88 protein-coding genes (1 of these 88 only partly in view) are annotated in these 115343 nt (G+C 63.1%); 22 read left to right on the top strand and 66 right to left on the bottom strand.

What is annotated here, in order from left to right:
* Positions 1-537 precede the first annotated feature (537 nt).
* Complete coding sequence (locus C1878_RS02670) at positions 538-1767, top strand: CynX/NimT family MFS transporter (RefSeq protein WP_114600173.1); 1230 nt, start codon at positions 538-540, stop codon at positions 1765-1767.
* A gap of 204 nt (positions 1768-1971) precedes the next feature.
* Here C1878_RS02670 and C1878_RS02675 read toward each other — a convergent pair whose 3' ends face one another.
* The 9 genes from C1878_RS02675 to C1878_RS02715 form a co-directional block, all read right to left on the bottom strand.
* On the bottom strand, positions 1972-2196 hold the full coding sequence (locus tag C1878_RS02675) for a hypothetical protein (RefSeq protein WP_114600174.1): 225 nt from the start codon (positions 2194-2196) through the stop codon (positions 1972-1974).
* A gap of 10 nt (positions 2197-2206) precedes the next feature.
* Entirely contained in the window at positions 2207-2641 is a 435-nt protein-coding gene (locus C1878_RS02680; protein ID WP_158539680.1) for a peptidylprolyl isomerase, read from the bottom strand.
* Between the two features lie 94 nt (positions 2642-2735).
* Positions 2736-3239 carry an oxidoreductase gene (locus C1878_RS17045; RefSeq protein ID WP_114600176.1) on the bottom strand — a complete coding sequence of 168 codons (504 nt, stop codon included), beginning with the start codon at positions 3237-3239 and terminating at the stop codon, positions 2736-2738.
* A gap of 2 nt (positions 3240-3241) precedes the next feature.
* Positions 3242-5608 carry a molybdopterin-dependent oxidoreductase gene (locus C1878_RS02690; RefSeq protein ID WP_114600177.1) on the bottom strand — a complete coding sequence of 789 codons (2367 nt, stop codon included), beginning with the start codon at positions 5606-5608 and terminating at the stop codon, positions 3242-3244.
* 108 nt (positions 5609-5716) lie between these two features.
* Positions 5717-6064, bottom strand: coding sequence for a 4Fe-4S dicluster domain-containing protein (locus C1878_RS02695; protein ID WP_114600178.1), 348 nt, complete (start codon positions 6062-6064; stop codon positions 5717-5719).
* Positions 6065-8395 (bottom strand): molybdopterin dinucleotide binding domain-containing protein, encoded by a 2331-nt coding sequence (locus tag C1878_RS02700; protein ID WP_114600179.1) that lies wholly within the window; start codon positions 8393-8395, stop codon positions 6065-6067.
* 486 nt (positions 8396-8881) lie between these two features.
* Positions 8882-10087, bottom strand: a complete 1206-nt coding sequence (locus tag C1878_RS02705; protein ID WP_114600180.1) for a nitrate/nitrite transporter — start codon at positions 10085-10087, stop codon at positions 8882-8884.
* A 225-nt stretch (positions 10088-10312) separates the two neighbouring features.
* Complete coding sequence (locus tag C1878_RS02710; RefSeq protein WP_114600181.1) at positions 10313-11821, bottom strand: LuxR family transcriptional regulator; 1509 nt, start codon at positions 11819-11821, stop codon at positions 10313-10315.
* 270 nt (positions 11822-12091) lie between these two features.
* Positions 12092-13336, bottom strand: coding sequence for a CynX/NimT family MFS transporter (locus tag C1878_RS02715; protein WP_114600182.1), 1245 nt, complete (start codon positions 13334-13336; stop codon positions 12092-12094).
* A gap of 237 nt (positions 13337-13573) precedes the next feature.
* Here C1878_RS02715 and C1878_RS16510 point away from each other — a divergent pair, with 237 nt between their 5' ends.
* Complete coding sequence (locus C1878_RS16510; protein WP_158539682.1) at positions 13574-13750, top strand: hypothetical protein; 177 nt, start codon at positions 13574-13576, stop codon at positions 13748-13750.
* Between the two features lie 25 nt (positions 13751-13775).
* The gene (locus tag C1878_RS02720) at positions 13776-14222 is read left to right on the top strand and encodes a peptidylprolyl isomerase (RefSeq protein ID WP_114600183.1); all 447 of its coding nucleotides are present in this window, start codon (positions 13776-13778) and stop codon (positions 14220-14222) included.
* 103 nt (positions 14223-14325) lie between these two features.
* Here C1878_RS02720 and C1878_RS02725 read toward each other — a convergent pair whose 3' ends face one another.
* The 6 genes from C1878_RS02725 to C1878_RS02750 all read right to left on the bottom strand — a co-directional run bounded on the left by C1878_RS02725 (position 14326) and on the right by C1878_RS02750 (position 22692).
* The gene (locus tag C1878_RS02725) at positions 14326-15018 is read right to left on the bottom strand and encodes a hypothetical protein (RefSeq protein WP_147272892.1); all 693 of its coding nucleotides are present in this window, start codon (positions 15016-15018) and stop codon (positions 14326-14328) included.
* A 246-nt stretch (positions 15019-15264) separates the two neighbouring features.
* Entirely contained in the window at positions 15265-16560 is a 1296-nt protein-coding gene (locus C1878_RS02730) for a CynX/NimT family MFS transporter (protein ID WP_158539684.1), read from the bottom strand.
* A 332-nt stretch (positions 16561-16892) separates the two neighbouring features.
* Positions 16893-17240 carry a 4Fe-4S dicluster domain-containing protein gene (locus tag C1878_RS02735; RefSeq protein ID WP_080142355.1) on the bottom strand — a complete coding sequence of 116 codons (348 nt, stop codon included), beginning with the start codon at positions 17238-17240 and terminating at the stop codon, positions 16893-16895.
* Positions 17241-17262: 22 nt separating this feature from the next.
* Positions 17263-19743, bottom strand: a complete 2481-nt coding sequence (locus tag C1878_RS02740; RefSeq protein WP_114600186.1) for a molybdopterin-dependent oxidoreductase — start codon at positions 19741-19743, stop codon at positions 17263-17265.
* Positions 19744-19851: 108 nt separating this feature from the next.
* Positions 19852-21135 (bottom strand): MFS transporter, encoded by a 1284-nt coding sequence (locus C1878_RS02745; protein WP_114600187.1) that lies wholly within the window; start codon positions 21133-21135, stop codon positions 19852-19854.
* Positions 21136-21276: 141 nt separating this feature from the next.
* On the bottom strand, positions 21277-22692 hold the full coding sequence (locus tag C1878_RS02750; RefSeq protein ID WP_114600188.1) for a helix-turn-helix transcriptional regulator: 1416 nt from the start codon (positions 22690-22692) through the stop codon (positions 21277-21279).
* A 573-nt stretch (positions 22693-23265) separates the two neighbouring features.
* Between C1878_RS02750 and C1878_RS02755 the strand changes: the two genes are divergently transcribed.
* The 5 genes from C1878_RS02755 (at position 23266) to C1878_RS02775 (ending at position 29585) form a co-directional block, all read left to right on the top strand.
* Positions 23266-25677 (top strand): molybdopterin-dependent oxidoreductase, encoded by a 2412-nt coding sequence (locus tag C1878_RS02755; protein WP_114600189.1) that lies wholly within the window; start codon positions 23266-23268, stop codon positions 25675-25677.
* A 30-nt stretch (positions 25678-25707) separates the two neighbouring features.
* Positions 25708-26043, top strand: coding sequence for a 4Fe-4S dicluster domain-containing protein (locus tag C1878_RS02760; protein ID WP_114600190.1), 336 nt, complete (start codon positions 25708-25710; stop codon positions 26041-26043).
* A 279-nt stretch (positions 26044-26322) separates the two neighbouring features.
* Entirely contained in the window at positions 26323-27777 is a 1455-nt protein-coding gene (locus C1878_RS02765) for an SLC13 family permease (RefSeq protein WP_147272893.1), read from the top strand.
* A 79-nt stretch (positions 27778-27856) separates the two neighbouring features.
* Complete coding sequence (locus C1878_RS16805) at positions 27857-28018, top strand: hypothetical protein (RefSeq protein ID WP_158539685.1); 162 nt, start codon at positions 27857-27859, stop codon at positions 28016-28018.
* Positions 28019-28319: 301 nt separating this feature from the next.
* Positions 28320-29585 (top strand): ArsB/NhaD family transporter, encoded by a 1266-nt coding sequence (locus tag C1878_RS02775; RefSeq protein ID WP_114600193.1) that lies wholly within the window; start codon positions 28320-28322, stop codon positions 29583-29585.
* A 137-nt stretch (positions 29586-29722) separates the two neighbouring features.
* On the opposite strand, the gene C1878_RS02780 is transcribed toward C1878_RS02775, so the two are convergent.
* Positions 29723-30595 carry a LysR family transcriptional regulator gene (locus C1878_RS02780; protein ID WP_158539686.1) on the bottom strand — a complete coding sequence of 291 codons (873 nt, stop codon included), beginning with the start codon at positions 30593-30595 and terminating at the stop codon, positions 29723-29725.
* Between the two features lie 417 nt (positions 30596-31012).
* On the opposite strand from C1878_RS02780, the gene C1878_RS02785 reads away from it, so the two are divergent.
* Both C1878_RS02785 and C1878_RS02790 read left to right on the top strand, forming a co-directional pair.
* Positions 31013-32260 carry an aminotransferase class V-fold PLP-dependent enzyme gene (locus tag C1878_RS02785; protein ID WP_114600195.1) on the top strand — a complete coding sequence of 416 codons (1248 nt, stop codon included), beginning with the start codon at positions 31013-31015 and terminating at the stop codon, positions 32258-32260.
* Between the two features lie 60 nt (positions 32261-32320).
* A complete protein-coding gene (locus C1878_RS02790; protein ID WP_114600196.1) occupies positions 32321-32755 on the top strand; it encodes a SufE family protein in 435 nt (144 codons plus the stop codon).
* Between the two features lie 128 nt (positions 32756-32883).
* Here C1878_RS02790 and C1878_RS02795 read toward each other — a convergent pair whose 3' ends face one another.
* The 11 genes from C1878_RS02795 to C1878_RS02845 all read right to left on the bottom strand — a co-directional run bounded on the left by C1878_RS02795 (position 32884) and on the right by C1878_RS02845 (position 49016).
* The gene (locus C1878_RS02795) at positions 32884-33225 is read right to left on the bottom strand and encodes a 4Fe-4S dicluster domain-containing protein (protein WP_114600197.1); all 342 of its coding nucleotides are present in this window, start codon (positions 33223-33225) and stop codon (positions 32884-32886) included.
* A gap of 28 nt (positions 33226-33253) precedes the next feature.
* Positions 33254-35815 (bottom strand): molybdopterin-dependent oxidoreductase, encoded by a 2562-nt coding sequence (locus tag C1878_RS02800; protein ID WP_114600198.1) that lies wholly within the window; start codon positions 35813-35815, stop codon positions 33254-33256.
* Positions 35816-36162: 347 nt separating this feature from the next.
* The gene (locus tag C1878_RS02805; RefSeq protein ID WP_114600199.1) at positions 36163-37407 is read right to left on the bottom strand and encodes an MFS transporter; all 1245 of its coding nucleotides are present in this window, start codon (positions 37405-37407) and stop codon (positions 36163-36165) included.
* 208 nt (positions 37408-37615) lie between these two features.
* A complete protein-coding gene (locus C1878_RS02810) occupies positions 37616-38881 on the bottom strand; it encodes a nitrate/nitrite transporter (protein ID WP_114600200.1) in 1266 nt (421 codons plus the stop codon).
* A 229-nt stretch (positions 38882-39110) separates the two neighbouring features.
* Positions 39111-39452 carry a 4Fe-4S dicluster domain-containing protein gene (locus C1878_RS02815; RefSeq protein WP_114600197.1) on the bottom strand — a complete coding sequence of 114 codons (342 nt, stop codon included), beginning with the start codon at positions 39450-39452 and terminating at the stop codon, positions 39111-39113.
* A 14-nt stretch (positions 39453-39466) separates the two neighbouring features.
* The gene (locus tag C1878_RS02820; RefSeq protein WP_114600201.1) at positions 39467-41959 is read right to left on the bottom strand and encodes a molybdopterin-dependent oxidoreductase; all 2493 of its coding nucleotides are present in this window, start codon (positions 41957-41959) and stop codon (positions 39467-39469) included.
* A 412-nt stretch (positions 41960-42371) separates the two neighbouring features.
* On the bottom strand, positions 42372-42806 hold the full coding sequence (locus C1878_RS02825) for a peptidylprolyl isomerase (RefSeq protein WP_158539688.1): 435 nt from the start codon (positions 42804-42806) through the stop codon (positions 42372-42374).
* A 45-nt stretch (positions 42807-42851) separates the two neighbouring features.
* A complete protein-coding gene (locus C1878_RS02830; protein ID WP_114600203.1) occupies positions 42852-43349 on the bottom strand; it encodes an oxidoreductase in 498 nt (165 codons plus the stop codon).
* Between the two features lie 2 nt (positions 43350-43351).
* Positions 43352-45718, bottom strand: a complete 2367-nt coding sequence (locus C1878_RS02835; protein WP_114600204.1) for a molybdopterin-dependent oxidoreductase — start codon at positions 45716-45718, stop codon at positions 43352-43354.
* A 250-nt stretch (positions 45719-45968) separates the two neighbouring features.
* On the bottom strand, positions 45969-47387 hold the full coding sequence (locus tag C1878_RS02840; RefSeq protein WP_158539690.1) for a helix-turn-helix domain-containing protein: 1419 nt from the start codon (positions 47385-47387) through the stop codon (positions 45969-45971).
* Positions 47388-47423: 36 nt separating this feature from the next.
* The gene (locus C1878_RS02845; protein ID WP_158539691.1) at positions 47424-49016 is read right to left on the bottom strand and encodes a helix-turn-helix transcriptional regulator; all 1593 of its coding nucleotides are present in this window, start codon (positions 49014-49016) and stop codon (positions 47424-47426) included.
* Positions 49017-49605: 589 nt separating this feature from the next.
* On the opposite strand from C1878_RS02845, the gene C1878_RS02850 reads away from it, so the two are divergent.
* Positions 49606-49857 carry a helix-turn-helix domain-containing protein gene (locus C1878_RS02850; protein WP_114600207.1) on the top strand — a complete coding sequence of 84 codons (252 nt, stop codon included), beginning with the start codon at positions 49606-49608 and terminating at the stop codon, positions 49855-49857.
* 64 nt (positions 49858-49921) lie between these two features.
* Here C1878_RS02850 and tig read toward each other — a convergent pair whose 3' ends face one another.
* From tig to C1878_RS02930, 16 genes are all read right to left on the bottom strand, one after another.
* Positions 49922-51235: a trigger factor gene (gene tig / locus C1878_RS02855; protein WP_114600208.1), complete on the bottom strand. Its 1314-nt coding sequence runs from the start codon at positions 51233-51235 to the stop codon at positions 49922-49924.
* 718 nt (positions 51236-51953) lie between these two features.
* The gene (locus tag C1878_RS16525; protein ID WP_158539693.1) at positions 51954-52193 is read right to left on the bottom strand and encodes a hypothetical protein; all 240 of its coding nucleotides are present in this window, start codon (positions 52191-52193) and stop codon (positions 51954-51956) included.
* 566 nt (positions 52194-52759) lie between these two features.
* On the bottom strand, positions 52760-56224 hold the full coding sequence (locus C1878_RS02865) for an FtsX-like permease family protein (protein ID WP_114600449.1): 3465 nt from the start codon (positions 56222-56224) through the stop codon (positions 52760-52762).
* 13 nt (positions 56225-56237) lie between these two features.
* Entirely contained in the window at positions 56238-56939 is a 702-nt protein-coding gene (locus C1878_RS02870; protein ID WP_114600210.1) for an ABC transporter ATP-binding protein, read from the bottom strand.
* 278 nt (positions 56940-57217) lie between these two features.
* Positions 57218-64189 (bottom strand): leucine-rich repeat protein, encoded by a 6972-nt coding sequence (locus tag C1878_RS02875; protein ID WP_158539695.1) that lies wholly within the window; start codon positions 64187-64189, stop codon positions 57218-57220.
* 217 nt (positions 64190-64406) lie between these two features.
* The gene (locus C1878_RS02880; RefSeq protein ID WP_114600212.1) at positions 64407-65657 is read right to left on the bottom strand and encodes an RNA polymerase sigma factor; all 1251 of its coding nucleotides are present in this window, start codon (positions 65655-65657) and stop codon (positions 64407-64409) included.
* 636 nt (positions 65658-66293) lie between these two features.
* On the bottom strand, positions 66294-66578 hold the full coding sequence (gene rplW / locus C1878_RS02885; RefSeq protein WP_114600213.1) for a 50S ribosomal protein L23: 285 nt from the start codon (positions 66576-66578) through the stop codon (positions 66294-66296).
* A complete protein-coding gene (gene rplD / locus C1878_RS02890) occupies positions 66578-67201 on the bottom strand; it encodes a 50S ribosomal protein L4 (RefSeq protein WP_114600214.1) in 624 nt (207 codons plus the stop codon). Before rplD ends, rplW begins: the two co-directional genes overlap by 1 nt.
* Before the next feature lie 34 nt (positions 67202-67235).
* Positions 67236-67856, bottom strand: coding sequence for a 50S ribosomal protein L3 (gene rplC / locus C1878_RS02895; RefSeq protein WP_114600215.1), 621 nt, complete (start codon positions 67854-67856; stop codon positions 67236-67238).
* Between the two features lie 16 nt (positions 67857-67872).
* On the bottom strand, positions 67873-68181 hold the full coding sequence (rpsJ, locus tag C1878_RS02900; protein WP_080142318.1) for a 30S ribosomal protein S10: 309 nt from the start codon (positions 68179-68181) through the stop codon (positions 67873-67875).
* 36 nt (positions 68182-68217) lie between these two features.
* The gene (gene fusA / locus C1878_RS02905) at positions 68218-70335 is read right to left on the bottom strand and encodes an elongation factor G (RefSeq protein ID WP_114600216.1); all 2118 of its coding nucleotides are present in this window, start codon (positions 70333-70335) and stop codon (positions 68218-68220) included.
* Positions 70336-70349: 14 nt separating this feature from the next.
* Complete coding sequence (rpsG, locus tag C1878_RS02910; protein WP_114600217.1) at positions 70350-70820, bottom strand: 30S ribosomal protein S7; 471 nt, start codon at positions 70818-70820, stop codon at positions 70350-70352.
* Positions 70821-70937: 117 nt separating this feature from the next.
* Positions 70938-71309 carry a 30S ribosomal protein S12 gene (gene rpsL / locus C1878_RS02915; RefSeq protein WP_080142313.1) on the bottom strand — a complete coding sequence of 124 codons (372 nt, stop codon included), beginning with the start codon at positions 71307-71309 and terminating at the stop codon, positions 70938-70940.
* A gap of 263 nt (positions 71310-71572) precedes the next feature.
* Entirely contained in the window at positions 71573-72088 is a 516-nt protein-coding gene (locus tag C1878_RS02920; protein WP_158539697.1) for a PIN domain-containing protein, read from the bottom strand.
* Positions 72085-72504 (bottom strand): type II toxin-antitoxin system RelB/DinJ family antitoxin, encoded by a 420-nt coding sequence (locus C1878_RS02925; protein WP_114600219.1) that lies wholly within the window; start codon positions 72502-72504, stop codon positions 72085-72087. Before C1878_RS02925 ends, C1878_RS02920 begins: the two co-directional genes overlap by 4 nt.
* A 139-nt stretch (positions 72505-72643) precedes the next feature.
* A complete protein-coding gene (locus C1878_RS02930; RefSeq protein WP_114600220.1) occupies positions 72644-73759 on the bottom strand; it encodes a M20/M25/M40 family metallo-hydrolase in 1116 nt (371 codons plus the stop codon).
* 195 nt (positions 73760-73954) lie between these two features.
* Here C1878_RS02930 and C1878_RS02935 point away from each other — a divergent pair, with 195 nt between their 5' ends.
* Positions 73955-74530, top strand: coding sequence for a nitroreductase family protein (locus tag C1878_RS02935; protein WP_241963581.1), 576 nt, complete (start codon positions 73955-73957; stop codon positions 74528-74530).
* 14 nt (positions 74531-74544) lie between these two features.
* On the opposite strand, the gene C1878_RS02940 is transcribed toward C1878_RS02935, so the two are convergent.
* Positions 74545-75918, bottom strand: a complete 1374-nt coding sequence (locus C1878_RS02940; protein WP_114600221.1) for a putative manganese-dependent inorganic diphosphatase — start codon at positions 75916-75918, stop codon at positions 74545-74547.
* A gap of 275 nt (positions 75919-76193) precedes the next feature.
* On the opposite strand from C1878_RS02940, the gene sdaAA reads away from it, so the two are divergent.
* Entirely contained in the window at positions 76194-77807 is a 1614-nt protein-coding gene (gene sdaAA, locus C1878_RS02945; protein ID WP_114600222.1) for an L-serine ammonia-lyase, iron-sulfur-dependent, subunit alpha, read from the top strand.
* Between the two features lie 78 nt (positions 77808-77885).
* Here the strand turns inward: sdaAA and C1878_RS02950 are convergent, their stop codons facing one another.
* Positions 77886-78404, bottom strand: coding sequence for a peptidylprolyl isomerase (locus tag C1878_RS02950; RefSeq protein ID WP_114600223.1), 519 nt, complete (start codon positions 78402-78404; stop codon positions 77886-77888).
* Positions 78405-78816: 412 nt separating this feature from the next.
* On the bottom strand, positions 78817-79695 hold the full coding sequence (locus C1878_RS02955; protein ID WP_114600224.1) for a radical SAM protein: 879 nt from the start codon (positions 79693-79695) through the stop codon (positions 78817-78819).
* Positions 79696-79874: 179 nt separating this feature from the next.
* Here C1878_RS02955 and C1878_RS02960 point away from each other — a divergent pair, with 179 nt between their 5' ends.
* Positions 79875-80333 carry a hypothetical protein gene (locus tag C1878_RS02960; RefSeq protein ID WP_114600225.1) on the top strand — a complete coding sequence of 153 codons (459 nt, stop codon included), beginning with the start codon at positions 79875-79877 and terminating at the stop codon, positions 80331-80333.
* A 26-nt stretch (positions 80334-80359) separates the two neighbouring features.
* Here C1878_RS02960 and C1878_RS02965 read toward each other — a convergent pair whose 3' ends face one another.
* Entirely contained in the window at positions 80360-80914 is a 555-nt protein-coding gene (locus C1878_RS02965; protein ID WP_114600226.1) for a TetR/AcrR family transcriptional regulator, read from the bottom strand.
* Between the two features lie 119 nt (positions 80915-81033).
* On the opposite strand from C1878_RS02965, the gene C1878_RS02970 reads away from it, so the two are divergent.
* Together C1878_RS02970 and C1878_RS02975 are read left to right on the top strand one after the other, a co-directional pair.
* Positions 81034-82116 (top strand): DUF262 domain-containing protein, encoded by a 1083-nt coding sequence (locus C1878_RS02970; protein WP_114600227.1) that lies wholly within the window; start codon positions 81034-81036, stop codon positions 82114-82116.
* A gap of 10 nt (positions 82117-82126) precedes the next feature.
* On the top strand, positions 82127-83158 hold the full coding sequence (locus C1878_RS02975) for a DUF262 domain-containing protein (RefSeq protein WP_114600228.1): 1032 nt from the start codon (positions 82127-82129) through the stop codon (positions 83156-83158).
* A 55-nt stretch (positions 83159-83213) separates the two neighbouring features.
* Here C1878_RS02975 and C1878_RS02980 read toward each other — a convergent pair whose 3' ends face one another.
* A complete protein-coding gene (locus C1878_RS02980; protein ID WP_114600229.1) occupies positions 83214-83492 on the bottom strand; it encodes a hypothetical protein in 279 nt (92 codons plus the stop codon).
* 145 nt (positions 83493-83637) lie between these two features.
* Here C1878_RS02980 and C1878_RS02985 point away from each other — a divergent pair, with 145 nt between their 5' ends.
* Positions 83638-84918, top strand: coding sequence for a radical SAM protein (locus C1878_RS02985; protein ID WP_114600230.1), 1281 nt, complete (start codon positions 83638-83640; stop codon positions 84916-84918).
* A 325-nt stretch (positions 84919-85243) separates the two neighbouring features.
* On the opposite strand, the gene C1878_RS02990 is transcribed toward C1878_RS02985, so the two are convergent.
* The 8 genes from C1878_RS02990 to C1878_RS03025 all read right to left on the bottom strand — a co-directional run bounded on the left by C1878_RS02990 (position 85244) and on the right by C1878_RS03025 (position 95480).
* Entirely contained in the window at positions 85244-87553 is a 2310-nt protein-coding gene (locus tag C1878_RS02990; protein WP_114600231.1) for a methyltransferase domain-containing protein, read from the bottom strand.
* A 28-nt stretch (positions 87554-87581) separates the two neighbouring features.
* Entirely contained in the window at positions 87582-89204 is a 1623-nt protein-coding gene (locus C1878_RS02995; RefSeq protein WP_114600232.1) for a VWA-like domain-containing protein, read from the bottom strand.
* Between the two features lie 9 nt (positions 89205-89213).
* A complete protein-coding gene (locus tag C1878_RS03000; protein ID WP_114600233.1) occupies positions 89214-91451 on the bottom strand; it encodes a leucine-rich repeat domain-containing protein in 2238 nt (745 codons plus the stop codon).
* A gap of 35 nt (positions 91452-91486) precedes the next feature.
* Positions 91487-91822, bottom strand: coding sequence for a hypothetical protein (locus C1878_RS03005; protein WP_114600234.1), 336 nt, complete (start codon positions 91820-91822; stop codon positions 91487-91489).
* Positions 91823-92015: 193 nt separating this feature from the next.
* Entirely contained in the window at positions 92016-92285 is a 270-nt protein-coding gene (locus C1878_RS03010) for a hypothetical protein (protein ID WP_114600235.1), read from the bottom strand.
* A gap of 86 nt (positions 92286-92371) precedes the next feature.
* Positions 92372-92731: an oxidoreductase gene (locus tag C1878_RS03015; RefSeq protein WP_114600236.1), complete on the bottom strand. Its 360-nt coding sequence runs from the start codon at positions 92729-92731 to the stop codon at positions 92372-92374.
* Positions 92732-92751: 20 nt separating this feature from the next.
* Entirely contained in the window at positions 92752-95064 is a 2313-nt protein-coding gene (locus tag C1878_RS03020) for a molybdopterin-dependent oxidoreductase (protein WP_114600237.1), read from the bottom strand.
* A 155-nt stretch (positions 95065-95219) separates the two neighbouring features.
* Positions 95220-95480, bottom strand: a complete 261-nt coding sequence (locus C1878_RS03025; RefSeq protein ID WP_080142281.1) for a hypothetical protein — start codon at positions 95478-95480, stop codon at positions 95220-95222.
* A 362-nt stretch (positions 95481-95842) separates the two neighbouring features.
* Between C1878_RS03025 and C1878_RS03030 the strand changes: the two genes are divergently transcribed.
* Positions 95843-96454, top strand: coding sequence for a hypothetical protein (locus tag C1878_RS03030; protein WP_114600238.1), 612 nt, complete (start codon positions 95843-95845; stop codon positions 96452-96454).
* A 389-nt stretch (positions 96455-96843) separates the two neighbouring features.
* On the opposite strand, the gene C1878_RS03035 is transcribed toward C1878_RS03030, so the two are convergent.
* Positions 96844-98535 (bottom strand): MFS transporter, encoded by a 1692-nt coding sequence (locus C1878_RS03035; protein ID WP_114600239.1) that lies wholly within the window; start codon positions 98533-98535, stop codon positions 96844-96846.
* 620 nt (positions 98536-99155) lie between these two features.
* Between C1878_RS03035 and C1878_RS03040 the strand changes: the two genes are divergently transcribed.
* Positions 99156-100934, top strand: coding sequence for a response regulator transcription factor (locus C1878_RS03040; RefSeq protein WP_158539699.1), 1779 nt, complete (start codon positions 99156-99158; stop codon positions 100932-100934).
* A gap of 119 nt (positions 100935-101053) precedes the next feature.
* Here C1878_RS03040 and C1878_RS03045 read toward each other — a convergent pair whose 3' ends face one another.
* From C1878_RS03045 to C1878_RS03070, 6 genes are all read right to left on the bottom strand, one after another.
* Positions 101054-101914: a DegV family protein gene (locus C1878_RS03045; protein ID WP_114600241.1), complete on the bottom strand. Its 861-nt coding sequence runs from the start codon at positions 101912-101914 to the stop codon at positions 101054-101056.
* 216 nt (positions 101915-102130) lie between these two features.
* Positions 102131-104482, bottom strand: a complete 2352-nt coding sequence (locus tag C1878_RS03050) for an ATP-dependent helicase (RefSeq protein WP_114600242.1) — start codon at positions 104480-104482, stop codon at positions 102131-102133.
* A 230-nt stretch (positions 104483-104712) separates the two neighbouring features.
* On the bottom strand, positions 104713-105513 hold the full coding sequence (gene aroF / locus C1878_RS03055) for a 3-deoxy-7-phosphoheptulonate synthase (protein WP_114600243.1): 801 nt from the start codon (positions 105511-105513) through the stop codon (positions 104713-104715).
* Positions 105510-105791, bottom strand: a complete 282-nt coding sequence (locus C1878_RS03060; RefSeq protein ID WP_114600244.1) for a chorismate mutase — start codon at positions 105789-105791, stop codon at positions 105510-105512. Before C1878_RS03060 ends, aroF begins: the two co-directional genes overlap by 4 nt.
* A 262-nt stretch (positions 105792-106053) precedes the next feature.
* On the bottom strand, positions 106054-106989 hold the full coding sequence (locus C1878_RS03065; RefSeq protein WP_080142269.1) for an undecaprenyl-diphosphate phosphatase: 936 nt from the start codon (positions 106987-106989) through the stop codon (positions 106054-106056).
* Between the two features lie 30 nt (positions 106990-107019).
* The gene (locus C1878_RS03070) at positions 107020-107382 is read right to left on the bottom strand and encodes a propionyl-CoA carboxylase subunit beta (RefSeq protein ID WP_147272895.1); all 363 of its coding nucleotides are present in this window, start codon (positions 107380-107382) and stop codon (positions 107020-107022) included.
* Between the two features lie 206 nt (positions 107383-107588).
* Between C1878_RS03070 and C1878_RS03075 the strand changes: the two genes are divergently transcribed.
* Positions 107589-108443 (top strand): TIGR02452 family protein, encoded by an 855-nt coding sequence (locus C1878_RS03075; protein ID WP_114600246.1) that lies wholly within the window; start codon positions 107589-107591, stop codon positions 108441-108443.
* A 96-nt stretch (positions 108444-108539) separates the two neighbouring features.
* On the opposite strand, the gene C1878_RS03080 is transcribed toward C1878_RS03075, so the two are convergent.
* The 3 genes from C1878_RS03080 to C1878_RS03085 form a co-directional block, all read right to left on the bottom strand.
* Entirely contained in the window at positions 108540-109955 is a 1416-nt protein-coding gene (locus C1878_RS03080; protein WP_199519274.1) for an MATE family efflux transporter, read from the bottom strand.
* Between the two features lie 167 nt (positions 109956-110122).
* Positions 110123-110359, bottom strand: coding sequence for a DUF5655 domain-containing protein (locus tag C1878_RS16695; protein ID WP_241963582.1), 237 nt, complete (start codon positions 110357-110359; stop codon positions 110123-110125).
* Positions 110356-111033 carry a DUF91 domain-containing protein gene (locus C1878_RS03085; protein WP_199519275.1) on the bottom strand — a complete coding sequence of 226 codons (678 nt, stop codon included), beginning with the start codon at positions 111031-111033 and terminating at the stop codon, positions 110356-110358. The genes C1878_RS16695 and C1878_RS03085 overlap by 4 nt, the downstream gene beginning before the upstream one ends.
* A gap of 240 nt (positions 111034-111273) precedes the next feature.
* Between C1878_RS03085 and guaA the strand changes: the two genes are divergently transcribed.
* Both guaA and C1878_RS03100 read left to right on the top strand, forming a co-directional pair.
* Entirely contained in the window at positions 111274-112869 is a 1596-nt protein-coding gene (guaA, locus tag C1878_RS03090; RefSeq protein ID WP_114600247.1) for a glutamine-hydrolyzing GMP synthase, read from the top strand.
* 1084 nt (positions 112870-113953) lie between these two features.
* On the top strand, positions 113954-115343 hold the 5' portion of the coding sequence (locus C1878_RS03100; RefSeq protein ID WP_114600249.1) for an N-6 DNA methylase. Its footprint extends 410 nt past the window's final position; the window shows 1390 of its 1800 coding nt (coding positions 1-1390); its start codon is at positions 113954-113956; its stop codon lies off the right edge, out of view.

Below are 115343 nucleotides of genomic sequence, written 5' to 3' on the forward strand. Positions count from 1 at the left end.
AGGACGCTTGCGCTTGCGATACGGAGGAACCTCCAAAAAAGAGGAGGACTTTTTGGAACAACCTCTATAGGCTGGCGAAACCGCCGTTTCCTATACTGCTCGTGGATCGGTCCGCGCTACCCGAGCAGTACAGGATCTTAAGAAAGAGAGGCTTGACCATGTGTTTTAGACCTACGGCAGTTGAGCTCAACAAGAAGTGCCCCCAGTGCGGGCATTCTTGCGAACCGGCCGCGACCGCCTGCCCCCAATGCGGCGCCGAGCTGCCCGCCACGGCAGGAGCTCCCGGCGCTCCGGGAGCCCCGGGTGCACCTAAAGCACCGGGCGCTCCGGCGACCCCGGCGGCGCCCAAGGCTCCGGGACAGAACTAACGCCTCCGTAGGGGCGCTCTCCAGAGCGCCCGTTCCGGCGAAGCCGGAAAAGCAACCGACGTTCGCGTTCTCGCGCTCCGCGCGAGCGGGCGCTCTGGAGAGCGCCCCTACGGATGGCGCAGGCCGTTGACGGCGGTCAAGGGGAATTCACTACATCAAAGGAGGGAACATGACAGAGAAGAGCAAAACCGGAAGCGCGTGGCTGAATTTCGTCCTCGTTTTCGTCATGGGAGCCGTATTCGCCATCGGCTTCTTCAAGGTTCCGCCCGCCATGGGAAGTCTCATGGAGTACTTCCAATGCGGCTTGGGCGAGGCTGGTTGGTTCATGTCCGCATGCTCGGTCGCAGGCACGATCATCGCATTCGCGACTGGCGCCATCCAAACGAAGATCGGCCCGAAGGGCATGCTCGTGGCGGCGCTCGTGTGCATGGCGCTCGACTCGCTCGTGGGCGTGCTCGCGCCCAACGTCGAGGTGTTCATCGCGTCGCGCTTCATCGGCGGCCTGGGCAACGGCTTCTTGGCCACGGCCGGCCCCACGCTCATCGCGTTGCTGTTCAAAGACCCCGCCAAGCGCGGCCTGCCGAACTCCATCTGGGCTTGCTGGACCGCCGCGGGATCGCTCATCATGCTGAACTTCTACGCGCTGATCCTAAGCGCGACCGGCAGCTGGCAGGGCGTGTGGTGGGTCTGCCTCGCCATCGTGGTCGTCGGCCTGCTCCTCACCGTATTCTGCATCCGCATCGACCATGCCGAGGAGATGGAGATGGTCGCGGCGGGCGGCGACGTCAAGCCGTGGGCGGGCCTCACGTCCCTGAACTCCTGGCTGCTGGTCATCGTGTTCGCCTGCTTCGCGTTCATCTTCTCGGTGTGGTCGGCCATGGCGCCCACCTACCTGCAGACGCCACTCGTGGGCATGGACATGGCCGCCGCAAACTCCGTGTCGTCCATCACCACCGTCACCGGCATCGTGGGCTCGCTGATCATCGGCGTGGTGCTGAGCAAGGTGAAGAACCAGCCGCTCGTGCTGGTGGGAACCATGGTGCTGTGCACCGTGGCCGGCGTCATCCAGTTCGTGTTCACCGGCCAGGCCATGATCATCGTCGTCGCCGTGCTCGTGGGCCTGTTCACCAACATCGTGCCGCCAGCGCTGTTCTCGAACGCGCAATGGGCGGCCAAAACCCCGGCCGGCGTCGCGTTGGTCATGGCGGCGCTGCCCATCGGCTCCAACTTCGGCGGCATCCCCGCCGCTCCCATCGCGGGAGCCATCGTGGAATCCACGGGCAGCTGGGCCATGGTGGCCGTGCCGCTCGGCATCGTGGGCCTCATCGGCCTTGTGTGCTCCATCGTGTTCATGGCGCGCTGCAGCAAGTACGCCACCGGCACTGCCCGCGAGCAGTAACGATGCCGCACCGCATCGCTTCGGGCTCTCAAGCGTCCGAAGCCAAATCTGACGTTTCGCGGACCCGAAGCAACCCCTGAGCACCGAGCCCGCTGAACCAGAACCGCCGCATGCCGCAAGGCCTGCGGCGGTTTGTCGCTGGAATGCCGGAACACCTTATAATTCTGGTCGCACTATTCGCGACATGCAGCCTTGCCTCGCCCCTTAGGAGGGGCGATCCGCACCGGCGCTCTCCTCATCCTCGAGCCCCAGGATCGAACCGGTGCCCACCGGCGCGAAGGCGACGGCGCCGCATTGCCGGCACGCGCCCGTGGCGGCATCGACCTCGCCTCCGCAGACGAGACACGGGATGGACGGAGGCGGCGTGTACAAGGGGCTCTCGGGGTCGAACTTCCCGCAGCGGCCGCACATCGTGCAGGGATAGCACATGGCGCAACCCCTACGTCAAATCCACGAGCTCGACCCAGTACTCGAGAGTCTTGCCCGCGTATGGGTGGTTGAGATCGATCTTCACGGCGTCCTTCGTGGCATCGACGATCGAGGCCGGCTTGGCCGCCAGCCCATCGGCGCTCTGCCACATGACCATCGTGCCCTCCTTCATATCGTAACCGTGGTCGAGCACCGAGCGCGGATACCAACGCACGAGCTTCGGGTCGGCCTCTCCGTAACCTTCCTCGGGAGGGATGACCAGCGTGCAGCTATCCCCCACCTCCAGCACGTCGAGCGCTCGCTCGACGCCCTTCGGAACCCGATGGGCACCTATACGCACCGCAAGCGGCTCGTCTTGGGACCGATCGTCGTGGGGCAGCTCCCCCGCCACGCCACCTCGATAGCGTATATACGCCGTCCTGCCCGCTCGATCGAAGCTCTTCATAGCATCCCGCCTTCCAGCGCGCATGCGCGCGCCTTTCCATCGGGTGCCCGCCCCAGGCGTGCGGGCACCCGCTCCGTTCGTCCTTGCAACGAACCTAGAGGATCTCCCCGATCACGTCCGATTCGTCGATCTCGCCGACCTTGGCGTCATGGCGATGGGCGCCGAACGCGGCCACGCCGGTGGCCTTCACCTCCACGTGAGCCGCTCGGTGATCGCCACCCCGATCCACGTGAACGAACTCGCCTCGCGCCTCACGGGGCAGGTACTGAGGCACGACGAGCAGCTGCTTGGGTTTGTCGGCGAGACGCTTCGCCAACTCCTCCACCTCGCCGTAGCGCATGACGTTGGCCAGGCAGTGGTGCACGCAGATGGGCTCGCGACCCTGACCCGTGCGGTCCGCGCACAGATCGCACAGATCGGTGGGTAGCGGGAAGTAGTTGAAGTTCCAGTTGTCCTCATCTATAGCCCACGGGCCGTCCGCGTGCACGGAGATGCCCGTCTTGCCCACCGGGTAACCGTGCTCTTCCTTGCAGGAAACCTGGCACGAGCCGCAGTTCGTGCAGTATTCGTAATCGATCAATAGTCCGTACGTCGCCATGTTCACACCAGCTTTCCGAATTTTTCCCAAACGAAGTCCATGTCGGTGTCGTAGCTTTCGGACACGGGCTCGATGTTGCAGATGAGGCACTTGTTAGGCGCGCCGAAACCGAGCTTGCCCATATGGCCGTTTGGAAGGAGGTTGTTGATGTTGCAGCGGAAGTTGCCGTAGAGGTTGGGCTCGCTGCCGTCTTCCTCGGGAAACCACCAGCCGTGCTGCGCGTGAACGGTCTTCTCGTCCACGATCTCGGACACCTTCGCCTTCATGAAGCATTCGCCGAACATGTTCCACAGGCGCACCCACTGGCCGTCGGCCACGCCGTAGCGCTTGGCCGTGGCGGGATTGACTTCCACGATGGGGTTGGGATTGAGCTCGCGAAGATACGGGATCTGACGATGCTCGGAATGGAAGAACGCCGTGGTGCGAGCGCCGGTGGTCAGGATAAGCGGGTATTTCTCGACAAGCTCCGGCTTGCTCACCGGGCTGAATTCAGGCTCGAGGTAGTACGGCAGCGGGTCCTCGCCGAACTGGTTGTACGCCGTCGACCACAACTCGACGCGCCCCGTAGGAGTAGCGAAACCGGGCTGGCCGTCCGGGCGCAGAAGCCCCTTCTCGTACTTGTAGTAGTCGATGGGCACCTGCGCCACCACGCATTGAGAAACACGGTCGAAGTACTCCCCGTGCTCTTCCACGCCCAAGCGGAACGCCTCCACCAGTTCGTGCTCGTTAGCCCACTTTGCAAAGCGCTCGGGATGCAGGAACTTGCCTAAACGGTACGCGAGTTCCATGTCGGAAGGCAAATTGCCGCAATCGATGGCCTTGTGCATGAAACCCGCCGTCACCGTGCAGGGAGCGTAGTGAGTGAACACGGTGCCCTCGCGCTCGGCCACCGTGGCGATGGGCAGGAACAAATCGCATGTGGCCTGGATCGAGGCGTTCATGAACGTGTCGATGCCGATGCAGAATTCCAGCCTCTCAATAAGGGCGTCGTGCCAGCGCTTCGGCTCCATAGAGCAGTTGGTCAGCGCGTTGTCGCCCATGTAGAAACCCATGCGGATGGGATACGGCTCGTCGGTTTCGAGCGTTTCCAGCATCCGGTCAACCTGCGAGTTCAAGATCATGTTGCAGTACGCCGGATACTCGGCCATGCCGATCATCTTTTGGAACAACTCGTCGGGAATGCACTCCTTGTAGCCGAAGCCCAGCTCGTTGTGACCGGCGTCGGCGCCGGGAAGCAGCTGGCCGCCCGGACGGTCCAGGTTGCCGGTGATGGCCTGCAGCGAGATGATGCACTGGCTGTTCTGCATGCCGTCGGTTTTCTGATCGACAGCGAGGCCCCACATGATAGCGGCTGGTTTCGCCGCGGCGTACATGCGGGCGGCGGCGTAGATCTTCTCGACCGGAACCTCGCAGATCTCAGCCGCCTTATCGGGAGGCATCGTCCGCACGCGTTCGGCCAGCTGCTCGAATCCGTAGCACCAGTACTCCACGAAATCATGATCGTACAAATCCTCGTCGATGATGATGTTGAGCATGGCCATGGCCAGCGCCGTGTCGGTGCCGCTGCGCAGCTGCAAGTGGATGTCGGCACGCGCTGAAAGCCAGTTCACACGCGGGTCTATCTGGATGATGCGCGTGCCGCGCCGCATAGCGTCGACCACCGCATGCCCGAAGAATCCGTCGGGGTTCGATTCGAGCGGCGCCTTGCCCCACATAACGATGCACTCGGTGAGCTCATAGCGCTCGTCGTCCCAGCGGCCGGGAAGCGCGCCGGAGTAGTCCCACTCGGCGTACGTCGTGCCCGTGATATAAGCGGCGGCGGCCAGGCGCGGGGTATAGCAGGCATAGCCCGACTGCATGTAGCAGTAGTTCGGGGTGCCGAACACCATGGTGGGATACAGCGACATCGTGCCGCCCTCGCGGCCGGTGCCGGACATGCCGATGATGGATTCGGGGCCGTATTCGGCGCAGATGCGCTCGTAGTTCTCCTTGACGATGGCAAAGGCCTCGTCCCATGAGCATTCCTCCCACGACTCCGCCTTGCCACGATCGGCGCGGTCGCGCTTCAGCGGCGTCAAAACGCGCGCCGGATTGTAGACGTAGTCCTTGAGCGCGATGCACCGCGGGCACAGGCGGCCCTGCGTGACCGGATGGTTCTCGTCGCCCTCCACCTTGACCAGGCGTCCTTCGTCGTTGACGTACAGCTTGAGGCCGCAACCGACCGGATGGCAGCCGGGAGGCGACCAGGGGCACGTGCGTGTCACCGTCATGCCGTCCTCCTCGTAGCGCCAAGGCTTGCCGAGGTCGTTCACGTCTGCAAGTGTGTCGAGCTTCACCGCTTTCGCGGCCCTGTAGTCTTCTTCCCGCATCTTGCTCTCCTTCTCGTTGTTGCATACTCGTCGCATCCGCGCGAAGGAACCGGGCTCGGCATGGTAGCCGGACCCTTTCCCCGTCCAAACAGGCGGGCGCAACGCCACTTAGTACTGGTAGGGCAACGGGGCGAACAGCACCTGGTTGGGCTTTTCCTCCAACTCCCGCGCCAATTCCTCGACCGTGCCGTACTGCATGACGCCTGCCAGGCAGTGGTGCACGCAGCTGGGCTGCTTGCCCTTCGCCGTGCGCGCGGCGCACAGGTCGCACAGGCGGGTGGGCACGGGTATCTTGTTCCAGTTGAACTTGCCGTCGCCACACTCCCACGGGCCGTCGTCAAGTAGATGGATACCCCATTGCCCTACGGGAATCTTGTGCTCTTCTTTGCAGGCCACCTCGCACGACTGGCAACCCGTGCAGAACTCGTAATCGATGAGCAGTCCGTAAGCAGCCATTTACTTCACCAGCTTTCCGAAGCGATCCCAAACCTCTTGCATGTCCGTGTCGTAGTTCTTGTCCGCCGGTTTCACGCTGCACAGCAGGCACTTGAACGGCGACCCGAACCCGAGCTTCCCGATGTACTTGTGCGGAACGAGCTCGTTGATGTTCGAGCGCCACACCTCGTACAGGCTCGGCTCCTCTCCGTCCTTCTCGGGGAACCAGAACCCGTGCTGGGCGTGGACGACGCCCGGCTTCACGATCTGGGACACCTTCGCCTTGAGCACCACCTTGCCAAACGGGTTCTCCACCTCGACCCACTGCCCGTCCGCCACGCCGAAGCGCAGGGCGTCGGCGGGGTTGATCTCGATGAGCGGATCGGGATTCATCTCGCGCAGATAGGGAATCTGCTTGCCCTCGGAGTGGAAGTAGCAGTACGTGCGGGCCCCGGTGGTCAGCACGAGCGGGAACTGCTCGGCGAGCTCGGGCGTGGACACGGGGCTGAGCTGCGGCTCTTCGTAATACGGCAGCGGATCCTCGCCGAACTGGCGGAACATCGTCGAATACAGCTCCACGCGACCGGTGGGGGTGTTGAAGCCCGGTTTGCCGTCAGGACGCAGCTTGCCCGACTCGTACTTGCGATAGGACAATGTCTCCACCTTCTGGTGCACCACCTCCTCGCGCAGCTCCTCGAAGGTCTGTTTGTTGTTGAGGCGGTAGTACTCGAGGAAGTCGTAGTAATCCTTGAACCGCTCGTAGTTCTCGGGCATGCAGCGCTTGCCTATCTCGTACATGATCTCGCAGTCGCCTTTGCCCTCGCCCACGGTGATGGACTTGTTCACGGCACCGGCCATGATGGGCGAAGCGCCGTAGTGGGTATAGACGACCGTGTCGTGTTCGACCGTGGTGGAAAGCGGCAGGAAAAGCTCGCAGCATGCCTGTATGGTGGGAGTCATCCACACGTCGATGCCGAAGCACCATTCAAGGTTCTTCACCATGGCGTCGTGCCAGCGCTTCGGCTGCGCCGCACACGTGCCCGCAAGGAAGTTCGTGTCCTCGAAGCCGCCCATCTTGAATTCGTAGGGCTCGCCGGTCTCCAACGCGTCGAGCACCATGTCGCACTGGGCGTTCAACACTAAGCCCACGTAAGCCGGATACTCCTTGATGCCCATGATCTTGCTTTGCAGCTCCGGACCCAGGTTGTTCCACCCGAAGCCGAGCTCGAGCCCGTCGTTCACGTCGCCGATGAGCTGTCCACCCGGCACGTCGATGTTGCCGGTAATGGCCTCGAGGGCCAGCACGCAATGCCCGGCCTGTACGCCGTTGGATTTTTGATCGATAGCCAAGCCCCAAGCGATCTGCGCCGGCTTCGCGGAGGCGTAAGCACGCGCCGCCTCGCAGATGAGATCGGCGTCGACACCCGTGATCTCGGCGGCTTTGTCGACCGGCATGCTCCGCACGCGCTCGGCCAGCTCGTCGAAGCCGTAGCACCACTTCTCCACGAAGTCGTGGTCGTACAGGTCTTCGGAGATGATGACGTTCAGCATGGCCATGCCGAGCGCCGCGTCGGTTCCGGGACGCAGGCGCAGGTGCCAGTCGGCGCGCGTGGCCACCCAGTTCACGCGGGGGTCGATGCTCATGAGCTTCGCACCGCGGCGCATCATGTCGATAGCCGCATGGCCGAACAGGCCGTCCCCGTTCGACGGCAGCGGCTCCTTGCCCCAGAACACGATGACCTCGGGCAGCGTGAACGCGGGGTCGTCGTAGCGCCCGTGCAAACCGCCGGCGTAGTCCATCTCGGGGTAGGTCGCGCCCAGCACGTACGTGGTGCCAGCCACGCGCGGGATGTAGCACGAATAGCCCGACTGCGTGTAGCAGGCGTTCGGCGTTCCGAGCGCCGAGTGGGCGTAAGCGGGAAGCATGGGGCCGCCTTCGCGGCCGGTGCCGCCCATGAGCAGGATGGACTCCGCTCCATAGCGGTCCTTGTAGTAACTCACCTTCTCGGCAAGCAGATCGAACGCCTCTTCCCAGGTGATACGTTCCCATGCGTCTTTGCCGCGATCCTCGCGAGCGCGCTTCATGGGATGGCGCACGCGATCGGGGTTGTAAACGTAGTCGGGAATCGTCAGGCAGCGCACGCACAGGCGACCGTTGGTTATGGGATGGTTCTCGTCACCCTCGATCTTCACCAGCTCGCCTTGATCGTTCACGTACGTCTTGATGCCGCATCCGGTGGGGTGGCAGCCCGGCGGTGACCATGCGCAGCCGCGGATGACGGTGAGCCCGTCCTCGACGTAGCGCCACGGCTTGCCGAGATCGGCGGTTCCCTGGCCTTTGAAAATCTTCATGCCCTCTCCTTTGCTCGTCTTCGCTTCCTCGTGCTCCCCGGCGGTCCTGCCCGCACCCGGAGCGTCGCGCGCGGCGCAAAACGACCACGCGCAGCCTTGGCATCGGGAGCCCCGGCCGGGCCGAAAGGCCGGGCACACCAAGGCGGATCAACGCTGCTCCTTTCATCCTGCTGCGTTCGACGGTGCGGATGCGATCGGCTTCGCACCCGACGCGGAACGCGGCACCCCGCACATCCGACCCGCGAGGCACCTGCTTTCGAAGCCCCGCCGTCCGGGGAGGCAGAGCACTGTCTGCAATCTAGGCCACGGAAGGGCGGCTGGGTATCGTACGCGAATTGCGAATTGCGTCCCGAAGGCGCGGCACCCCTCATACCGCCCGTTCGAATAACGTCCGCCCGATCCTGTTTTACCTGATCATCGCCTCATACAAAAGACGGCCCCAAAGGGCCGTCTTTGCGTGCGGTATGCGGTACTCCTCTCAGCCGCTCAGCGGAGTTTGCGCAGCCCGACGAAGAAGATGACGATGCAGATAAGGTAGCAGGGCACCAGCACGGCGTACGATGCCGTGGCCCACCCGAACGCCGCAACGGCGTTGCCCATGAACATGGCGCCCACGAACATGCCGAGGTTCTGCGTCGTGGCCACAAGGCCGTTTGCCACGGGAACGTCGTCGGGGTCGACCGTGTCGGGCGTGGCGGCCCAGATGATGGAAGGCACGAAACCGCCCGCGATGCCGGCCAAGACCATGATTCCCCAATACAGTTCGGGGATCGGGCAGATAAACACCACGGCGGTGTACGCGACGCCGCCGCACAGAGCGAAGAACAGCACCCATTTACGGGTCTTCAGCCAGTCGGACAGCTTGCCGCACAAAGGAGCGCAAATGGCTCCGGCTACGCCGAACGCCGAGGCGATTCCCGTGGCCCATACCAGCGTCGTCGCCAACTGCTCGGTCAGGTACGTGGTCAGAAAGCCGTTGATGGCCATGAACGCCGCCTCGTCGAAGAAGAAGATCATGCCCAGCGCCCACAGCATAGGGTTCTTGAGAGCGCGCTTGAAGTCGGCTTTGCCCGCGTGCTGGTCCTCCTCAGTCTGGAAGGGCTTCTCGGGCTCGCGATAGAAGATCACGAACACGATGCCCACCACGATGTCGAACACGAACGTGCCCCACCACACCGTCTGCCACGGCAGGGCGAGCGAATCCACCACGTAGCCGTACAGCACCGGGCAGATGCACATGGCCAAAGCCACCCACATGGCCCATATGCCCAGCGGGAAGCCGCGTTTCTCGGGCGCGAACCAAGGAGCGATGGCCGAGGCTCCCGCCACGCCCATCACGCCCATGCCGGCCCCTTCAAGGAAGCGGCTAATCATGAACACGGTCACGTCCGTGGTCATGGCGCCTATGGCCGAGCCGAGCGCCGCACACCCGATGGCGATAAGCACGACGTTGCGTATGCCCAACTTGTTGATGAGTCCTGCCGTGGGAAACGCCATGACGAAGCCGAGCACGTAGAACAGCGCGATTACCCATCCCAGGGTGTCGGGTCCGAAGCCGAACGTCTGCATGACCACCGGTGCCAGCGCCGTCACCTTGGCCATATTGGCCGGTGCGGTGAAGCCGGCCAAAAACGTCACGGCAAGCACCACCCACCCGTAACTTGAATCCGTACTCTTGGTTTTAACTGCCATAAGGGCCCTCCTTCGGTAATGTTCGCTCTCTTCCCCGGTGTTTACGGCTCCCCCATAAACGAAGATCGCGCCCGCGGGGTCAGGAAACCCGGAGCACCAACGCGATTATTCCGCGTCGAAAGGCAGCTCGGGAATGGGCCGCAAATGAGGAAAACGAACATTCGAAGGAATACGAGGCGGTTTTTCTCAACCTCATGCTCCCCGTACGAGGCACTCGAACGAGCCTCAGACTGCCTCATCGCCAGCGGCGCCGACCAAACCCCCGGAATCGTCCGAAACCTCGATGCCCTCGATGAAGTCGAGAAGCTCTTGGCGGGAGTGGATACCGAACTTGCGGTAGATGTTGTAGATGTGCGTTTTCGCGGTGGACTGCGAGATGTAGAACGTATCGGTTATGTACTTGGCGTCGCGCCCCTTGAGCAGGATCTGCAGTATCTCCCGTTCGCGCGGCGAAAGCCCGTAGCGCTCGCAGGCGATCTCGCGCTTCTGCTGCCAGAGCGTCTTGCGCTGGCCGTCGTACTCTCTATATGCGCGCGTCTCGTCATCGAGGCTCGTCTCGATAACCGGTTCGAACGGGTACACTTGGTAGTTCACGCGAATCTGCATCCACGCACATGCGACGACCGCTGCCGCGCAGGTCGCGTACAGCGCCAGCGGCGCGTTCCCCGAGGCCAGCCCTCCAACAGAGAACAAAACCCCTCCTACGGCTATGCCCGCGAAGAACACCGACCCCTCCTGCCCGAACAACCACACGGGCGAGATCATGTCGAAACGAGACGTTTCAACCACCGCGTTCAGCAAGACGATAACGTTCAGACTCACCAGGCAGGTGTACGCGCACAGAAGCGCGAGCTGCACCTCGCTGGGCGAAACCGGCAGGGGGAGCAAAAGGAGCGCCGCAGTGAAGGCGGGGCTCTTCTTCAAAGCCTCCTTGTACCTGCGCTCGTCGGTCTGCTCGAGCAGAAGCGAGAATATTCCCGCCAAACCGACCGCAGCGCCCAAGGCAACGACCACGATTTCGGGAGGATATCCGAGGAAAAACGCCAGCAGAGAGCCGCTTAGCATGAATCCGAGCAGAAGCAGCGTGTGGTTGTTCCCCTTCACCTTGATGCTGCGCTTTTTCGAGTCGGCCGCGGCCACCAGATCGCTGTACTGGTAAGGCTTGCGCGCAAACAACAGGGAGACAACGGCGCAAAGCGCAACCGATACGAACAGCATCGCATACGAGTACCAAAACGCCATCTGCGAGAACACGAGCAACATGAGGCCGACGTACATGAACGCAAGGTCGAACACGAGCATGAGGGCTTTGCGCGCCAGTCGCTCGAGGAAGCGGCCGTACAGGAAGGCCGTCGCCACCAATCCGACACCAGCCAGCGCCGCAGAGGCCAGCGGGATGGACAGCCCCAAGGCCGCCATTGCCGCGACGGAGGCCGTCGCCTGGCAGCAAAGAATGGCGCGGCGACCGAGATCGGTCTGCAGGGCGTCCGCGGCGAGCTGGCCCGCACGCAGCGCGGTGGCCACGACAAGGGCCGTGGCCACCGCCACGACGCTTCCCTGCTGAAGGTCGACGGTGGAGCAAAGCGATGCGACGAGAATCAGCACGCCGTTGCCCATGCCCACGCCGAAGCCAAGGCAGCCATCCACCAAAACCGCTTCGAAGTCGCCACCGTTCTCGCCTATCGGCCGAACGGGTGCCTCGACAGCATCCTCGCGCTCTGGTGAAGTATCCATAACGAGCCCCCTTCGTGCATTCAGGTTATAGACAAGCTGCCGAGTCAACAAAAAGCATCATCGACCAGCCTTTTCACCTTACGCTATCGATCGTTTCCCCCACGGGAAACCTAGCGTTTTTTCGGCATCTGCACATCTCGACTCGTATCGAACGACGGTTTCCGAGGACCAACGCCGACATCGTTATTACCGGGGACTCTACTACCCCCGGCCGCAGCGAGCCATCGTACATGAAGTATGAAACGCGCTGCCCGCCTCCTCATCCAGGTGCTAACGGAAGCGGCAAAGGACCAACAGCAGGGTTCCCAGCAAGCCCAGCCCCATGAGCACAACGCCCGCGAAAAACACGTTGCTCAAATCGGGCCCGAGAAGCATTTGCACAAGAAACGTGCCCAAAAATTGCCCCAAGCCCTGAACCATCACCATAACGCCCATTCCCGGCGACGCAAGTTCGGGTCGAGGCAAGAGCTTGACGAATCCCGAAAGGAAGAGGCCGACGCCGCCCATCCCGACCAAACCCATCACTGCCACGGCCGTCCATAAAAGCGCGTCGGTTTCCGTGTAGAGGAGAAACGTGCAGGGGCCCATTACCGCGCATGCCGCAACCAGCAAGGGCTTGCAGCGGCCGACTCGATCGGAGAGCACGCCAAACAGCGGCGAAGACGCCACCGACAGGATCATGGGAGCCGTGCTGATGAGCCCCGAAAGCGTCGGATCGACTCCTTGGGATTGAAGGATCGTCGGAACGTAGGCGAGCACCGCTAGAAGGCAGATGTTGAACGTCGAAAATCCGCCGAAGAAGAGCAGAACATCGCGCGAGAACAGCTCCCGGCCGTGCGCGCGCAAAGAGGGAGCCACAACCGGGTCTTCGGCTACGGACTTTGCCGACAATTGGCCGTCAACCGAGGAAGACGCCGCCCGAGCGGTGGGCATCCTCACGGCAACGAGAACCAGAGCGGCCGCAACGGCTACAACGGCGGCGAACGCCACCCACACGCCCGCGAAGCCCATCGTCTCGAACACGGTCGGCGTTACCACGGCCGCCACCGTCGAACCCACGCACCCCCAGATTCCCCATATCCCCATGGCGGTGCCCACCTTGCCAGGATCCACGCACGCCCGCACCACCAAAGGCCCGCAGGTGGTCAAAATGGTTAAGGCCGCCCCCTCTACCGCGCGCGAGGCAACGAGCATCGCAGACGTTCCCGCGGCAAGGCCGATACCAGACCCGACAAGAGCGATGCCCAACGCCGCAACCATCATGTTCTTCGCGCCGAATCGCTGGGCGAGCAACCCCGCCGGCAAAGCCACGAACACACCCACCAAGGTGAACGCGGACATGAGCCATGACGCCGCCTCGGCATCCATCGAGAACCGGACCATGAGATCGCTTAAGATGGTGGGGACCTTGTACTGGATCATGGCTACCGACACGCCGGCAGCCAGCATAACCAATCCTATTGCAAGAGGATTCTGGCGCGTTCCCTTTCGAGCGCCGTCGTCTTTCCCATCCATTGCCCCTCCTTCGCCAACACCCTGCAAGCAACCATAGCGAACCGCACGAGGGCACGCTATCGAATGCGAGGGACGATATCATCGGAGCGTCTCATACCGCGCTTACGATAGGCACGCCGTCCCGTTGCGGGTACCATCGAACGCAAGCGAAGCCGCAGCGCCGACGATGCGAGCCACCCGCGGGGCGGCCGCCCGTCCAACCCGGCTTCTGGCCGCAACCGCGACAAGGAGGACACCATGGAAGAAAAAAAGAAGGCCGCACCGGCCGAGATGACGGAAAACGAGCAGGAAACGAAAGCCCCTGTCAGCGAAATCTGCGGGAACGCCCAAGAACAAGCGGCGGCGCTCGTAGACGACGACAGCGAGATCAAGCCCGTCGAGGGGTTCTTCCTCACCTCCCAGCGCTGGCACTGAGCCGGGATCGAAAGGAGGATGCGCCATGCCGAGCAAAGGGCAACGTGCCCGGTTCTTGTACCGGGGAAGCTTTCCCGACGGAAAGGTATTCGACGACTGCGAGGGCACCCCGCACGAGGTGATCTTAGGCCGGCACCAAGTCATGCGAGCGCTTGAAGAAGCGCTCTTGGACATGGAACCCGGAGATGAGCGGATCCTCGAACTCGCACCTGCCGAGGCGTACGGCGAGCGCGACGAGGCAGCGCTGCAGCGCGTGCCCACGTACCGTATACCGAACGGAGAGAACCTCCCCGTCGGTCACATAATCGGCTGGACGACGCCACGCAACGCCGAGCCGATCCCCGCCACCGTCGTGAGCATCGAAAACCAGGTGGCGACGCTCGACTTCAATCATCCCCTTGCCGGACGGGATATCGTCTACTGGATCAAGCTCGTAGACGTCGAACCGGCAGCATCCGGGGCTACCGTTTGATGCGTAAGGTCGTGCGCTTTACGACCAAGCTCCCGTCGAAGAAAACGAGGGCCCGTCGCCGAAGCGACAGGCCCTCGTTTTCCCGCGATCTCCTACCCCGGCTTTACGCCAGCGCCTGCTCCACGAAATCGCGGGAAAGCTCCGCGCCCGGCTCTCCCTCGTACTGCGTCATGAGGAAGTGGGTGGCCTTGCGGATCATCGTGGGCGTCTGGCCCAGATCGCGGGCGATGTACTCGATGGCCTCCGGCGCGAGCACCGGGCTCTTGCCCTCTTCGGTGTAGTCCTCGACGAGGCCCTGCACGTACGTCACCAGGCCGTCGGCATCGAGCGCCTCGATGGCGATCTCCTCGAAGTCGTCCAACATGCCGCCGAACTCGGACAGATCGTACTCGGACAAGGGCTTGGTCGAAGTGATGACGGTGTCCAAACCGTGCTGCGCGCGCTCGCCCAGCAGCAGCTTGCACATCATGGGACCCAGCTCCGCGTCTTCGAAGAACCCTTCGAAGTCGTCCAGGAACAGCACCTCGTAGGTGCCCAGATCTTCGAAGAAGCCGTCGTAGACCTCGGCGCGCATGGCCTCGGGCAGCTCTGCGCAGGGGCGGTAGAGCACCCTCTTCGTGGAGAGCAGGTCCTTGTCGAGCTGGCGGGCGCGCAGAAGCGTGGTCTTGCCGGACTCCTTCGGGCCCACGAGGAACAGCTTCTCGGGCTTGTCGTGCTTCTCGGTGATATCGATGACGCGGTCGAACGCTTCGCGGTTTCCGTCGGTTTTGACGAGCTCGTCCAAAGGCATTCTCATGATATGGCTCCCCTTTCGCCTTATTGCCTGAAACGCAGTCGATGGAACGCGACGCCGAGGCGCCGCGTTCCGCATAGGTACTGCCAATCATGGTAACAAGGGGGCGGGGGCAAAGCGAGTATGAAGGCCGACTCTCATACCGGCAGGGCTATGCCTCTGCGTATGAAAAACCGCCCCACGCCCTTGGCGCCTCGTACGTTGCGGCCTGACAGGCGCGCCTTTCGGCGAAGCACGATCCCGCCCTGCCTATTCCCAGCCTTCCGCGCTGCAGCCGAGCTCGTCCGCCGTGTCGCATTCGACCGCTTCCTGCGGTTCGCCGACCAATTCCCCGTCATGCTTGCGCTTCGCCTCTTTGATGAAGAAGGAGCACACCACCGACACGAGCGCCAACCCGCCCAGCATAACCAGCCCGGCGGCCTTGAACGACGTGGCGTCGGCGGCGAGCGCGTAAAGGGACGCGCCGAACGCGATGCCGAGCGTCGTGCAGAACGTGATGAGCGCGAGCGCCTTGTTCGTCATGCCGGGGGGCAGGTTCTCAACCGCCAGCGTGCGCACGCACACCGGGATGCCCGCGCAGGCGACGCCCTCGAAGAAGATGCCGGCCCACACGCCGGGAATGGTGGGCATGGAGTACATGAGCACGACTCCCAGCAGGTACGAAAGCCCGAAGGCGATCAGCCACCTCTTGCGCTTGCCCGTCAAGTCCATCGTGAAGCCCACGGCGAACGACAGCACCGACAAGCCGCTGCACACGCTCACCATGGCGTTCGCCGTCACCGCGTCGATGCCGAAATCCTCCGTCAGGTACACCGGGTAGTACGTGTTCACGCCGCCCGCGCATATCCAGGCGAAGATGAGGAACACGATGCCGATCATCCAGGCGGTCGGCGTTTTCAGCAAATCGGCCCAAGAGCTCTCCTTCGGCATGACCTTGCCCTTGGCCTCCTCCTCTACGAAGTTCACCTTCGGAGTGAGGTTCATCACGCACACCACCACGAGCGCGAGCACCGACCACACGGCCGACAACACGAGCACGAGGTCGTAGCCGTAGTCGAGCAAGCGCGGGATGACGTTGAGGTCGACGATGGTGCCGATGCCGGCGTAGGCACCCATGATGCCCATGGCCGTCCCGCGCGTCTTCTCGGGAAACCATATGCCCATCAGCGGAGGCCACGCCACCTGGTACAAGCCGAAACCCAAACCGATGATCACGCGGCAGAGCAGGAAGAACGCGTAGTTGCCCCCGCTGAAGCAGGCGAGGATCGAGCCCGCCGCCGTGAGGCCGGCCGATATGACGACGACCTTCTTCAAACCCAGCTTGTCGCACAGGCCGCCGGCGGGAAACGCCATGACGACCGCGGCGAACGAGAACACCGACACCAGCATGCCGATGGCGACGGTGTCTATCCCGTAGCGAGGAATGATCACCGAGGCGGCCGGAGGAACGTTGAACATGTTTACCGGACCGGCGCACGCGGAAAACAGAATGACGAACACCACGACCCACGCGTAGCGGGGCGTCTTGACAGCGCCGTCTCTCACCCTAATCACCTCCTGTAATCGATGCCCGAACCGTCCCTTCGAGACGGCTCGGTTTCGGCGATGCGTTCGCAGGACGGCCTCCGATTCCCGGAGGGGGCGGCATGCGCGACCCGCACCGCGGGCACAACGCCGCACCGAGCGGAACGCTCGCCCCGCAGCGGATGCACGCGGCGGAGTCGGCCGATTTCTGTTCCCCTCGGCATCTGCCGCACTTGATGCAGAACAACCCGCACATAGCCGTCCCTCCTTCGTCGACGCGTCCGCGCGGTCGGGCCGCGCCTTCCAGCGCGCGACCCGACCGGTAGCCTACCCTCGGCGCACCGCCCTTGCCGTCACTGCTTCGGCGCGAACAGGGCGAAGCGCGTCGTGCCGTCGATCTGCTTCACCAGGTCCTCCACCTCTCCGTAGTGCATGCACCAGGCCTGGCAGTGCTGGACGCACATGGGCATCTTCCCCTTCTCCACGCGGTCGGCGCACAGGTCGCACGCCTTCGTGACCACGGGAAGCCACGTCCACTCCCATTTGTCGGGGCCCTTGGGCTTTCCCTCGTAGGCGTACGGGCCCGTCTCGGACAGCTTTATCCCGAACTCGCCCTTGGGCAGATCCAGATGCTTCTTGCACGCCACCTCGCAGGAATGGCAGCCCGTGCAGTAGTCGTAGTTGATGAGGATTCCCTTCATTGCTCCGCTCCTTTCCCTTACCTTAAGGTTTCATCGGCTCGTACTCGCGGAAGCCCCCCAACTCCGCAACCTGGACGCCCGGCATGACATCGCCCTCGCGCACCTTGCAGATCCGGGCGGGCAGGCACTTGATAGGCGCGCCGATGTTGCCGGGTCCCGATTCGTAGGCGTGCGTCAAGTTGTTGGGGTTGTAGTCGAACGCGCCTCCGAAATGGGGTTTCGCAAGATCCTCCTCCGGCTTCCACCAGCCGTGCTCGCCGACGATGACCCGTTCGTCAACCTCGTTGGTGACCTTGGCCTTCTGCATGCAGCGGCCGTCCTCGTTCTCGATCCAAACCCACTCGCCGTCGGCAATGCCCTCCTTCTCGGCCGTCTTGGGCGATATCTTCACCAGGGGCTCGGGGTGGAACTCGCGCATAGTCTCCGCCATGCGGTGCTCGGTGTGGAAGAACTCGTAGGAGCGCGTGCCGTTCACGAAGTAGTACGGATACTCTTCGAACACCTCGGGCGTCGTGTCCTTGCTCTTCGAAACCGGCGTGTAAACCGGGTACTGCGGGATGCCCCACGCCTCGAAGATGGTGGGGATGAGCTCGATGCGCCCGGACGGCGTGTTGAACCCCACCTGCCCGTCGGGGCGGAGCATGCCCTTCTCGTGCTTGTAATAGGTGGCGTTCCACGGGTCGTAGGAGTGCCCGCCGGCCTCGACGAGCGAGCGGTGGTCGCGGTAGGGGCAACCGGTTTCCGCCTCGTCCTTGATGTTGCGCTTGACGCCGCCCTCCTCGTCGGTCGAACCGGCGAAGTTGCCCTTGCGCACGTTGCCGTCCTCGTCGATCGCGGCGAGGCCCGTCGTCATGTACTCGTTGGACAGGTCGATGGCCTTCTCGAAGCGCTTGCCCGGCCCGAACAGCGCGGGGTTGAGCCGCTCGCCCAGCCAGATGGCTATCTCCTCGTCGGTCTTCGCCTCGTAGAACTGCGTGACTTTCTTCATGGCGCGCAGCGGCACCCACCACGTGCGCACGGAGTCTCGCTCGCACGAGGCCGCCACGGGCAGCACCAGGTCGGCGAAAGCCACGGCCGAGGGGGTGAGGACGGGGTCGACGTAGACGATGAACGGGATGTCCATCATGTACTTGTACGCGCGCGGCGCCGGCTCCTCGTGCCCGGCGATGGCGTTTTGCGATTGCGCCCAGAACATCTTTATGGGATAGGGTTTGCCCGTCTCCAGCGCGTACGCCATCGCGTCGGGGTTGGACATGCCCACGAAGTCGACGCCCGGCATGTCGATGTAGGCCTTCTTGAACTTCTTGGCCACGGCCTCGGGGCGCCCGTACACGTCGGCCGACGAATAGCCGGCGTTCATCTCGTAGGCGTTGTGCACGAGGATGTGCGTGCCGGGCTTCTCGATGTCGCCGCAGACGGCCATGATGGCGCACACGGTCTGCACCCAGTGCATGCACGAAGCCGACGAGGCGTCGAACGCGAGGCCCCACTGGATCATGCCGCGGTTCGCCGAGGCGTACAGGCGCGCGGCGGCGCGGATGTCGTCGGCGTCCACGCTCGTGATGGGCGCGGCCCACTCGGGCGGGAACTGCGCGCAATGCGCCTTGAACTCGTCGTAGTACGCCACCCACTTGTCGACGAAGTCGTGGTCGATCAGGTCTTCTTCCATGATGACGTTCGCCATGGCCAGCGCGAGGGCGGCGTCGGTGCCGGGGTTGGGCGCCAACCAGACGTCGGCATGGGCACCCCACCACGTGAGCACGGGGTCGATGGATATGATCTTGCTGCCAAGCTGGTGGCACACCATGAGGTAGTGGCCGATGAACCCGTCGGCGTTCGACTTCAGCGGCTCGTTCGCCCACACGACGATGACGTCGGGGCGCTCCCACTCCTCGGCCGCGTAACGTTTCTCCTGCGCCTGCGCGCAGTCCACAACCGGGTAATCGCCCAAGGGTCCGGCGGCGCCGCACACGCGCGGCATGTAGCACGACCAGCCGGAAAAGTAGATGCCGCCGCAGTTCGCCGTGCCGAAGCAGGCGCCGGCGATGAACGGTATCTGCCAGTTGATGTTGCGCCCGGTTCCGTGGCCCACCACGATGGACTCGCGTCCGAAGCCCTTGCCGTCGATCTCCTCGACGATGAACTTCTCAACGATGTCGAGCGCCTCTTCCCACGTGATGCGCTCCCACTTGTTCTCGCCGCGCTCGCCGGCGCGCTTCATGGGGTACTTGATGCGGTGGTCGTTGTTCACCATCTCAGGCAGGTCGAGGCAGCGCATGCACAGCTTGCCGTTCACGCAGGGGTCGAGCGGGTCGCCCTCCACGTGGTCGAGCACGCCGTCCTTGACGTAGAGCAGCACGCCGCACGAGTCGTGGCAGCCGGGATACGTGTAGTTGTAGGTGCGGGTGACGGTGAAGCCGTCCTCTTCCCACTGCCATTCGCCTTCGTGGTAGGCCTTGCGGTCGACGTTGTCGAGGAACGCCTGGTAATCGAATGCGGACATAGTTTCTCCTCCTTCTTCCTTGACTCATTCATGAGCGGAGGAGGCGGGATGCGCTCGGCATTCGGCTCGAAAGCCCTCCCGCCTCGCAGATGCGTCGCGAAAACCCGATCAGACGGCAGCCTGCTGCAGGTCGTCGGCCTGGTCCGGCTCGTCGACCGGCTCGTCGCGCTCGTACTCCACCTTGTTCTTGTTGACGACCGCCAGCACGATGAGCACCACGGCCGACACGATGAGGATGACGACGGCCGGGTACCATTGGTAGAACAGGTTGCCGGACGTCAGACCCGCCACGGCCGCCACGGCCGCCAGCCAGAACGGGGCTATGAACTGCCCCACGCCCTGCATGGCCACGTAGAACGACGACCCATCGGCGGAACGGTGCGGATCCACCACTTTCTTGTTCGCCATGTCCGACCACGCCGCGTTGATGGTGCCGAATGCGATGCCGCACAAAAACGCGCAGGCGAAGAACATAGGCAGGCTCGGGAAGAGCATCGTCACGAGCAGCATGATTCCGTACAGCAGCATCCAGCACGGCAGCGCGATGCGCTTGAGCGCCCGGTACACCGGGATGTACGCGAACCCGCCCAGCATGAGCCCGATGGAGAACCCGGTCATCACCAGGCCCACCGTGGCGCCTGTGCCCAGCTCCAAGCCGACGATGCAGATGGCGGCGTTGTTGATGAACGCGGTCATGGTGCCGATGCAAACCGTGGTCACGGCGAGGAAGGCCCAGTACTTCGAGCCGAAGCCCGCGAGGGAGAACTTCTTCTTCCCGCCGTCGCCCGCCGCAGCGAACGATTCCTTGGGCAGGTCCGAGTAGTTGGGCATGAACACGGCGTAGTACACGGCCCACACGATGATGATCGCGTAGAACCAGTACGGAGCCGTCCAGCTGATGTCTGTGAGCCATCCCGCGATGAGGCTGTAGGCGATCCCCCCGACGCCGGCGAACGCGGTCACCAGACCCACCATCGTCGTGGTCTCCTTGCCGCGCCAGAAGTCGCCGCAGGCCGCGATGGCCATGGCGAACACCATGCCGTAGCCGATGCCGAACACCGCGCGCTCCACCACCACGGCCACGATGGACGGATGGTAGATGGCGGGCATGATGCCGCCCACGAGCGCGAACGCCATGCCCAAAAGCCCCGCCCACTTGTAGCCCATCTTTCGCGATAGGGGCCCGCAAACGGCCGAGGACACGATCATGACGATAGCCGGGATGGTGTTCACCATCTGAACGACGGTCACGTCCGCCTCGGGGAACGCCGCTTGGATGGCGGCGAGTGTCGGCGAGCACATCGCCTGGGTGTTCTGCACCAGAATGAGCGTGAGGACGGCGAACTTGACGGCAGCGCCGTACTTCTTCTTGCCCGATGCCAATTCAGACATGTTTCTTCAACCCCCTTGCCTTGATCTTTGTCGTTAGCGATTCGAAGATGAGGCCTCGAGGCGCACGGTACGCGAAGCACCGGGTGCGGCGCATCGGGAATTAGGGTCAAAACTTGGTTTTCGGAACTCGACAAAAAAGGCTTAGGCGGAACGTTTCTCCTGTTCGCGGATGCAATAGGGGCCGCCCGCCTCGATGAGGCGGATAAGGTCGGTCCGCGAGTGCACGTTCGCCTTGTTGTAGATGTTGTACGTATGGCACTTCACCGTGCTCTTGGAGATGTAGAGGCGCTCCTGGATGAGCTCCGCGCTGAACCCGCGCGCGAGGAGCAGCATGACCTCGGTCTCGCGGGCCGTCAGCCCCACCTCTTCCGCGAACGCCTCGCAGCGCCGCGTCCACTGGCCGTGCCGGGCGTCCTCCCCGCCATCCTCCTCGGGCGCGGCCTCCTCGCTGCCGGGATAGAGGCTCTTCTGGTCGAACACGATGGTGATGACGATGAGCACGATGACGAGGACGGCCACGCTGACGCCGAACGCGCTTCCCTCGAGCAGCCCGCCCGGGAAGGCCACCCAGCCCGCGCACCATCCAAGCGCCACCCCGAGCGTCGAAACCGTCCGGATCTTCCCGACCGTTCGGAAGGGCGCGAGGTCGTCCCGCACGATATGCTCGCAGGTTGCGAACATGGCGCTCGTGTAGGGAAGCAGCGAGACGACGAGGACGGCCGCGCAAAACCACTCCCAGGTCGACTCGGGCATGAAAACCATGAGGAGCAGGCAGGTGGCTATCAGGGGGAGCATGAGGTACCTGATGATAGACTCCCTGATGATGAACGCCTTGAGCGAGTCGATCGCCAGGCAGAGGAACAGCGCGAACGCCAGCAGGCAGACGACCCTCCCCGTGGACCCGCTCGATCCGAAGTCCAGCATGCCGTACAGGGCGAACCCCTGCGCCAGCGAGTTTGAGGCCGTGAGTATGATGGAGTTGGGCGTGATGCGCGACCGTTCGTCGGAGTCTTCCGCGGAGACGTCGGCCAGGTTCCTCGCAACGGGGAACGCCTGCCATTGCGCCAGGTAGACCGCAGCCGAAAAAGCGCCGAGGGCGGCGACGAAGAACGGGCGCAGCTCGTGCTCGACCGCGAAAACAAGGCCGCAGAGCACCGTGGCGAACAGCAGGGAGAACGAAAGGACGGCGCGCGTCCTCTGCGGGGCGAGCCGGCAGCAGGACTCGAGCCACAAGGAAACGGCGATGGCGCCTCCAAGCCCGGGCGCGACACAGCACGCGAGCATCCTCGCCGCCTCCAGGTTCGAGCCGAACGCGAGCAGAGGGTCGAGAAGCGGCAGCAGGCAGCACGCCAAGGAGACGGCGGCAAGCGTCCTGCGCCGCCGCTGGAGACGATCGGAAAAAAGGCGCAGAACGCCGTAGGCGATGGCGAAGGACACGAGGAGCGGCAACCGGTACTGGCCGGCGGCCGACGATGAGGAGAACAGCACCAGCGTTCCGAACACCCAGGCGAAGCACAGCGACGCGCCCGCCATGCTCGCCACGACGGGAACGTTCACGACGAACCGTCCCTCCGACGCGCTCTTCGACGAATCCGCTTTCGCTACGATGGCGCTTTGGGTCCCTGTCGCTTTGTCAAACAACGTCCACCCCCATAGACTTGGTTTTGACTCGTATCGATGCTGCGGCAGGGCCCGGGGATGCGTCGACCGCTCGCGCGGCCATCCGCCGCTGCGGCCAGGTTCGATTGACTCGTTCTCTAGATCCTCCCCTTGTACGCCCTACCGATGCACCAATAATACCGTAGAAGTCAATCGCTCTAGCTGCGAAATTTCCTGTGATTCGATGGGAATTCGAACACGGCCCCCACCTTCGAAACCTACCCCACATCGAGAAAGGCGTCATCGGACTTTAGATTCGGTATTGCACCAGAGGCTCGAACGGGCATCAGACTTTTGGTACGAGACGGCCCGTTGACCGGCGCTGAGCGCCCGCTGACAAATTCCTTTTGTCACGCCGAACATTTTAGACGGCTACTCGCGGCGGCCTCTCGCTCGGACAATGAAGGCGCATCGAGGGGAAACCAAACTTCGTGCGTTCATCGTTTCCAAAACGAGCGAAAGGAGAGGAACATGACGGAGTGGAAGAGGCAAGAGGGCGAGGAGACCATCTTCAGGACCTGCGCATGGTCGCCCCCGGGGTGCCACCCGGTGGGATGCGGTTTGCAGGTGCACGTCAAAGACGGCAAGGTAACGAAGGTTGAAGGCGACCCCGAGCACCCCATCACCAAAGGCTCGCTGTGCACGCGCTGCCTAGCGCTTCCGGAGTACATCTACCATCCCGACCGCATCACGCACCCGCTGAAGCGCGCCAAGGAAGACCGCGGCAAGGACAAGTGGGAGCGGTGCACGTGGGACGAGGCCACCGACCTCATCGCCAAGAACGCCCGCGAGATCACCGAGAAGTACGGCGCCGAGGCCATCTGCGTGTTCGGCGGAACCGGCCGCGAGGGCAACAACTGGTACCCGCAGTGGGCGAACCTCGTGTTCGGCACGCCGAACTCCGTGTACGCCCAGGCCGGCTGGTCGTGCTACGGCCCACGTATGACGAACACCGCCTTCATGATCGGCGGCGGCTATCCCGAGATCGACTACGCCCAGAAGTTCGAGGACCGCTACGAGCACGAGGGTTGGGTCGCCCCCGAGTGCATCCTCATCTGGGGCAAGGAGCCGCTGCGCAGCAACCCCGACGGCCTGTACGGCCACGCCGTCATCGAGATGGTGCGCCAGTTCGGCACGAAGCTCATCTGCGTCGACCCACGTGTGACCTGGCTCGGCACGCGCTCCGAGGAAGTGCTGCAGCTGCGCCCCGGCACCGACACGGCGCTGGCCATGGCGTTCATCTACGTCATGGCGCACGACGACCTCGTGGACCACGACTTCATCGACAAGTGGTGCTACGGCTACGAGCAGCTCGTCGAGCGTGTACAGGACATGCCGCCCGCGAAAGCCGCCGAGATCTGCGGCGTGCCCGAAGAGCAGATCTGGCGCGCGGCACGGCTGTACGGCAACGCCAAGCCCAGCAGCGTGGCCTGGGGCCTCGCCGTGGACGAGAACCCGAACGGCACCCAGCTCGGCCAGTGCCTCATCGCGCTCATGGCCATCACCGGCTTCATCGACGCGCCCGGCGGCACGACGCTCGGCATGGGCGACGACCAGGGCAACGTCGTGCGCGACGGCGGCTCCATCTCCGCCGACGAGAAGGTGGACGACGCCACCGACTCCACGCTGGAGCTCGCGTTCAAGAACGGCATCATGACCGAGGAGACGTGGGCGAAGCGCGTGGGCATCGACAAGTACCCGGCCATGGGCTCCATCCTGTGGACGGTCATGCCCGACGAGTTCCTGAAGGCGCTTGAGACCGAGAAGCCCTACAAGATCCATATGGCGCACTTCATCTCGTCGAACCCCATCGGCACCGCCATCTCCGCCGAGCCGCAGCGCTGGTACGAGGCGCTCAAAAAGCTCGACTTCAACTGCGCGGCCGACCTGTTCATGAACCCCACCACCATGGCCTGCTGCGACGTGTTCCTGCCCATCGCCTCCACCATCGAGCACGACGGCATGGTGGTCACTCATTACGGCCTGAACTCGTCGTTCTACGGCGCGCAGAACAAGTGCGTGCAGGTGGGCGAATGCAAGTCCGACGTCGAGGCCATGATGGCCGTGGGCAAGAAGATGTACCCCGACTTCTGGAACCGTTTCGAGACCCAGACCGACTACGACAACTTCCACGTCATGCGCTCGTGGCTGCCCTACGAGGAGCTGCGCGAGAAGGTCACCGTCATGTCCAACGAGCCGTACTACAAGTACGAGATCGGCAAGCTGCGTCCCGACGGACAGGTGGGCTTCCCCACCAGCACGGGCCGCGTGGAGCTGTACTCCTACATGTACGAGCAGTTCGGCGAGAACCCCCTGCCCTACTACGAGGATCCCGCCTACGGCCCCGAGCGCACGCCCGAGCTCATGGAGAAGTACCCCTTCATCCTCACCACGGGCGCCCGTCGCCAGGAGTTCTTCCATTCCGAGCACAAGCAGGTTCCCAGCCTGCGCCAGATCACCCCGTATCCGCAGATCGACCTCAACCCCGCCGATGCCGCGCGCCTCGGCATCGAAGAGGACGACTGGGTGGAGATCGCCTCGCCCTACGGCGCCGTGCGGCAGCGCGCCCACGTGGTGCCCACCATCAAGGAGGGCGTGTGCCACGCCATGCACGGCTGGTGGTACCCCGAGGAAGACGGCGAGGAACCCAACCTGTTCGGCAACTGGAAGTCGAACATCAACGTGCTCATGCCCAACAGCGTGAACGGCGTGATGGGCTTCGGCAACACGTTCAAGCAGATGATCTGCTCGCTGAAGAAAGTCGAGGGCGAGGGAGGCCCGAACGATCCCGACAACACCGGCATCTTCCTGGAGCCCAGCCGCCAGGCCGAGTTCACCTACCAGCAGGTATGGCGTCCCACCGACGAAACCAAGCAGGCTTAGAACCGTTTGAAAGAGAAGGAGGTACTGAAAATGACGCAAATGGCCCTGTACATCGACTACGAATTCTGCTCTGGTTGCCACAGCTGCGAAGTCGCATGCCGCAACGAAATCGAGTGCGGAATCGACGATTGGGGAATCAAAGTCCTCGAGGACAAGCCGCGCCAGCACGCTGACGGCTCCTGGCACTGGGACTACCTGGCGCTTCCGGGCGAGCTGTGCGACATGTGCGAAGAGCGCGTCGCGGCGGGAAAGCTTCCCGCCTGCGTGCAGTCCTGCCAGGCCAAGTGCCTTGAGATCGGAACGATCGAGGAATGCGCCCAAAAGCTTGCCGCCAAGGGCAAGAAAGCGGCGATCCTCGTTCCTTAGGACCGAAGCGACACGTCGATTCGAAGTCGGGGGATGCGAAGGGTCCGCGTCGCATCCCCCCTCGCAAGGGAGATGAGCGAGATTGGGCAGCTGCGGAGCGTTTTGCTCGTTTTGCGGAAGGTGCGGCAAAACCGTCGAGAAGTCTTTCGCCAACCCGAAACCCCCCGACGTCGCCCCACCGGGCGTGTCGGCTCGGGATGCGAAGCGGGAAGCGGAGGCCCATAAGACCGAAGGGAACGTGTCGAGGGGAAACCACCACATATCGAAGGAGGGGTTATCTTGAGCGCAACCACAGCCACACTACCGAACCAAACCGCCAACGGCAAGCAGATGAAAAAGCTCATCGCCATCGTCGTGGCAGCGTTGGTCTTCCTGTTCTTCCAGTTCGTTTGCCCGGTGCCGACCGGCCTGGAGAGAACCGCCATGTCGGCGGTCGGCATCCTGCTCGCCTGCATCATCCTATGGGTCACCGAAGCCCTGCCGTTCATCGTCACGGTCGTGCTGATATTCCTGCTGATACCCCTAACGGGAATCTTGCCCTACGCGTCGACCGAAACCCAGGCGAGCGTGTTCAATTCGTCCAGCCTGCTCGTGCCCATCTACTGCCTGTTCGTGTTCACGGTGTCCGGCGCCGTCATGTCCACGCCGATTCCGTATCGCGTCGCCAGCGCGGCCCTGAAGTTCGCGGGCAACAGCACGACGAAGCTCATCATCGGCTTCTCGGTGGCCACGTCGGTCCTGTCGATGTTCGTCTCCGACCTCGCCGCCTCCGCCATCTTCATCGGCATCGGCCTGTCCATCGTCGAGGCGAACGGCGGAATCAAGGGCAAATCCGGTCTCGCCAAAGCGCTCACGGTGTCCGTTGCCGCGGCGGCCGCCATCGGCGGCATCGGCACGCCAATCGGCAACTCGCTGAACATCCTGTGCATGACCTTGGTCGAAACCTACATGGGGGTGCGCGTCACGTTCTTGGCCTGGTGCGCCGTCAACATCCCGCTGGCCTTGGTGGTGTCCGTCATTTCCGGCTTCTGGTGCTCCAAGGTGTTCAAGATCGAGGAGATCAAACCGGAGGCCCTGTCGGTCGTGTCCGCCAAGCTCGCCGATTACGGCAAGATGACCGTCATCGAGATCAAGCTCATCGTCTGGTTCGTCATCGCCTTCGGCCTGATGATCATGAGCACGTGGTTCCCGCAGATCAACTCCATGCTCGTCGCCTTCGCCTTCACGGTTATCGCTTTCGTCCCCGGCATCAACCTGCTGAGCAAAGAGCAGTACTACAAGAACATCCCCTGGGAGATCATCATGATGATCATCGGCGTGCAGGCCCTGGCCACCGGCCTGGTGGGCACCGGCGTCGCCGCATGGTTCGTCAACACCGTGCTTGCCGGCGCATCCGCTTGGCCGCTGCTGCTCGTCGTGCTCGTCATGTGCTTCATCACGATGATCCTGCACATCTGCATCCCCGTCGGCCCGCCCACGGTGTCCGTCGCCGTGCCGCTCATGATCGCGCTGGCCGCCACCACCGGCGTGAACGGCGCGGTCATCGCCTGTATCGGCGGCATCCTCGGCGGCGTCACCACCTGGCTTCCCATCGACTCCATCATGATGATCTGCTACGAGAAGGGCTGGATCAGCATGGCGGAGTGGCTGAAGAAGGCATGGTTCCCCACCGTCGTGCTCTGCGTGCTGAGCGCCCTGTACTTGCCCGCCATGACCGGGCTCATGGGCTACTAGTTTCGTTTCCGACCATGCCGGGCGGCCGCGGCCGCCCGGCAGCCAAGCTGTCGCGTTTTATGCATCTAAGGAGGAGGCAATGGGAGACCCCGGCCTTGTCGGCGCGATCGTCGTCGGCATCGTTTTTCTGATGCTGGCAGCGGCCGTCGGTAAAAAGAAGAACAAGAACAAGACGAAAGACCAGCGGTTGAGCGAGTGCTTCGAGGAATACGACCGGAAGATGGACAAGTTCCGTCGCTAGCCTCCCCAACGCCGCTTCACCCCAAAGAGAAGGAGAACCACCATGTGCTTCAGACCAGCGACCACCTCCACGCCCGCCCCCGGAGCCGGAGCGCCCGGCGCCCCCTCGGCCCCCGGTGCACCGGGTGCACCAGGCGCACCCGGCGCACCAGGCGCACCCGGTGCGCCTGCGGCCCCCAGCGCACCCGGCACTCCCGCGGCGCCCGGAAACCCCGGCACCGCCGGCAAATCCGCCGCAACGGACGCGCCCGGCGAATAACCGGCCATTCGCGACCGTTCGACTTCAAGGAGAGGGCTCACCGGTGACTACCCTGCAGATAATTTCGATCGTGGTGTTCGTGGCCGTCATGGCCCTGGTCGTATCGGAGAAGATACACCGAGCGCTCGCGGCGCTGCTCGGCGCCGTCGTGCTGTTCTGCATCGGCGTCGTCGACTTCGACGCGGGCATGGAGTCGATAGACTTCAACACGCTCGGCGTCCTGTGCGGCATGATGATGTTCGTGGCCGTGGTGAAGCAGTCCGGCCTTTTCGAATACGTGGCCATACGGTCGGCCAAGCTGTGCAAGGGAAACCCCTGGAAGATCATGGTCGCCTTCGTGGTCATCACGGCGGTGTTCTCCGCCCTGCTCGACAACGTGACCACCATCCTGCTCATCGGCCCCATGACCATCATGCTGTGCCGAACGCTGAAGATCGACGCGACCCCCTTCCTCATCGCCGAGATCATCGCGTCGAACGTAGGGGGGACCGCCACGCTCATCGGCGACCCGCCGAACATCATGATCGGTTCGGCGGCGGGCCTCACCTTCTTCGACTTCATCCGCTACGACGCCCCCGTCGTGGTGGTCATCCTCGTCGTGCTGCTGCTCGTGTTCAGGATGCTGTACGGACGCAAGCTGTTCGTCGACGAGGGCGACATGTTCAAGGTGATGGCCCTCTCCGAACAAGACGCCATCAAGGACCGCCCCCTGTTCGTCAAGAGCATCGCGATGATCGTGGCCGTCACCGCCGCGTTCATGCTCCACGGCGTGCTGCACCTCGAGTCGGCGGTGATCGCCTTGGGTGCCGCCGGAATCATGCTCCTCATATCGAGAAGCGATCTGGAAGTGGCGCTCGAGGGCGTCGAATGGGGCACCATCGGCTTCTTCCTCGGCCTGTTCGTGGTGGTGGGGGCCATGGAGCACACCGGCGTCATCGCGCTTATCGGCGAGGGGCTCGTGTCGCTCACCGGGGGCAACGTGGTGCTGCTCATGATCGCCCTGCTGTGGGGCTCCGCGCTGCTCTCGGCCGTGCTCGACAACATCCCGTTCGTCGCCACCATGATCCCCATCATCACCGTCATGGCATCGACGGGCATCGACGTGTTCCCCCTGTGGTGGGCCATCTCGCTCGGCGCCTGCCTCGGCGGCAACGGGTCGCTCGTGGGAGCGTCGGCCAACGTCGTGCTGTCGGGCATCGCGAACAAAGAGGGCTACCCCATCAGCTTCATGGGCTTCACCAAGATCGGCTTCCCCATCATGCTGCTGACGGTTGCCATCGCAACGGCGTACCTGCTCGTGGTCTTCTAGCCGACGGCGGCAGGCGCGACGCGAAGTGGAAGGACGGCCCGTCGGGCTCGAACCCGACGGGCCGTCCTTCATGCGCGCCCGCAGGACGCAGCTACGTTGCGAGCCCCGCGAAAGCGGGCGCGGCGTTCCTTGAAGGCCTAGAAGGTGCCTTGGATGCCTTGGGCGAACTTCGCTATCGAGCGGAAGCTCGCCGAGTTTTTCTGGAACAGTATGTAGAAGTGCCAATTCAGGCGAGGATCCGACAGAGGGATCGCGCAGAACCCCGCAGGAGGGGCCACGGAGAACTTGTCGGAGACGATGCCCGTGCCGCCGCTCCTCTTCACCACATGGATCATCGAGCTCGTGCTGGGTATGACGCTGACGTTGGCCCGATCGAAGCCGAGCGAGTCGAGTTGCGCGAACAGCGGCGCGTACTGGAAAACCGGCTCCGACATCAGCAGCAGCTTCTGGTCCTTCAAGTCCATCACCGACAGGCTCTCCTTGCGGCCCAACGGCGATGCGGCGCTCGTCAGCGCGAACGAAACCGACCCCTCCCCCATCTCGAGCACGTCGCAATCGGGGAACTTCCGCTCCATGCACATAACGACGGCGACGTCGGCCTTCCCCGTGCAAACCGATCGATAGCAATCCTCGCAGCTCATCTCGGACACCCGCAGCCGGTCGGAATGCTGCGCGATGTACTCGTCGGTACCCAGCGATATCCCTGCGAAGAGGTTGGTGCTCACCGCGAGGTTGAGCGTTTGGTCGGATGCGTCGGGGCCGGCGAACATGACGTGCAAGCCGTCCACCTTCGTGACGATCTCGCGCGCCTCGCCGGCCAGCTGCTGCCCCGCGGGAGTGAGCACCATCTCGTTGCCATGGCGCTCGAAGAGCGCGATGCCGAGCTCGGTCTCGATGGCCTTGATGGAGTGCGCGACGTTCTGCCTGCTGGTGAAGCACCGTTTGGCCGCCTGGGCGTAACTGGAGTTCTCTGCCGCAGCCAGCAGATGACGAAGTTGGTGGATTTCCATACCCGACCCCCTGCCCCGCTCGTTGTCGACGGCAAGTCCGCGGCACCCTGAAACCCGCGACGCCGTCAACCTCCAAGGAAAACGAATCCCTCCGGCAAAACGCATTCCGCTTCGCCGTCCCCATGGTTCGATTATAACCGATTATCATGAAGCCTCAACGAGAGAGACGAACCGGCATTGTTCCGAGGAGTCGCCTTCGCATATCCGAAATCCGCCGGCTCGGCTCACGCCCGGGAAGCGCACTTCAGATATGGGCTCGATATCGCCGGAATTCAGATCAATGCGTCGAATGCCGCACCGGCAACGTCGTTTGGAACTGACGGTGCGATGAAATCGACCTGGGTTTGCCTTATCCTTTCTTTAGAGGCGAATCGGTACGCAAGCAGCGTCGCATGACTTTGACAGGAGCAAAAGGACATGAAATTGAACGAGGGCATCGTCGAAGGGCTTCGTGGTGATTTTCCCATCCTCTCCCAAGAAATCAACGGGCATCCGCTCGTGTATTTGGATAACGGGGCGACAACGCAAGTACCCGACCCAGTGCTTCGAGCCATCACGAGGCACTATCGCACCGACAACGCCAACGTGCATCGCGGCATCCACACATTGTCGGAGCGATCCACGGCATCGCTTGAACGGGCGCGCGAGAAAGTTCGCGCATTCGTGAACGCGGAATCGAGTGACGAGATCGTGTTCACCAAAGGAACGACCGACTCCATCAACATCGTGGCAAGAGCCTTGGAAGAATCGGTGAAAGCCGGCGACACTGTAGTGGTAAGCGCCATGGAGCACCATGCCAACTTCGTGCCATGGCAGCAGCTTTGCATGCACACGGGTGCGCATTTCGCCGTAGCCCCCCTCGACGAGCGGGGGGATGTCGACCGCTGTGAACTCAAACGCCTATTAGAGCAGGCAAAGCATGTCGCGATAGTTGCGATAGCCCACGTTTCGAACGTGACAGGAGCCGTCAACCCCGCGGCCGACATCGTAAGACTCGTGCACGCGTACGACAGCCCCATCTTGATCGACGCCGCACAAAGCGTCCGCCACGAGGAGGTGGATGTGCGCGCTCTGGACTGCGACTTTCTTTGCTTTTCGGGACATAAGATGTTGGGACCCACCGGCATCGGAGTGTTGTACGGCAAGCGCGGCGAATTCGAAAAACTACGACCCGTTGAATATGGAGGGGAAATGGTGGACGTCGTCACCACGCAGGCAACCACGTTTGAAAAGCTGCCGCTGCGTTTCGAGGCGGGAACCCCCAATTATACGGGAGCCATCGGTCTCGGCGCCGCCATCGACTATCTAGAAGGCGTCGGGCGGGAGGCGATACGCGAACGCGAGCATGCTTTGCTTGCTTACACCGAAAAAAGACTTAACGAAATAGAAGGACTCACCCTTCTCGGAGCGCCGAAACGCCGCGGCGGATGCCTGTCTTTCGCCTTTGATTCGATACACCCTTTCGACCTGGCGACGCTCATGGACACCCAAGGAATTGCACTTAGATCGGGGAATCAGTGCGCGCAACCTCTCCTACACGAAGTCTACCAAGTACAGAACGTCACGCGGCTGACGCCGGCGTTTTACAATACGTTCGAAGAAATCGATCTTTGCATTGCCGCAGTAAAGCGCGTTGCGCCATTGCTGGCAACCGCATCCCGTTGACATTCGAAAAAAGGAGCCAAGAAAGCAACGTTGGATACTTCTACTTGAAAGGCACCGGCCATGGGCAACGTACAAAAAAGTATCGCTGAACTGCAGGACAAGATTGTGGATGACTTCTTAGCGATCGGCGATCCATTGTCCCAATACGAATACCTGCTTGAATTCGCTGCATCGTTGCCAAAGCTCGACGCTCAGAATAAGATCGACGAAAATTTAGTAGAAGGTTGCCAATCTCGGGTTTGGCTCATCCTTGAATGCAAAAACGATCGCCTCTCTCTGACCGCCGACAGCGACACCCTTATCGTGCGAGGCATACTCAACTTGCTCATTGAAATTCTCGATGGGCAAAGCTGTTCAGAGGTGGCCGCAGCGGATTTATACTTTTTACGCGAAGCCAATCTTATGATGACGTTCAACGAAGCTCGACGCAAAGGCATCGGATCGGCCATCGCTTCTATAAAAGCGTATGCTGCATCACAGACCAACCTCGGATGAAAATCTCAGATATCCAACCATCCTGATCGTCGCCTTTTGCAGACACGACGGCATTCGCCCGGAACAACTCGCGGGGATGCATGATGCATCCCCGCGACACTAGCCCAGCATAGGTTTCTCCTCGGGCCCTACTTCGCGTACAGCGCCCAGCGGCTGCCGCCGTCCATCTTCTTGGCCAGCTCCTCGGCCTCGCCGTAGTACATGCACCAGGCCTGGCAGTGCTGCACGCACATGGGCATCTTGCCGGCCTGCGTGCGCGACGCGCACAGGTCGCACGCCTTGGTGAGCACCGGCAGCCACGTCCACTCCCAGCGCTCGGGGCCGTCCTTGCCCTCGCGCTCCCAGGGGCCGGTCTCGGTGAGCTTGATGCCGAACTCGCCCTTGGGCAGGCCGAGCTCCTTCTTGCAGGCCACCTCGCAGCTGTGGCAGCCCGTGCAGTACTCGTAGTTGATCAGGATCGCCTTGGTCATGATGAAACTCCTCCTTACGCGGTAACCGCTACGCTTCGACCTTGGTGCCGGTCTTCAGATCGGTTCGCTCGCCTGTCGCAGGGTCGACCAGTTGGTTGGCCATAACGTCGTATTCCATACCCGCTTCCTGTGCTCTATGGAAACGCTCGATCTCTTCCTGACGCGGGGATTCGACCTTTCGATACCAGGGGAAGTTACCGGTGGCGGCAATCTGCTCGTAAGGCATCGTATCGCCCTCCCGCACCGGGTATATCTTGCAAATCATTCCCTTGATGGGAGAGCCCACGCCGCCTTGGCCCGTCACGAACGCCTTGGTGCAGTTGTTCGGATTGGATTCGAACGTGCCGAACAGGAACGGCGCCGCCGGTTCGGTTTCGGGGAACCACCATCCGTGCTCGGCATGGACGGTCTTTTCGTTAACCACCGGCGATACCCTCGCCTGCTGCTTGAAACGACCGTGATCGTTCTCAATCCACACCCACTGCCCGTCTTGGATACCGTACTTTTCGGCCGTGGCGGGATTGACGAGCACCCGCGGCTGAGGATGCAGCTCGCGCATGGTGGGCAGCTGACGATGTTCGCTGTGAAAGAACTCGAACGAGCGACCGCCGCAGGTCAGAACAAGCGGGTACTCTTCCATGAGCTCCGGCGTAGACAGTGGACTTTCCGGCGGTTCGGTATGGAACGGCGTGGTGTTTAGCCCCCAATAACGGTACAGCATGGGCGCAAGCTCCAATCGACCCGACGGTGTGCCGTAACCCACCGAACCGTCTGCACGGAACATGCCCTTCTCGGCCTTGCGGTACGTGGCGTTGAACTCGTCGTAAGCATGCCCCACCATATCGGGATCGCGCACAAGTTCGTCCCACGAGGCGGTGAACAGCGTCTTGCCCGAATTTTTAGCACCGCCCTGGTCGGTGGCCTCCGTCGTCGCGGAGAACGAACCGGTGCCGTCGTGCAGATACCAGTTCAGCCAGTCGATATCGGTTTCCCATTGACCGAACACCTCGGGATTCAAGCGTTTGCCCAAATCAAGGATGATCTGCTCGTCGGACTTCGCCTCGTAGAAGTCCACCACTTTCACCATGGCGCGGCATGGAGACCACCACGTGCGCGCGGAATTGCGCTCGGCACTCATGGCCACCGGCAAGACGATGTCGGCCAAGGCCACCGACGTAGGCGTCAAATAGGGATCGGCGTTGACGATGAACGGAATATTCCGCATAGCTTTCAACACGCGCGGAGAGTCCTGGCTTGGGCAGGACAGCGTGTTGGAAGACTGTATCCACATCATCTTGATAGGATACGGGAAGCCTTCTTCGATAGCCTGGAGCAAGCCATCGGAGCTTGCATGCGCCACGAAATCGCCACCCTCGATGGACAGCGCAAAATTGTTGTTGAGCTTCTTGGCCCGCCATTCGGCTGGCGTCAGATTCTCGCCTGAAGCGTACCCGGCGTTGATCTCGAACGCGTTGTGAACCAGGATGTTGCCGCCCGGCACGTCCACATTGCCGCAGATGGCCATGAGGTCGCACCCGGCAAGGCACAGCGCCATGGCGGAAAGCTGCTGATCGAACGCGAGACCCCATTGAATGGCGCCGGGCTTGGCCTGGGCGTACAGGCGCGCGGAAGCGCGGATGTCGTCGGCATCGAGGTCGCATATCTCGGCGGCCCACTCGGGCGTGGTCTTCTCGACCGAAGCGGCCAGCTCGTCGAAGCCGGAGCACCAGCAGTCCACGTACTCCTGGTCGAAGAGACCCTCCCCGATGATGACGTTCAACCATGCGCAGCCCAAAGCGGCATCGGTGCCGGGACGAATCTGGAGCCAGTACTCGGCGCGGGCGCCCCACCACGTCAGGCGCGGGTCGATGGAGATGATCTTCGTTCCCATCTGCACGCACTGCACCAGCCAATGGCCAACGTAGCCGTCCGCGTTCGACGCCAGCGGCTCGTTGCCCCACACGACGAGCACCTCAGGCGGAACCCATTCCGCGTTGTTGTAGCGATCCGCATGCGTCTCCGACGCATCCACGATGGGGAAGTCGCCGAAGGGCGCGATGCTGCCGCAGATGCGCGGCATATAACAGGAGAATCCGGTGAATCCGAACGTGGAGATGTTCGGCGTTTTCAAGCCGGCCTGACCGAAGAACGGCACCTGCCAGTTGATGTTGCGTCCCGTACCGTGCACGCAAATGATGGCGTTCCCGCCGTCCGTCTCCCAAATATCCTTCACTCTCGCTTCGATCTCGTCGTACGCCTCGTCCCACGAGATGCGCTCCCATTTGTTTTCGCCGCGTTCCCCCGCGCGTTTCATGGGATACTTCAGGCGGTCGGGGTGGTTGAGCGATTCGTCGAGCGTCAAGCACTTGATGCACAGCTTGCCGTTCGTGCACGGGTCGAGCGGATCGCCCTCGACGCGCTCCACCTTTCCGTCTTTCTCGTACAGCAAAATGCCGCAGGACGTATGGCACCCCGGAGGCGAGTAATGGTACGTGCGGGTGACGGTATAGCCGTCCTCCTCCCATTGCCACTCCCTATCGTGATAGGCCGCACGATCGATGCCGTCAAGGAATTCCTGATAATCAGCCATGCCCTCTCTCCTTTCTCTCCTCGTCTTGCGCATCCGGCCGAAGCGCGAACCACGCTTTTCCCAGATGCGTCGAACCGCCGCCGTCCGGCGACGGCCACGGAAACGGTCCGGCGCCGAACGATGCCGCCGGACCGAACGCATAGTAGCCGCCTTAGGCGCTCGCCCGCATCGCTCGCCAAGGCTAAAACGGGATCTTTGGAATGCTTATTTTCAGAGCGCAGCCGGCAGACTCCTTGCCTGAGGGGCTGCCGGCTCAGGTAAGGCTTTAAACCTTAGAGTCCGACCAGCGTGTTCGCGGACAACGCGCTCCAAACAGGTGGGGGAACCGCCGCCCTGCTCGGACTTCCTCACTCCCACTGCGCCCGCAGTTTTTTCTTTTGGGTAAGGGCGACGCCTACCAGCACCGCGCATATGGCCAGGATGACGATTCCGGCAAAGAACGACCCAACGTAGCTTCCCGTGAAGTCGTAGCAAGCCCCCACCGCAGCGGCGCCAAAACAGCCGATAATGCCCGACATGCGAGAGTACGACAATATCTGCGCGAAATACTTTTTTCCGAATAGTTCGGATATGAGCGTTGGAACCGAGATGGTGATGATGACCGAATTCATGCCGAATACGAAAGCGCATACCATAAGCGGCGCTTCCGCTTGCAGGAACGAGAACCCGAGCAGCGAGGCTGCCGTTACACCGAGGGTGATGTAAGTGGACGCAGCCACTCCTATCTTGTCGGTAACCCATCCCATCACGAGCGTTGCCACGCTGTAGCCCAATTGGGCCAGCGACAAAATACCCGCACCGAACGCTGCCGAGTAACCGATCGATTCCGCGAATCCCGGCAAATGATTGTTGTACCCGCTGAACAGGGCTTCGATGCCCGCATATAAGAAAATGCAAACGAACGCGAGCGTGACGATGGCCTTCTTTGCCGGCATACCCTTCGCCGCCGCTTCAGCCGCCGCCATCTCCTCGGCACGCTCAGCCCCGTAAGGTTTGAGCCCAAGGTCCGAAGGATGGAGGCGAAATACGAATATCGTGAACGGGAGAACGATGAGGCACATGATAAGGGCTATGCTCGGATAGGCCATACGCCATCCTACAGCCTCGATGAGGTAATTGCCGAACATCGGGAAGAAAAACCCGCCAATGCCCGACCCGCACATAGCAATGCCCAAGGCCGTGCCTCGTTTGGCAATAAACCAGTTCTCAATGAGCACCGTCGATGCCACCACGAACACGAGCGCACCGGCTATCCCCAAAACGACGCCCGCCACGTACCATTGCCAGAGCTCGTTCATAAAGCCCATGGCGGCCTCAGTCGCCGCGAGAATGAGAAAGCACACCGTCAGGAACACGCGGAAATTCCATTTTGGAAGATACTTCGCCACCAACGGATACGTAAATGTGGTAGCGATGAAGTAGAACGTGAGATAGAGCGCCAACGCTCCACGATCGAATCCGAGCTCGTTGCAAACGGGCACGAAGAAAATGCCACCCGAGTTCATGATGGCCCCCAGAGCCCCGGCCTGAAGAAAGAAGCATCCGATCATCACCCACCACGCGTAGTGGATGCCGTGCGTTTTCTCCGACACGGAAAACACCTCCTTGAAACGACCTCCCCCGCCCGGCCAAGAGCGGGGGAGGTCGAACAATCAGTAGTCATTAGTTAGGCATGAACCACATACGTCCCGGCAAATGCAGCCCCGAGTTCCAGGGAAGACCACCAAGGACGATCGGTCTTTTTGCACTCATACGATCAAACCTCCTACAAACGCTCTTCGCTCTCGAAGCCCGCGTCCATCAAGCTTCCCAATGGGCTTCTTTGACCTTCTTGGCGGGAACGAACGACAGCAGAATGATGACGATGGCAACGGCCGCGATAACGGCGCCGACCAAAAACGAGCCGCTGTACGTCTTCGTCATATCGAAGATGATGCCGATGACCGGAGCGCCCATGGAACCGCACAAACCGACGCCCATCATGCAGTAGGAGAGGATCTTATCGTAGGCCTTCATGCCGAAGTGCTCGCGTGCGAGCATCGGCACGGAAATGGTGACGATGGCGTTGTTCATACCGAAGAAGAACGCCGTTACCATAAGGGCCATTTCGGTCGAGGCCATGGAGAAGCTGATGTAGCAGACGATCAAAATGACGTACAGGATGACCGTGAGCCAACGCACGCCGATCTTGTCGACCAGAATGCCGCCGACCAGGGAGGCGATGATGTAGCCAACCTGCAGGGCGATCATGAGCGTCGATGAGAAGATGAGAGCCTCGGGGCCGAGCACTTCGACGGCATTCGCCTGCACAAAGGAGTTGAAGCTGCCCGGGAAAGCCGACAACGTGCAGCCCAGGAACAGGAGAACGAAGGCGAGCGTCGGCAAGGCGAACTTCAGCGGCACGCCCGGAAGGCTCTTGGATTCGCCCATCTCGTCCTCTTCCGCGCCGAATGCATGCAGGCCGATCTTCGCCGGATCCTCGCAGAACACCGTGAGCGAGAAGATGAGAATGCACAGCAGCAGGACCGCGTTCAGGTAATAGGCGCTTTGCCACCCCATGACCGTGGACAGAGACGTGAACACCAGCGGAAAGAGCGCTCCGCCAACACCGGACATCAGCTGGGCGATACCCAAGTAGCGTCCGAGCACCTTCTTGCCGAACCAGGCGCCCATGAGCAGCGGCGTGGCATACAAAAAGTACATGCCGCCCGTGAGGCCCATGATCGCCCCAATGACCATGAACTGCCAAGTCCAGGTTGCATCAGCGAACGTGAACGCAACGACGCAGAGGGCGGTGACGACAACGTCGAAAGAAATGACGATCTTCGCGCCAAACTTGGGTATAAGTATTCCCGCGAAGAACGTACCGAACAATGCGGCGATACCGTAGCAGGTTATCCACATGGCGAACACGCCCATGTCCACGCCAACTGCGGCGGGAACGATGGCGAAAAACGCAGACGAGGAGTTCAGCACGGTTCCCAAGCCGAACGCCTGCATAACGCAACAGCCCACGAACACGAGCATGGCTCTCTTCTTGCTGCGCGCATCAATATCGGTAGACATAATGTTAATCCTCCTTAAATCTGATATTCCCCTTCTGGGTTGTGCCCTTCGGCACGACAGCGCGAATCACCCCCTCTCGCCGCCGCGCGTTCCCCGAAAAGCCCGTATCGATCGCATCTCTGCGAAATGAACGCGATTCTCGGCCTGCCATCCGCCCATCCGCCGCAGACGACAAGCCCCGCACGGCGGCTTCCAACCCGACGCCGGAAGCCGCCCTTCGCCTCGGGCCCTACTTCGCGTACAGCGCCCAGCGGCTGCCGCCGTCCATCTTCTTGGCCAGCTCCTCGGCCTCGCCGTAGTACATGCACCAGGCCTGGCAGTGCTGCACGCACATGGGCATCTTGCCGGCCTGCGTGCGCGACGCGCACAGGTCGCACGCCTTGGTGAGCACCGGCAGCCACGTCCACTCCCAGCGCTCGGGGCCGTCCTTGCCCTCGCGCTCCCAGGGGCCGGTCTCGGTGAGCTTGATGCCGAACTCGCCCTTGGGCAGGCCGAGCTCCTTCTTGCAGGCCACCTCGCAGCTGTGGCAGCCCGTGCAGTACTCGTAGTTGATCAGGATCGCCTTGGTCATGATGAAACTCCTCCTTACGCCTGCATGGGTTGGTAGTCGTCGCGCCAACCACCGAGCTGCGTGATCTGCTTGCCTGGCATGACGTCGCCATCCTGCACCTTGTAGATGCGGCAGCGCGTGCACTTGATGGGAGAGCCGATGCCGCCCGGACCCGATTGGAAGTTGCGCGTGAGGTTGTTCACGTTGTAGTCGAAGCATCCGTTCAGGTGCGGTGCAGCGGCTTCCTCCTCGGGCTTCCACCAGCCGTGCTCGGCCGAGATGCAATCATCGGGAATTCCCTCGAACACCTGGACCATCTGCTTGCAGCGCCCCTCGTTGTTCTCCATCCAAATCCAGTCGCCGTCCTGCAAGTCGTAATCGGCGGCCGTCTTTGGCGACACCTTCACGCGGGGCTCGGGATGGAACTCGCGCATGGTGGGAGCCTGACGATGCTCGGTATGGAAGAACTCGTAGGAACGGGCGCCGTTGATCATGTAGAACGGCAGCTCTTCCATGACCTCCGGCGTGGTCTCCCAGGTTTCGGGAGCAGGCGTGTACACCGGATACGGCGGAATGCCCCATGACTGGAAGATAGTCGGCACCAGCTCGATGCGGCCGGACGGCGTGTTGAAGCCGACCTGGCCGTCGGGGCGCAGCATGCCCTTCTCGTGCTTGTTGTACGTGGCGTTCCATTCGTCGTAGGCGTGACCGCCCGCCGCAACCAGCTGGTCGAACGTGTAAGGGCATTTCGTGGTGATAGAGGGGCCGCTGTCGTCGGTAACCGACGTATGCCCCCACTCGTCGTCGGTCGCCGCCGAGAAATTGGCCTTCTTCACCTTGCCGTCGGGACCGACGACCGCAAGGTCGGTCAGCAGATAGTCGTTGATGAAGTCTTCGGCGGAATCCCAACGCACGAACAGCTCGGGATTCAAGCGCTTGCCCAGCCAGAGCGCGATCTCCTCGTCGGACTTCGCTTCGTAGAAGCTCGTCACCTTCTTCATGGCACGCAACGGCGTCCACCAGGTACGGGCCGAGTCGCGCTCCACCGACATGGACACCGGCAAGATGATATCCGCCAAGGCGACCATCGTCGGCGTGATGAAGGGGTCGGCGTACACGATGAAGGGTATCTTCGACATGTACTTGTAGGCACGGGGAACCTGCCCCTCGTGTCCGGCGAACGCATTGCAGCTCTGGGCCCACAGCATTTTGATCGGGTAATCCTCGCCCGTCACGGGAATCTTCCCCGCCTCGAGAACCGAGGCCATGGAATCGCAGTTGGACATGCCCACGAAGTCGAGGCCTTCGTCGCCCACCATCCACTTGCGGAACTTGCGCTCCAGCGCGCCAGGATCGGCGTAAAGGTCCACCGACGAGTAGCCGGCGTTGATGTCGAAGGAGTTGTGCACGAGCACATGCGTGCCGGGCTTCTCTATGTTGCCGCAAATGGCCATGAGGTCGCACACCGCCTCGACCCAATGCATGGACGAGCTGGTGCCCGCGTCGAAAACGAGGCCCCATTGGATGGCCCCGCGATCCGCCTGAGCGTATAGGCGGGCGGAGGCCGTGATGAGATCGGCCGGAACGCCTGTTATGGACGCGGCCCATTCGGGGGAGAACTGCTGCACGTGCTCTTTGAGCTCGTCGTAATAGGCGCACCAGTTCTCGACGAACTCGTGATCGATGATGTCCTCGTTCATGATGACGTGGAGCCACGCGAGCGCGATGCAGCAGTCGGTGCCGGGATGGGGCTGCAGCCAATACTCGGCGCGGGCGCCCCACCAGGTGAGCACCGGGTCGATCGACACGATCTTCGTGCCCATCTGCACGCATACGTTCAACCAGTGGCCCAGATAGCCGTCGCCGTTCGACTTCAACGGCTCGTTGCCCCATACCACCAATACGTCGGGACGGGCCCACTCGTCGTTCGCATAGCGGTCGGGAAGCGTCTCGGACGCGTCCACGATGGGGTAATCGCCCAGCGGACCTGCGGCGCCGCACACACGCGGCATGTAGCACCACCATCCGGAGAAGTAGATGCCGCCCACGTTGGCGGTGCGGAAACACGCTCCGGCGATGAAGGGGACTTGCCAGTTGATGTTGCGGCCCGTGCCGTGTCCCACGAGAATCGCCTCGCGGCCGAGGCCCTTGTCGTCGATCTCTTCCTTGATGTAGGTCTCGATCGTGTCGAGCGCCTCTTCCCATGAGATGCGCTCCCATTTGTTCTCGCCCCGCTCACCCGCGCGCTTCATGGGGTACTTCAAGCGCTGGGGGTGGTTGACCATCTCCTCCAAGTCCAAACAGCGCATGCACAGTTTGCCGTTCGCATAGGGGTCGAGAGGATCGCCTTCCACCTTTTCCAGCTTGCCGTCTTTGGTGTAAAGCAGAACGCCGCAGGAATCGTGGCAGCCGGGAGCGCTGTAATTGTAGGTGCGCGTGACGGTGAAGCCGCCCTCTTCCCAAACCACCTCCCCTTCGTGATACGCTTTGCGATCAATGCCGTCCAAGAACCCTTTGTAGTCAGCCATGGACTTGCCTCCTTAATCGTTTGACGCGGGACATCGTCATAAGATCGGAGGATACGGAGCTGAAAAACGGTTGTCATCGTACCGTTCTTGGTGTTCCAGGCCGTACCTCATACTTGACGATGCCCCACCTTGGGAAACACAAAAAAATAAGCCTTCTCGAAAATGCAATAGGTAGGCCCTGCTAAGCCTGGTGCCGCCTAGGGTCGGGCTGTTTACTCCCCGCAACCATCCTTGTTCCGCCCGGGGCGAACGCAACGACGCCGCACGACGAGCATTGCCCTGTCGCAGGGTCCACCACGCCGCCGCAAGCGAAACACGGTATCTCGGCGGGAGGAGTGTAGTACGGGCTGTCTTCGCAGTACTTGCCGCACCTGCCGCATTGCGTGCATGGGTAGCACACAGCCCCCGCCTCCTATTTCAGGTCGACCAGCTCGACCCAGTACTCGAGCGTCTTTCCGGCAAACGGATGGTTGAAATCAAGCTTCACCATATCGGCAGTCATCTCCGTCACCCAAACGGGCATCTTTCTACCATCGTCGGGGTTCGTCCAAAAGATCACGTCGCCGATTTTCAAGCCGTATCCGTTCTCCACCATGGTCTTGAGATGCCATGATGCGAGCTTCTCCTGGTACTCCCCGTATCCGAGCGCGCAGGGCACTTCGATGGTCCGGCTCTCTCCCACTTCCATGTCCACGATCGCGTCCTCCACGCCGCGGGGAAGCTGCAAGGTTCCGATCGTGACGGCAAGCGGCTCGCCCGTCGAGCGATCGTCGATCGGCTCCTCGCCCAGCACGCCGCCCCGGTACCGGATGAAAGCGGTTTTTCCAACCCTGTTTGCCTGTCCCATAGTCTCCTCCAGCATTTCCCTCGTGCGATCGGCCGCAATGGCCGCCTATGCTCCCTCGAGCTCTTCGGTCTCGTCGATCTCGCCGACCTTGGTGTCGTGGCGGTGCACGGCGTAGGACGCTTTGCCGGTTCCCTGAACCTCGATGTGAGCCGCACGGTGCGTGCTCTTGCTGCTGGGCACGAACGCGCCCTTGGCTTCGATGGGGTTGTACTGAGGCACCATCAGGAACTGCTTCGGCTTATCAACGAGCTGCTTGGAAAGCTCCTCGACCGTACCGTAGGTGATGATGTTGGACAGGCAGTGATGCACGCACATGGGCTCGCGCCCCTTTTCCGTACGCTCGGCGCACAGATCGCACAGATCGGTGAGCACCGGGAAGTAGTTCCAGTTCCAATGCGTCTCGTCGATCTTCCAAGGCCCGTCGGAGAGTACCTTGATACCCGTCTTGCCCACCGGGTAGCCATGCTCTTCCTTGCACGTAACCTGGCAAGATCCGCAGTTCGTGCAGTATTCGTAATCGATCAAAAGTCCATACGTCGCCATGGTTACACCAGCTTTCCGAATTTTTCCCAGATCAGGTTCATGTCGGTGTCGTAGCTCTCGGCAATGGGCTCGATGTTGCACACGAGGCATTTGTTCGGAGCCCCGAACCCGAGCTTGCCGAAGTGGTCGTTGGGAAGGAGGTTGTTGATGTTCGAACGGAAGTTGCCGTAGAGGTTCGGCTCATTGCCATCCTCCTCCGGGAACCACCACGCATGCTGCGCGTGGATCGTTTTCGCATCGACAGTTTCCGTGATGCGCGCCTTTTCCACGCATTCGCCGAAGGGGCTCCACAGGCGCACCCACTGACCGTCGGTGATGCCCAGGTCCTTGGCGACCTTCGGGTTGATCTCCACGATGGGGTCGGGGTTCAACTCGCGCAGGTAGGCTATCTGGCGATGCTCCGAATGGAAGAACGCGGTCGTGCGCGCACCGGTGGTGAGGATGAACGGGTACTCCTTCATGAGCTCGGGATTGGCAGGGCCGAACTCCGGCTCCAAGAAGTACGGAAGCGGATCGTCGCCGAATTGGTTGAACGCCGTCGACCACAGTTCAACGCGGCCGGTGGGCGTCGCGAAGCCGGGCTGGCCGTCTTGTCGCATCTCCCCGCGCTCGTACTTGTAGTAGTCCACGGGAATCTGGCACACCACGTTCTGGGAGACCTCGTCGAAGTACTTGCCGCCCTCCTTCTTGCCCAGGCGCAGGGCCTCCATGAACTCCTTTGCGCTTGCGAAATCCTCCCACACTTCCGGGCGAAGGCGACGCCCCAGCTCGTAGCACAGCTCGAAGTCGGTCATGGTCTCCCCCACTTCGATGGCCTTGTGCATGAACCCGGCCGTAACGGTGCAGGGCGCGTAGTGCGTGAACACCGTGCCCTCGCGCTCGGCCACGGTGGACAGCGGCAGGAATATATCGCAGGACGCCTCGATGGACGGATTCATGAACGTGTCGAAGCCGATGCAGAACTCGAGCGATTTCACGATGGCGTCATGCCAACGCTGCGGTTCCATGGACGTGCAGCTCATGAGGTTGTTTCCGGCGTAGAAGCCCATCTTGATGGGGTACGGATCGCCCGTCTCCAACGCGTGCAGCATCAAATCGGCATGGGCGTTCAGGATGATCATGCAGTAGGCGGGATACTGCTCGAGGCCGATCATCTTCTTCTGCAGCTCCTCGCCCACGCCTTTCTCGAAGCCGAAACCGGATTCGTTGTGACCCGCGCCCGTACCCGGCAGGATCTGCCCGCCCGGAACGTCCAGGTTGCCCGTGATGGCCATGAGGTCAACGGTCACCTGCCCGTTCTGCATGCCGTCAGTTTTCTGGTCGGCGGCGAGCCCCCATTGGATGGCGGCCGGCTTGGCTTGCGCGTACATGCGCGCGGCGGCATAAATGTCCTCGACCGGCACGTCGCATATCTCGGCAGCCTTCTCCGGCGGCATCTCCTGCACGCGCTCGGCCAACTGCTCGAAGCCGTAGCACCAGTACTCCACGAAGTCGTGATCGTAAAGGTCCTCGTTGATGATGATGTTGAGCCAGGCCATGCCCATGGCCGTGTCGGTGCCGGCGCGCAGCTGCAAATGGATGTCGGCGCGGGTGGCCAGCCAGTTCACGCGCGGGTCGATGACGATGAGGCGCGTGCCGCGGCGCAGCGTGTCGATGACCGCATGCCCGAAAAAGCCGTCGGGATTCGACTCGAGCGGAGCCTTGCCCCAAACCACCAGGCACTCGGTAAGCTCGTAGCGCTCGTCGTCCCACCGGTTCGGCAAAGCGCCCGCGTAATCCCATTCGGGATACGTCGTGCCCGCGATATAGGCGATAGCCGCCAAGCGCGGCGTGTAGCAGGCGTAGCCCGACTGCGTGTAGCAGAAGTTCGGCGTGCCGAAGCACATGGTGCCGTACGGGGCGAACGTGCCCCCCTCGCGGCCGGTGCCTGCGAACACCACGATGGACTCGCGCCCGTAGGCGGCGGTGATGCGATCGTACTCGCCTTTGATGATGTCGAACGCCTCGTCCCAGGTGATCTGCTCCCACGCATCGGCGTTGCCACGATCTTTGGGATCGCGTTTCATGGGATGCAGAAGACGTGCCGGATTGTAAATGTAATCCTTGAGCGCGATGCACCGGGGGCACAGGCGCCCCTGGGTCACCGGGTTGTTCTCGTCCCCCTCGACTCGCACGAGCTTGCCCTCGCCGTCCACGTACAGCTTGAGACCGCATCCTACGGGGTGGCACCCCGGAGGAGACCACGGACTCGTGCGGGTGACGGTGAGGCCGTCCTCCTCGTAGCGCCACGGCTTGCCAATGTCGTTGACGTCCGAAAGCGTATCGAGCTTGACTACTTCGGCTCTTTTGTAGAATTCGTCTTCGCTCATGGCCACGTCCTTTCTCCTTCTCGTCTACGGTGCCGAAGGGCACCATTGCGAGGGAGGATAACGTGGCGCGAAGCGGGCTGTCATCGTGGCGTTCTTGGTGTTTGCACCGATACCCTATATTTGACGATATTCCATCTGGGAAAACACAGGAAGATTAGCCTTGGGGGTAACACCGATAGGTAGAGAAACACGAGGCCCGTTTTATCTAGTATCTGAGATACGAAACGGCATCATGCAGCCAGAAGGGCCTTCATTCCTCTCCGTACAGCTTCGTGTTCTCGATAAGGTTGAGCAGCTCCTGACGAGAGTGCACGCCCGTCTTTCGATAGATGTTGCGAATATGGGTTTGCGCCGTGCTCAAAGAGATCGACAGCGCTTCTTCGATGTACTTGGCATTCCTTCCCTGAGCCACCAGAACCAGAACCTCGAACTGGCGCTCGGAAAGATCGCACTGCTCGCCCACCACTCGACACCGTTTCTTCCAGAGGCCTTTCGTTTCCGGCATCGCGCCCCCCTCTTCCATGCTGGCCTCGGGAAAGCGCGCTTTATGACAATACGAGGCGACGAAACCGTAGGCGACCGCTATCGCCGCAGACGCCTGAATCGCAAGCATCATATCCGTAGAAGCTATCTCGGCGATGCCGAACCCACTCGCGAATCCAACGGCCACGCCCACGTAGTCGAGCGCCCGGGCCTTTCCGTAGACGCGCAGGGCCGAAAGGCGAGATATGCGCACATGTTCGGCCACGGCGACCGTGCCGAACAAGGTGTAGACCGTGAACAGGGCCGATAGGATGCAAAGCGCAATCAAGCGAAAAACGTCGCCGAACAAATACATCGACAAGAACGCAAACATGGTCAGGGGAGGTGTGAGCGGCGACAAGCTTCGCTCGCTCACTGCGCCTTTTCGGGCGAAGTTTATCGCCAACAAGACCGCCACGACCGCCGCAACGGCTAGGCAAAGCATGCGCTCCGACCCTTCCGCCGCAGATCCGAGCACGTAACCGAACTCAAAGTTGCTAATCGAGAGCATGAGCGCCGAAGTCCATAGGATCTTTGAGCGCTTGTCCGATTCCCTATTCTCGATCGGCTCGGGAAAAACGCTCTCGGGCCTCGATTTGACCAGCACGAGCAGGCAAACCAGAGAAACCGCCCAAACGAGCACAGTGGCTATACGGGACGCCTCGTCTACCAAGTAGCTCTCAACCATGCAGACGAGAACCCCGGCACCGACCGCCGCCGAAGCGAACAGGGGAATGATCTTATGGGGTCGAGCGCATATGAAGCAAAACCAGAGAGCGCAGAGGGCACCTAAACCCAAAGCCGCCCCGCACACGGCAATCAAAACACGCGATGGACCGAACGGAGCCAACGTGACGAGGGCCATGGAAGCCAAGCCTGCGATAGCGCCGACCACGAGAACCCCGCATCGACCAGAAGCCAACGCGTGCGACGCAAAATGAACCAAGGAAAAGGCCAAGGCCAAGGCGAGCGCGCAGCCAATGCGCATCGCGGCCGCATGACTTTCCCCCGGAGCAAAGCCGGGGACAATGAGGAACAGGGCTAGAACCGTCGCAGCGAGCGATGCGAAGCCGACAAACCCTATCAGCGTATCAAGATCGAGCTTCATCGATCCGACACGCGAAATCCCCCTGGATTCGTGCATCATATTCCCAACCTTCATCCTGGAACTCAGTCCGATGGGCTATAAGGATTCCCCAAGGAAACTTTCGTCGATGCTCTCGTTTTCCACAAGGTCCATCAAATCCTGGCGCGAATGCGACCCTGTTTTTTGATAGATGTTGTATATATGGGCCTTGGCGGTGTGTGGCGAGATAACCAGCTGTTTTTGTATGTACTCGGCATTGCGTCCCTTGGCGAGCAAATGGAGCACTTCGGTTTGACGCTTAGACAAACCGTACTTTTCGGCGACCGCATCGCATTTCAGATGGAAGAACCTAACGCCCGAATCGGCGTTTCCGTATCCTGGGTCAACCACCACTTCCCCATGCGGCCCCAACTTGGCGCGCGCCTCCTGCTTTTGCTCTTCGCCGGGATAGTAGCTTTGCTTGCTCACCGTCGTTGAAACCAGAATGAAGAACATAACCACGATCGTCACCATGACCGGAAGCGTAATGGAACCGAACGCCTGCGTAGAAAACGCAACCCAACCCGCCGCCAATCCCAGCAGCAGCCCCGACGACGAAAACAGCCTGCCCCATCCAAACGTCCTTACGGATGACAAGTCGCATCGTGCGATATGCTCGCATGTCGCAAAAATGGCGCTGGCGTAAGGCAGCAGCGAGAACAGGAACGCGAAAACGCACGGCCACACCCAGAGCTCCTGCGGCAAGAAAAACAACGGGAGAATGCATGCCGCGAGCACGGGGAGAAACATCTTCCGAATGAAGGACTCTTTGAGGAAAAACGCCTTCTGAGAATCAACGAGGAGCAGAGCGAGAACGATCAGCGAGCCGCCCTGGATGATCGCGGACACACCGAAGGTGTGCACTTCAGGCGCCAGCAACCAGTACAGAGCAAATCCCTGGGCTGCCGAGCCCATAACGGTAAGAAGGGAGGGCTTCCATGTGATCTGCAGCCTTTGGTCGGACTCTTTAGCCGCTATAGCGGGAAGGTCGTCCATGAGCGAGAAACGCGCATGCAAGAACAGGTACGTCAGCCCGGAGAGCAGAGCGTAGAGCATGATGATGTAAGGTATCAGATGACTGTCCACAAAAACCGTTCCCACATACCATAGAAACGAGAGCGCCAGCATCGCGGCAACCGCAGAACGTATTTGCACCTTCAAGAGCACGCACACGAACTCGATCCACAACGTCGTGAGGACAGCGACGCCCACGCCGGCCAAAGCGGCAATCACATAACCCCATACGGGCTGGATATTGGAAAGGGCACCTAGGGAGTGGGCCGCCCCGCAAACAAGAGCCGTCACCACCAAGACAACGCGGTGATTCTGGAGCCAGTTGGACAACAGCCATTGGACGAAGTACGTCAGCAGAAGCGCGGCAACGAACACGAAATGCAGCATGCCCACATCCGAGGGAGAGCCGCCCTCCCCTGTCACGAAATCGCTCGTCGTAAGGATCGCGAAAAACCAGGTGAAGCAAAACGAAGCCCCCAAAACCCCGGCGATGAGGTAAGGGTTGACGAAAAGCCATTCGTTCCTTTTTTTCGGGTCTTTGCTTTTCGATGAAGTTTCTGATGAGATTTCACGAACCATGGAAACAGTCACCCCCGTTGACGGTTTCATCCACTCGCTTGACGACGTCTTCGCCATCGCCATACCTCGAATAATAGTACGTCCAGCAGGGACTTTGTTCCGAGGTGATGACGATCCCTCAAGTTTCAGGCATGACGCATTAGACTTGCATACGGACATAAGGTCTCGATGCTTACGCCTCCTACCCTAGATTCCCACATCCTTCGCAACATCGCGTCACAAGGGAACTTCGATTATATCCGAATACGAAAACAGATCAAACGATCAAGCTAAATCTCAAACCAGATCCCGAGCCTTCGCTTTGCCGCATGGTTCTTTTCGCATAGCCGGCAACCGCCGCCACCTTCGCCACACCGACCGCAGCACAGCGCTACCATCAAGCGGATTTTGCGGTGCCGAAGCGCTTGGTTTCGCTACGGCTTCTTCATATTGAGGCCGCGCAAGACGATAGGAAGCACCCCTAACGCAGGGGAACACCAGGGCAAAACAGAAGGAGAGACGAGTATGGCGGTGCAGTGGCGGCGAATGCAGACATTAGCCCACTATAAGCGGCAAGTTGGGAAAACGATCGATTTTAGTGATTTCTTTTTTCCAATATTCGGTTATATCCGATTAATGACCAATAAGCTTCGATAGCCTTCACAATATGGATTATTTCGACAAAAGAAGGCAGCTGGGACAGCGCATCGCCAAGGTGCGTAGGGCCCAGAACATCTCGCAAAAGCAGCTTGCCCTCATGTCCGACATCAACAAGGGATATCTCTCCGAGATCGAGAACGGTATCAGCAACATCAGCGTCAACAAGCTCTTCCACATAGCCGATGCGCTCGGCATCTCGCCGAAGGACCTCTTCTCGGACATCGGGGACGACAGAGAAGGCGACCTGACCACTACGTAAAAGCCTTGGAAAACAAGAGAACCGGCCAAGGCCGGTTCTCTTGTTTCGTCTTCGAGAACTTCCGCTATTCCGCAGCCGGAGCCTCGTTCGGATCCTTCACCGTGATCTCCGCGTGGTCGAGGAGCCACTTGTTCGCCTTGATGCGCTCGGCGGCCTCGCGCAGCGCGAAGCCGCGGCCCGACTCCTCCATCTGGCGACGGACGCCCTGCGGGTTCTGCGGGTTCATGGACGCGCACGCCTCCTGCACGTCCTCGTCGCTCACGACGAGGCCCTCGTGGCGGAACACCGCGTCCAGAGCGTAGCCCTGCACGAGCATCTGGCGCGTCTGCATCATCATCATCATGTTGAACTGCTGCTCGCCGCCCTGCTGCTCGACGAACTGGTCCCACGTCATGTTCTGCTGCTCCACCTCGGCGCGCAGGTTGTTCATGAGGTTGCGCGACATGGACTCGTACACCTCGTCGGCGATGCTGCCCTGGAAGCGCTTCGCCAGCTCGCCGGCGGCGAGGTTGCGCTTGTAGTTCTCGTATTCGCCCGAAAGCTGGCGGTTCAAGCCGTTGCGGATGTCATCGCGCATGGCGGCCAGGTCCTTGTACATGGGCATGTACTTGGCCACCCACGCGTCGTCAATGACGGGAGCGACCTTCTTCTGGATTTCCTTGACGGTGGCCGTGCATTCGATCGTCTCGACGATCTCGTTGCCCTCGTCGTCGATTCCGGGGCCCTCGAACGTGAACGTCTTGGTCTCGCCCACGTCCATGCCGACGATGTTCTCGTCGAAGCCGTCGGGCATGAGGCCCGCGCCGGTCGTGTAGGTGCGCGCGTCGGTGGTGAGGCCGGGGAGCTTCTCGCCGTTCTCGTAGGACTCCATGGCCAGAAGGCAGCTGTCGCCCTTGCGCACCGGGTGCGGGTCGTCGGCCACGAACTCGGCGTAGCGCTCGGCCACTTGGCTGATCTGCGCGTCGACCTGGCTCTCGTCGACGGACACCTCCTGCACGGTGATGGACACCGGCTCGTAGGACGTGAGCTCGTAGTCCGGCTTCGGGGTGAGGTGCAGCGCGAACTGGAACGTCTGGCCGCGCTTGAGCGCCGTCTTGGGCTCGGGCTGCGGCGGGAACGCGGGAATGACGCCGGTCTTGTCGATGGCGAACGGCACGAGGGCCTCCACCGCCTGGTTCATAACGACCGAATCGAGGTCCTTGATGCCCATGCGCTCCTCAGCGGCCTGGGCCACCGTCTTGTCCTTCTCCGGGCGCATGCCCATCTGCTGGGCGAACGCGAGATGCGCGTTGTTAAGCGCGTTGCTCACCTCGGCCGTCGAGGCAACGGCATCGATGAACAGCGTGCCGTCGTCGAGTTTCTTCTGCGTGATCTTCATCTTGGTTCCGTCTCCTTCATACGAGCATTGCGGCGCTTGACGCCGGGTGGAGGCGGAAACGGCGTGTCGCATTTCGCGCATCGCTCGGCTCCCGTGCCGTTGACGTATCCGCATACGGCGCACGTTCCGGGCTTCACCGCCTCGCGGCAGCGGCCGCAATGCGTGCAGGGATAGCACACGGGCGTTCCCCCTCCAGTCCTTGCTAGCTAGCAATTGTAACGCACATCGCCGCCCGTCGCGACGAGATGCGGGCAATTATAGGGCGATGTCCAGCAGTTGCGCCCCGGTAAAAAAAGAGACTGCACGGCAAGCGTTCCGCGAAGCCTTGAAAGGCGAACGAGGTGCGAAAGGTCTATTCAGGGGGTTCGACCTTCGCACCCGCGCGGTGCATGCCGTGCAGCACAGTACGTACTATACGGAATCAGTCCGATCCGCGCATTGCACCAATGGGCTTATTTTGATGCGCCGGCCTCATACCGCACGTACCACTTTCATATCATCGCCCGGCAAAACGCGGAAACAATGCCCGGACGCGTCACATCGGCGCGCAGAAGCGGGGCGACTAGGACGGCAGCAAACCCGCGCCCCGCCTCCGAGCGACGCGGAAAACGCTCCGGCGAGACCTGCCGCCCGCCTCAAACGACAAGGCCCCCGGCCAGAGAGAAAGCCGGGGGCCTTGCGTTCGTCGTTGAAAGAGGAGATCGACGAAAGGGGTTTGCTACTTGCCGGGGGCACCAGGAGCGCCGGGAGCCTTCGGAGCGCCGGGGGCTCCGGGAGGCTTCGGGGCGCCGGGAGCGCCGGGCACGCCAGGGGCGCCGGGGGCGCCGGGGAAGCCGGGGGCGGGGCTCGCCTTGGCGCCGCAGTTCGGGCACGCGTCAAGGTTCGCCGCGACCTCCGCGCCGCACTTGGGGCACTTCACGGGGCCGCCCGCATCAATAGCTGCTGGTCTGAAGCACATGAGGAGATCCTTTCTCTTTTACGATAAGACCGATTGCTGCCGGGCCCGCCAGGTGCTTGGTCTCGCGGGCCCGCGAGGATCGCGTTCGGCGCGCGGGGGGCTTGCGCACCTTCATCCAGCCCGACAGAACCGAGCCGATCACACGAAACGAATTCGATCTCTCGTAGTGCACTCTAACAATCAGCTCTGCCCGTCTGCATCCCCTATAAGCGCTTAAATGGTTGAAAAAGCGTAATACCTCTGGTCTGATTTACATATCCGACCTGGTGTTTTACAGCCGAGAATAAATCAAACAAGAAGAATCCCCGCCTGCCGGACGCCAAGCGAGGCTCGTTTCCCAGAGCCGAGGGGCGGGGCCGGCCGCAAGACTCCGCACGAGCCAGGCTGCTCCGCAAGTTGAATTCCTCACCTGCCGAACGTCAAGCGAGCCCCAGTTCTTCGCCTCCCGCCTCCGGGCGGGGGCTCGATGCGAGTTCCGCACGAGCCGAAGCGTCCAGCGGACGCTTCGTGCGAGCCAGGACTGCCCGAGCAGCGAGCCCCCGCCCGGAGGCGGGAGGCGAAGAACGTCACTCGTTGGACTTCAGGCTCTCCACCATGTTGACGCCCGCCAGCTTTCGGCGCATGGCCACCATGACGAACACCGTGAACAGCATGGTGAGCGCGAAGGCGATCAGGAAGCTGGCCGGGTGGATGATGCGGCCGAACATCACCTGGTCGACCTCGGCCGTCACCACGACGAAGCTCTCCATCCACACGCCCAGCACCAAACCGACCAAGCTGCCGATGATCGACAGCAGCGCGGTCTCTCGGTAGATGTAGGCGTCCACCTCGCGCGGCGTGAAGCCGAGCACCTTGAGCGTGGCTATCTCGCGCACGCGTTCGGTGATGTTGATGTTCGTGAGGTTGTACAGCACGATGAACGCGAGCGCCGCGGCGGCCACCACCAGAACCACCACGATCATGTTCACGCTCGACAGCATGTCGCGGTAGGCGTCGATGGTCTCGTCGTTGTAGGCGACGGTCTTCACACCGCCGAGCGCGCCCAGCTCCCGGCTGAGCTCGGCGCGCAGGTCCCCGTCGGAGGTTGCGAGGGCGAGCACCGTTGAGCACGGCGGTTCCTCCCCCGCCATCTGCTCGTAGCGCGCAGGGCCGATGAACGCGTAGTTGTAGATGTAGTTCTCCATGACGCCCGTGACCGTGGCCTCGTGCGGCGCGCCTGTGGCGTTGCCAATGGCGTCCTGCTCGGTCAAGGAGACCGCGTCCCCCACGCCCACACCAAGCTGCGCAGCCAGCTTCTCGCTCAGCACGACGCCGTCCTCGCCGAGCTCGATAGGATCGTGCCCCAAGCGCGTGCGCATCATCACGAAGCGGTCGATGTCGGCCGCATCCTGCGGCACGATCACCTGGACGTGCTGGTCGGCGTCGTCGGGGCCGGAGGCCAGCATGTTCTCGCGCTGCACGCGCGCATGGTCGCTCACCAGCCGGGAATCGCCCAGCACTCCATCGAGCTCCATCTGCTCCTGGCTCGTCAGATCGTCCTTCAGGGTGACCATGGCGTTGTACTTGGTGATCTTGCCGAACTGGTTGTCGATGATGTCGTTGATGGCGTCGGACAGGCCCAACCCCGTCAACAGCAGCGCCGTGCAGCCCGCGATGCCGATGACCGTCATGACGAAGCGCTTCTTGTAGCGGAACAGGTTGCGGAACGTCACCTTCCACGAGAAGGACAGGTGCCGCCATAGGGGCGCCGCCCGCTCCAGCAGGATGCGCTTGCCCGACTTCGGGGCGCGCGGCAGCATGAGCGTGGCCGGACGCTCGCGCAGCGTGGCCGTCGCCGCCGCCCAGGTGGCCACCAGGGTGACGCCCACCCCGAGGCCGGCCGCCAACGCCGCCAGGCCCCCGTCGATGGCCAGGGGGAGCGGCTGCGACGGCACGAAGTAGATGATACCGTACGCCTGCATGATGACCGCGGGCAGCACCTGCGACAGCACGGCTATGCCGACGACGCTGCCCGTCACGCTGGCAATGGACGCGTACACCAGGTACTTCGCCGTGATGCGCGCGCGGCTGTACCCGAGCGCCTTGTAGGTTCCGATGAGCATGCGCTCTTCTTCCACCATGCGCGTCATGGTGGTGAGCGCCACGAGCGCCGCCACGAGGAAGAAGATGAACGGGAACACCTGCGCGATGCTGTCCACCCGGTCAGCGTCGGCGTTGAAGCTGGCCACGCCGTAGTTGGCCGCGCGGTCCATGACGTACCAGCTCGGATTCTCCAAATCGTCGATCTGCTTCTGGGCGTCGCTTAGCTGGCGCTCGGCGTCGGCCAGCCGGGATTCGGCCTCGGCCTTCTTGTCCTCGTACTCCGCCAGGCCGCTCTCGTAGTCGGCCCTGCCCTGCGCGAGCTGCTCGCGCCCGCTCGCCAACTGCGCGGCCGCCGCGTTGAGCTGCTGCTGGGCGGCGGCCAGCTGGGATTCGGCCTGCTGGCGGGCGGCGGCGAGATCGGCCGCGCCCTGCTCGGCCTGGGCCACGGCCGCATCGAACTGGACCTTCTGGCCGTCGAAGGCGGCTTGCTGCCGGTCGAGCTCGGCCTTACCGGCATCGACCTCGGCCTGCTTCTGATCGAGAGTCGCCTTCGCATGCTCCAACGCGGCGAAATCGCCTTGGTGGTCCTGCTCGAATTGGGCCAGCTGCTGGGCGAGAGCGTCGCGTTGCTGCTCAAGCGCTGCTTTTTTGGCGGCGAAATCGGGATCGTCCGGATCGAGCGCCGCGATCTGCGCCTTCAGGGCCGCAACGCCATCCTGCATCTGCTGCCTGGCCGCATAGAGCGGATCGGCGCTTGCGTGCCACTCCGTCCACCCCTGCGCCAACGCGTCGGCTCCCTGCTGCCACTGCGCCCATGCCTGCCGGAGCTGCGCCTGCCCCTGCTCGATGGCGGGGCGGGCGGCCTCCACCTGCGCACGGCCGTCGGCTACCTGCTGCTCGGCAGCGGCCAGCTGCTGCTGGGAGCTTGCGCGCTGGCTCGCCAGCTCCGCAACCCCGCCGTCGTAGCTCGCCTGCCCGTCGGCCAGTTGCCGCTCGCTCTCGGTGATGGCGGCCGCGGCGTCGTCCAACTGGCGCTTCGCGTCGGCAAGCTGCGTCTCGGCGTCGGCCTTCTGCCGCTCGTAGTCGGCGCGCTTCTCGTCAAGCTCTTCTTGCGCATCGACGCGCAGGCCGTCGGCACGTGCTCGCTCGCGCGCGGGAGCGAGCGCCTCGACGCGGTCCTTCACCTCCGCCACGCGGTCGTCGTACGCGGCGCTCGAAGCGCGCTCGCTGGCCGCACCCGCAACCGCGAGAAACGCCTCGGTGTAGGGCAGATCGTCGGAAAAGTCGCTTTCGGGCACGTACATATACTGCTGGATGGATCCGCTGCCGAGCGACGTGGCCCCCAAGTTCGAAGACGTCGCGTAATAGGACGAGCTGACGAACCCGACGACCGTGTACGTGTCGACCGCCAGAGCGTCTTCCATGCCCTCGGTCGTCTCGGTGATGCGCACCGTGTCGCCGATGCGCGCGTTCTCGGCCACCACGAGGTCGGACGACAGCACGCACTCGCCCTCCCTCGCCGGCCACGAACCCTGCGTCAAAATGGGCCGGTTGAGGTAGTCCGCGTCGTCCGAGCGGGCGTTCACCCCGTCGGAGGTGTCCGACGAGAGCGCCGCGGAGGGCAGCGAGTGCACGCGCACCGCGTACTGCTCGTCGCCCACGTCGGCCATGACGTCGGTCTCGTAGGCGCCCATGACCGTCTGCACGCCCCCCACGTCGGCGAGCGCCCCCAGGTCGTCGTCCGTGAGTCCGAGCGTCGAGAGCACCCGGATGTCCATGAGGTTGGTGCCGTCGTAGAACGCATCGGCCGCCAGCTTCATGTCGGGGGCCGTCATGCGCAGGCCCGCGTAGAAGCCGGTGCCCAGCGCCACGATGGCGGCGATGGCCAGGAAGCGCCCGAGCGAACGGGTGATGGATCGGGCGACTTCTTTGTCGAACGCGTTTCTCACGACAGCAGGCAACCTACCATTCCAACGTCTCGGCCGACAACGGCGCCTCGTTGAGCTCGACGCCGGCCACGCGCCCTTCGCGAATATGGATGACGCGATCGGCGATGGCCGTGAAAGCGGAGTTGTGCGTGATGAGCACGACGGTCTTGCCGGTGTCGTAGCACGTGTCCTGCAACAGCTTCAGGATGGCCTTACCCGTCTGATAGTCCAGCGCGCCGGTGGGCTCGTCGCACAGCAGAAGCTTCGGGTTCTTCGCCAACGCGCGAGCGATGGCCACGCGTTGCTGCTCGCCGCCGGAGAGCTGCGCCGGGAAGTTGTCCAGCCTATGCCCCAACCCCACCTGCGCCAGCACCTCTGCCGCATCGAGCGGATCCTTGCATATCTGGCTGGCCAGCTCAACGTTCTCCAGGGCCGTGAGGTTCTGCACGAGGTTGTAGAACTGGAACACGAACCCTATGTCGTAGCGACGGTAGTACGTGAGCTCCTTCTGCCCGAACGCGCTGATGTCGCGCCCGTCCAGCATGATGGTGCCCGACGAGCATCCGTCCATACCCCCCAGCATGTTCAGCAGCGTGGTTTTGCCGGCGCCCGAAGGCCCCACCACCACCACGAGCTCCCCGTGCTCGATGTCGAACGTCATGCCGTCGACGGCCGCCACCTCGACCTCGCCCATCGTATACACTTTGCGCACATCGCGAAACTCGACGAAAGCCACCGGTCGACCTCTCTCTTCCTTTCGGTTACGCTCGAACCACCATACACCAACGCCCCAACGCGCGCCAGCAACGAACATGCTTGTCAAACTATCCGCGTTCCGCGTGAGCAGAGCGCTGAAGGTCGCGTTCGGATTCAACAGCAACGCGACCCTGTGACGCACCCGCGCGAAACGGCTGTTCCCAACGTCCCCAACATGCACGAATGGCGGCCCTTTCGGAACCGCCATTCGTTCACATCTCTGCACTCAGTTTGGAATCGCTTGAGCGCTTTGGGGTTTTAGCGTTCGCGCCTCCTTCTCGACCACGAGAGGAGAACCCCACCGGCGGTTACTCCCGCAAGGGCCGCAACAGCGAGCGGCAAAGCGAGGTCGTCGCCAGTTTTCATGAGAGACGACACCGTCTTCTTGCCGTTGTTGCTTGGCAAACCGGACGGCACCGGGTCCACCACGTCGTTGATAAGAGTGACTTGAACGATGACGGTATGTCCCGCCGAAGAATCGAATCGGAGGGGATAGGTGCCCACCACGGCGGTGTCTCCAGCGGACGACGTGCCAAGACCGAGATTCGCGATCGCGGTAGTCGGAACCGCTCTGACGATCGGGTTCTGGTTCGCCGCGATAACGTCGTTGATCGAACCGAGATGCTCGGCGAACACCGCGGCATCCTCTTCGGTCATGTCACCGAACTCGTCGTACACGCGGGCGTTGGCCGCAACGCGGGCCGTCGCTTCGTCGATTTCGCCGCCCTTCACGTGATAGGTGAAGTTGTTGGCGGAGATACCTTCTTGGTTGTTGTTGTGCGTCTCGTCCCAAACGGTGGCCAGGACGGTTGTCTGAGCGTATCCTCCTTCAACGTCGATGTCCCCGGCGAAGTACGTGACGTCGTAATAGCCGATAGCCGGGTCGATCGACACCCCGGAAGCGGATGGGACGACCGTGGCGTACACGATATCCACCGGCTCTTTGGTATCGAGCATCCATGCCTGAGCGAAGCCGCGGGCGATAAGGTCGTTCAGTTTTTCGGCGGGGCTCAATGCATCGTGAGCCTGCGCCTCGGCCAGCGTCATCCTGAAGGGATTGGCGACCACGACGATCTCGTCGGTATAGCCGGGCTTGCCCATCACCCATACCGCCTTCAGCGTGATCTCCTCAACGGTCGGATCGACCGCCAAGTCCCCGTATGTTTTGTCGTCGAGCACAAGCTGGCCGTTGTATTCCCATTGCTTGAATACATAGCCTTTCTTCACGGGCTCTTCCGAAGGCAGCAGGTTGTTGTCTACCCAGTACACATCGGTTCGATCCTCGAACGGATTGCTGGCGCTTGTCGAATCGGATTGGGATCCACCGTCGAGATCGTATTTCACGGTATAGTGCCGCTCGGTCTCGATCGTGACCTCGCCCTCGGGGTCGGTGCCGCCGTCGATGGGGGCGGTGACCGCGTTGGGGATGGTCGCGTCGACGGCGTCGTCGGCGATGTCGGCGCCGAAGCTGAAGGAACGGGACTGGTTCTGCCCGATGCCCGCGAGGGTCACGGTCAGCGTGCGGGAGGCCTCGTCCCACGCGACCGAGTCCCCGGGCTTCTCGCCGCCGGCGATGCGCACGGCGGACTCGCCGGCGAACACGAGCTTGTCGTCGAGCACGTCGGTGACGACGGCGTCCCACGAGGAGGCCTCGGTGGATTCGTTGGTGGCCTCGACGGTGTAGGTGACCGAGTCGCCGGCGTAGTAGGTGCCGTCGGCGCGGTCGTTGTTGACGACCGTCTTGACGAGGCTCGCGTCGTCGACGTCGTTCTCGGTCTCGATCGTGACCTCGCCCTCGGGGTCGGTGCCGCCGTCGATGGGGGCGGTGACCGCGTTGGGGATGGTCGCGTCGACGGCGTCGTCGGCGATGTCGGCGCCGAAGCTGAAGGAACGGGACTGGTTCTGCCCGATGCCCGCGAGGGTCACGGTCAGCGTGCGGGAGGCCTCGTCCCACGCGACCGAGTCCCCGGGCTTCTCGCCGCCGGCGATGCGCACGGCGGACTCGCCGGCGAACACGAGCTTGTCGTCGAGCACGTCGGTGACGACGGCGTCCCACGAGGAGGCCTCGGTGGATTCGTTGGTGGCCTCGACGGTGTAGGTGACCGAGTCGCCGGCGTAGTAGGTGCCGTCGGCGCGGTCGTTGTTGACGACCGTCTTGACGAGGCTCGCGTCGTCGACCGGATTCTCCGAGAAGACCGCCGTATACATCACCGGCCCCACCACTACCTCGTTGGCAGGATCCGCAACCATCGTGGTGCCGTCGTCGGACGACCAGCCCACAAAGTTGTACCACGGCTGCGTCGGGTCGAGCACAGGTACCGCGCTGCTCCCGGCGACTCCCGCAAAAGTACCATCGGTCGGCACATAGATCGAAGTCTCCGCGTCGAAAGGATTGGAGAGCGAACCCTTAGTCGCATCCCACTTGAATTGCACGCGATTATCGTACACGGCCGTATAGGTGATGGGTGCTTTGATAGTGTCGGCGACGAAAGCGAGCTCGTTTTCCGCAAAGCCCGTTTCGCCATGTAGCTTTCCGCTCGGATCGCCGGCAAGCAGCCATCCGGCGAATCGATACGCACCCTGATGCGCGGCGGCATTGTCGACGACGTCGACGCTTTTCAGGCCGACGTCCGCGTCGCCCTCGACGATAAATGGTTTGTTCGTTGTTGCAGAATTATCGTAGTTCAGCACGCCGCGCGACGAGGCAAGGTCGGCGGCATTCGGATCGACCTCGAAGACATAGCGCCCTTCGTCTCGATCGTCCACTTCGTTGTTGTTTATGTCGATGAGGAACCGCGCCTCGTACGTATGGGACGTCGGGCCGACTTCGCGACTGGTTATTTCGGGGTCGGAGTACTCCGTATCGCTCAAGAACCAACCGATAAAACGGATGTCGCCCGGCTGGTATTCGGGCAACGAAGCGTACTCCGGAGGAACGATCACCTCGTACTCGGGGATATCGCTCTGCTTGACCTTGTCGGTCATGGCTTGGTACGTTTTTGTATCGGTTCGATCATTAGGGGTGTTGGTGAAGCGGCCGATACCGTCCGTGTAATCGCGATCGCGTATCTGGAACGTCACCTTCGTTTCGTCCACGAGCCGGAGGACAACGTCCTTCTGCCCCGAGTTTCGGCCGGGACCGCCGCTCACGGGGTAGGTGAAGTCGTGATCGCCCATGACGGTGATCGTCACCTCGGAACCGCTTGCCACCGAAGCGCCGAGCGCATGCACGGCATCCACGTCCTCAGCGCTCAACGACATGTCGCACACGCCGCCATCCGCCTCGAACTCCCAGTCGCGGTCGATGCCTGCGGCGGGACCGCCGTTGTAGAGCACCGAGAGAATCTGCGGCCCGGTGGCAGTCGCAAGCCACCCGACATTCGAGAAGTTGTACTCGACCACGTCGTCGGCGAAGATGTCGACGACGCCGAACTCGTTCACAACGTGCGTGTGGTCGAACGTCACGCCGCGCGTTGTGGTGTACGTCACCTTGTACGGCCCGTTCTTGTCCACCTCGTAGGGCCATTTCAACGTGCGCGTCGTGTAGTCGACGGAATGGGTCGTACCGTCCGGAAGCGTGATAGAAGCGAAGTACATGCCCTCGGGAAGCGTCGCATCGAAGAATATGGTCCCCTTCGGGCCCTGCTTCGTAAAGGTCGAGCTGGGGCTTCCCGCAGCCGGATCGAAGTACACGCTCTTCGGCGTCACGCCATCCGCTTCGTATCCTAAACCATAGTTGATCGTGTTGACGACGGAGGAGCTCGCCTGCGAGCGATACATCTTCACCACGGCGTACGCCACATCGGGGTTGCCGGTGAAGGAATTCGAGGCGATTCCCGCTATCGAAGCCGGAATCTCGAGAACGCCCCGCAGGTTGTTGTTCGCGAACGCCTCTTCGCCGATGCTTGCAACCGGGCCGAACGCGATGTGTTCGATAGCGTTCCCGGAAAACGCGTTGGCGTTCACCGAGACCACACTCGGCAGCGCAAGGTCGACGATCTTGTTATTGGAGAACGCACCGGTTCCCACGTAGGTGACGTACGGAATATCGAGGGTTTCGATCAGGTTGTCGCTGAAGATATACGTAGGGAGCGACGTCATCCACGACGGCAGCTCGACCGTCTTCATGTTATTGAAGGAAAACACTCCCGAGCCGAAGGAGCCCATCGCAAGCGGCGTATCGGGGAATTTCACCGTCTCGATCAAGTTATTGCTGAACGCGCCGCTTCCCACGGCGTAGGTGCCCGCCTTCAATTCCACAGCGGTAAGCTTGTTGTTGCGGAAGGCATTCGATTCGATCTTCTCGACGAATTCGGGCAGATCGATCGCTTCGATGCTATTGTTGGCGAAAGCGCTGGCACCGATGGTGGCAAGCGATGCGGGAAGCGTCAGGGACACGATCCCACTGCCATCGAACGCTTGCTGCATGACGGTCTTGAGGTTCTTTGGCAAAACCAGATTCGTCAGCGTGTTGCCCCTGAAGGCGAAAGCACCGATCGTCGTCAGCGCCGATTCTGAGGCAAACTCGACATGGGACATTTCGCACGCATCGAATGCGCTTGGCCCGATGCTCGTCACCGTCTTCGGAATGTACACCGTACCTGAAATCTTCGCCTTGCCTCCGGAGGTGCCTCCGCCGCCGAACGCCCTTTCGCTGATCGTGACGATTCCCTCTTCGATGGTTACGTTCGAAAAGGTAACGGACGACGGAAACGTTTGCGGGGCTATGGTCGTAACGACGACGTCGTCGAACTTCGCCGGCACCTTCAGATCGGTCGTGCTCCCGCCGAGATATTTCGTGATCGTGCCGGTCTTCACACCGTCGATCACCTGCACGGAGTATTCCCAGTCATCTGTTTTGTTTCGAACGGGAGGTGTTTCGCCGTCGCTCCAATGGATAGTCGCGTACTCGGCTTCCCATGGTGCTCCCGGAATCGAGTCGGTAAGATGCTGGGTCAGATAGATATCCTTGAGGCTCTTCGAGTCGTTCGCGGCGATGATCCTATGGGCTTCTCCGCCGATCGACTGGATACCGGCACCGAAGGTGATCGACTCGATAACGGAGTTGTTCAAGAACGCCATCGAACCGAACGAAGTCACGCTGTCGGGGACGACGAGGTTTGCTATTCTCGTATAGGCGAACGCCGCTTCGCCGATCGTGGCGAGAGATCCGGGAAGCGTGATCTCTTCCAAACTGGAACAGCCGCTGAACGCGCGGGGTTCGATAGTCGTAACCGCGCTGGGAGTCGACGCGTCGATGGCGTCGAACGCGACCGACACGATGTCGCCGTTGTTTTGGAACGCCCATGGCATAACCGACGTGACGGCCGTCGTTCCCACCTTGCCCGGAACAACCACTTTGCCGCCCGTATCGTCGATAGGATGCGGAGGAGGAGTCGCACCTGACAGCCATGATTCGGCGGCGCGGAGCCCGATCAGCTCACCGGTGCCTTCGTCGACATACCACCAAGAATTGTCATCCGCCGTCTTCCAATACACTGTGCAGAACCTGCTATCGGTTAGGTCTGCACCGCCGACGATGCTGCTGGGGTACGCCCACTCCAGATGGACGATCGGTTTCGTCGTGCCGCCCGTGCGGCCGAACGCCTGAACGCCGATTTCCTTCAAGCGCGTCGGCAGATACACTTCGACGATGGGAGCATATGAGAACGCAAGCATCCCGATGACAAGATCGGCGGTGCCGTCTTCGAACGTGACCGCTGTAAGACCGCTTGATGCGAACGCGCTGTTCTCGACAAGCTCAAGCGATCCCGGAAAGGATATGCTCTTCAGTGCGGTGGTCTTCTGAAAAGCCAGGTATTCGATCGTCTTCAACTGGCTGCCCGCCTCGAACGTCACCGACGCAAGCGAGGTGCAGCCGTCGAACGTCGACGAAGGGATCGCCGTGATGCCGGAGGGAATCGCAACGCTCTTCACGCCCGAATCCCGGAACGTTTGATCGGCGAAGGTGGTGATCGTCGGAAGCTGTATCGCTCCAAGGCTCGGGCAGTCGGAAAAAGCGCCGATGCTCAGCGTGTCGAGCGTCGTGGGCAGATCCACATCGACAAGCGACCCGCATCCCCGAAACGCGTATTCCCCTATGAGGTTTACCGATTCGGGTATGGAGACAGCCGCCAGACCACTGCCGGCGAATGCGTATCCTCGAATAGCCGTAACCGCATTGCCCGCGAACGTGGCCGATGAGAGCGATGCGCAGTCTGCAAAAGCATACGCGTCGACCGCAGAGACGTCCGCCGGAACGACCACGCTCGATATCGAGGTTCCCTGGAAAGTCGCCTCGCGAATCAACGTGAGCCCAGAGGGAAGTCGGCCATCCTTCAATTCCATAGGCAAAAACTGGAACGCACGAGCGGCGATGACGGTTATCTCGCTGTTGACGTCGAATTCGATGCCTTTCACATGGGTGCCCGGGAACACGCCGCCGGCGATTTGCGTGATGGTCACCGGGACCGGCTCGCCGTCCTCGGTGTCGGTGCGCAGGCCGACCTTCGGGATATAGAGATGGCCGTTCGCCGGAAAGCCTTCGAGCTCTTCGTTCAGCCCTCTGACGATGCCGTCTTTGTCCACTTCGAGATACGGCGTTGCGTCCACGTAATCGCCGCTCGGCGCGCCGTTTTCGGCAAGGCTGGGAGCGGCGAACGGTGCAACGGCGCTGCGAGTCGCCCCGTCAGGATCGTCCGAGTCCTCCGGGTCGCCCTCCTCTCCCTCGTCGGATGGGGCCTCGGGGGCGGGAGTCGAATCGACGACGGTCACTTCGAGCTCTTTCTCATGCCCGCCGAAAACCGCGTAGAAGGTGTGGACGCCCACGGGGAGACTTGCCAGATAGCCTTTCGCCATCGTGAAGGCACTTTGCTCCGCCGTGTAGGCATTATCGGCCAGCGCGGCATGCTGGGAGTCGTTCAGCGCGTCGAGATCCAAGGAAGCCGTCGCACGGTAGACGACCCGCTTGTCTTCGTGCAAGGAAGAATCGACGTTAAGATCGAACGTGACCTTTGCGGGATTCAATACGATCTCGTCGGCATGTTCCGACAGGACGGAGACGTCCTGCGGGAAGGCTTCTTGCAAACCTCCCTCTATCGGCTGTCCCCTGTCGCCCGCGTTGTCCGTCGACTGCCCGGCGAACGCGGTCGTCGGCACGAGGCCGAAAACAAGCAACGCCGAGAACAGAACCGACAACGCTTTTCTTGTTTTACGTTTCGTTGTATTCATCTCACTCCCACTCTTCTCTCGCGAAGACTCCTGTCTTCGACTTTGCCCAAACGTCTTTCCCACCATTCGCTTCCGGTTCCCATTGGTTTGATCGGGGTCGGCAATTCCCCCTCCGATTCCGTCCGCGCAGACGAGCTAGGGGTGTCCGATGCGGACGGAACCGGAGAGGAGATTGCCGGCTACGGCTTGCCGAAAACGGTTGTGTCGATGCTTTCCATCACGCTCCCCCCTGCCAGCTGTCGAAGGCGGAGATGATGTCGATTCCCGACGGCGGCTTCATATCGAGCGGACCGGTCTTTCGAACGACCGCGCGCTCGCCGGATTGGCTCGTGCGCTCGATATAGAGCGTGCGCGACGTTTCCGAATCAAGCTGGTACACGAGGTATTGATAGGTTGCGGTGACGCCGATCGTGTCGCGAAGGGGCTTCGCCTCGGGCGGTATGGCCATCGGCTCGCCGGGAGCGGTGGTTTCGGAGGAAACCTCGATCGTCTCGCCCGAAGACGGCTCCGAAGGAGCAGTCGGCTCAGATGCCTCGGGCAGCCGACCGTCTTCTTTCTCCTCTTCGTCATTTGCGATGCGCCCGGGCGAAGCAGCGGGCGCCTGGATCGACGAAGGACTCATCGGCGTCGCATCGGATTGCGCCGAAGATGGGAGGGTCGTCAGAAACCAAGCCCCGCCCAGCAAGGCGGCAGCCGCCAGCCCCGCGATGACGGTTTTCGCGACGACGCCCAGAGAAAGAGCCGACGCCGTCGATACGGTGGCCGCCGCGGCGACGCCTGCGCCCGCGAGCACCGCTTCCTTGAGTTTGTCGACGACGTCGGCGGACGCCACCGCGTCGGCATCGATGCGGAAGGCCTCGGTCATGACGGGAAGGGCGGCCACGCCGAACCCCGACGCCCCGATCGACGTGCCGAACTCGGCTTCGAGAAGCTTGCGGAGCTTCTTCTTCGCGCGGTTCAGACGGGTCGACACGGCGGTCATCGAGATATCGAGCGACGAGGCGATTTCCGCGTAGCTGAAATCCTCGAAGTAATACAGCAGCAGGCATGCGCGGTACTTTTCGGGAAGCTCCGAAACGGCGGCCATCAGGCGCGCACGCTCGTCTTCCCGCTCGACGTACTCGTGCGGAAGGAACTCTTGGCGCATTTCCGGAACGGAGAGAGCCTGAGACTCGATCGGCACCTCGTTCGCCGATCGCTTCATCTTTCGCTTCATATCCATACATGCTCCGAACACGATCCGATACATCCACACATCGAATGCTTCCGGACTCTGAAGTTGGTGAATCGATCGTTTTACCGTGAGCAGTGCCTCTTGCGCGGCGTCCTTTCCGTCGTGCTGGTTCCCCATCATCTCGATGGCTATGTACAGCACGTTCTTTGCCCGGGCGTCGAGCAGTTTCTTGAACGATTGTTCGTCGCCTTGTATTGCCCCTTCGATAACTCGAAGAAGTTTCTCGTCAACCATTTCCACACCCCTAGCGCGTTGGTATTAGATAGTCGTAACGTCGAAGGGCTTTCTTTCACTTTTTCGAAAAATAGTTCCGAAAAAATGAGCGACGAGTATTGCATAATCCGTTCCATAGCGATTTGCTGGAATTTACGGCGGAATTGCCCGATTCGACGACATTCCTCTCCGACGGCGGCGGGAGGCTTGGGCGCATTTGACGGAAGGCGCGGCCTCCTCCCGCAATGAACGCTGCGACGAACCCCCTGCGGCGCGAGAGCCTGAAGCAAGGGTTTGACGAGGTTCTTCTTTTGATTGAACCATCATGGGAAACGTAATGGTAATTTCACTTGTCAGCTTGAGAAGCGCTTTCTCGGCGCAGAAGATTTTTCGCTTGAAAGCTACGTGAAATGACGAAATCGGGCGCTTACCATGCCCGATTTCGTCGTTTCACCCGCATAATATGTAACCTTGCCGTAAACAAGGGGAAAACAAGACGTTATGGTAAATCCACAGGATGCATCCATCGCGGCATGCGTTAGGGAGCCGTTTCCGATCCGCAACGGCGCCCTCATCGAATTGCAGAGGCACCGACAAAAAAGCGCCCTGCACGTTGCAGGGCGCTTTCGGTTAAGCGATGGTGCGAGCCAGAGCGGCTTAGGAGGCGAACAGCTCGATCGTGTCGCCTTCCTTGAGCGTGACCATGGCCTTCTTCCACGTGCGGGTCTTGCCCAGCTGGTAGCGAACGCGCTTGGGCTTCGGCTTCACGTTCAGCGTGTTCACCTTGACCACCTTCACGTCGAAGATGGCCTCGACGGCCTGGGCGATCTCCACCTTGTTGGAGTCCTTCGCCACCTCGAACGTGTACGTGTTCTGCTCCATCATGTCGTAGCTATGCTCCGTGATGATGGGGCGGATGATAACCTCGCGGGGATCCTTCATTATGCGAGCACCTCCTCGATGTACTTGAGGGCGTCGGCCGTCACCACGAGCTTCTTGTTGTCGATGAGCTCGTAGGTGTTGATCTCGGACACCGGGATGATGTTCACCTTCGGGATGTTGCGGAACGACAGGTAGGTGTTCACGTCGTCGTCGGCGATGACCAGCGTCACGCGGCCTTCCAGGCCGAGCGCTTTCATCGCGGCGACGGCGGCCTTCGTGGACGGCTTCTCGAACTTGAAGCCCTCGACGATCACCAACTCGTCGTCGGCCAGCTTGGCGGACAGCGCGGAGCGCATGGCCAGCTTGACCTCTTTGTTGTTCACGCGGAACGCGTAGGAACGCGGATGCGGGCCGAACACGGTGCCGCCGCCGGCCCACTGGGGAGCGCGGATGGTGCCCTGACGGGCGCGGCCGGTGCCCTTCTGGCGCCACGGCTTCTTGCCGCCGCCGCGCACCTGCCCGCGGGTCAGCGTGTTGCTCGTGCCCTGACGCCACGCCGCGCGCTGGGAGCGCACGACCGTGTGCATGACCGGCACGTTCGGCTCGATGCCGAAAACGGAGGCGGCGAGGTCGGCGGAACCGGCCTTCTTCCCGCTCGCGTCTTTGATCTCAATCGTGGTCATAGGTGTATAACTCCTTTTGTTTCAAATCCCACGTTTACGCCATGCGGACGCGAACGATGCCATTCTTGCCGCCGGGGACGGCGCCCTTCACCAGGATGAGGTTCTGATCCTCGTCGATGCGCACGACCTCCAGGTTCTTCACCGTCACGGTGTCCACGCCCATGTGGCCGGGGAGCTTGAGCCCCTTGAACACGCGGGACGGCGTGGCGCACTGGCCAACCGAACCGGGAGCGCGGTGGAAGTGCGCGCCGTGGCCGCCCGGGCCGCCGCGATGGCCGTAGCGCTTCATGACGCCGGCGAAGCCCTTGCCCTTGGACGTGCCCGTGACGTCGACCTTCTTCGTCTCGGCGAAGGCGGCGACCGTCTGCTCGTCGCCCACGTTGTACTCGCCGGCGTTCTCCACGCGGACCTCGCGCAGGTAGCGCACGGGAGCCGTGCCCTGCTTCTCGAAGTGTCCCTTCATGGGGCGGTTGACCTTCTTCTCCTTGATGGTGCCGAAGCCCATCTGAACGGCCTCGTAGCCGTCGGTGTCCTTCGTCTTGACCTGGCAGACCTTGTTGGGCTCGGCCTGGATGACCGTCACCGGAATGACGCGGTCGTCCTCGCCGAAGATCTGGGTCATGCCGATCTTCTTACCGTAGATTGCGTTGATCATTATCGCCTGACCCCCTTTACAGCTTGATTTCGATGTCGACGCCGGCGGGGAGATCGAGACGCATCAGGGAGTCCACCGTGTTCGGGGTGGGCTCGAGGATGTCGATGAGGCGCTTGTGCGTGCGCATCTCGAACTGCTCGCGGGAATCCTTGTCGACGTGCGGACCGCGGACGACGCAGTACAGGTTGCGCTCCGTCGGCAGCGGGATGGGACCGGACACTTTGGCACCCGTCTTCTGCGCGGTATCGACGATGAGCTTCGTGGACTGGTCCACGATCTCATGGTCGTACCCCTTCAAGCGGATGCGAATCTTCTGATTAGCCACTTACCTTACCTCCGTTATGCTTCAGGTCGCGCGCGCTTACGCGTTCCCGCCGGCCTTGCTGATAATTTCCTCCGCCACGTTCTTCGGCACTGCCTCGTACGAATCGAACTGCATCGTGTACGAAGCGCGGCCCTGCGTGCCACTGCGCAGGTCGGTGGCGTAGCCGAACATCTCGGACAGCGGAACCTTCGCCTTGACGGTCTTGGCGTTGCCGCGATCGCCCATGCCTTGGATCTGGCCGCGACGGCTGGACAGGTTGCCCATGACGTCGCCCATGTACTCCTCGGGCGTTTCGACCTCCACGGCCATCATCGGCTCGAGGATGACCGAGGCGCCCTTCTTCAGCGCCGCCTTGATGGCCATGGAACCGGCCACCTTGAACGCCGCTTCGGACGAGTCGACCTCGTGGTAGGAGCCGTCCACCAGCTCGACGCGCACGTCGACGACGGGGTAGCCCGCGAGCACGCCGGAGTTCAGCGCCTCCTGGATGCCCTTGTCGATGGGCGTGATGTACTCCTTCGGCACGACGCCGCCCACGATCTTGTTCTCGAACAGGTAGCCGTCGCCCGGCTTCTGCGGGAACATGTTGATGACCGCGTGGCCGTACTGGCCGCGACCGCCGGACTGGCGCACGAACTTGCCCTCGACGTTCAGGGCCTCCTTCGTGGCCGTCTCGCGATAGGCGACCTGCGGCTTGCCGACGTTCGCCTCGACCTTGAACTCGCGCAGCAGGCGGTCGACGATGATCTCGAGGTGCAGCTCGCCCATGCCGGCGATGATGGTCTGGCCGGTCTCCTGGTTGGTGGACACGCGGAACGTCGGGTCCTCCTCGGCCAGCTTCTGCAGAGCCACGCCCATCTTGTCCTGCTCGGCCTTCGTCTTCGGCTCGACGGCGATGTCGATAACCGGCTCGGCGAACTCCATGGACTCCAGGATGATGGGGTGCTTCTCGTCGCACAGCGTGTCGCCCGTGGACGTGTCCTTCAAGCCCACGACCGCCACGATGTCGCCGGCGGCGCAGCCGTCCACGTCGATGCGCTGGTTGGAGTGCATCTGCAGCAAGCGGCCGATGCGCTCCTTCTTGTCCTTGGACGCGTTCATGACGTACGAGCCGGAATCGAGCTGGCCCGAGTACACGCGCAGGTAGGTGAGCTTGCCCACGAACGGGTCGGTCATGATCTTGAAGGCCAGGGCCGAGAACGGCGCCTTCACGTCGGAGGGACGCTCGTCCTCCTCGCCCGTGTCGGGGTTCGTGCCCTTGATGGCGGGCACGTCGACCGGCGACGGCATGTAGTCGACCACGGCGTCGAGCAGCTCCTGCACGCCCTTGTTCTTGTAGGACGAGCCCACGAACACGGGGTGGATCTGGCAGGCGATAGTGCCCTTGCGGATGGCGGTCTTCAACTCGTCGACCGTCACCTCTTCCTCCATGAGCACCTTCTCCATGAGGTCGTCGTCGCAGTCGGCAGCGGCTTCGAGCAGCTCCTGGTGGCGCAGCTCGGCCTCCTCGGCGAACTCGGCCGGGATGGCGTCCATGGGCTCGGGCCAGGTCATGCCCTTGTCGTCGGCCTTGAAGTCCCAGGCCGTCATGGTCACGAGGTCGATGACGCCCCAGAAGTTGTCCTCGGCGCCCATGGGCATCTGCGCGGCGACGGCCGGCGCGCCCAGGCGGTCCTTCATGGTGTCGATGGCGTGGAAGAAGTCGGCGCCCACGCGGTCGTACTTGTTGATGTAGGCGATGCGGGGCACGCCGTAGCGGCTGGCCTGACGCCAGACCGTCTCGGACTGCGGCTGCACGCCGGCGACGGCGTCGAACACCGCGACCGCGCCGTCGAGCACGCGAAGCGAGCGCTCGACCTCGGCCGTGAAGTCAACGTGGCCGGGCGTGTCGATGATCTGGAAGCGGTACTCCTTGCCGTCGTCGGCACCGCCGGGGTACTTCCAGAAGCACGTGGTGGCGGCGGCCGTGATGGTCACGCCGCGCTCCTGCTCCTGAACCATCCAGTCCATCGTCGCGGCGCCGTCGTGCACCTCGCCGATCTTGTGGGTCTTGCCGGTGTAGTAGAGGATGCGCTCGGTCGTCGTCGTCTTGCCCGCGTCGATGTGGGCCATGATGCCGATGTTGCGCGTGTCTTGTAGAGAGGTTTTAGCCATAGACTGGGTCCCCCTTAGAAGCGGTAGTGCGAGAACGCACGGTTGGACTCGGCCATCTTGTACAGGTCCTCGCGCTTCTTCACCGACGCGCCCGTGTTCTCGGAGGCGTCCATGATCTCGGCGGCAAGGCGCTCTTTCATCGTGTGCTCCTTGCGCTTGCGCGAGAAGTCCACGATCCAGCGGATGGCGAGCGTCGTGGAACGACGGGAGTTGACCTCCATGGGCACCTGGTAGGTGGCGCCGCCCACGCGCTTGGGCTTGACTTCGAGCGTGGGGCGCACGTTGTCCATGGCCTTCTTGAACACGGCCAGCGGGTCGCCGCCCGTCTTCTGCTCGACGATCTCGAACGCACCGTAGACGATGCCCTCGGCGGTGGCCTTCTTGCCATCCAAAAGAACCTTGTTGATCAGCTGCGTGACCAAACGGTTGTTGTACTGTGCGTCCGGCTGAACTTCACGACGGACTGCTGCTGCACGACGCGGCATGTTTTCTCCTTCTTGGTCCTGCGCGCTTCGAGGCGGCTTTCACCCGCCCATTAGGCCGCCGCATCTCGCCCCCTTTGGGCGGAAGCGGCCTTGCGGCCCGCGCGTCTTAGCGGTTGCTTACTTGGGGCGCTTGGCGCCGTAACGGCTGCGGGCCTGCTTGCGGTTGTCCACGGCGGCGCAGTCGAGCGCGGCGCGAATGACCTTGTAGCGCACGCCGGGGAGGTCCTTCACACGGCCGCCGCGCAGCAGCACCATGGAGTGCTCCTGCAGGTTGTGGCCGATGCCCGGGATGTAGGCCGTGACCTCCATGCCGTTGACGAGGCGCACACGGCAGACCTTGCGCAGAGCCGAGTTCGGCTTTTTCGGCGTGGTGGTGAACACGCGGGTGCACACGCCGCGCTTCTGCGGGTTGCCCTTCAGAGCCGGGGTCTTCTTCTTTTCGACCGTCTTCTTGCGGCCCTTGCGGACCAACTGATTGATAGTAGGCAAAGCTTCTCTCCTTTTACCTCTTGCTTGTTCCGATTGCTTATATAAAGATAAGGAATCGCTTCTGCATCGCTTTCCTGTGCGCTCAGCTGATTCGCACACGAAAACATACGTCCTTCGGGGACGCGAACGAGAACTCTATCATCGCCCCCGCAGCTTGTCAAACGCCACGCATCCGGGAGTATCTATACCCTTCTTCGGTGTTTTACCTGATGGAAGGTGGGAGGCGGGGCTTGTCGGGGCCGCGCCTCCACGGAATCTCGAATTTATTTCTCGTCGTCGAACGCCTGCGCGCGAGCCCGCAAGAACGCGAGCATGTCCGCCGGGCAGAGGCAGGCGACGGGAGCGTGGCGCATGAGGACCGTATCGTTCGTAACGACGAAATCGGCGTCGACGCGCGCGGCGGCGGCCAGAATCAGGTCGTCCCCGAAGTCGTCGTGGAGGTCGCGGTACGTCATGGCGCGCAGGGCCTCGTTCCGGCCCACGGGCACGACCATCGACAGCTCCATGATGCTGCGCATGCTCGACCAAGCCGATTCGCGCACGGCGGCGGCCATGCCCTCGTCGACGACCTTGCCTCGCTCGCGCAGGCACCTTTTCGTCTCTTGGCAAAGGAGGAAGAACAGGTCGGGCATCGTCGCCGACGACGTGTACAGCGCGGCGCCGGCAGTCGTCGCCGCCGTCACGAAGCGCATCGCCATTTCATGCTTTTCTGGATTGCGCTCAAGGAAGTAGTCGATCCAAACATCCGTGTCGACGAGCAGCTTCTGCGGCAAACTCACAGCAGTCCCCTTTCGGCCGCCCTCTCGCAGTACGCTTCGTAGCGCAGATCGTCATAGTAGGCCGCAAGCAGCTCGTCTTCGTCGAGATCCTCTCGGCGCTTGCCATCATAGAATTCCTCTTGCAGGTCGCGCCAATCGATCTTGCGCGGCCCCGGCACGGGCAGGTCGTTGTCGATGAAGAAGTTCCTCCAGATGTTGGCGCCCTCCTCCACCAGGGCCAGGCGACGCTGAACTTCCGCGTCGTCCGCAGCGTCGCGCGCGGGGCGCATGAACGCGGGGGGCTCGCCCTTCTCCTCGGCGTACTCCCACACGGCGCGCACCACCTGCGAGGGCGACAGCCCCCAGCGGGCGAACACCTCGTCGCCGCGCGCCTTCGTTTCCTCGTCGATGCGCACGTTCATCTGCACGGCCGCCATAGCGCCTCCTGTTCGGTCGAACTGCTGCTATATAGTATAGCACACAACGCACCTACGGAGGCAACGCGACCGAAGGCATGAGTCTTGCAGTGCGAGGACAAGCGCGCCCCACGGTCCGGGATGCCGACGCTTTCCGCGCTTAGGCTTCCACGCCTTCCTTCACCAGGGATTCCACCAAGCGTGCGGTGCCCTCGAGGTCGGCCACGGAAATGTGCTCTTCCGGGGAGTGGAAGGCCGTCATGCCCACCCCCAGCGTGACGGCGCGCACGCCGCGCGCGGCCAGGATGTTGGCGTCAGCGCCGCCGCCGTCGTGGCGGAAGCAGGGCTCGAGGCCCGCGGCGCGGGCGGCGCGGGCGGCGGCCTGCACGACCGGATCGTCTTCGTCGTACAGCACGGCGTCGTAGCTCTTCGTCCAATTCACGTCCACCGAGCCGCCGAAGCGGGCGGCGGCCTGCTCGAGCGCGGCCGTCATGGCCTCCTTCTGCGCCTCGACGCGGTCGGTGTACAGCGAGCGGCACTCCCCCGCCAGCGTGCAGGAGTCGGGCACGACGTTCGTCTCCCGACCGCCGGAAATCACGCCGATGTTGCCCGTGGTGGCCTCGTCGATGCGGCCGAGCGGCATGGCCTCGATGGCCGCGGCAGCCATGCAGATAGCCGAGATGCCCGCTTCCGGCACCACGCCGGCGTGCGACGCGCGGCCGGCGAACGTCGCCTCCAGCCCCCAATGGCAGGGCGCGCCCGTGACCACGGTGCCGGGAGCGCCGTCGGCGTCCAGCACGTAGCACGGGGCGCCGACGGGCAGCTCGCCCTCGGCGAGCGCGCCCGAGCCCAGCAGATGCAGCTCCTCGCACGTGGTGAGCAGCACCGTGACGTCGGGGCGAGGGGCGCCCTCCTCCACCACGCAGCGCACGCCTTCGAGGATGGCCGCGACACCCGCCTTGTCGTCGGCGGACAGGATGGTGTCTCCGGCCGAGCGCACCACGCCGTCCACCACCACGGGCTCGATGCCCGCGCACGGCTGAACGGTGTCCATGTGCGCCGACAGCACGATGTGCCCCGGCGCCGTGCCCGGCAGGTGCGCGATGAGGTTGCCCGTGTCCGACTCCGTCTGCGCTGCCGAATCGTCGAAACGCACGGAAAAGCCCAAGCTCCGCAGTTCGTCGGCGCAACGCGCGGCCATGACGGCCTCGTGGCGCGAGGGGCTTTCGATGCGGACGATGTCGCAAAACAGGTCGAGCAGGCGGGTGGGGTTCATGGATGGCTTCCTTCTCATCGTGGTTTCGGCTTGGACCTGGGGCGCGGCACCGGCGGCCACGTCGTTTGCGGCGTTCGGCGGCTCGGGCCTCCCCCGGTCCGACCGCACCATTATAATGCTAGAAGAAGAAGCGCGCCGCCCGTCTCCGGCAACGGAGCCCGAAGCGTAGCGCACGACCGATGCGGGGAGGAAGCCATGCTGCGCGATATCGTGAGGTCCTGCCGGAGCTACCGCCGGTTCCACGAGGAGGAAAGCGTCGATCGAAAGCTCTTGGAGCGGTGGGTGGACACGGCGCGCCTCACGGCCTCGAGCGGCAACGCCCAGCCCTTGCGCTTCGCCATCGTGGACGACGCCCGCCGCGCTGCCGTGTTCGACTGCCTGGCCTGGGCGAAGGCGCTGCCCGAGTGGGACGGCCCCGCGCCCGGCGAGCGGCCGAGCGCCTTCGTGGTGATATGCCGCGACGCCGACCGCGCGCTGACCGACACGTACACCGCCTGGGACGAGGGCATCGCGGCGCAGACCATCATGCTGCAAGCCGCGGAGGCGGGCTTCGGCGGCTGCATCATCGGCTCGTTCAAGAAGCGCAGCCTGGCCGAGGCCCTGGGCGTCGACGGCGAGCGTTTCCAGCCCGACCTCGTGCTGGCCCTGGGCAAACCCGCCGAGGAGGTGCGCATCGAGCCCCTGCCGATCGGCGGCGCCACCGAGTACTGGCGCGACGCCGAAAGCATCCACCACGTACCCAAGCGCAGCCTGTCCGACGTGCTGCTGTAACGCCCGCGAAACCCCTAGGCTCCCAGGATCTTGGCGGCCACCTGCTTCTTGCGGCTCAGCACGCCGGGCATCCACGTGCCGCCCTCGCCCGAGCAGTCGATGTTGAACACGCGGTTCACGATGCGGCGGTTGCCCTCGCAGAGGAACTGGCTGCCCTCGGCCAGGATGTCCGTGACCATGAGCAGCACGAAGTCGTAGTTGTGGTCGTCGCGCAGACGGCGCATGTGCTCGCGGATCTCCTGCTCGCGCTTCATGACGGCCGGCAGGTCCACGGTCTCGTGCTGCGCGATGAGCACGGTGGCGTCGCCCAGCAGAAACTCTTTGGAATCGGCTCCCACGAGCTTGTCGACCGGCATGCTGTCCTCGCCGCCGCGGCACTTGAACACGGCGAGGCCGAACTCGGTGGCGTCCACGCCGGCCAGGGCGGCCAGGCGCTCCACTTGCTCGCGGTCCATCTCGGTGGCCGTGGGCGACTTGAGTATGACCGTGTCCGTCATGATGGCGGACAGCAGCACCGCGGCGATGGAGGGCGGGATGTCCACGTCGTGGCGGTCGAACTCGGTGGCCACGATGGTGGCCGTGGACCCCACGGGCAGGTTCAGGAACAGGATGGGGTTGGCCGTCGACACGTCGGCGATGCGGTGGTGGTCGACGATCTCCACGACGTCGGCCTCCTCGATGCCGTTCGCGGCCTGGCGCGTTTCGTTGTGGTCCACGAGCACCACCTTGCGCCGCGGGCGCACGGCCACGTCGGAGCGCGTGACGATGCCTATGGCGAAACGGCCCTCGTCCAACACCACGGCCTCGCGCAGGGCGCTGGCCATGAGATCTTCCACCGCTTCTTTGAGCAGGCCGTTCTTGTCGAGCTCGAGCACGTCGGTTTCGATGATGTCGCTCACCTTCTGCCCGAGCGAGGCTATGAGGTTGCCGGCCACGGCCATCTCGTTGGCGCCGCCGTCCTCGAGCGCGTCGGTGGCGGCCACGTAGCGCTCGGCTATCATGCGCGTGGTGATGAGGCCCCGGTACGTGCCGTCGTCGTTCGTCACCACGAGCGCGCGCACGTTGTGCTGGCGCAGCAGGCGGCCCGCCTCCAGGAGCGTGGCGTCGTGGCCGATGGAGATGGGGTCGGGCGTCATGACGTCGGACACGCGGGCGTGCACGTGGCTCACCACCTCGGGGGCCGGGATGCCGTTCTGCTCGAGCACCCACGCGCTCTCCGGCGGCAGGGGCCCCAGGCGGGCGGGCAGGTAGCGCGGACAGGGCTCTTTGCCGTTCGCGGCACGACGCGCCAACTCGTTCTTCAGATACGCGTATCCCACCGCAGCGCAGATGGAATCGTTGTCGGGGTTCTTGTGGCCCACCACGATGATGGGTGCCGCTGTGGCCATCGCTTCGCTCCTTCGCCGCGCGACGCCCCGCCCGGGGCGCCTCCGTTTGTTCTTTTCGTATCGGAATTCCGCCCGGGCGCGGGGCCCGCGGCGACGATGCGACCAGTATAGCGGCGGCCGACCGGGCCCTGCGCCCGTGCGGCCGTTTCGTCGCGGAATCTCACGAAATGAACGGTCGGCGGGCGGGTCGAATCCGCTTTGCGCTACTATGGCAGCGGAACGGCGAGATCGCAACACGCGAAAGACCCTTCAGCAAACCACCGGAAAGGACGCGCATGGAAACGTTCGGCTTCTCCGACATCGTCGGCCCCATCATGGTTGGCCCCTCGAGCTCCCACACGGCCGGGGCGCTGCGCATCGCGCGCATGGCGCGCAGCCTTCTTGCGACGGAACCCGTGCGGGCGACGTTCACGCTGTACGGGTCGTTCGCACACACGCAGTCGGGGCACGGCACCGACAAGGCGCTCGTCGCCGGCCTTTTAGGGCTGGCTCCCGACGACCTGGGCGTGCGCGACTCGTTCGAGCTGGCCCGCGCGGCCAGCCTGTCCTTCTCCTTCGCCTGCGACCCCGACGCCCAAGTCGACCATCCGAACACGGTCGACCTGCGCATCGAGGACGCGCGGGGAGGCACGCTGGAGGTGAGGGGCGCGAGCGTGGGCGGCGGCGCGGCGGTCATCGAGCGCATCGACGGCATCGACGTGAACGTCACCGGCGAGCGCACGAGCGTCGTCGTGCGCCAGCGCGACGAGACGGGGGTGCTGGCGCACATAGCCGGCTGCTTCTCGGATTGCGCGGTGAACATAGCCACCGCGCGCATGTACCGCACGCGGCGCGGGTCGGAGGCCTTCACGGTCATGGAGCTGGACGGCGCGGCGCCCGCCGAGGCGAAGGCCGCCATCGAGCGGCATCCCGCCGTGCGCGACGTGCGCATCGTGCCCGCCGACGCTCCCGCAGGAGCTCCCGCCACGGCCGGCCCCGTTTCCGTGGAGCAGGCGGAGGAGCGCTTCGCCGCCCTCGACTTCGCGTCGGGCGAGGAGCTGCTGGAACGGTGCGCCGAGCAGGGCGCCACGCTGGCCGGCGCGTTCCTGGCCCGCGAGGAAGCGCTCGCCGCCCTCGAAGGACGCGCCTGCGACGCCGAGTCCTACGCGGACCGCGTGCTCGCCGTCATGAGGGCCTCGGCGACCGAGCCTTTGCGCGAGCCCGTTCCCTCCATGGGCGGCCTCATCGGCGGCGAGGCGCGCGACGTGCGACGTGCGCGCGAACGCGCGAACGCCGTCGTCGACGACCTCACGGGTGCCGCCATGGAATACGCGCTGGCCGTCTTGGAAACGAACGCGTCCATGGGCCGGATCGTGGCCGCCCCCACCGCCGGTTCCGCCGGCGTCGTGCCGGGCGTGCTGCTGGCCCTGGAACAGGAACGGAACCTGGACGCCGCCGCGCTCAGGCGCGGCCTTCTGGCCGCAGGGGCCGTGGGCTATCTCGTGGTTCGCAACGCCACGGTGTCGGGAGCCGAGGGCGGCTGCCAGGCCGAGATCGGGTCCGCCGCGGCCATGGCTGCGGCGGCGGCCGTGGAAATGGCCGGCGGCGCCCCCGAGCAGGCGCTCGACGCGGCCGCGAACGCGCTCGCCTCGCTCATGGGGCTGGTGTGCGACCCGGTGGGCGGCCTGGTGGAGGTGCCCTGCCAGAAACGCAACGCCACCGCCGCGGCCGCGGCGCTCGTGAGCGCGCAGATCGCGCTCGCCGGCGTGGGCAACCTCGTGGGATTCGACGAGACGGTGGCCGCGATGGACGCCGTAGGGCGCGCGCTTCCCTTCGAGCTGCGCGAAAGCGCCCTGGGCGGCATAGCCGCCGCGCCGAGCGCCTGCGCCTGGTGCGCGGCGCGCGGCTAACCGCCCGAAACGCACGGCGGGGGCCGCGCCGAAGCGCGGCCCCCGCCGCAAACCCTCCCGGTTCGCGCCTTCAGCGAATCAGCGGAAGTCCTCGCCCTGGTCTCCGCCCAAAAGCTTCGACTGCTCCTTCAGGTGCTGCGCCTTCTCGGCAGCCGACACGAAGTCCTCCGGAGCCTCTTCGATCTCGAGCAGCTCCACCTCGAACGTGAGGCTCTTCCCCGCCAGCGGATGGTTCAAATCGAACGTGACCACGCCCTCTTCGATCCCCAAGACGGTGGCGGGCATCGGCGAGCCGTCCTCGCCGCTCGCCAGCATGATGCGCTTCCCCACCTTGACGTCGGTCACGGGAATCTGCTCCAGCGGGATCTTCGCCACATGGCCTTCGAGGTACTCGCCGTACGCGTCGTACTCGTCGACGACGAACGTTTTCTTCTCGCCGGCCTCGTTCATCTCGAGCACGGCCTTCTCAAAGCCGTCGATGGTCATGTCCATGCCGGTTTGGAACTTCATGGGCTCGTTTTCGGTGGCGTAGCCGAAAACCGTGCCGTCTTCGAGCTTGCCCGTGTAGGTGAGGGTCACGGTGGATCCTAGTTGCATTGTCTCGATCTCCTTTTCCGAATTGGTAGTGCGATTCGCAATCGAGCGGCCCGCAAGCGACGCTGCGCTTGCGAAGCCGAGCGGTTGCGTCGCCTTCGATTGGCGCCGCAGTTGGACGAAGGCCCTGCGGCCGGCCTTGCTGACAAGCCTTGCTATCCCGCGATGGCAGGCACGCGAAGCGCGACGCGCCTTGCGACCTTCGGGGAGACAGTTTTTTGACGTTTCTACCGTTCAGCTGTGACCTGAGCGAGACTCGCTCGCCGGACAGCGATAATTGTACCACACAAGCACCGCGCCGCCCTCTGCCGAAGCGGTCAATCAAGGCCGTCCGCCCGAATCCTTCGACTCGCTTCGCTCGCTCAGGACGACAGGGGGAGGCGTTTCCCTGTCCCTCGCCGCGGCTTCTCGGCAATCACATCGCGAGCATCCTCATGCGCAAGGGCGCCAGCGCCTCGTCGTTCGTCTGCCTTTGGCGCAGCTCGAGCGTGGCCACGATGCCCTCGCGGTCGCGAGGCAGGATGCCGTCGATGCGGAACAGGTTCGAATCATGCGAGCCCACGATGAGGGTGTCGCAGGAAAGGTTGTCTATGAACGTGGCCACGTCGCGCATGACCTCGGACTCGGGCGCGAGCTCGAACGCCCCGCTCTCCACCTCCTCGCGCAGCTTGCAGCCCGGGTACGGCGTCATCGTCATGATGGTGATGCGCACCGGATGCAGCTGGCTGAACACCCGGGCGGACTCCCGCGCCGACTCCTCGCATTTCCCGGCGCCCGCGAAGCCTCCCAGATAGAACAGCGAGTACCTGATACCCGCCGCCTCGAGGCGCGGGCACTGCTCCAGAATGTCGGCCGCCGTGTGGCCCTTGCGCATGCGCTCGAGCGCGGGATCCCAGCCGCATTCGGTGCCGAGCGTCACGTCCGTCACGCCCATGGCCGCCATCTCGGCCAGATCCGCGTCGCTCTTCAGCTTGACGTCGGCCGTGCGCATATAGCCGCCGACCTCGCTCACCGTGGGCAGCTTCTCGCGAACGAGCTCGAGCAGCGACACGAGCCTGTCGTTGGGCAGGCCCATGGGGTTGCCTCCGACGAACAGAACGCGATGCGGGCTGCGTTCGACGGACGCTATCTCGTCGAGGTCTTCGATCACGTGCTCGAGGGGAACGGGCTGGAATTCGACGCCCTGGTACAGGTTGCAGAACAGGCACTTGTTGTGGGTGCAGCCCTTCGTGACCTCCAGCAGAACCGAGGCGTACTCGTGAGGCGGTCGATGCAGGTGCTTCGGCGTGTGCATAAGGCGCTCCTTCGCATTGAGGCGGCGATGCTACGCGCCTTCATTGTACCGCCGCGCGCCTGGGCGTACAATTCGGGGGAGGTAACGGCTGTCGCCCGGAGCCGTGCCGCGCTTGACAACCCCCGGCCGAACCTTAAGATGATGCCAGAACGGGAACCGACCCCGAAAGCGAGGCAGCCATGGGAGCTTACGAACGCGAGCAGCAGATGATCGCCGCGGGCACGGGCGAGCGGGGGCAGGCGGCGCTCGCGTACTTCGCCGAGCTGGACGCCGGCCTCACCGAGGAGACCTCGTGCCTCGCGCACCGGCCCGACTACCGCAAAACGCTCTTCGCCCCCGAGCACGACGACATCTACCGGGAGTTCTGCGCCTACCTCGACCTCCCTGAACCGCGGTACTTCGACGCGGTGGAAAACCCTATCAGCGTCGAAGGGTATACGGCCGCCGACGTCTACTTCGCCATGAAGTCGAAGAACGACCGTATCGTCGCCATCGACGGGGCCGCGGTGTACAACATGCTGGTGAAGCTGCGCACGCAACCCGAGATAGCCAAACGGGTCCTGGATTTCCGACCCACCTGCTACCAAGGCGGCTGCGGCATGAAGGACGCCGCGTTCGACCGAGGGTACTACGACTAGCGAGGCGCCGACCGCTCGCGGCGGCGCTAGCCCGCGCGCAGGGCGTTGAGGCCGCCGCGGATGAACGTGTCGAGCGCCTGCTGGACGCGGGCCCATTCCTCGGCGGGCGCGTCGGACAGGGCGACGGCGTAGCAGCCGCTCATCTGGAAACGGAACACGGCGCGCGCCTGTGCCTCGTTGAGCCCCGGCACGAGATACGCCGACAGCGCCCCGCCCTCGACAAGCCCCGATTCAAGCTGCTCGAACAACGTGGGCAGGAAGTGCGCGTCCTTGACCAAGAAAAGGTACGGCCCGGCATCGCGCAGGGCGACGCAGAAAGGCCGCGCACCCGAACTCTGCACCGAACAATCTCCGCAATGCAGATGAACGCCCAGCGGGCGCAGGCTCGTGTAGAAATCGCGAACCAGCTCCGCATACACGTCCTGCACGTTGCCGAAATGCGCATAGAGGGTCGAGCGGCTCACGCCGGCTTCCCTCGCCAGCTCCGTCATGGCTATGCCCGCGATCTGCCTCTTCTCCAACAGGACGAGCAGGGCCTCTTTGACGGCACGCCTGCTTCGCAAGTATCGGGCGTCGACCATGCCTTTCCTTCCGATCTAAACGTTTTATCGTACAGGTTACACGATAATGTCCGACATCCCGGCAGTGCATTGCCTATACTTTTTGAAACGCAGCGAAAACACCTATCGAAGGCCCGCCTATGAAAACGGACAAGCATTTTGTTCTCGATCTGCTCGCAGCACCCGACACGCGCTTCGTCATCCCGGCGTACCAGCGCCCGTACTCGTGGAAGCGGCGGCAGTGCAACGAGCTGTGGCTCGACCTGCAGCGCGCCGCCAAGGCCGATAGAAGCCATTTTGCGGGCACGCTGCTGTACGCGCGCGAGGCCGACGACGCGCAGGGCGCACGCCAGCTCGCCGTCATCGACGGGCAGCAGCGACTGACCACGATCACGTTGCTGCTGGTGGCTCTGACGCGTCATCTTAAAGAGCGCGACATCGCGCTTGCCGACCTCGACGCCGCCGCGCTCGGAGCCCACTACCTGCGCATGGGGGCGCAGGCGGACGCGCCCGGCAAGCTCGTGCTGTCGCGCAACGACCGGGACACCCTGTTCGCAGTCGTGCACGATGCGAAGCCGCCCGAGGCCGCCTCCGAGAACATCCTGCAGAACCTGGCCTTTTTCCAAGAGCGCATGGACGAGGACGGCTTCGATGCCGAACGTTTGTGGCGCGGCGTCAAGCGGCTGTTCGTCATCGACGCGCAGGTGGACGGCACGGACAACGCCCAGCTCATCTTCGAGAGCCTGAACTCGAAGGGCATGCCGTTGACCACGGCCGACCTCGTGCGCAACTACCTGCTGCTCGCCGAGAGCCACGACGAGCAGGCCCGGCTCTACGACGAGTACTGGAGCCCCATCGAGGGCATGTTCCGGCCCGACCCCGGCTCGCTTCGCCTGGACAACGCCATCCAAGGCTGGCTTTCCGTGCGCTTCCGCAAAGTGCGCGCGAGGGGCGCGGGCGAGGTGTACGGCGTGTTCAAGCAGTACGTCGAGGACGAGTTCGACGGCACGACCGAGGGCCTGCTGCGCGAGCTGCGCAACTTCTGCCTGGTGTGGGCGGAGAACTACCGTTACCACGCCGTGAAGAAGTACAAGTCGGCCTTCAGCTGGGCCACGAACGGCGCTCCCACGCTCGTGTCCGACCGACCGGTCAAGAAAAGCGTCGACGAAGCCTACGCCGAGAAGGTCCGCGAGGATCTGGGCTCCGTCGACGCGTCGCTGTGAGGGAGCGCCCATGCTGACCAAACAAGAAATGTTCCTCGATTTTCTGGGAGCCGCCGACGTCCAGCTCGTCATCCCCGTCTACCAGCGCGTCTACGCGTGGACCGAGCGGCAGTGCGACGAGCTGTGGGCCGACGTGCGCCGCGCCGGGCGCACCGGCAGCGCGCACTTCGTGGGGACGGTGCTGTACGCGCCCGAAGCGGGCGCGGGCGACGTGGGAAGGCGGCTCGATGTCATCGACGGCCAGCAGCGCACCGCCACCCTCGTGCTTCTGCTCGCGGCGCTGCGCGACCATCTGCGCGACACCGGCACCGCGCTCGAGGGGATCGACGCGCAGGGCATCGATCGACGCTATCTGCACGTCGCCGGGTCGAGCGGCGCGTGCAAGCTCGTGCTCTCGCGCGCCGACCGCGCCACGATGGCCGCGGTGGTGGACGGTGCGGAGCCGCCCGGCGAGGACGACCGGTCTGCCAACGTGATGGCGAACTACGAGCGATTCCGCTCGAACATGGGCGGAAACTTCACGACCGAGCACGCCGAGGAGCTCTGGCGCGGCATACGACGGCTGCTCGTGATAGCCGCCGAGCTCGACGACGAGGACCGACCGCAGCTCGTCTTCGAGAGCCTGAACTCGAAGGGCATGCCGCTGACCACGGCCGACCTCGTGCGCAACCTCTTGTTGGTCAACGTGGGGTACGACGAGCAGACGCGCCTCTACGAGCGCTACTGGGCGCCCGTCGAGCAGCTGTTCGGCGAGGATCCCAACGCCGTGCGGTTGAACGCCGCGCTGCACGGATGGCTGGCCGTCACGGCGCCCCGGCTGCACGTCGGCGGCAAAGACGACGTGTACGGCGCCTTCAAAACCTACCTCGAAGACGTGCACAAGGGAACGCTCGAAGAGCTTCTGAGAGGTTTGAAAGGGTTCTGCGAAACCTTCGCCGCCAAATCGCAGTCCACGGGCACCAGCCGCGCCAAAGAGCACGCCGCCTGGGCAAACGGAAAGGTCGAGGGCATCATCTCGGAGAAGAGGCTGTTCGGGGATTAAGCGCGGACGGGGCGGGGCGGCGGCAGGTTCCGGCTGCCGCAGGCCGCCGGAACCCTCATGCCGGGTCGGCGGTGTTCAGGCGTATGGCGCACAGCTGCAGCTCGTCCACCAGCTCCCGGGTCACGGGCTCGTCGGGCGGCTCGCCCGCCTCTAGGCGCTCGTCGAGCGCGAAGCAGCGGCGCACGAACGCCTCGTTGCCCGCATTGAACATCCCTTGTTCGCGCGCGGCCCTGAACCCGTCTTCCACGTCGGTGGACTTCGCCACGCGCCACAGATGCAACGTCACCAGACGGACCGACCCGCGAAACCGCCGCTCGACGGACACTTCGACCACGAGATCCTCCCTTTCCGCTATTCCGCAAACCAGTTTACCACGCTAGGGCGACCTGCGAGGATTGCCGGAGCCGGGCGGCGCGCGACACCTTATAATGGACGGCAAGAAGAACGTGATCGGCAAGACCATACGGAACGGAGCATAGGTGGGCAACGAGGCGTTGGACGCGGCCCTTACGGAGTACGCGGAAGTTGGGGAGCGCTACGTGAGGGCGCTCGAGGACAAAGGGCTCGTGTTCGCGGAGCCGCACGCAGGCGAGGCGAGGCGCGCCGAGCTGCGGGCGGAGCTGGCGGCACGCGGCGTGGACGTGCGCAACGCGGGCGCCAGCCTGAGCGCGGGGCACCTGTCCCCCGCCTGCGTGGAGTGCACGGGCAACCGCGGGTCGGAGACGTTCTCCACCACGTTCAAGTGCCACCGCGACTGCTACTTCTGCTTCAACCACAACCAGCCCGACTACGACAAGTTCTTCCGCGAGGGGTGCCCGTGGGAGGAGAGCCTGGCGCGGGCGGCGGACGAGAACGAAACGCTGGCCTGCGTGGGCCTCACCGGAGGCGAGCCGCTGCTCGACCTCGAGAACGCCCTGCGCTTCCTCGAGCGCGCGGGCGAGCTGTGGCCGAGCGCCCACAAGCGCCTGTACACCTCGGGCGACCTTCTGACCGCGGAGAGCGCGGCGCGCCTGCGCGACGCGGGGCTCGACGAGATCCGCTTCAGCGTGAAGGACGACGACGAGGCCGCGCAGCAGGAGCGCGTGATCGCCGCGATGAAGCTGGCCCGCCGCCACATCCCCTCCGTCATGGTGGAGATGCCGGTCATCCCCGGCGCCGACGAGCACATGCGGCAGCTGTTCCGCCGGTTCGAGGAAGTGGGCATCGACGGCATCAACCTGCTGGAGTTCTGCTTCCCCTTCTGCAACTGGGACGAGTTCTCCCGGCGCGGCTTCACGCTGAAGAACCCGCCGTTCGAGGTGATGTACGACTACGGCTACTCGGGAGGCCTGGCCGTGGCCGGCAGCGAGGAGCTCGTGCTCGAGCTCATGCTGTGGGCGCTCGACGAGGGCCTGACGTTCGGCATGCACTACTGCTCGCTCGAGAACAAGCACCGCAGCGAGATCCGTCAGAAGAACGAGCGAGCCGCCCGCGCGCACCCGTGCGTCGAATTCGACGAGGGCGACTTCTTCCTGAAGACGGCCAAGGTGTTCGGACCCGACGTGGAGGCGGCGCGCCGCGCGCTGGAGGCGGCGGGCTGCGCGGACTTCATGGAAGACCCCGACGAGCGGTCGCTCGCGTTCCCGCCGCGCTACCTGGAGGCGGCGCGCACGGCAACGCGAGAGGACGGCGAGCCCGTCCGCCCGATGACGTGCTACCTGGTGTACGAGACCGAGGGGAGCGGCGGCTACCTCATCGACGTCGCGCTGCGCGAGGCGTGAGCGGCTGCCGCATCGCGCGCATTCCGTAGGGGCGCTCTCCTGAGCGCCCCTACGGGACATAGCGGGCTCGCCGCCGATTGCCATCCCAAGCAGAGCGAAGCCGCTGGCTTGTCATCCTAGGCAGGGCGAAGCCGCTAGCTTATCATCCCGGGTGAAGACCCCTTGTTGTCATCCTGAGCGAGCGAAGCGAGTCGAAGGATCCCGTGCGGCGCCAGCAGGGAGCGCCACGGCTGGCGCCGCACGGGATCCTTCGACTCCGGTTGCTTCGCAACCTCCGCTCAGGATGACAACGGGGGCCTTCGCTCGCCCCCCATCCCAAACGTCGTCACTTCTTGCGCACGTACAGCGACACGGCGCGATAGCGCACGTCCTCGTCTCCTTCGACGGCCTCGACCGGGCTGTCCGCCTTGCTGCCGCGGCGCGGCCCCACCTCGTACTCCTCTTCGACCGAGGGCTCGTCGAACCCGGCGTCCGCCAGCCATGCGTAGTTCTCGTCCTGCGTGCGCGCCGCCTGCACGCTGTTGCCGATGGCGCGGGCGCGCTCGACCACGTCCTCGTCGCGCTCCCGGTCCGCGAAGATGGTCTCCATGACCAGCAGCCCGCCGGGTTTGAGCACGCGCCCCAGCTCCTTGACCACCAGGGCCTGGTCGTACAGGAGCGTCATCACGTTGTTCACGTAGACGGCGTCCATCGTTCCCGATCCGACGCCGCAGGCTATGAGGTCTTCGGGGTAGGCCACGCGGAACTCCATGTTGTTGCGCGCGAGGCCGCTCTTGCGCCAGGCGCGGTCCATCCCGTCCCTCGCCTCCTCGATGTAGGCCGGGTTCCAGTCGATGCCGAGCACGCTGCCGTCGTTTCCCGCCATGGCGCTGAGCTTGTAGACGCCCTTGCCCCTGCGGCAGCACAGGTCGAGGATCTTCTTGCCTCGAAGCCGGGCCGCCGGCAGCAGCATCTTGCACACGCTGGCGAAGCCGTCTTCGAACCGCTTGTCGCCGTAATGCGCCTTCAGGGCGTCCGCGAACGCGGCCTCGTCCCGCTCGGCCGGACGCGCCTCCGAGCCGACGGAGATGCCTACGGTGCCGCCCGCGTCGACCGTGCGGGAGTCGGCGAGCTTGATGTTCTCGTTCAAATCCTCCAGCATGCTCGCGCGCTCGGCCAGGCCCATGCGCGCGGAGTCGACCTGCAGCTCCTGGTTGTGGGCATAGTACTTGTCGTTGCCGTAGCGCGCGACGAACCGGGTGGTGGGCTGGCGCGTGGCCAGCTCCGCCATGAACACCAGCATCTCGCGGTTGCCGAAGCACTCGTCCACGAAGTCGAAGGCGCGGTCCATCTTGAGGGACGCCGCGTCCGCCGCCGGCCGGATCTTGCCCACCTCGACCTTGTACGCGCGCTCGATCGTGCGGAAGGCGGCTTCGCCCTCCCCCGTTCCATCCAGCGCGCATTGGGTCGCGAACTCCCGCAGCTTGCCCGTGACCAGGCGCTCCCTGCGAACGTAGGAGTCCGATGCCGTGCCGGACCCCGCCTTGCGGGCCAGGGCGTCCTCCCGATCGGCGATGCGCGGGGCCAAGACCGCATCGACCGCCGCACCCGCCAAAAGCTCGGCCTTGGCGGCGCGCAGGACGTCGCGCAGCTCGACGGCCACGTCCTCCGTCTCGAGCGCGATCGCGCACGTCCGGGCCAGCACGTCGAGCACGAGGCCGATCAGCGCGACGCGCTCGTCGAAGGCGGCCTCCCGCGCGCGCTTCTTGATGGCGTCGCTCGCCTCGCCCGCCAGAATCGCGTCCACCTGGTAGTCGGAACGGTACTTCTCGAACAGCGCGTAGTACACCGAGAACTGGTCGGCCACCTCGTCGTCGCGGAGGAACTGGGCCACCAGCTCGCGGTTCACGGGCTTGCCCATGTCCTCGTACAGGGCGATGATCCGCGCCAGGTCCTCCCACCCGCGGGCCGTGACGAACGACTTGCCTCCCCCCGGCCTCGACTCCACCTTGTAGAAGCAGTCCCGCTTCGCCTCGAGGAACGTGGTGACCACGGGGTGCAGGCCGGCGCTCGACGCGTAGTCCTTCCACGCGGCGTAGTCGGGCTCCACGTCGATCTCGCGCATGCGGTCGAGCGTGACGATGTCGAACTCGTGCACCGAGCGGTTGTACTCCGGCGGGTTGCCGGCGCACACCACCACCCAGCCCTCGGGAACCTTGTGCTTGCCGAACGTTTTGAACTGAAGGAACTGGAGCATCGAGGGGTAGAGGGTCTCGGACACGCAGTTGATCTCGTCCAGGAACAAAATGCCGTTGCGCAGGCCGGTGCGCGCCATGTAATCGTACAGGGCGGCCACGATCTCCGACATCGTGTACTCCGAGGCATCGTACTCGAAGCCCTCGAACGCGCGGTGTTCGATGCGCGGCAGGCCCAAGGCGCTCTGGCGCGTGTGGTGCGTCATCGAGTACGACACGAGGCCCACCTCCAGCTCGCGCGCCACCTGCTCCATGACGGCCGTCTTGCCTATGCCGGGCGCCCCCAGCAGGAACAGGGGCCGCTGGTGTGCCGACGAGATCAAGGGCATGCCGGCGTCGTCCCTTCTCAGATAGGCCTCGACGGTGTCCTTTATCTGCTGTTTCGCTGAAGCGATGTTCATAGCGCGGTCTCCCTTCGATGGCGGTCGGCTACCGCTCGGCCTTGCTTTTCAATCGATCGATGCCGCTCTCGTCTATCAGCACCTTGCACGCCCAAGGGGGGACGGGCGGCGTCGCCCCGTCCCCTTCGTCCACGAACACGAACGCCGCGTCGTAGTCGGGCGTCTTCTCGGGAAATTGGCCCAAGCCGTCGGTGAAGTAGACGAGACCCTTCAAGTTCGCCAGCTCGCCCGTCTTTCGCAGCCGGTCCACGTAATCGAACACGGGTCTGAAATCCGTGCCGCCGAAGCCGCGTATCCGCATATTGCCCAGCACGCGGTCGACGTCCCTCAGGTTTTCGATCTTGGTGTCGGACTGGACCCTCGCGTCGCACTGGACGAGGTGGATGTTCACCTCGCTGGCGTAGCTCTCGGAGCTTTTGAGGATGTCGAACGTATGCCCGAGGAACTTCCGCACCAGCTCTCCGCTGACGGACTCCGACGTGTCGATGGCGATGACGAAATCGTGCACGCGCTCGGTTTCCCGGTACTCGAGCGGCTCGATCAGCGGCATGTTCCCGTACAGCTCCATACCGTAGGTGTAGTAGACGTAGTCGAACTCGTCCATGTTCAGCCGCATTTCCTCGCCGACCACCATGAACCGGCGCAGGAAGTCGGTGTAGCTGCAGGTGGCGCGGTTCGCGAAGGCGAGGTTCGCAACGAGGCTCCCGGCCTCCTCGCCCCATTCCTTCGAGAAGGTTTCGAGGTTCATCTCGATCTGCTTCGAAACGTCCTCCCATTCCCGCTCCTCCCGCTCGGCTTCCCGTTCGGCCTCGCGGCTGCGCTCGCGCGAGTCCGTGTCGGCTTCGTCCGTATCGGCGGCATCGTCGTCGGCCGGCTCGTCCTCGCCCCGCGCCTCGGTTTCGGCGGCCGCCTCGGCGCCTCCGGCCTCGGCGTCGTCGGTCCCCGGCTCCTCGGTGCGAAGGGCGTCCGCTTCCGCCTCGGGATTCCCGTCGTCCTCCGAAACCTCTTCGGGCTCGTCGGCGTCCTCGCCCTGCTTCGAGGTTTTGTTGTTGGCGGGCCAGGCCCCGTGGTCGTCGCGCTCGAACAAGACGCGCCACTCGTTCAGCGCACCCTGTCCCAAGCCGCGGTACTGCTGTCCGTCGGGCGTTTGCATCAAGCCCTTCACCAGGCCGTACACTTTACCGGGGAGCACGTGGCCCACGAGCATCCCGATCTCGCTCAGCGCTTGGCGCCGCGCCGAGTCGTCGGCGCACGCGAAGCGCCCGCCGCACAGGTCCATGGCGGCGTTCTCCACGACGATGTCGCAGGCGAGCCCCCATGCCTCCCGGCTGTCGTGGCCCTCGTCGAACGGATGGCGGAAAACGCAGTGCAGCACCAGGTGCAGGTAGTCGCGCACCGATTCCTCGAACGACTCCCGGAACCGGGCTATCACGCGCGGCGGGTCGTAGAACACCTGCCCGGCATCGGTGGCCAAGGGGTAGCGCGCCTCGACGCGCAGCGGCGCGAGGTCCATGCGCCACAGCGCGAGATCCAGAAAGCGGAATTTGAGCATGAGCTGCACGCGGCATTCGTCGACGATGTCCGCACCCAGGCGGTCCTCTCCCTCGCGGCGCTTGAGCTTGTCATCCATCGTTTCGGGAACGGGCGCCATCGCGGCCTCCTACAGGTCGAAGTCCATCGCGCCCTGCTCGAACCGCAGGCGCCGCGCCTCGAGCAAATGCCCCGTCATGGCGGCGTCCTGCAGCGCGGCGACGCGCTCGATGACGCCGTAGATGTTGTCGGCGTTGAGGTATCCCAGGTCGAGCAGGGCGTCGATGGTCCGCCTGTCGTCGTGCCGGGCCACGTCGACGCAGATATCCTCGATGCCGCACCTCAGCGCCCGGTCGCACATGCTGCGGTTGACCGGCGTGAGGAACACCGGGTCGAGCAGGCGCTCCACGATGCGCACGGCTTGGTCGTACGCGCGCAGCCCCCGGTCGCTCTGCGCGTCGAAGCTGCTGCCGTTGATGATGGCGTTGTCGTAGTGCTCGAAAAGGATCGCCGCGTCCACGCGATCGGGCACGCTCAGCGCCAGCATCATCTGCTGGACGCCGCGGTCGGTGTCGGGAAAGCGGATGTCGAAGCACGCGCGCCCGCAGACCGGCTCCGCCAGATCGAGGTGGATGAGCTCCACGAGGCCGTCCACCGCCAGCCCTCGCATGCCGACGTGCGCGATGCGGTCGGACAGGTGCAGCTCGCGAATGCCGACCACCCCGTTGAAGGCGTAGGGTGCGACCTCGTCGACCTCTCGGGGGATGCGCACGACCGCGACGTCGCCCGTGCAGAGAACCACGCGCGAGCGCCCCGCGTCCTTGCGTTCGAGCAAAAGGCCGGGCGCCGTGTAGAAGCGCTCGTTCCCCTCGTCCACCGACACCTCGCGCAGCGCCGGCTCCTCCGAGCCGTGGTGCGCTCCCCGGGTGACGAGCGCGTTCGGCCCCACGCGATCGAGCCCGGCCGGCAACCGCAGGCTCGCGATGCTCGTGTCGAGGAACGCCTCCTCCCCGATGCTCCGCAGGCTTTCCGGAACGGCGACGCGCGCGAGGTTGCGGCAGGCCTTGAACGCCGCCGCCCCTATTGTTTCCAAGCCCTCCGGAAGAACGACTTCCACGATGTTCGCATGGTTCTGAAACGCCGCCCCGTCGACGCCCATCGTGCGGCTCTCCACGACGTAGCGGCGGGCGTCCGGGTCCATCATGCGCGTCAGGCGCCTCCCCGTTTCGTCCAGACGGTACAGCCCGCCCGCCTCGTCGAGCTCGAGGCTGGCGGAGCCCTCGGCGATGGAGAACGTCGCGGCGGCTCCCGCGTAGGTCAGCCCGGTCCCCGCCGCAAGGGGGTGCCCCAGCTCCTCGATCGACGAGGGCAGGCGCAGCTCGTGCAGGCTCGTGCCCGAAAACGCGTTGGCGGCGATCGACGTCAGACCCTCGCGCAGACGCACCTCTTCGAGCTCGGAACAGTTGAAGAAAGCCTTCTCGCCTATGCGCCGGAGCGACGCGGGAGCTTCGAACGAGACGATGCCCGTGCGCGAGAGGGCGAAGTCGCCGAGCGTCTCGAGGCCTTCGGGCGCCTCCACCCGCTTGACGCGCGAAAAGGTGCTGAAGCCCTTCTTGGCAACGGCCCTGCATCCGTCGCGTATGCGGTACTCGTCTCCTGGCACGGCGAGCGCGACGAGCACGCTGCCGTCGCGGCTGTACACGGCCCTGCCGTCCGTCGCCAGAAACGGGCTGGACGGGTCGACCTCGATGACTTCGAGCCCGCTCTTCGCGAACGCGCCCGGTTCCGCTTCCTCCGTCCCCGCCCCCACGGCCAAAGCGCGCAATCCCGGCAGGTCGAAGATACGCGAGCTCAGCTTGGCCAAGCGGCCGGGAAGCACGAGGCGTTCGATGTTCGGACAGCCTCGGAACCAGTCGGAATCGAACGCGGCGAGCTCCTTGGGAAGAACGACGCTCCGCAGACTCCCGTTGCCGCGAAAGGCGCAGGGCCCGATGGAAAGCACGGAGTCGGGGCACGCCGCCTCCTCGACGACCGGCAGGAACGCGCAGGCGTCGGCCGCCAAGGCAACGACGGGCTTGCCCTCGATCTCGGCCGGCACCTCCAGCCGGGCGCTGCGAGCCTCGCACCGCTCCACGCGCACCTCTTCGCCGTCGAGCACGACGTAGCGCCACACGTTGCCCAACCCGTCGACGTGCTCGCGGACCTCAGACGCACGGGCAGCCTCGATCGCCGAAGCCCGCGCGAGCGACGCGCGACGAGCTCGAGCGCGCTCCTCGGCTTCCAACGTGCGCCAGCGCGACGAGACGCCGTCGCCGAGCGCCATGGGGGTGAACCCCCCGAAGCAAACGTCCAGCTTGCTGACGTCCACCGAAACTCCTGCGCCTGCGTTCGCCGGGGCGAACGCTAGCTGGCCTGCCGGGGCGCTCCTGCGGCATCGACCTTGCGGCGCGCGGCCAGCTCGTCGGCGAACATGATGCAGTAGCGCAGCCCCTTCAGCGTGACGTACAAGCAGGCGATCTCGTGCTTGCCGCCGTGGTTGAACACGTCGTACGTCAGGTACTCGCGCTCGATCATCGGCTCGTAGATCGGGCTTCCCTTCAGCTTCTCCATCAACAGGTTCGTGGATTCGCGTCCCAGCTCGTCCTGCTTCAAGGAAATGTTGTACAGGATGTCCTCCTGCTCTTGCGTCAAACGGCCCATTTCCTCGATCTCGGCTTTGATGGCGTCTTCAGTTCCCATAAGCGCTCGTCTCCTTGTGCGGTTCGGTGTCCATGTTTCCAATGATTCCCATAGCCCCCAATACGGTGCCCGTAAAACTTTCTCGACGGTAAAGCGCTGCGGGCAACGTAGTGCTCACTATTCTAAAAGAGGACCCACTTCGAACAACAAGCGAGTCCTCTCTTTGCCTCTGTGCAAGCTTTTTGCTTGAAGCCTAGCTCACGGGCTTGATATCCTTGAAGCTGCCACCGAGGCCGAGCTCGCCAGCGCCTTCGTTGCCGGTGGCCTTCGTGGAGGTGTAGCCACCCCACGCGCGGCCGACGAACTTGTCCCTCACGAAGAACACGTTCAACTTCAAAAGATCGGGCTTTCCGAGATCGTACTCAGCCATAGCCTCGTCTTGGGTCTTGCCTGCGGCAAGAAGCTCGTTCAGCTTTTCGGCGGCACCCGCAGGATCGAGAGCCATAAACTCATCATGCGTCATCTTTACCCTCCTTCTCTAGTCTACCACGCAACGCCGTGGCCACCGGCCATTCGACCTGCGACCACGACGTATCATATCACACGCAATTACAGCTGGAACAGCACCATCGGGCGATCGAACTCCGCCATCTTGGCCTGCATGTCCTCCAGCGTGCCGTAGTACATAGAAGCGGACTCCTCAACCTGAACGGCCAGGGGACGCTGACCGGCCTTGTCGCCGCCCGTTCCCCAGTGCTCGGAGAAGATGGACGTCGGGCAGGGAAGGTAGAACCACTCCCAAGCGTCGCCGTCGTTGCCCTCGCCCTTCTTGAACGGGCCGACTTCCACTTCTTTGATCCCGAACTGATCGATGGGAAGGCCGAGCTCTTCTTTGCAGGCGATCTCTGCGGCATGGTTGCCGGAGAAGTAGGTGTAGTCAACGAGCAAAGCGTATTTCTGGTCTGCCATTTTCGCCACTTCCTTTCGAGTTAGTCTTGGTCCAGGCTACGGACGCGGCGGACGTTGCACATGACACCCTTGTACGGGGCGCCGAAACCGAGCTTGCCAACGTTGAAGTGCGGCACCAGGCTGTTGAAGTTGGACTTCCACACGCCGAACAGGTTGGGCTCTTCGCCGTCCTGCTCGGGGAACCACCAGCCGTGGGCGCAGTTCAGGATGCCGGGCTTGATGACCGGGGTGATCTCGGCCTTGAAGCGGGCCTCGCCGAACATGTTGTACACCTCGCACCAGTCGCCGTCGGTGATGCCGTACTCTTCAGCGGTCTCGGGGTTGATCTGAACCCACGGCCACGGATCGATCTGGCGCAGCGACGGAACATGACGGTGCTCGGAGTGGAAGGAGCTGTAGCGGCGCGAGCCGGACGTGGTGATCAGCGGGTACTGACCGGCGAAGTCGGGCTTGCTGATGGGGCTGTAGTTCGGCTCCTCGTAGTACGGCAGCGGATCCTCGCCCCAGGATTCGTACAGAATCGAGTAGGCTTCGATCTGGCCGGTGATGGTGTTGAAGCCGGGCTCGCCGTCGAAGCGGAGCAGGCCCTTCTCGTACTTCTCGTACTCGAAGCCGTGGGCGCCGGGCTGGTAGAGGCCCTCCTCCTGGAACTGCTTCCAATCCATGCCGAGCTCTTTGAGCTGGTCGCTGTAGAAGTCCTCGACGGCCGTCGCGAGGGCAGCCTCGTCGAAGGACTTGCCGTCGGCCGGCTTGTACCACGGCCACCAGGACGGGTTGAGGCGCTGGCCGAACATGAGGCAGATCTCCACGTCGGACTTGCACTCGCCGACCTGCAGGGCCTTGTTCATGGGGCCCATGAACACGGTGTTGCGGCCGTAGTGCGTGAGCACAATGCCGTTGTGCTCGGCCCAGGTGGCCATCGGCAGGAAGTAGTCGCCCACGGCCATGGCCGTCGGGGTCATGGTGAGGTCCTGCACAACCACGAACTCGAGCTTCTGCAGCGCCTTGTGCCAACGCTTGGGCTGCGCGGAGCACGTCGGGGTCAGGAAGTTGGAGCTGTTGAACCAGCCCATCTTCAGCGCGTAGGGCTCGTCGGTCTCCATGGTGTTCAGCGTCTCGTCGGGCTGGGTGGTGGCCATGCCGGTGGACAGGCCGGGCCAGGCGGCGGCGCCGATGCGCTTCGACCAAACCTCGTCGTCCATAGCGCCACGCTGCTCCATACGCCACTTGCCGAGCAGAGCGGACGGAGGACCGAGCGTCAGGCCGCCGGGACGGTCGATGGAGCCGGCCAGAGCCGCCAGGATGATGAACGCCTGGGACAGCTGCACGCCGTTCTTGTTCTGGTCGAACGCGAGGCCCCAAGCCCAACCGATCGGACGCTCGGTGCCCACGATGTGGGCGACGCGCTTGATGTCCTCGGCCGGAACGCCGGTGATCTCGGCAACCTTGTCGACCGGGTACTCGGCCGCGCGGGCCTTCATGTCGTCGAGGCCGTAGATCCACTTCTCGGCGAACTCCTGATCGTACTCCTCGTTCTCGAACATGAGGTTCATGATGCCGAGCGCGAGGGCCGTGTCGGTCTGCGGGCGGACCTGCAGGTTGATGTTGCCGTCATGGGCGCCCACCCACGTGATGCGGGGGTCGATGGAGATGATGTGCGTGCCGAGCTTCATCAGGTCGACGAGGCAGTGGCCGAAGAAGCCGTCGCCGTTGGAGGGCAGGGGCTCCTTGCCCCAAACCACGATCCACTTCGGCACGGTGTAGCGCGGATCCTGGTAGCTGCCCGGCAGGTGGCCGGCGTAGTCGAGCTCGGGATAGCCCGCGCCCAGCACGTAGTCGGCGATGGAGCAGCGCGGACCGTAGCAGGACCAACCGGACTGCGTGTAGCAGCAGTTGGGCGACTGCAGGACGGAGAACGTCAGCGCGTAGTAGAAAATGCAAGCCTCACGGCCGGTGCCGCCGAAAACCACGATGGACTCGGGGCCGTAGGTGTTCTGGAAGTAGCGGACCTTGTCGCAGATGGTGTCCAGAGCCTCGTCCCACGTGGTCTGAACCCACTTGTCCTTGCCGCGGTCCTCAGGGTTGCGCTTCATCGGGTGGATGATACGCGACGGAGCGTACGTGTACTCGCGAAGCGCGAGGTTCATCGCATTGACGCGGCCGGTGGTGATGGGGTTGTCATCGTCGCCCTCGACGCGGATGAGCTCGCCGTCCTTCGTCACGACCTTGACGCCGTATCCAACCGGGTGGCTTCCCGGAGGAGACCACGTGTTGCTGCGGGTGACGACCGTCCCGTCTTCCATCACGGTTTGCCACTGTTTACCGTATGCCATATTCTCCTTCTTTCTACACTATCACTCGTGTTCGGTAGAAGCATCTCTGCGCTTGTCATCGCGCGAAACCTCGTGGATCCTCGTGCCGGGGACCACCCCCTTCCCTCGAGTGCGGTGCCCGTCCCCTTGCGGGCACCGGCTTCTGCTTTGTCCGCTTACGCGGTAGGAGGCTTGGGAGCGCCGGGGGCCGCAGGGGCCTTCGGGGCGCCGGGAGCGCCAGGGGCGGCAGGAGCCGCAGGGGCGCCGGGAGCCGCGTTCGGCAGCGGCTTCTCGCCGTTGATGTACGGCGTGAAGTCCGCTTTGCAGAACGGGCATGCCTTCAACGTGACGCCGGCCATCATCTGAATGGTCTTGCCGCACTCGGGGCACTTGTTCATGCCGCCGCTAGCACCTGCATCTGCTGGTCTGAAACACATAGGGGATCCTCCATCTCGATTCTTCGGCCGGTTTCGGCAGCGCCGCACGCCGCCTTGTTCCGACCCCTTGCCGTAACGGTCGCCAGAAGAGCTGACGGGATACAGCTTAGTTGCCGCAGCGGGCCGAGCATCGAATCGCAAGGACAATTTTGGGGATCATACCATCGTCCCCCGAGGTTGATTTTCATCAACCCCTCTGAGTACTAAAGAAGATAATGCCTGTTCAAGTTACGTTTTCCGTTTACTGCAACCATCGCGTTGCCAACTTGTCGAAGCACGGGTAAACAACGTCCGACCCCTCTTGGCGTACGGCCCTGAGGTATAATCTTGTTGTGCAAGAACGCGCCTCAAAGGGGGATTCTTTGAAGAACAACAAGGTGTACCTGCCCGTGGACGCCATCGCGCGCCACGAGGACTTCGACGTGTGGTACGAGGACGGCGACACGTTCCTCAGCATCAAGGGAGACTGGTCGAGCGAGCGCGACAGGGCGACGATCTTCGGGCGCATGGGCGGCGAGATGGGGCACATCAAGCCCGATCACAAGGCCCTCACCTACTACTTGAAGCTCGAACGATGGGAATACGTGTTCCACACGCTCCACCTCTTCCGGCATTACTACGTCAACGGGATGAAGTGGCAGATCGACGGGTCGCTCGCGAACCCGCCGTTCGACTTCGTCAACGAGGACGACCGCACGAAGGAGGTGCACGTGCAGGCGGTCAACTTCAAGGGCCACGGCGAATGCTACGAGATCAGGGCAAAAGACGTGTCCAAGCTGCGCATAGCCGTCGCGGCCGTGATCGCCATGGGCCTCAAGGAGGAGTACAAGGGTCTGAGCGAAGGCCTCAAGGATCCCAACGCCTCCAAGCTCAAGAAGGCCCAGAACTGGCTCTTCGCAGACAAGGGCATCCGCTACGAGGACCTGCCCGACCTGGACGAGAGGCTGCTCGAACCTGCAGGCGACCAGGACTGACCCTTCCGGCAAGGCAACGGCGGAAAGGCCCCTTGGAACGGCGCGAAACGCGCCTGCCAGGGGGCCTTTCCGCATCTCAAGGAGGGGAAGGACGCCTTCGGCGAACCTGCCCCTTAGAAAGCGCCTGCGCAGGCCGCTCCCGAGATCGCACGCGACCCGAGCAGGAAGCGGCGCGGAAAGAACCGGCGTTTCCACGCAGGCCGCTCCCGCCGCGAACCGCCTATCGCCGCAGCGAAACCGCCCGATCCCCTTCCCGTCGAGACGGCGGGAAACGAAGAAGCCCCCGCGTCCTCGTTTCCAAGGAGCGGGGGCTTCGCAAAGCTCAGACTTCAAAGGTGCCGCCGTTGCCGGGCTGTCTCGCCAGGCCCAGCGCACCCCACAAGGACGCGTTACTTCTTTGCGGCCTTGTTCTTCGCCAGCTGGGCGCCGCCGAAGACGAAGAAGTACAGGAACGGGAGCAGCAGGCCGACGGCCATGAGCGGCAGGGCGTAGGGCTGCTTCGACCAGTTGTCCACCGCAAGCGGGCAGACGATGCAGAGCACGGCCAGGATGGCCACGATGACCAGCATGACGATGAAGCGCATGTTGCCGTCCCGCTCGGAGGCGCCGAGCTTCTCTTCCTCGGCCGCGAGCTGGTCCATGGACTTGCCGGCGGTCTCCTTCACGAACAGCACCGTGCAGACGAAGCCGAGGGCGAACGGCACGATGAGCACGAGCACGACCGTCGACCAGTTGGTGGCGCCGGTGGCCGTCTGGAAGAACGCCATGCCGGCGATGCCGCCGAGCACGATGGAGGAGGCGGAGCCGCCGAAGCGGGCGAACGCCTGGCACCAGGACGTGCCGGTGTTGCGGATGGCCGTGGGATAGCTCTCGGGCATGAGGGGCTGGACGGCCGTGATGGCGTAGTTCAGCGCGAAGCCGAAGAGCAGCATGAGGCCGATGCACAGGCCCATGTTGTTCGGAGCCACGAAGATGGAGCACAGGATGATGGCCACGATGCAGAACAGCCATGCGAAGGCCAGGTTGCGCTTGCGGCCCACCTTGTCGGACACGAAGCCCACGACGATGTTGGAGGCGATGGCGGCCACGTTGTTCCACGTTTGCAGCGCCACGGAGTCAGCCTGGGAGTAGCCCAGACCCACGAACCACGTGGGGATCCAGGCGTTCATGCCGTACACGCAGAACTGACCGACGAAGTAGGCGGCCCAGATGGCGCAGGTCGCCACGATGAACTTGCTCGAGAACAGCACCGAGGGACCGGTCTTGGCGGGCTTCGGCGGAACGATGAGCAGGGCGGGGTCGTACTCGTGGGACGTGTGGCGCGTGGCCTGCTCGATCTGCGAGAGGCGCTTGCAGGCCATCTCCTTGTTGCCGGAGTTGGCGTACCAGTGCGGCGTCTCGTGCATGGCGAAGATGAGCACCACGCCGTAGAGCAGCGGGATGGCGCCGATCAGGTAGCACAAACGCCAGTTGGCGAACATCGTCGCCGTGCCGCCGTCGGCCAGCATGTAGGTGACCTGGTTCGTGAAGTCGCCCAGCAGCGGCGTGGCGGCGTTGCAGATGGGGTTGGCGATGAGGCCCGCGAGCACCCAGCCGACGACCATGAAGGCCATGCCGAACGTGACGAAAACGCCGCGCTGCTTGGAGGGCATGCTCTCCGAGAACACCGTGGTGACCACGGGGATGCAGGAGCCCACGCCGAAGCCGGCGATCAGGCGGAACGCCGCGAAGAACACGATGTCGTTCGCGAACGCCTGCGGCAGCGTGAACAGGCCGTAGAACATGACGGCGGCGATCAGCGTCTTCTTACGGCCGATCTTGTCGGACATGATGCCGCCGACCGCGCCGCCGAGCACCATGCCGAGCAGGCCCCAGGTGGTGAGCGAGCCCATGAGCGCGCCCGGGTTCGCGTTGTCGGGCCAGAACGTGTGGGCCACGAACAGGTTCGTCGAGTTGACGATCATGAAGTCGTAGCCGTCGAAGATCATGGCAAAAGCGAGGAGAACGAAGACAACCCACGTGTGCGAGCTGATACCAATGGAGTCGATAACCTCCGATACGGTAAACTCCTTTTTATCCATGAATCCCTCCTTCAGTGTGATTTGTTCGATGAGAAACCAACAGAACATGTGCTTTTGAGACTACCTTGATGATTTCTTGCTTCCCCTGCACAGTAGTAAGACCGGAATCGCAGCGTGCCTGCAGGAAATTACGGACGCCCCCGTGCTTCGCGAGCAACGGGCGCTTCCATAGTTTCGATCGCCCCTACCCCAACGGCAATCGCAACCCGCCTCCAAGAACGCGTCTCAACCAGAAGAACCGACTGCGCGCATCCTCCCTTCCGCGATTTCTACCGCCTATTCGATCGCTTCTCCTACCACAGAAGCTGACAGAATCGAGCATAAGCAACGGCGAGGGTATGATTGTCGAATCACGAGGACGTTTTTGGATGAGCCCCATCGTCCCGAGAGGTTGATTTTCATAGTCCCGAAAACTACGGTAAACCTGTTAGACCTGATGGGGATACTATGACGGGATTATTGCATTTGAATCGAGCGGGAGAAACGTTTATAGTTAATCACACCGGTCGGATCGACGTTCCGAAAAGACGTCGACCTAACGTGAACGGCGTCAGCGAAACCGCGCCCCGGCCGAGGAGACTGTGTCCGATGATCGCATCGACAGGGGAATGCGAGGAAGCATGGCTATCACCTTTCCGCGTATCAGCATAACGGTGGACGACGATCGGGGTATGGGGACGCAAGGCGAGTTGAACGTCTTGTCGCTCGGCTTCGGCATACACCAAGCTTGGATCTACACCGCCATGTTCGGCACGAACTCCATTTTCCAAGCCCAACCCCCCACCATCTTCTCCGGCTTCGCGGAATCGTCGGTTTCGCTGGTGTTCCTCATCTCCATCGTGGTGTTCGGGCTCTCGCTGCTGTTCGCCGCCATCACCGACCAGAAGTTCCTGCGGTTCTACACGGCCAAGCGCGTGCTTCTGGGGGCGGCCGTGCTCACGGCCCTGGGCACGTTCGCCGTGTTCGCCTCGTCGGTGCCCGGCGCCGTGGGCGTCGCGGCCACCGTGTTCGCCGGCGTGGCCACCGGCATCGGATCGGCGCTGTTGCTGCTGTTCTGGGGCACGGCCTACTCGCGCTACGGAGCCGCCACCATCGTCATGAACACGGCCGTGGCCATCGTCATAGCCGTGGCCATCTACTCCGTGGCGCTCCATGTGATCCCCTCGCCGTTCTCGGGCGTGCTCACGGCCTGCCTGCCGCTGCTGGAGCTGCCGCTGCTGTGGCACCTGACGCCGGTGAGCTACGCCGTGCGCCACGCCATACCCATCTTCAACCCGCTCCCGGTGCGCAAGGGCCCGTTCTCGCTGCGCTTCGCCCTGCCCGTGCTGCTGTTCGGCTTCTCGCTGGGCGCGCTGAGGTCCATATCCACGCAGGTCATTCTGCCGTCGTCCGACCTCACCACGCAGCTGCTGGCGCTGTTCGCCGGCGGCGCGGCCACCGTGCTGCTGCTGGTGACCACGTTCTCCATCGACAAGCGCAGCCACTGGGACTTCCTGTTCCGCCCGCTCATCCCGTTCATAGCCGTCACGCTGTTCTTCCTGCCCTCGCTGGCGCTGGAGAACTCGATGATCGCCGCGCTCGTGCTGCTGACGGGCTACATGTGCTTCGAGGCGCTCATGTGGGTGTTCTTCGGGGAGCTGTCGCAGGAGTTCCGCCTGTCGCCCATATTCGTGTTCGGCGTGGGGCGCGGCTGCTTGGCCCTGGGCTCGCTCGCCGGATCGCTGTCGGTGGTGGATCCCACGTTCCTGGATTCGCTCACGCCGTTCGGCGAGGCGGGAGGCGCGGTGCTCATCATGTTCGCCATGGTGGTGGCCTACGCCCTGCTGCCGCGCGTGCGCGACATCAAGCGCATCATCATCGCGGGCGGGCATAATTTCAGCGCTATCGAAACCTTCAACCGCCAGATCGAACAGGTGACTTGGGGCGCCAGGCACAGCGACGACGAGGCGGAAGCGATGCCGACGCCCGTGCCGGGGACGTTCTACGGCGCGGGAGCATCCAAACCGGATGCGGCGGTCGGCGCGAGCGCCTACAGCCAAGCCGTCGTGCCGGGCTGGCGCGGAGCCAGCATCGGGGCCACGCCGCCGTCGACCTTGGCGACGCCGACGCACGAGGACAAGCAGCCGGCCGAAGCGGTCTCGGACGACGAACGCTCGCGCAAGAGCGGGCGGTTCCGCTCGCAGTGCGAGGTCATCGCCGACCGCTACCTGCTGTCGCGCCGCGAGACCGAGGTCATGTTCCTGCTGGCCAAGGGCCACAACGCCGCCTACATCCAGGACAAGCTGTGCATCTCGAAGAGCACGGCCAAGACGCACATCAGCCATATCTACCGCAAGCTCGATATCCACAACCAGCAGGAGCTGCTGTCCATGGTGGACGAGGCGCGCGACGAGCTGTAGGAGGGCGCGGGCGGGCGTGCCCTGCGGGCGGCTTCGTCGGCCCGCAGGGCAAGGACCCTGGTTCTTGCCGCTCCGCAAGACGCGTTTTCTAAGGTCGTCGGCGAGGGCAGAGGCTTTGCCTACAGCCCCCGCAGATCCAAATCGGGGCACGCCCCCAAATCGACCGCCTGGATGGCGATGCAGCTGGGACCGCCCTGCGTGATGAACGCCGGACCGAGCTCGAACAAGCCGAGACGGCAAGCGGGGAACCGCTCCTGGAGCCAGGCGAGCGCGTCGGCCGCCTGCCCGGGATTGTCGGCATGGCTGACCCCCACGAAGTAGCCGGCCCCCACCCCGCGGCCCTCGAAGTCGGCCGCGATGGCCGCAAGGGCCTTCTTGAACGACCGGGCGATGGCGAGCCTATCCAGCCGCCGGCCGTCGTCGGTCTGTTCCATAACGGGAAACGCCCTGACGAGATGGGCGAACTTGGCCGCGAGCGGCGTGAGGCGCCCGCCGCGGCGCAGGTAGTCGAAGTCCTCGGGCATGAGGCAGGACCGCATGGAGCCCATCATGACGTGCAGCTCGTCCACGATCCGGGCGGCGTCGAGACCCTGCTCGGCCAACCGCACGGCGAAAAGAGCGAGCGCCCGATGGGGCACGCAGAGCGTCCTCGTGTTCACCACGTGCACGCGTTCGGGATTGCGGGCCTGCTCGCGCAGGCCGCAGGTCATCTCGTAGGCGCCCGACAGGCCGTCCGCCATGGCCAGGTGCACCACCTCCTCGTCCGTGTCGTAAGCCTCCAGCGTGAGCGCCGGAGGAGGCGAGGCGCTCTGGGGCAGGGCGCCCGCCCGCACGAGGGACAGGAACTCCTTTGAGGATATGTCCTCGTACTCGAGCCAGGTGCTTCCGTCGACGGACACCGTCAACGGAAGCACCGTCATCCCCAGCCTCGCGCCTTCTTCGATGGAGAGCATTACGGATGAATCGGTCACGATCCTCATGGCGAGCCCGCTTTCTTCTCGTCGGGGTCGAGGTGCGCGCGCCGCTCCCCTTGCGGCCTCGTGCGCGCTCCCGTTCGTTTCATCATGCGGGATGGGGCTGCATTAAACAAGGTCAAATCGAAAAAAGCAGCCGCCCCCACCGATTCGGCACGATCGCTCCCGCCGCGGCCGCGCGCCAACGAGGCCGCTATCGTTCAAAACGGCGGGCAGGGGGCGCTATCCGCCGATCTTCACGATGGGGGCGTAGTCCTTGAGCAGCTTCTTCGTCTGGCCGGACTTCGCGAACTTCACGTAGAGCGTGTCGCCGTCCACCTTCGTCACCTTGCCGCGGCCGAACGTCTTGTGGTCCACGGAGTCGCCCGTCGAGAACGTCATCTTCGCCGCGGCCTTCTTGCCCGCGTCGGGACGCGCGTACGCCTCGGCCCGCCGGTCGGCGCGACCGGCCGAACCCGACGCGCTCGAGCGCCCGAACACGCGGCCCTCCCCCGCCTCGGTGCCCGAGCCGGCTATGCCGCGGCGGCTGCCGCGCTTCTCCCAGCCCGTGCCGGAAAAGCCCGCCGAGCCCACGCCGGACGACTGGCGCAGCTCGCCGGGAATCTCCTGGACGAAGCGCGACACGGGGTTCGCCGACGTCTGGCCGAAGATCTGGCGCTGCGAGGCGCAGGTCAGGTACAGGCGCTTGCGGGCGCGCGTGATGGCCACGTAGGCCAGTCTTCGCTCCTCCTCGATGCCGGCGGCGTCGGCCACGGAGTTCATGTGCGGGAACAGCGTCTCCTCCATGCCGGCCACGAACACGCAGTCGAACTCCAGGCCCTTGGACGAGTGCACCGTCATGAGCGTGACCGCATGGCCGTCCTCGGCCACGGTGTCCAGATCGGTGCGCAGGCGCACCCATTCGATGAAGTCGGCAAGCGAGTCGCCGCGCAGGACGCGCGCCGGGGGCTTCGCCTGTCCGTCGTCGTCCGCCCCGCCGGCGGTCGGCGCCGCGTAGTCCGCGTCCTCGTCGTCGTGCGTGTCCGAGAACTCGTCCACCACGCCCAGGAACTCCTGGATGTTCTCGATGCGCCCGCGCGCCTCGTCGGTGTTCTCGGCCTGCAGGGCCCCGATAAGGCCGCTCTTGTCGATGACGGCCTCGATGACCTTGCGCAGGTCCCCGCCGTACGTGCGCGCCTCGTTCACCAGACCCACGAACTCCGCCACGGACTGCCGCGTGGACGCGCGCAGCTCCGGATCGACGATGGCCAGCTCGGCACCTTCCATGAACGTCATGCCCATCTCGCGCGCGAACTGCTCGATGCGCTCGATGGTGGTTTTGCCGATGCCGCGCCGCGGCACGTTGATCACGCGCTTCGCCGCGATGTCGTCGGCCGGGTTCACCACGAGCGTGAGGTACGCCATGACGTCGCGGATCTCGGCGCGGTCGAAGAAGCGCGTGCCGCCCACGATGCGGTACGGCACGCCCGCGCGCAGCAGCATGTCTTCGAGCATGCGGCTCTGCGCGTTCGTGCGGTAGAACACGGCCATCTGGTTGTACGACAGGCCGGCCGCGCGTTGCTTCTCTATCTCGCCGGCGATCCAGCGGCCCTCGTCGCGCTCGTCGGCGGCCAGGTACACGTTGATCTTGTCGCCGTCCTCGGCGGCCGTGAACAGCTTCTTCTGCTTGCGATGCTGGTTGTTGGCGATGACGGCGTTCGCGGCGGCGAGCACGTTGCCCACGCTGCGGTAATTCTGCTCGAGCTTCACCGTGTGCGCGCTCGGGTAGTCCTGCTCGAACTCCAGGATGTTGCGCAGGTCGGCGCCGCGCCACGAGTAGATGGACTGGTCGTCGTCGCCCACCACCATGATGTTCTGGTGCCCCTCGGCCAGCAGGCCCGTGATGGAGTACTGGGCGTGGTTCGTGTCCTGGTACTCGTCCACCATGATGTAGCGGAAGCGCTGCTGGTAGGCTTCGCGCACGTCCTCGTGGTTCTTGAGCAGCAGGTAGGCGTACAGCAGCAGGTCGTCGAAGTCGAAGGCGTTCGCGGCCTTCAGGCGCTCCTGCAGGCGCGTGTACACGCGCGAGGCCACCTTCCCCACCGGGTCGCTGGCCTGCCTCTCGAAATCGCCGGGAACGACGAGCTCGTTCTTCGCCGTGGAGATGCGGTTCATGAGCGCGTTCACGGGGAAGCGCTTCGGATCGATGTCCAGCTCGGACATGATCTCCTTGTACAGGCGCTTCTGGTCGTCGGTGTCGTAGATGGTGAAGCTCTTCGTGAAGCCCAGGCGCTCGGCGTCGGCGCGCAGCATGCGCACGCACATGCTGTGGAACGTGGACACCCACATGCCGCGGCAGCGCGGACCCACCAGGCCGCTCAAGCGCTCGCGCATCTCGGCGGCCGCCTTGTTCGTGAACGTGATGGCCAGGATCTCCCACGGGGCCACGTCGTGGTTCTCAATGAGGTTCGCGATGCGGTACGTGAGCACGCGCGTCTTGCCCGAGCCGGCACCGGCCAGCACGAGCAGCGGCCCGTCGATGGTGACGACCGCCTCGCGCTGCGGCCCGTTCAGAGTTTCGATGTCGATTGGCATGGGGAGTCCTTTTGAGAGCAGGTTGATGCACAAGCACGCTGGTTGGCGCGCTTTACGTGAGCGGAAGCCGGAGACCGGGCGCCCTGTCATCCTGAGCGAAGCGAACGCCGTGAGCGCAGTCGAAGGATCCCGCGCGGTGTCAACCGCAAGGTTTTCGGCTAGCGCCGCACGAGATCCTTCGACTGCGGCGGCTTCGCCGCCTCCGCTCAGGATGACAGGGGGGGTGCGCTTTACACGATGCGTTTGCCGAACACCGCGGCGATCTCGCGCAGCTTGGCCACCAGCACTTCGAACTGGGCGGGCGTCAGCTGCTGCGGGCCGTCGGACAGGGCCACGGGCGGGTTGGGGTGCACCTCGATCATGATGGAATCGGCCCCAGCCGCCACGGCGGCAAAGGCGAGCGACGGCACCAGGTCGCGCTGGCCGGCGGGGTGCGACACGTCGATGCACACCGGGCACAGCGACTGCTTGTGGATCACCGGGATGGCGGCGATGTCCAGCGTGAAGCGCGTGGCCGTCTCGAACGTGCGGATGCCGCGCTCGCACAGCACCACGTTGTCGTTGCCTTCCGCCGTGAGGTAGTCGGTGGCGGCAAGCCATTCGGCGATGGTGCCCGCGAAGCCGCGCTTGTACAGCACCATCTTGTGCGACTCGGCGGTGACCTGGCCGATCTTCTTCAGCAGGCTGAAGTTCTGGAAGTTGCGCGCGCCCACCTGCAGGCCGTCCACGTAGGAGTGGACCAGCTCGCAGTGAGCCGAGTCCATGACCTCGGTGAGCGTTTTCAGGCCGTGCTTGTCACCCGCGTCCTTCATGATCTGGAGGGCTTCCTCGCCCAGGCCCTGGAACGAGTGCGGGTTCGTGCGGGGCTTGAACGCGCCGCCGCGGATCCACGTGAGGCCGAGGCCCGCGACGCATTCCGCCACTTCGTCGAACTGTTCGACCGACTCGACGGAGCACGGGCCGGCGAAGATGGTGATCTCGTCGGTGCGGGTTCCGAGGTCGGGGATGGGGGCAATGTTCACTTCGCTCATACGGACGGGGTCTCCTTCATGATCTTGAGAATGGTGGCGTAGATCTCGCGCAGGTTCTCGTTGTACAGGGGACCCTCGTTGTAGCTGCTCACCTTGGCGAAGATCTCCTCTTCGCGCTTGGCGTCGTACAGGCCCAGATGGGCTCCGGGCTTGAGACCGCGGATGACCAGCGAATGACCGGCGCGCTTGTTGAGCAGCGCGACGATCTGCCGATCGATCTCGTCGATCTTGGCACGATGTTCTTGAATCTCCGCCAGGGAGCTGTTCTCGTCAGACATCGGCTTTCCTCTCATGACTCATATGCGATAACGAGCATGGCCAAAACGCCGAACGGCAACCGGCCCTCGTGTGCTGACCATGATAGCAAAAGCGACGCGCCTGATTGGCGCGCCGCCCAAATTCATACGGAAGTTGGAGCGAATCGAGGCGGTCGATTCCGGATCGCTCGATTCCGGATCGCTCGCCCGATGAGCGGCCAGCGATCGCCGCGCACCCGCCGCTTGAGGCGGGGCGGACGGCCGGCGCCGAAGCCGCAGATGCTTACGGCAGCATACCCATCGACTCGAACACGAAGTAGCCCAGCACCAGCACGCCCACCACGATGCGGTACCAGCCGAACACCGTGAAGTCGTTCTTCTTGATGTAGCCCATGAGGAACTTGATGGCTATGACCGACATGACGAAGGCGGTGACGATGCCCACCACCAGCACCACGATCTCCGTGGAGGTCATGGCGATGCCCGCGGCCACGAACTTGATGGCCTTCACCACGCCCCAACCGAACATGACGGGGATGGCCAGGAAGAACGTGAACTCGGCCGCCGCCGTGCGCGAGCAGCCGCACAGCATGCCGCCGATGATGGTGGCGCCGGAGCGGCTCGTGCCCGGGACGATGGCGAGCACCTGGAAGAAGCCGATCTTGAGGGCCGTTTTCCAGTCGATGTCGTCCACGTCGGTGATTTTGAACACCTGCGCCTCGGCGCGCTCGGCAAGGCTGCCCGCCGACAAGCGCGCATGGCGGCCGCGCGGCGCCTCGAGGGAAGCCTCGGCCTCGCGCAGGCGACGGCGGTTGCGACGCTCCAGCACGATGAAGATGATGCCGTACAGGATGAGCATGGCCGCAACGGTGACCTTGTTGTAGAAATGCTCGTTCACCCAATCGTCCAGCGCGAAGCCGAAGATGGCGGCGGGAATGCACCCGATGACCACCATGCCCCACAAGCGCCACGTGCTCTTCTTCTCCACGCTGGTTTTGCGCGGCGAGAAGGGGTTGAGCTTGTGGAAGTACAGGATGAGCACCGCCATGATGGCGCCCAGCTGGATGACCACCAAGAACAGCGCCAGGAACTCGTCGGACACCTGCAGTTTCACGAACTCGTCCACGAGGATCATGTGGCCGGTGGACGAGATGGGCAGCCATTCGGTGATGCCCTCCACGATGCCGAGGAGGAATGACTTCAGTGCTTCGATAATCATGCGCGCGTACTTCCTAGTTGTTCGTCGGGATTACTGCTTGTGCTGGTAATGGTCCTGCAGCATGGCGATGGCCAGCAGGGCGACCGAAAGGCACAGCCCCATGAGCACGTAAGTGGGGACCTCCTGCCCGAGCGCGATCGTCGCGAACGCGACGACGGCGATGATGAGCGCCGCCAGCTTGCACAGATACGAGATGCGCCGGTTGAACGAGGCATGCAGATCGCGCCTGCGTTGCTCGTCGAGCTCGTCTTGGGTCAAGGGCTTCCGCACGCGACGGGCGCGCGCGTTGGCGGCGTCGTCCGCCGGCAGCGCAACCCCCGTCGACGACCCCGCCCCCTCGGCACCCATTGGCGCCGGCTCGAGCCCGTCTGTATTCTCGCTCTCGTTATCCATGCAGGTGATTGTACACGACGGAACGCGGCAGGTCGAAGAAAACATAGGGGGGACATGAACGGGAAGAAGGCGAAGGAAAGCGCGTGCCGAGAGCACAGGGGGCTCGGCCGCTATCGATCCCCCTCCCCTCGGCATGCCCGCCTCTGGCGGCCCTGCACGCGCGAGCAATCTTCTTGTACAATGGGAACACGATCGAAGGAGGACCCATGGCCGACAGAGACGAACGACGAGTCCAAGCGGCGAAGCATCTCGCCCTCATGAAGGGGGCGTTGGCAAGCGAGACGGCCGCGACCGTCGCCGCCGCGGTAATCTACGAGGACGGCGAGGGACGAGAACTGCCCCTTCCGGAGGCGGCTTTCGAATCGACCGAGACCTCCGTCACCACCGCGTTCGCTCCCGCCGCCCTGCGCGATGCCGTCGGCAAGACGGCCGTAGTGGACCCGACAGCGTTCACGCGCCCCGGTGGGGGCTACGAGGACGGCGCGTTCGGCCCGGAGCAAATCTTGTGCTCGGAGAGCAACCTCTACCCTATCCTTTGTGGACTCAAAGACGCCTACCACGACGGCAACCGCGGCTACCAGCGCGGGCAACTGTTCACGGATCGCGCCCTCTACCTGCCCGACGTGGTGTTCTCGCACGACGGCACCATCCGCAAGGCCGACGTCATCGCCATCCCCGAGCCGAACCGCGCCCGCGCGCTCGAGAACCATCGCTCGGAGCGGGAGTGCGACCGATGCCTTGCCGAGCGCATCGAAGCCATCCTGCGAATAACCGCCGCCAACGGATGTGAGACGCTGATATGCGGCGCCTTCGGCTGCGGGCGCGAAGGCTTCGACCCGCAACAGGTGATCGGCCTGTTCAAGGATTGGATCGAGGCACACCCAGGGGCCATTGGCCGCATCGTGTTTGCCGTGCCCCGCGCGCATGCGAGCGCATTCGACGAGGCGCTCGGCAAGCCCACAGTCGAAGAGGTCGCGTCGGCTATCGTGGACGAGGACGAGGATGAGGACAGCTTCGACGTGCGGGACGTCGAGCTTCCCGAAGGTGTGACGTTGCGCTAGGGACCGAGCGCGGGCGCGAACGTCCACGGGGGTGGGCGGCATGCGTCAACCGACGAAACGTCGCGCGTTCCGCACCGCCCGAGCCAATCGGCCAGCCTACGCGAGGCCAGGCTCGCCTTCGTCGTTGGCGACGACCGCTTGCGTGCGGCCCTCCGGCAGCTTGCGCGCAACGTGGCGGAAAACCGCGCAGAACACGACGCCCTTCGCGATGGAGGTGATCGTGAGCGCCCACCAAACGCCGTCGAGGCCGAGCGGCGTGGAGCTCAGCAGCAGCGCCAGCGGAATGCGCGAGCCGGTGAGCGTGACGCTGATGATGCTGCAGAGCCTTGTTTTCCCGAGGCCCGACAGCGCGCCCACGGTCATGAGCTCGATGCACATGAACGCTTCCCCGATGCCGATGACGAACAGGTACGACGACGAGATGTCCACCACGTCGGGCTCGTGGAAGAACACCGTGGAGATGGGTCCGGGCAGGAAGATGAACAGCGCCGACACCGCGAGCGCCCACGCGCCCACCGCGGCGAACGCCAGGCGGTAGCCGCGTCTGATGCGCTCCGGGCGGCGCGCGCCGAAGTTCTGCGCCGCGAACGCGTTGAGCGCCGAGCCGACGGCGTCGGCCGTGCACCAGGTGAGCGACTCGATCTGCCCGCCGACGCGCTGGACGGCCACCGCCCCGCTGCCCCAAGCCGCCACCATACGCGTGAGCACCATGGAGATGACCGCGTACAGCGCGCTCTGGATGGCGGCGGGCAGGCCGATCTTCACGATGCGCGACAGATGGACGGCCTTGGTGGGCTGCAGCGGGCGCACGCGCCGCAGCACGTTGGCCGCTCCCCCGTCGCGCACGATGCCAGCGATCATGAGAACGGCCACCACCAGCTGGGCGAACACGGTGGCGACGCCCGCGCCCAGCACCCCGAGCTGCGGCACGGGGCCGAGCCCCAGGATGAGCAGCGGGTCGAGCGCCATGTTCACGACGAGCCCGACCGCGTTGGCCTTGAAGGGCGTCTTCGAATCGCCCTGCGCCGTGAGCAGGCCGGTGAGCGTTTGCGAGAGGTAGATGAACAGGACGAACCCGCCGCAAAGGCGCAGGTACAACGCCGCCTCCTGTGCGACGAGCGGATCGTCCGGGACGAGGATGCCCACGAGGCCGTCGGCGAAAGCCAGTGTCGCGGCCGAAAACGCGAGCGCAAGGCCCACGGCGAGCTGAAGCGCGCCGCGCGCGTACTGCACGGCCTCGTCCGGCCGGCGGTTCCCGAGCGCCTGCGCCATGTTCACCTGCCCGCCCATGCGCGCCATGACCACGATGGCCGAGGCGAGCCACGTGTACATGCCTGCCACGCCCACGGCGGCCACCGCGTTCGAACCGAGCAGCCCGATCCACGCCATGTCCGTGATGTTGTAGGCTGTGGCAAGGAAGGCGGAAGCCATAATGGGCAGCGCCAGCCGCGCGAGCGCCGAGCCGATAGGCTCGTTCACCAGATCGATTTGTCGTTGCTTGGGTTGGGGCACGATGCTCGCTTCGCTTAGTTGGGGGCTTGCACGCAAAGAACGCGCCGGGCAAGCCGACGCGCAGGGGCCATTATAGGCGACAAAGTAGGATGCGAAAGCGGCGAGGGGCAATTTACGAACAGCTCTATGACAAGTAACGCAGTCCAGGATCTCCCAGATAAGACAACTTAGTTTTCCATGTACGCACGCTCCAAAAGGGGCTTCACCTCCTCCAGCTCCTTCAGGGATCTTAGGCCCACTTCCACATCCCCCGTGCCCCAATGGCCTTTGTTGGAGAAATCTCTCACAAGCTCGGTTTCTTCAACCGTCGAAGCGTCGAGCGATAGATGCAGGATGACTCTTTTTTGATTCACTTCCACGCACACGATGTTTCGAGCCTTTTTGATTGCGAGGTAGAGCTTCAATTCGTTCTCGGAAACATTCCGAACGAGGCCATGTATTGCCTCACCTCGTCAACCACCTCTTTGAGCTCGACGGGAGCACCGTCGTACTGTTCGGCGAACGTTTTGTCGCCCGCTCTCTTCGGCGCTTGTTTTTTCGACGACGCCTCTACGGCTGCCACCGTAGAAGGAGCATTCAAAAACTCGAAGAGGATCATATCGTCGTTTTTGGCGTACCTGATCAAGCGGATGTTGCGATTCATCTGCTTGATCGCATGAAGGTCGTACTTGCCGAACGCGCTTGCGACGCAATACACCGCCGGAGACGACCAATCGATGGAATCAGCCGCGGCTTTGCCGAACTCGTCAAAAACAAGCCGCCAATAATCGGCCCGATGATCCAACAACCAATCCAAGTAGAACAGACCTTGGTTGATGACGTTTTCATTGGCATCGCGCTTGTATTCGAAAACTATGGGGCAGTTGTTCTCGTCGATTCCCAAACTGTCTATCCGACCGATCTGGTTCTCGTAGTCGCCCGTGTGGTTAATCACGTACTCGCTCTTCAGAAATCTTACGCCGAAAAAGGCTTCCATATTTCTCTCGATAAGGGTTTGGACCTCTTTTTCCAACTTCACAGGTTTCAGCTCCACAGAAAGAATCTGGGGCTTCAAACTGAAAAGCTTTATATCACTCATGTGCACCTCTTTACAAAGCTCGCCACCGACAAGGCAAGATTCGGCAATGTATTAGTATTGTACTCGCATTGTGGCGCAAGAAGAAGGTGGGCGCGAACGAAGGGCGCCCTCGCTCCCTCGTGCAAAACACGTGCAGGACGGTCCTCGAACGCCGGGCCGGTTTTGTTTTCGTGTAAGATGGCACCGAACAAAAGATCGCTGGGCGCTTCCGACTTCCCGCCCGCACTCGAAGGAGCAAACATGGCTGCAGCACCATCCGACCAGAAGGTTATCGTCGTTGATTTCGGGGCCCAGTACGGGCAGCTGATCGCCCGCCGCGTGCGCGACCAGCACGTGTACTCGGAGATCGTCCCGTGCGATGTGAGCGCAGCGGAGGTGCGGGAGCTCGCGCCGGCGGCCATCATCCTGTCGGGCGGACCGGCCAGCGTGTACGCCGAGGACGCGCCGTCCGTCGACCCGGGCATCTTCGAGCTGGGCATTCCGGTGCTGGGCTTCTGCTACGGCCAGCAGATCATGGCCGTGACGTTGGGCGGCTCCGTGGGCCACACAGAGAAGGGCGAGTACGGCGCGGCTTCCCTGACGAGGTGCGACGAGGGCGCATCCAAGCTGTACGGCGAGACGCCCGTCGAGCAGACGGTGTGGATGAGCCACCGCGACGCCGTGGCGCAAGCGCCGGAGGACTTCACGGTGACGGCCTCGACCGACACGTGCCCCATAGCCTCGATGGAATGCGCAGAACGGCGGCTGTACGCGACGCAATTCCATCCTGAAGTGCGCCACACGCCTCATGGCGACGAGCTGCTGAGGAACTTCCTGTTCGACATCTGCGGCCTCGAGCCGTCTTGGACGATGGACTCCATCATCGAGGACTCGGTGGCGGCCATCCGCGAGCAGGTGGGCACGAACCGCGTGATCTTGGGCCTATCGGGTGGCGTGGACTCGTCGGTGGTGGCCGCGCTGTGCGCACGCGCCATCGGCAAGCAGCTCACCTGCGTTTTCGTTAACCACGGCCTGCTGCGCAAGAACGAGCCCGAGGAAGTGGAAGAGGTGTTCACGAAGCAGTTCGACGTGGACTTCGTGCACGTGCACGCCGAGGACCGTTACGCCGCGCTATTGGCCGACGTCGTCGAGCCCGAGCAGAAGCGCCGCATCATCGGCTCGCAGTTCTGGAAGGAGTTCTTCTCCGTCGCGCAGGATCTGGACGGCGTGAAGTTCCTGGCCCAAGGCACCATCTACCCCGACATCATCGAGAGCGGCGCCCGCAAGACCGGCGGAAAAGCAAGCACCATCAAAAGCCACCACAACCTGATTCCCTTCCCCGAGGGTGTGCATTTCGACCTGATCGAGCCGTTGGACCACTTCTTTAAGGACGAGGTGCGCGCGCTGGGCACGGCTTTGGGCCTGCCCGACCACATCGTGCATCGCCAACCTTTCCCGGGACCGGGACTCGCCATCCGCATCATCGGCACGGTGACGCGCGAGAAACTGGAGATCCTGAAGAACGCCGACGCCATCGTCCGCGAGGAACTGGACGCCTACAACGCCCGCATCTTCGAGGAAACCGGTGACCGCAACAGCGAGCGCAGCGTATGGCAATACTTCGCCGTGCTCCCCGACATCAAAAGCGTCGGTGTCATGGGCGACGAGCGGACGTACGCCTATCCCATCATCCTCCGAGCCGTGGAAAGCTCCGACGCCATGACAGCGGATTGGGCCAAGCTGCCGTACGACGTGCTAGCAAGGGTGTCCGGCCGCATCGTGGCCGAAGTCCCGGGAGTCAACCGGGTCGCTTACGACATCACCAGTAAGCCCCCCGCGACAATCGAATGGGAATAGAGTAGTGGTTTTATCCTTATTAGCACCCTTTATCAGGCGTAGCATGGAGTGCCGCCTAATCCACAAACAGGAACAAATCGCCCGCAATATCTGAGAATAAATAAGAATCGATACTCTGAGGCAAGCGCAATACGGGGGTATTTTTATGCCTTTCGAACTGCGGATTTTATCTCCATGCGTCACCTTGTCATTCCACGGGAGCATACTAGGTAACAAGAGGCACCAAAGCATGGACGAGTGGTTTGCACCAATTATTCCCAAAAGGGTTCCAAGAGGGCGATTTTTCGCTTCATTAGTAGTCACTTAGTAGGCACTTGGTAGGCGCTCCTGTTTTCTAGACCGTCGAAAACATGTTTACACGGGTCGATACTTACGAATGAATTTCAGAAAAAAGTCGCGAAAACGTCTGTTTCAAGGTTTTGAGACGGGCTTTCGCACACCTTCAATTATTCCCTTGATTCCTTCGAAACAGCGGAATCCGCCTCTCCGACACGGGAAATAGTTGCAAGAACGGTCGGGAACAGGCCCGGAAATAGATGCGCGCAAATGAAAAGGAGCCCCACGGGGCCCCACACGAAGGGGCTGGCGATCGAGAAGCTTGCTACATCTTGAAGCAGACTTTCCAGGACTCGTACTCCTCCTCGGAGATCACGCCGCTAGCGATCTGCTCCGCCATATCCTGCCAGGTCTTGATCGCCTGGGCCGTCTGTGGGCTCCGGGCGCGCGCTTGTCCACCTTCGCGGCTCCTCAAACGCGCCGCGATCATCCACCTGGCCAGCAATCCCAACCTCGCAGACGCCCCCGTCAAGTTCGGCTATTTGCAATGCTGGCCATCGGCGAGAGCCGGACGACGATTCGCCACCATCGCGGTTGCTGAGCTATAATTTGATCTAGCGCCTCCTGAGGCGTCCACCGCCCCAGTCCTACAGGGTCATGGCGGTCTTTTGGTTCTTCTTTGAACAGTATAGATGCCCCGTTATTCTGATTGCAATGACTACAATGCCGGTCTTCGACTTCTTGCATCGAGATCAATTGATAAATGTATAATGATTTGATTTGATTGACGTCGACATAAGGGCTAGATATGGCTGATACCGAAGATAGAATCCAGGACTACATTTCTGGACAACTCGTAAAAAATACCCCGGAAGAATCGGAAGCGGTACAACCGTTCTCAAAAATCTTAGTTGAGGATTACGGCTATCCCAAATCGCATGTTCAAACCAGACCCCAGTGGAGGGTAAAGGTTCGCCCATCAGACACAAAAAAGGAATACCCCGTTGATATCGCCGTCTTCTCGGGTGAGCAGCACAATGACGAATCCTTATACATTGTCGTCGAGTGCAAGAAGAAAAACAGGAAGGACGGAAAAACCCAGCTTCAAGACTACATGCGCTTGTCAAAAGCCGCTCTTGGCGTTTGGTTCAACGGCAGCGAAAAGATGTACCTAAGAAAAATCGAGCATGACGGCAAAGTTGAGTTCGAAGAAATCCCGAATATTCCCCTTTATGGTGAGAGAATCGAGGATTTAGGAAAGTTTCGTCGAAAGGACCTTCGTACTGCAGAAAATTTGAAAAGTACCTTTAGGGCGATAAGGAACTATCTTGCCGCCAACACTGTCGGCATCACTCGAGATGAGACGTTTGCATCACAGATGATCAATCTCATTTTTTGCAAAATTTACGACGAGCGTTTTACGAAGCCTGATGACATCGTCAGCTTTCGTGCGGGTCTCGACGAAAAACCGGAAGACATTCAAAAACGAATCTTGAAGCTTTTTGCTCAAGTTAAAAAACAGTATAAGGATGTAATCCACGAAGAGGATTCTCTAACGATTGATGCAAAAAGCTTGCGATATATAGTTGGAGAATTGCAGCTTTATAGCCTACAGGAAAGCTCCAGAGATGCCGTAGGGGCAGCTTTCGAGGTATTCATTGGCCCTTCCCTTAAAGGTGGGCAAGGACAATTTTTTACCCCGCGTAATGTCGTGGAAATGGTAGTCAATATTGTCGATCCAGGGCCAGATGACAAAATTCTAGACCCTGCATGTGGAAGCGGCGGATTCTTGGTCGAAACGCTCAGATACGTTTGGCGAAAGACCGAAGAACGCGGCAAAGAACTGAATTGGCCTTATCATGAAATCGAGGCAGAAAAACAAAGGGTTGCTATCAAAAACTTTTTTGGAATCGACAAAGACAGTTTTTTGAGCAAAGTCGCCAAAGCTTATCTTGCCATTCTCGGCGATGGCAGAGGGGGCATCCATTGCGAGAATTCCCTTGATGCTCCCGCAGATTGGTCTTCGGAAACTCAGAATGACATCAAGATTGGAACTTTTGATGTTGTTGTCACCAATCCTCCGTTCGGCAAGAAGCTTTCAATTGATTCAGAGTCAATTCTTGCCAAATACGATCTCGGTCATCGTTGGACAAAGGATGAAAACGATGTTTACCAAAAAGGTAAACGCTATGACAAGC

Origin of the sequence: Gordonibacter sp. 28C (genome assembly GCF_003339845.1) — a bacterium.
In the GTDB taxonomy this organism is placed as follows: Bacteria; Actinomycetota; Coriobacteriia; order Coriobacteriales; family Eggerthellaceae; genus Gordonibacter.

What these genes read in the sequence shown, in the direction of transcription:
- C1878_RS02670 (WP_114600173.1), top strand. Translation starts at nt 538, where the DNA reads ATGACAGAGAAGAGCAAAACCGGAAGCGCGTGGCTGAATTTCGTCCTC.
- C1878_RS02675 (WP_114600174.1), bottom strand. Translation starts at nt 2,196, where the DNA reads ATGTGCTATCCCTGCACGATGTGCGGCCGCTGCGGGAAGTTCGACCCC.
- C1878_RS02680 (WP_158539680.1), bottom strand. Translation starts at nt 2,641, where the DNA reads ATGAAGAGCTTCGATCGAGCGGGCAGGACGGCGTATATACGCTATCGA.
- C1878_RS17045 (WP_114600176.1), bottom strand. Translation starts at nt 3,239, where the DNA reads ATGGCGACGTACGGACTATTGATCGATTACGAATACTGCACGAACTGC.
- C1878_RS02690 (WP_114600177.1), bottom strand. Translation starts at nt 5,608, where the DNA reads ATGCGGGAAGAAGACTACAGGGCCGCGAAAGCGGTGAAGCTCGACACA.
- C1878_RS02695 (WP_114600178.1), bottom strand. Translation starts at nt 6,064, where the DNA reads ATGGCTGCTTACGGACTGCTCATCGATTACGAGTTCTGCACGGGTTGC.
- C1878_RS02700 (WP_114600179.1), bottom strand. Translation starts at nt 8,395, where the DNA reads ATGAAGATTTTCAAAGGCCAGGGAACCGCCGATCTCGGCAAGCCGTGG.
- C1878_RS02705 (WP_114600180.1), bottom strand. Translation starts at nt 10,087, where the DNA reads ATGGCAGTTAAAACCAAGAGTACGGATTCAAGTTACGGGTGGGTGGTG.
- C1878_RS02710 (WP_114600181.1), bottom strand. Translation starts at nt 11,821, where the DNA reads ATGGATACTTCACCAGAGCGCGAGGATGCTGTCGAGGCACCCGTTCGG.
- C1878_RS02715 (WP_114600182.1), bottom strand. Translation starts at nt 13,336, where the DNA reads ATGGATGGGAAAGACGACGGCGCTCGAAAGGGAACGCGCCAGAATCCT.
- C1878_RS16510 (WP_158539682.1), top strand. Translation starts at nt 13,574, where the DNA reads ATGGAAGAAAAAAAGAAGGCCGCACCGGCCGAGATGACGGAAAACGAG.
- C1878_RS02720 (WP_114600183.1), top strand. Translation starts at nt 13,776, where the DNA reads ATGCCGAGCAAAGGGCAACGTGCCCGGTTCTTGTACCGGGGAAGCTTT.
- C1878_RS02725 (WP_147272892.1), bottom strand. Translation starts at nt 15,018, where the DNA reads ATGAGAATGCCTTTGGACGAGCTCGTCAAAACCGACGGAAACCGCGAA.
- C1878_RS02735 (WP_080142355.1), bottom strand. Translation starts at nt 17,240, where the DNA reads ATGAAGGGAATCCTCATCAACTACGACTACTGCACGGGCTGCCATTCC.
- C1878_RS02740 (WP_114600186.1), bottom strand. Translation starts at nt 19,743, where the DNA reads ATGTCCGCATTCGATTACCAGGCGTTCCTCGACAACGTCGACCGCAAG.
- C1878_RS02745 (WP_114600187.1), bottom strand. Translation starts at nt 21,135, where the DNA reads ATGTCTGAATTGGCATCGGGCAAGAAGAAGTACGGCGCTGCCGTCAAG.
- C1878_RS02755 (WP_114600189.1), top strand. Translation starts at nt 23,266, where the DNA reads ATGACGGAGTGGAAGAGGCAAGAGGGCGAGGAGACCATCTTCAGGACC.
- C1878_RS02760 (WP_114600190.1), top strand. Translation starts at nt 25,708, where the DNA reads ATGACGCAAATGGCCCTGTACATCGACTACGAATTCTGCTCTGGTTGC.
- C1878_RS16805 (WP_158539685.1), top strand. Translation starts at nt 27,857, where the DNA reads ATGGGAGACCCCGGCCTTGTCGGCGCGATCGTCGTCGGCATCGTTTTT.
- C1878_RS02780 (WP_158539686.1), bottom strand. Translation starts at nt 30,595, where the DNA reads ATGGAAATCCACCAACTTCGTCATCTGCTGGCTGCGGCAGAGAACTCC.
- C1878_RS02785 (WP_114600195.1), top strand. Translation starts at nt 31,013, where the DNA reads ATGAAATTGAACGAGGGCATCGTCGAAGGGCTTCGTGGTGATTTTCCC.
- C1878_RS02790 (WP_114600196.1), top strand. Translation starts at nt 32,321, where the DNA reads ATGGGCAACGTACAAAAAAGTATCGCTGAACTGCAGGACAAGATTGTG.
- C1878_RS02795 (WP_114600197.1), bottom strand. Translation starts at nt 33,225, where the DNA reads ATGACCAAGGCGATCCTGATCAACTACGAGTACTGCACGGGCTGCCAC.
- C1878_RS02800 (WP_114600198.1), bottom strand. Translation starts at nt 35,815, where the DNA reads ATGGCTGATTATCAGGAATTCCTTGACGGCATCGATCGTGCGGCCTAT.
- C1878_RS02810 (WP_114600200.1), bottom strand. Translation starts at nt 38,881, where the DNA reads ATGTCTACCGATATTGATGCGCGCAGCAAGAAGAGAGCCATGCTCGTG.
- C1878_RS02815 (WP_114600197.1), bottom strand. Translation starts at nt 39,452, where the DNA reads ATGACCAAGGCGATCCTGATCAACTACGAGTACTGCACGGGCTGCCAC.
- C1878_RS02820 (WP_114600201.1), bottom strand. Translation starts at nt 41,959, where the DNA reads ATGGCTGACTACAAAGGGTTCTTGGACGGCATTGATCGCAAAGCGTAT.
- C1878_RS02825 (WP_158539688.1), bottom strand. Translation starts at nt 42,806, where the DNA reads ATGGGACAGGCAAACAGGGTTGGAAAAACCGCTTTCATCCGGTACCGG.
- C1878_RS02830 (WP_114600203.1), bottom strand. Translation starts at nt 43,349, where the DNA reads ATGGCGACGTATGGACTTTTGATCGATTACGAATACTGCACGAACTGC.
- C1878_RS02835 (WP_114600204.1), bottom strand. Translation starts at nt 45,718, where the DNA reads ATGAGCGAAGACGAATTCTACAAAAGAGCCGAAGTAGTCAAGCTCGAT.
- C1878_RS02840 (WP_158539690.1), bottom strand. Translation starts at nt 47,387, where the DNA reads ATGATGCACGAATCCAGGGGGATTTCGCGTGTCGGATCGATGAAGCTC.
- C1878_RS02845 (WP_158539691.1), bottom strand. Translation starts at nt 49,016, where the DNA reads ATGGCGAAGACGTCGTCAAGCGAGTGGATGAAACCGTCAACGGGGGTG.
- C1878_RS02850 (WP_114600207.1), top strand. Translation starts at nt 49,606, where the DNA reads ATGGATTATTTCGACAAAAGAAGGCAGCTGGGACAGCGCATCGCCAAG.
- tig (WP_114600208.1), bottom strand. Translation starts at nt 51,235, where the DNA reads ATGAAGATCACGCAGAAGAAACTCGACGACGGCACGCTGTTCATCGAT.
- C1878_RS16525 (WP_158539693.1), bottom strand. Translation starts at nt 52,193, where the DNA reads ATGTGCTTCAGACCAGCAGCTATTGATGCGGGCGGCCCCGTGAAGTGC.
- C1878_RS02875 (WP_158539695.1), bottom strand. Translation starts at nt 64,189, where the DNA reads ATGAATACAACGAAACGTAAAACAAGAAAAGCGTTGTCGGTTCTGTTC.
- C1878_RS02880 (WP_114600212.1), bottom strand. Translation starts at nt 65,657, where the DNA reads ATGGTTGACGAGAAACTTCTTCGAGTTATCGAAGGGGCAATACAAGGC.
- rplW (WP_114600213.1), bottom strand. Translation starts at nt 66,578, where the DNA reads ATGAAGGATCCCCGCGAGGTTATCATCCGCCCCATCATCACGGAGCAT.
- rplD (WP_114600214.1), bottom strand. Translation starts at nt 67,201, where the DNA reads ATGACCACGATTGAGATCAAAGACGCGAGCGGGAAGAAGGCCGGTTCC.
- rplC (WP_114600215.1), bottom strand. Translation starts at nt 67,856, where the DNA reads ATGATCAACGCAATCTACGGTAAGAAGATCGGCATGACCCAGATCTTC.
- fusA (WP_114600216.1), bottom strand. Translation starts at nt 70,335, where the DNA reads ATGGCTAAAACCTCTCTACAAGACACGCGCAACATCGGCATCATGGCC.
- rpsG (WP_114600217.1), bottom strand. Translation starts at nt 70,820, where the DNA reads ATGCCGCGTCGTGCAGCAGCAGTCCGTCGTGAAGTTCAGCCGGACGCA.
- C1878_RS02925 (WP_114600219.1), bottom strand. Translation starts at nt 72,504, where the DNA reads ATGGCGGCCGTGCAGATGAACGTGCGCATCGACGAGGAAACGAAGGCG.
- C1878_RS02930 (WP_114600220.1), bottom strand. Translation starts at nt 73,759, where the DNA reads ATGAACCCCACCCGCCTGCTCGACCTGTTTTGCGACATCGTCCGCATC.
- C1878_RS02935 (WP_241963581.1), top strand. Translation starts at nt 73,955, where the DNA reads ATGCTGCGCGATATCGTGAGGTCCTGCCGGAGCTACCGCCGGTTCCAC.
- C1878_RS02940 (WP_114600221.1), bottom strand. Translation starts at nt 75,918, where the DNA reads ATGGCCACAGCGGCACCCATCATCGTGGTGGGCCACAAGAACCCCGAC.
- sdaAA (WP_114600222.1), top strand. Translation starts at nt 76,194, where the DNA reads ATGGAAACGTTCGGCTTCTCCGACATCGTCGGCCCCATCATGGTTGGC.
- C1878_RS02950 (WP_114600223.1), bottom strand. Translation starts at nt 78,404, where the DNA reads ATGCAACTAGGATCCACCGTGACCCTCACCTACACGGGCAAGCTCGAA.
- C1878_RS02955 (WP_114600224.1), bottom strand. Translation starts at nt 79,695, where the DNA reads ATGCACACGCCGAAGCACCTGCATCGACCGCCTCACGAGTACGCCTCG.
- C1878_RS02960 (WP_114600225.1), top strand. Translation starts at nt 79,875, where the DNA reads ATGGGAGCTTACGAACGCGAGCAGCAGATGATCGCCGCGGGCACGGGC.
- C1878_RS02965 (WP_114600226.1), bottom strand. Translation starts at nt 80,914, where the DNA reads ATGGTCGACGCCCGATACTTGCGAAGCAGGCGTGCCGTCAAAGAGGCC.
- C1878_RS02970 (WP_114600227.1), top strand. Translation starts at nt 81,034, where the DNA reads ATGAAAACGGACAAGCATTTTGTTCTCGATCTGCTCGCAGCACCCGAC.
- C1878_RS02975 (WP_114600228.1), top strand. Translation starts at nt 82,127, where the DNA reads ATGCTGACCAAACAAGAAATGTTCCTCGATTTTCTGGGAGCCGCCGAC.
- C1878_RS02990 (WP_114600231.1), bottom strand. Translation starts at nt 87,553, where the DNA reads ATGAACATCGCTTCAGCGAAACAGCAGATAAAGGACACCGTCGAGGCC.
- C1878_RS02995 (WP_114600232.1), bottom strand. Translation starts at nt 89,204, where the DNA reads ATGGCGCCCGTTCCCGAAACGATGGATGACAAGCTCAAGCGCCGCGAG.
- C1878_RS03005 (WP_114600234.1), bottom strand. Translation starts at nt 91,822, where the DNA reads ATGGGAACTGAAGACGCCATCAAAGCCGAGATCGAGGAAATGGGCCGT.
- C1878_RS03010 (WP_114600235.1), bottom strand. Translation starts at nt 92,285, where the DNA reads ATGACGCATGATGAGTTTATGGCTCTCGATCCTGCGGGTGCCGCCGAA.
- C1878_RS03015 (WP_114600236.1), bottom strand. Translation starts at nt 92,731, where the DNA reads ATGGCAGACCAGAAATACGCTTTGCTCGTTGACTACACCTACTTCTCC.
- C1878_RS03020 (WP_114600237.1), bottom strand. Translation starts at nt 95,064, where the DNA reads ATGGCATACGGTAAACAGTGGCAAACCGTGATGGAAGACGGGACGGTC.
- C1878_RS03025 (WP_080142281.1), bottom strand. Translation starts at nt 95,480, where the DNA reads ATGTGTTTCAGACCAGCAGATGCAGGTGCTAGCGGCGGCATGAACAAG.
- C1878_RS03035 (WP_114600239.1), bottom strand. Translation starts at nt 98,535, where the DNA reads ATGGATAAAAAGGAGTTTACCGTATCGGAGGTTATCGACTCCATTGGT.
- C1878_RS03040 (WP_158539699.1), top strand. Translation starts at nt 99,156, where the DNA reads ATGGCTATCACCTTTCCGCGTATCAGCATAACGGTGGACGACGATCGG.
- C1878_RS03045 (WP_114600241.1), bottom strand. Translation starts at nt 101,914, where the DNA reads ATGAGGATCGTGACCGATTCATCCGTAATGCTCTCCATCGAAGAAGGC.
- C1878_RS03050 (WP_114600242.1), bottom strand. Translation starts at nt 104,482, where the DNA reads ATGCCAATCGACATCGAAACTCTGAACGGGCCGCAGCGCGAGGCGGTC.
- aroF (WP_114600243.1), bottom strand. Translation starts at nt 105,513, where the DNA reads ATGAGCGAAGTGAACATTGCCCCCATCCCCGACCTCGGAACCCGCACC.
- C1878_RS03060 (WP_114600244.1), bottom strand. Translation starts at nt 105,791, where the DNA reads ATGTCTGACGAGAACAGCTCCCTGGCGGAGATTCAAGAACATCGTGCC.
- C1878_RS03065 (WP_080142269.1), bottom strand. Translation starts at nt 106,989, where the DNA reads ATGATTATCGAAGCACTGAAGTCATTCCTCCTCGGCATCGTGGAGGGC.
- C1878_RS03070 (WP_147272895.1), bottom strand. Translation starts at nt 107,382, where the DNA reads ATGGATAACGAGAGCGAGAATACAGACGGGCTCGAGCCGGCGCCAATG.
- C1878_RS03075 (WP_114600246.1), top strand. Translation starts at nt 107,589, where the DNA reads ATGGCCGACAGAGACGAACGACGAGTCCAAGCGGCGAAGCATCTCGCC.
- C1878_RS03085 (WP_199519275.1), bottom strand. Translation starts at nt 111,033, where the DNA reads ATGAGTGATATAAAGCTTTTCAGTTTGAAGCCCCAGATTCTTTCTGTG.
- guaA (WP_114600247.1), top strand. Translation starts at nt 111,274, where the DNA reads ATGGCTGCAGCACCATCCGACCAGAAGGTTATCGTCGTTGATTTCGGG.